This is a genomic window from Streptomyces sp. SID13726 (assembly GCF_010548375.1).
Taxonomy (GTDB): Bacteria; Actinomycetota; Actinomycetes; order Streptomycetales; family Streptomycetaceae; genus Streptomyces.
This window is the reverse complement of sequence record NZ_JAAGLY010000016.1, coordinates 54640-164989: the sequence shown is the minus strand read 5'-3', so window position 1 is coordinate 164989 and position 110350 is coordinate 54640. Positions and strand designations below refer to the sequence as shown.

General features: G+C 69.9%; 113 protein-coding genes, 1 tRNA gene and 2 pseudogenes (2 of these 116 running past the window's edge). 60 read left to right on the top strand and 56 right to left on the bottom strand.

Annotation, left to right across the window (positions count from 1 at the left end):
• From G3I78_RS33425 to G3I78_RS33410, 4 genes are all read right to left on the bottom strand, one after another.
• A protein-coding gene (locus G3I78_RS33425; RefSeq protein ID WP_164431569.1) for a hypothetical protein crosses the window boundary here: on the bottom strand, positions 1–83 show its beginning. The gene continues 97 nt to the left of window position 1, outside the view; the window shows 83 of its 180 coding nt (coding positions 1–83); its start codon is at positions 81–83; the stop codon falls past the left edge of the window.
• Positions 84–131: 48 nt separating this feature from the next.
• Positions 132–1220 (bottom strand): trypsin-like peptidase domain-containing protein, encoded by a 1089-nt coding sequence (locus G3I78_RS33420; protein ID WP_164431567.1) that lies wholly within the window; start codon positions 1218–1220, stop codon positions 132–134.
• Positions 1221–1351: 131 nt separating this feature from the next.
• A complete protein-coding gene (locus G3I78_RS33415) occupies positions 1352–2374 on the bottom strand; it encodes a LacI family DNA-binding transcriptional regulator (RefSeq protein WP_164431565.1) in 1023 nt (340 codons plus the stop codon).
• Positions 2375–2493: 119 nt separating this feature from the next.
• On the bottom strand, positions 2494–3261 hold the full coding sequence (locus G3I78_RS33410; RefSeq protein WP_164431563.1) for a response regulator transcription factor: 768 nt from the start codon (positions 3259–3261) through the stop codon (positions 2494–2496).
• Positions 3262–3380: 119 nt separating this feature from the next.
• On the opposite strand from G3I78_RS33410, the gene G3I78_RS33405 reads away from it, so the two are divergent.
• The 3 genes from G3I78_RS33405 to G3I78_RS33395 are packed head-to-tail and all read left to right on the top strand — an operon-like array spanning position 3381 to position 5612.
• A complete protein-coding gene (locus tag G3I78_RS33405; RefSeq protein ID WP_164431561.1) occupies positions 3381–4250 on the top strand; it encodes an alpha/beta fold hydrolase in 870 nt (289 codons plus the stop codon).
• 37 nt (positions 4251–4287) lie between these two features.
• The gene (locus tag G3I78_RS33400; RefSeq protein WP_123761663.1) at positions 4288–4542 is read left to right on the top strand and encodes a MoaD/ThiS family protein; all 255 of its coding nucleotides are present in this window, start codon (positions 4288–4290) and stop codon (positions 4540–4542) included.
• A 2-nt stretch (positions 4543–4544) separates the two neighbouring features.
• Positions 4545–5612 carry a hypothetical protein gene (locus G3I78_RS33395; protein ID WP_164431559.1) on the top strand — a complete coding sequence of 356 codons (1068 nt, stop codon included), beginning with the start codon at positions 4545–4547 and terminating at the stop codon, positions 5610–5612.
• On the opposite strand, the gene G3I78_RS33390 is transcribed toward G3I78_RS33395, so the two are convergent.
• Entirely contained in the window at positions 5602–5796 is a 195-nt protein-coding gene (locus G3I78_RS33390) for a DUF397 domain-containing protein (RefSeq protein ID WP_164431557.1), read from the bottom strand. The genes G3I78_RS33395 and G3I78_RS33390 overlap by 11 nt on opposite strands.
• The gene (locus tag G3I78_RS33385) at positions 5778–6620 is read right to left on the bottom strand and encodes a helix-turn-helix transcriptional regulator (RefSeq protein ID WP_164431555.1); all 843 of its coding nucleotides are present in this window, start codon (positions 6618–6620) and stop codon (positions 5778–5780) included. Before G3I78_RS33385 ends, G3I78_RS33390 begins: the two co-directional genes overlap by 19 nt.
• A gap of 179 nt (positions 6621–6799) precedes the next feature.
• Here G3I78_RS33385 and G3I78_RS33380 point away from each other — a divergent pair.
• The 6 genes and pseudogenes from G3I78_RS33380 to G3I78_RS33355 form a co-directional block, all read left to right on the top strand.
• Positions 6800–6991, top strand: a pseudogene (locus tag G3I78_RS33380) (hypothetical protein); the annotation flags it as partial.
• Positions 6992–7080: 89 nt separating this feature from the next.
• The gene (locus tag G3I78_RS33375; RefSeq protein WP_164431553.1) at positions 7081–7311 is read left to right on the top strand and encodes a hypothetical protein; all 231 of its coding nucleotides are present in this window, start codon (positions 7081–7083) and stop codon (positions 7309–7311) included.
• A gap of 117 nt (positions 7312–7428) precedes the next feature.
• Positions 7429–8157: a DUF2993 domain-containing protein gene (locus G3I78_RS33370; protein WP_164431551.1), complete on the top strand. Its 729-nt coding sequence runs from the start codon at positions 7429–7431 to the stop codon at positions 8155–8157.
• Between the two features lie 378 nt (positions 8158–8535).
• Entirely contained in the window at positions 8536–9375 is an 840-nt protein-coding gene (locus G3I78_RS33365; protein ID WP_164431549.1) for a sulfurtransferase, read from the top strand.
• A 66-nt stretch (positions 9376–9441) separates the two neighbouring features.
• Complete coding sequence (locus tag G3I78_RS33360) at positions 9442–9729, top strand: DUF1416 domain-containing protein (RefSeq protein WP_003991226.1); 288 nt, start codon at positions 9442–9444, stop codon at positions 9727–9729.
• Positions 9730–9813: 84 nt separating this feature from the next.
• Positions 9814–10077, top strand: coding sequence for a DUF3099 domain-containing protein (locus G3I78_RS33355; protein WP_164431548.1), 264 nt, complete (start codon positions 9814–9816; stop codon positions 10075–10077).
• A 2-nt stretch (positions 10078–10079) separates the two neighbouring features.
• On the opposite strand, the gene G3I78_RS33350 is transcribed toward G3I78_RS33355, so the two are convergent.
• Positions 10080–10433, bottom strand: coding sequence for a signal peptidase I (locus tag G3I78_RS33350; RefSeq protein ID WP_164431546.1), 354 nt, complete (start codon positions 10431–10433; stop codon positions 10080–10082).
• 29 nt (positions 10434–10462) lie between these two features.
• Here G3I78_RS33350 and G3I78_RS33345 point away from each other — a divergent pair, with 29 nt between their 5' ends.
• Positions 10463–10855, top strand: coding sequence for a VOC family protein (locus G3I78_RS33345; RefSeq protein WP_164431543.1), 393 nt, complete (start codon positions 10463–10465; stop codon positions 10853–10855).
• Here the strand turns inward: G3I78_RS33345 and G3I78_RS33340 are convergent.
• Entirely contained in the window at positions 10849–11211 is a 363-nt protein-coding gene (locus G3I78_RS33340) for a DsrE family protein (protein WP_164431541.1), read from the bottom strand. The genes G3I78_RS33345 and G3I78_RS33340 overlap by 7 nt on opposite strands.
• 103 nt (positions 11212–11314) lie before the next feature.
• Here G3I78_RS33340 and G3I78_RS33335 point away from each other — a divergent pair, with 103 nt between their 5' ends.
• Entirely contained in the window at positions 11315–12109 is a 795-nt protein-coding gene (locus G3I78_RS33335; RefSeq protein WP_343243917.1) for a hypothetical protein, read from the top strand.
• The gene (locus tag G3I78_RS33330; RefSeq protein ID WP_164431539.1) at positions 12106–12918 is read left to right on the top strand and encodes a hypothetical protein; all 813 of its coding nucleotides are present in this window, start codon (positions 12106–12108) and stop codon (positions 12916–12918) included. Before G3I78_RS33335 ends, G3I78_RS33330 begins: the two co-directional genes overlap by 4 nt.
• Before the next feature lie 110 nt (positions 12919–13028).
• Here G3I78_RS33330 and G3I78_RS33325 read toward each other — a convergent pair whose 3' ends face one another.
• Positions 13029–13367 carry a hypothetical protein gene (locus tag G3I78_RS33325; protein WP_164431538.1) on the bottom strand — a complete coding sequence of 113 codons (339 nt, stop codon included), beginning with the start codon at positions 13365–13367 and terminating at the stop codon, positions 13029–13031.
• Positions 13368–13679: 312 nt separating this feature from the next.
• On the opposite strand from G3I78_RS33325, the gene G3I78_RS33320 reads away from it, so the two are divergent.
• Both G3I78_RS33320 and G3I78_RS33315 read left to right on the top strand, forming a co-directional pair.
• Complete coding sequence (locus G3I78_RS33320) at positions 13680–14417, top strand: hypothetical protein (protein WP_164431676.1); 738 nt, start codon at positions 13680–13682, stop codon at positions 14415–14417.
• Between the two features lie 218 nt (positions 14418–14635).
• Positions 14636–15211 carry an FABP family protein gene (locus tag G3I78_RS33315; RefSeq protein ID WP_164431536.1) on the top strand — a complete coding sequence of 192 codons (576 nt, stop codon included), beginning with the start codon at positions 14636–14638 and terminating at the stop codon, positions 15209–15211.
• Between the two features lie 47 nt (positions 15212–15258).
• On the opposite strand, the gene G3I78_RS33310 is transcribed toward G3I78_RS33315, so the two are convergent.
• Both G3I78_RS33310 and G3I78_RS33305 read right to left on the bottom strand, forming a co-directional pair.
• A complete protein-coding gene (locus G3I78_RS33310) occupies positions 15259–15909 on the bottom strand; it encodes an RloB family protein (RefSeq protein ID WP_343243916.1) in 651 nt (216 codons plus the stop codon).
• Positions 15839–17185, bottom strand: coding sequence for an ATP-binding protein (locus G3I78_RS33305; RefSeq protein WP_164431534.1), 1347 nt, complete (start codon positions 17183–17185; stop codon positions 15839–15841). Before G3I78_RS33305 ends, G3I78_RS33310 begins: the two co-directional genes overlap by 71 nt.
• Positions 17186–17364: 179 nt before the next feature.
• On the opposite strand from G3I78_RS33305, the gene G3I78_RS33300 reads away from it, so the two are divergent.
• Entirely contained in the window at positions 17365–17817 is a 453-nt protein-coding gene (locus tag G3I78_RS33300; RefSeq protein WP_164431532.1) for a transcriptional repressor, read from the top strand.
• Positions 17818–17827: 10 nt separating this feature from the next.
• Positions 17828–18793, top strand: a complete 966-nt coding sequence (locus G3I78_RS33295; RefSeq protein ID WP_164431530.1) for a folate-binding protein YgfZ — start codon at positions 17828–17830, stop codon at positions 18791–18793.
• 20 nt (positions 18794–18813) lie between these two features.
• On the opposite strand, the gene G3I78_RS33290 is transcribed toward G3I78_RS33295, so the two are convergent.
• Positions 18814–19530, bottom strand: a complete 717-nt coding sequence (locus tag G3I78_RS33290) for a hypothetical protein (protein WP_164431528.1) — start codon at positions 19528–19530, stop codon at positions 18814–18816.
• 196 nt (positions 19531–19726) lie between these two features.
• On the opposite strand from G3I78_RS33290, the gene G3I78_RS33285 reads away from it, so the two are divergent.
• Positions 19727–21613 (top strand): helix-turn-helix transcriptional regulator, encoded by a 1887-nt coding sequence (locus tag G3I78_RS33285; protein WP_203615850.1) that lies wholly within the window; start codon positions 19727–19729, stop codon positions 21611–21613.
• Between the two features lie 12 nt (positions 21614–21625).
• On the opposite strand, the gene dtd is transcribed toward G3I78_RS33285, so the two are convergent.
• Positions 21626–22051, bottom strand: coding sequence for a D-aminoacyl-tRNA deacylase (gene dtd / locus G3I78_RS33280; protein ID WP_030318141.1), 426 nt, complete (start codon positions 22049–22051; stop codon positions 21626–21628).
• A gap of 158 nt (positions 22052–22209) precedes the next feature.
• On the opposite strand from dtd, the gene G3I78_RS33275 reads away from it, so the two are divergent.
• Positions 22210–22800 carry an aerial mycelium formation protein gene (locus tag G3I78_RS33275; protein ID WP_164431526.1) on the top strand — a complete coding sequence of 197 codons (591 nt, stop codon included), beginning with the start codon at positions 22210–22212 and terminating at the stop codon, positions 22798–22800.
• A gap of 75 nt (positions 22801–22875) precedes the next feature.
• The gene (locus tag G3I78_RS33270; RefSeq protein WP_164431524.1) at positions 22876–24129 is read left to right on the top strand and encodes a GNAT family N-acetyltransferase; all 1254 of its coding nucleotides are present in this window, start codon (positions 22876–22878) and stop codon (positions 24127–24129) included.
• A gap of 204 nt (positions 24130–24333) precedes the next feature.
• On the opposite strand, the gene G3I78_RS33265 is transcribed toward G3I78_RS33270, so the two are convergent.
• Complete coding sequence (locus G3I78_RS33265; protein WP_164431522.1) at positions 24334–24519, bottom strand: hypothetical protein; 186 nt, start codon at positions 24517–24519, stop codon at positions 24334–24336.
• Positions 24520–24704: 185 nt separating this feature from the next.
• On the opposite strand from G3I78_RS33265, the gene G3I78_RS33260 reads away from it, so the two are divergent.
• The gene (locus tag G3I78_RS33260) at positions 24705–25622 is read left to right on the top strand and encodes a winged helix-turn-helix domain-containing protein (protein WP_164431520.1); all 918 of its coding nucleotides are present in this window, start codon (positions 24705–24707) and stop codon (positions 25620–25622) included.
• Positions 25623–25657: 35 nt separating this feature from the next.
• On the opposite strand, the gene G3I78_RS33255 is transcribed toward G3I78_RS33260, so the two are convergent.
• Complete coding sequence (locus tag G3I78_RS33255; RefSeq protein WP_164431518.1) at positions 25658–25846, bottom strand: hypothetical protein; 189 nt, start codon at positions 25844–25846, stop codon at positions 25658–25660.
• Positions 25847–26096: 250 nt separating this feature from the next.
• Here G3I78_RS33255 and G3I78_RS33250 point away from each other — a divergent pair, with 250 nt between their 5' ends.
• The 3 genes from G3I78_RS33250 (at position 26097) to G3I78_RS33240 (ending at position 28987) form a co-directional block, all read left to right on the top strand.
• Positions 26097–26975 (top strand): winged helix-turn-helix domain-containing protein, encoded by an 879-nt coding sequence (locus G3I78_RS33250; protein ID WP_164431516.1) that lies wholly within the window; start codon positions 26097–26099, stop codon positions 26973–26975.
• 29 nt (positions 26976–27004) lie between these two features.
• The gene (locus G3I78_RS33245) at positions 27005–27724 is read left to right on the top strand and encodes an HAD-IA family hydrolase (protein WP_343243915.1); all 720 of its coding nucleotides are present in this window, start codon (positions 27005–27007) and stop codon (positions 27722–27724) included.
• 390 nt (positions 27725–28114) lie between these two features.
• On the top strand, positions 28115–28987 hold the full coding sequence (locus G3I78_RS33240; RefSeq protein WP_164431513.1) for a winged helix-turn-helix domain-containing protein: 873 nt from the start codon (positions 28115–28117) through the stop codon (positions 28985–28987).
• Here the strand turns inward: G3I78_RS33240 and G3I78_RS33235 are convergent.
• On the bottom strand, positions 28977–29750 hold the full coding sequence (locus G3I78_RS33235) for an HAD family phosphatase (protein ID WP_164431511.1): 774 nt from the start codon (positions 29748–29750) through the stop codon (positions 28977–28979). The two genes, G3I78_RS33240 and G3I78_RS33235, sit on opposite strands and share 11 nt — an antisense overlap.
• 329 nt (positions 29751–30079) lie before the next feature.
• Here G3I78_RS33235 and G3I78_RS33230 point away from each other — a divergent pair, with 329 nt between their 5' ends.
• The 4 genes from G3I78_RS33230 (at position 30080) to G3I78_RS33215 (ending at position 36239) form a co-directional block, all read left to right on the top strand.
• Entirely contained in the window at positions 30080–31105 is a 1026-nt protein-coding gene (locus tag G3I78_RS33230; protein ID WP_343243914.1) for an aminoglycoside phosphotransferase family protein, read from the top strand.
• 249 nt (positions 31106–31354) lie between these two features.
• The gene (locus G3I78_RS33225) at positions 31355–33478 is read left to right on the top strand and encodes an aminoglycoside phosphotransferase family protein (RefSeq protein ID WP_164431507.1); all 2124 of its coding nucleotides are present in this window, start codon (positions 31355–31357) and stop codon (positions 33476–33478) included.
• Positions 33479–33535: 57 nt separating this feature from the next.
• Positions 33536–34147, top strand: coding sequence for a TetR family transcriptional regulator (locus G3I78_RS33220; RefSeq protein ID WP_164431505.1), 612 nt, complete (start codon positions 33536–33538; stop codon positions 34145–34147).
• Between the two features lie 52 nt (positions 34148–34199).
• Positions 34200–36239: an AAA family ATPase gene (locus G3I78_RS33215; RefSeq protein WP_164431503.1), complete on the top strand. Its 2040-nt coding sequence runs from the start codon at positions 34200–34202 to the stop codon at positions 36237–36239.
• 100 nt (positions 36240–36339) lie between these two features.
• Here the strand turns inward: G3I78_RS33215 and G3I78_RS33210 are convergent, their stop codons facing one another.
• A complete protein-coding gene (locus tag G3I78_RS33210; RefSeq protein WP_164431501.1) occupies positions 36340–37182 on the bottom strand; it encodes a nitroreductase/quinone reductase family protein in 843 nt (280 codons plus the stop codon).
• A 154-nt stretch (positions 37183–37336) separates the two neighbouring features.
• Here G3I78_RS33210 and G3I78_RS33205 point away from each other — a divergent pair, with 154 nt between their 5' ends.
• The 4 genes from G3I78_RS33205 (at position 37337) to G3I78_RS33190 (ending at position 40474) form a co-directional block, all read left to right on the top strand.
• The gene (locus tag G3I78_RS33205; protein WP_164431490.1) at positions 37337–37960 is read left to right on the top strand and encodes an RraA family protein; all 624 of its coding nucleotides are present in this window, start codon (positions 37337–37339) and stop codon (positions 37958–37960) included.
• Between the two features lie 260 nt (positions 37961–38220).
• The gene (locus G3I78_RS33200; protein WP_164431488.1) at positions 38221–38946 is read left to right on the top strand and encodes a class I SAM-dependent methyltransferase; all 726 of its coding nucleotides are present in this window, start codon (positions 38221–38223) and stop codon (positions 38944–38946) included.
• Positions 38947–39026: 80 nt separating this feature from the next.
• Entirely contained in the window at positions 39027–39602 is a 576-nt protein-coding gene (locus tag G3I78_RS33195) for a carboxymuconolactone decarboxylase family protein (protein ID WP_164431486.1), read from the top strand.
• A complete protein-coding gene (locus tag G3I78_RS33190) occupies positions 39599–40474 on the top strand; it encodes an RNA polymerase sigma-70 factor (RefSeq protein ID WP_164431484.1) in 876 nt (291 codons plus the stop codon). Before G3I78_RS33195 ends, G3I78_RS33190 begins: the two co-directional genes overlap by 4 nt.
• Before the next feature lie 117 nt (positions 40475–40591).
• Here G3I78_RS33190 and G3I78_RS33185 read toward each other — a convergent pair whose 3' ends face one another.
• Positions 40592–42334 (bottom strand): ankyrin repeat domain-containing protein, encoded by a 1743-nt coding sequence (locus G3I78_RS33185; RefSeq protein WP_164431482.1) that lies wholly within the window; start codon positions 42332–42334, stop codon positions 40592–40594.
• A gap of 176 nt (positions 42335–42510) precedes the next feature.
• On the opposite strand from G3I78_RS33185, the gene G3I78_RS33180 reads away from it, so the two are divergent.
• Entirely contained in the window at positions 42511–43287 is a 777-nt protein-coding gene (locus G3I78_RS33180; RefSeq protein WP_164431480.1) for an oxidoreductase, read from the top strand.
• A gap of 64 nt (positions 43288–43351) precedes the next feature.
• Here G3I78_RS33180 and G3I78_RS33175 read toward each other — a convergent pair whose 3' ends face one another.
• Both G3I78_RS33175 and G3I78_RS33170 read right to left on the bottom strand, forming a co-directional pair.
• Positions 43352–44218 (bottom strand): LysR family transcriptional regulator, encoded by an 867-nt coding sequence (locus G3I78_RS33175; RefSeq protein ID WP_164431478.1) that lies wholly within the window; start codon positions 44216–44218, stop codon positions 43352–43354.
• A 130-nt stretch (positions 44219–44348) separates the two neighbouring features.
• Positions 44349–45551 carry an acyltransferase gene (locus tag G3I78_RS33170; RefSeq protein WP_164431476.1) on the bottom strand — a complete coding sequence of 401 codons (1203 nt, stop codon included), beginning with the start codon at positions 45549–45551 and terminating at the stop codon, positions 44349–44351.
• Between the two features lie 131 nt (positions 45552–45682).
• On the opposite strand from G3I78_RS33170, the gene G3I78_RS33165 reads away from it, so the two are divergent.
• The gene (locus G3I78_RS33165) at positions 45683–49396 is read left to right on the top strand and encodes a helix-turn-helix domain-containing protein (protein ID WP_164431474.1); all 3714 of its coding nucleotides are present in this window, start codon (positions 45683–45685) and stop codon (positions 49394–49396) included.
• Positions 49397–49481: 85 nt separating this feature from the next.
• Here G3I78_RS33165 and G3I78_RS33160 read toward each other — a convergent pair whose 3' ends face one another.
• From G3I78_RS33160 to G3I78_RS33125, 8 genes are all read right to left on the bottom strand, one after another.
• On the bottom strand, positions 49482–50225 hold the full coding sequence (locus G3I78_RS33160) for a VOC family protein (RefSeq protein ID WP_164431472.1): 744 nt from the start codon (positions 50223–50225) through the stop codon (positions 49482–49484).
• A 43-nt stretch (positions 50226–50268) separates the two neighbouring features.
• Positions 50269–50988: a DUF4232 domain-containing protein gene (locus G3I78_RS33155; protein ID WP_164431470.1), complete on the bottom strand. Its 720-nt coding sequence runs from the start codon at positions 50986–50988 to the stop codon at positions 50269–50271.
• 375 nt (positions 50989–51363) lie between these two features.
• Entirely contained in the window at positions 51364–51993 is a 630-nt protein-coding gene (locus G3I78_RS33150; protein ID WP_164431468.1) for a hypothetical protein, read from the bottom strand.
• Between the two features lie 187 nt (positions 51994–52180).
• Positions 52181–53944, bottom strand: coding sequence for a DUF262 domain-containing protein (locus G3I78_RS33145; RefSeq protein WP_164431466.1), 1764 nt, complete (start codon positions 53942–53944; stop codon positions 52181–52183).
• Between the two features lie 224 nt (positions 53945–54168).
• Entirely contained in the window at positions 54169–54390 is a 222-nt protein-coding gene (locus G3I78_RS33140; RefSeq protein WP_164431464.1) for a hypothetical protein, read from the bottom strand.
• A 686-nt stretch (positions 54391–55076) separates the two neighbouring features.
• Positions 55077–56129, bottom strand: a complete 1053-nt coding sequence (locus tag G3I78_RS33135) for an ATP-binding protein (protein ID WP_343243913.1) — start codon at positions 56127–56129, stop codon at positions 55077–55079.
• On the bottom strand, positions 56120–58135 hold the full coding sequence (locus tag G3I78_RS33130) for a transposase (RefSeq protein ID WP_343243912.1): 2016 nt from the start codon (positions 58133–58135) through the stop codon (positions 56120–56122). Before G3I78_RS33130 ends, G3I78_RS33135 begins: the two co-directional genes overlap by 10 nt.
• Before the next feature lie 31 nt (positions 58136–58166).
• Positions 58167–58862 (bottom strand): TnsA-like heteromeric transposase endonuclease subunit, encoded by a 696-nt coding sequence (locus tag G3I78_RS33125; protein WP_239158199.1) that lies wholly within the window; start codon positions 58860–58862, stop codon positions 58167–58169.
• A 346-nt stretch (positions 58863–59208) separates the two neighbouring features.
• Here G3I78_RS33125 and G3I78_RS33120 point away from each other — a divergent pair, with 346 nt between their 5' ends.
• The 3 genes from G3I78_RS33120 to G3I78_RS33110 all read left to right on the top strand — a co-directional run bounded on the left by G3I78_RS33120 (position 59209) and on the right by G3I78_RS33110 (position 60992).
• Positions 59209–59754 (top strand): helix-turn-helix transcriptional regulator, encoded by a 546-nt coding sequence (locus G3I78_RS33120; protein ID WP_164431460.1) that lies wholly within the window; start codon positions 59209–59211, stop codon positions 59752–59754.
• Between the two features lie 99 nt (positions 59755–59853).
• On the top strand, positions 59854–60516 hold the full coding sequence (locus tag G3I78_RS33115) for a hypothetical protein (protein WP_164431458.1): 663 nt from the start codon (positions 59854–59856) through the stop codon (positions 60514–60516).
• Positions 60517–60653: 137 nt separating this feature from the next.
• On the top strand, positions 60654–60992 hold the full coding sequence (locus G3I78_RS33110; RefSeq protein WP_164431456.1) for a DUF2516 family protein: 339 nt from the start codon (positions 60654–60656) through the stop codon (positions 60990–60992).
• A gap of 75 nt (positions 60993–61067) precedes the next feature.
• Here the strand turns inward: G3I78_RS33110 and G3I78_RS33105 are convergent, their stop codons facing one another.
• The 3 genes from G3I78_RS33105 to G3I78_RS33095 form a co-directional block, all read right to left on the bottom strand.
• Positions 61068–62369 carry a response regulator gene (locus G3I78_RS33105; RefSeq protein ID WP_164431454.1) on the bottom strand — a complete coding sequence of 434 codons (1302 nt, stop codon included), beginning with the start codon at positions 62367–62369 and terminating at the stop codon, positions 61068–61070.
• A gap of 345 nt (positions 62370–62714) precedes the next feature.
• Positions 62715–63812, bottom strand: a complete 1098-nt coding sequence (locus tag G3I78_RS33100; protein ID WP_164431452.1) for a C40 family peptidase — start codon at positions 63810–63812, stop codon at positions 62715–62717.
• 428 nt (positions 63813–64240) lie between these two features.
• Positions 64241–65053 (bottom strand): class I SAM-dependent methyltransferase, encoded by an 813-nt coding sequence (locus tag G3I78_RS33095; RefSeq protein ID WP_164431450.1) that lies wholly within the window; start codon positions 65051–65053, stop codon positions 64241–64243.
• Between the two features lie 234 nt (positions 65054–65287).
• On the opposite strand from G3I78_RS33095, the gene mshA reads away from it, so the two are divergent.
• Positions 65288–66628 (top strand): D-inositol-3-phosphate glycosyltransferase, encoded by a 1341-nt coding sequence (gene mshA, locus G3I78_RS33090; RefSeq protein WP_164431448.1) that lies wholly within the window; start codon positions 65288–65290, stop codon positions 66626–66628.
• Complete coding sequence (locus G3I78_RS33085; protein WP_164431446.1) at positions 66621–67112, top strand: YbjN domain-containing protein; 492 nt, start codon at positions 66621–66623, stop codon at positions 67110–67112. The genes mshA and G3I78_RS33085 overlap by 8 nt, the downstream gene beginning before the upstream one ends.
• A gap of 27 nt (positions 67113–67139) precedes the next feature.
• Here G3I78_RS33085 and G3I78_RS33080 read toward each other — a convergent pair whose 3' ends face one another.
• Positions 67140–67652 (bottom strand): hypothetical protein, encoded by a 513-nt coding sequence (locus G3I78_RS33080; RefSeq protein WP_203615848.1) that lies wholly within the window; start codon positions 67650–67652, stop codon positions 67140–67142.
• 61 nt (positions 67653–67713) lie between these two features.
• The gene (locus tag G3I78_RS33075) at positions 67714–68535 is read right to left on the bottom strand and encodes an AraC family transcriptional regulator (protein ID WP_164431444.1); all 822 of its coding nucleotides are present in this window, start codon (positions 68533–68535) and stop codon (positions 67714–67716) included.
• Between the two features lie 49 nt (positions 68536–68584).
• On the opposite strand from G3I78_RS33075, the gene G3I78_RS33070 reads away from it, so the two are divergent.
• A complete protein-coding gene (locus G3I78_RS33070) occupies positions 68585–69010 on the top strand; it encodes a DUF2000 domain-containing protein (protein ID WP_164431442.1) in 426 nt (141 codons plus the stop codon).
• Positions 69011–69039: 29 nt separating this feature from the next.
• Here G3I78_RS33070 and fxsT read toward each other — a convergent pair whose 3' ends face one another.
• Both fxsT and G3I78_RS33060 read right to left on the bottom strand, forming a co-directional pair.
• Positions 69040–71562 (bottom strand): FxSxx-COOH system tetratricopeptide repeat protein, encoded by a 2523-nt coding sequence (fxsT, locus tag G3I78_RS33065; protein WP_164431440.1) that lies wholly within the window; start codon positions 71560–71562, stop codon positions 69040–69042.
• A gap of 108 nt (positions 71563–71670) precedes the next feature.
• Entirely contained in the window at positions 71671–72945 is a 1275-nt protein-coding gene (locus G3I78_RS33060) for an MFS transporter (protein WP_164431439.1), read from the bottom strand.
• A 152-nt stretch (positions 72946–73097) separates the two neighbouring features.
• Here G3I78_RS33060 and G3I78_RS33055 point away from each other — a divergent pair, with 152 nt between their 5' ends.
• The gene (locus G3I78_RS33055) at positions 73098–73859 is read left to right on the top strand and encodes a phosphoglyceromutase (RefSeq protein WP_164431437.1); all 762 of its coding nucleotides are present in this window, start codon (positions 73098–73100) and stop codon (positions 73857–73859) included.
• Between the two features lie 67 nt (positions 73860–73926).
• Here G3I78_RS33055 and G3I78_RS33050 read toward each other — a convergent pair whose 3' ends face one another.
• Entirely contained in the window at positions 73927–74637 is a 711-nt protein-coding gene (locus G3I78_RS33050) for a hypothetical protein (RefSeq protein WP_164431435.1), read from the bottom strand.
• Positions 74634–75182 (bottom strand): SigE family RNA polymerase sigma factor, encoded by a 549-nt coding sequence (locus tag G3I78_RS33045; protein WP_164431432.1) that lies wholly within the window; start codon positions 75180–75182, stop codon positions 74634–74636. Before G3I78_RS33045 ends, G3I78_RS33050 begins: the two co-directional genes overlap by 4 nt.
• A gap of 150 nt (positions 75183–75332) precedes the next feature.
• On the opposite strand from G3I78_RS33045, the gene G3I78_RS33040 reads away from it, so the two are divergent.
• Positions 75333–75557, top strand: coding sequence for a cold shock domain-containing protein (locus tag G3I78_RS33040; protein WP_164431431.1), 225 nt, complete (start codon positions 75333–75335; stop codon positions 75555–75557).
• 147 nt (positions 75558–75704) lie between these two features.
• Here the strand turns inward: G3I78_RS33040 and G3I78_RS33035 are convergent, their stop codons facing one another.
• Together G3I78_RS33035 and phoU are read right to left on the bottom strand one after the other, a co-directional pair.
• Complete coding sequence (locus G3I78_RS33035; protein ID WP_343243911.1) at positions 75705–76397, bottom strand: class I SAM-dependent methyltransferase family protein; 693 nt, start codon at positions 76395–76397, stop codon at positions 75705–75707.
• Positions 76398–77135: 738 nt separating this feature from the next.
• Positions 77136–77825 (bottom strand): phosphate signaling complex protein PhoU, encoded by a 690-nt coding sequence (gene phoU, locus G3I78_RS33030; protein ID WP_164431421.1) that lies wholly within the window; start codon positions 77823–77825, stop codon positions 77136–77138.
• Between the two features lie 223 nt (positions 77826–78048).
• On the opposite strand from phoU, the gene G3I78_RS33025 reads away from it, so the two are divergent.
• The 3 genes and pseudogenes from G3I78_RS33025 to G3I78_RS33015 form a co-directional block, all read left to right on the top strand.
• A complete protein-coding gene (locus tag G3I78_RS33025) occupies positions 78049–79305 on the top strand; it encodes an ATP-binding protein (RefSeq protein WP_164431419.1) in 1257 nt (418 codons plus the stop codon).
• Positions 79302–79982 carry a response regulator transcription factor gene (locus tag G3I78_RS33020; protein WP_015659563.1) on the top strand — a complete coding sequence of 227 codons (681 nt, stop codon included), beginning with the start codon at positions 79302–79304 and terminating at the stop codon, positions 79980–79982. Before G3I78_RS33025 ends, G3I78_RS33020 begins: the two co-directional genes overlap by 4 nt.
• A gap of 87 nt (positions 79983–80069) precedes the next feature.
• Positions 80070–80141, top strand: a pseudogene (locus G3I78_RS33015) (DNA-binding response regulator); the annotation flags it as partial.
• An 82-nt stretch (positions 80142–80223) separates the two neighbouring features.
• On the opposite strand, the gene G3I78_RS33010 reads toward G3I78_RS33015, so the two are convergent.
• Complete coding sequence (locus tag G3I78_RS33010) at positions 80224–80892, bottom strand: copper chaperone PCu(A)C (RefSeq protein WP_164431417.1); 669 nt, start codon at positions 80890–80892, stop codon at positions 80224–80226.
• A 590-nt stretch (positions 80893–81482) separates the two neighbouring features.
• Here G3I78_RS33010 and G3I78_RS33000 point away from each other — a divergent pair.
• From G3I78_RS33000 to G3I78_RS32975, 6 genes are all read left to right on the top strand, one after another.
• Positions 81483–81965, top strand: coding sequence for a CarD family transcriptional regulator (locus tag G3I78_RS33000; protein WP_003953493.1), 483 nt, complete (start codon positions 81483–81485; stop codon positions 81963–81965).
• A 275-nt stretch (positions 81966–82240) separates the two neighbouring features.
• Positions 82241–83005, top strand: coding sequence for a 2-C-methyl-D-erythritol 4-phosphate cytidylyltransferase (ispD, locus tag G3I78_RS32995; protein WP_164431414.1), 765 nt, complete (start codon positions 82241–82243; stop codon positions 83003–83005).
• Entirely contained in the window at positions 82995–83489 is a 495-nt protein-coding gene (gene ispF, locus G3I78_RS32990) for a 2-C-methyl-D-erythritol 2,4-cyclodiphosphate synthase (protein WP_164431412.1), read from the top strand. Before ispD ends, ispF begins: the two co-directional genes overlap by 11 nt.
• A 53-nt stretch (positions 83490–83542) precedes the next feature.
• On the top strand, positions 83543–84940 hold the full coding sequence (cysS, locus tag G3I78_RS32985) for a cysteine--tRNA ligase (protein ID WP_164431411.1): 1398 nt from the start codon (positions 83543–83545) through the stop codon (positions 84938–84940).
• Positions 84941–85064: 124 nt separating this feature from the next.
• Entirely contained in the window at positions 85065–86006 is a 942-nt protein-coding gene (rlmB, locus tag G3I78_RS32980) for a 23S rRNA (guanosine(2251)-2'-O)-methyltransferase RlmB (RefSeq protein ID WP_164431410.1), read from the top strand.
• A gap of 139 nt (positions 86007–86145) precedes the next feature.
• Positions 86146–87759, top strand: a complete 1614-nt coding sequence (locus G3I78_RS32975) for a DoxX family protein (protein ID WP_164431409.1) — start codon at positions 86146–86148, stop codon at positions 87757–87759.
• 130 nt (positions 87760–87889) lie between these two features.
• Here G3I78_RS32975 and G3I78_RS32970 read toward each other — a convergent pair whose 3' ends face one another.
• The 4 genes from G3I78_RS32970 to G3I78_RS32955 all read right to left on the bottom strand — a co-directional run bounded on the left by G3I78_RS32970 (position 87890) and on the right by G3I78_RS32955 (position 92098).
• Positions 87890–88621, bottom strand: a complete 732-nt coding sequence (locus G3I78_RS32970; RefSeq protein WP_164431407.1) for a nucleotidyltransferase family protein — start codon at positions 88619–88621, stop codon at positions 87890–87892.
• Positions 88622–88678: 57 nt separating this feature from the next.
• On the bottom strand, positions 88679–89137 hold the full coding sequence (locus tag G3I78_RS32965; protein WP_164431405.1) for a hypothetical protein: 459 nt from the start codon (positions 89135–89137) through the stop codon (positions 88679–88681).
• A 216-nt stretch (positions 89138–89353) separates the two neighbouring features.
• The gene (gene ugpC, locus G3I78_RS32960) at positions 89354–90490 is read right to left on the bottom strand and encodes a sn-glycerol-3-phosphate ABC transporter ATP-binding protein UgpC (RefSeq protein WP_164431403.1); all 1137 of its coding nucleotides are present in this window, start codon (positions 90488–90490) and stop codon (positions 89354–89356) included.
• Positions 90491–90808: 318 nt separating this feature from the next.
• Positions 90809–92098 carry an RNA-guided endonuclease TnpB family protein gene (locus tag G3I78_RS32955; protein ID WP_164431401.1) on the bottom strand — a complete coding sequence of 430 codons (1290 nt, stop codon included), beginning with the start codon at positions 92096–92098 and terminating at the stop codon, positions 90809–90811.
• Between the two features lie 174 nt (positions 92099–92272).
• On the opposite strand from G3I78_RS32955, the gene G3I78_RS32950 reads away from it, so the two are divergent.
• Positions 92273–92345: transfer RNA gene (locus G3I78_RS32950), tRNA-Thr, on the top strand.
• A 14-nt stretch (positions 92346–92359) separates the two neighbouring features.
• On the opposite strand, the gene G3I78_RS32945 is transcribed toward G3I78_RS32950, so the two are convergent.
• The 3 genes from G3I78_RS32945 to G3I78_RS32935 are packed head-to-tail and all read right to left on the bottom strand — an operon-like array spanning position 92360 to position 94797.
• Complete coding sequence (locus G3I78_RS32945; RefSeq protein WP_164431399.1) at positions 92360–93403, bottom strand: DUF4037 domain-containing protein; 1044 nt, start codon at positions 93401–93403, stop codon at positions 92360–92362.
• 19 nt (positions 93404–93422) lie between these two features.
• Entirely contained in the window at positions 93423–93905 is a 483-nt protein-coding gene (locus G3I78_RS32940; protein WP_164431397.1) for a GNAT family N-acetyltransferase, read from the bottom strand.
• 1 nt (position 93906) lies between these two features.
• Positions 93907–94797, bottom strand: a complete 891-nt coding sequence (locus G3I78_RS32935) for an aminoglycoside phosphotransferase family protein (RefSeq protein ID WP_343243910.1) — start codon at positions 94795–94797, stop codon at positions 93907–93909.
• 34 nt (positions 94798–94831) lie between these two features.
• On the opposite strand from G3I78_RS32935, the gene G3I78_RS32930 reads away from it, so the two are divergent.
• Together G3I78_RS32930 and G3I78_RS32925 are read left to right on the top strand one after the other, a co-directional pair.
• Entirely contained in the window at positions 94832–95473 is a 642-nt protein-coding gene (locus G3I78_RS32930) for a rhomboid-like protein (RefSeq protein WP_164431394.1), read from the top strand.
• Positions 95474–95484: 11 nt separating this feature from the next.
• Positions 95485–96882, top strand: a complete 1398-nt coding sequence (locus G3I78_RS32925) for an FAD-binding oxidoreductase (protein WP_203615846.1) — start codon at positions 95485–95487, stop codon at positions 96880–96882.
• A gap of 185 nt (positions 96883–97067) precedes the next feature.
• Here G3I78_RS32925 and G3I78_RS32920 read toward each other — a convergent pair whose 3' ends face one another.
• Genes G3I78_RS32920 through G3I78_RS32910 form a run of 3 tightly spaced genes read right to left on the bottom strand, consistent with a single transcriptional unit; the run spans position 97068 to position 100896 of the window.
• On the bottom strand, positions 97068–98555 hold the full coding sequence (locus G3I78_RS32920; protein ID WP_164431393.1) for an MFS transporter: 1488 nt from the start codon (positions 98553–98555) through the stop codon (positions 97068–97070).
• Positions 98556–98599: 44 nt separating this feature from the next.
• Entirely contained in the window at positions 98600–99682 is a 1083-nt protein-coding gene (locus G3I78_RS32915; RefSeq protein ID WP_164431392.1) for a zinc-binding dehydrogenase, read from the bottom strand.
• A 53-nt stretch (positions 99683–99735) separates the two neighbouring features.
• Positions 99736–100896 (bottom strand): FAD-dependent oxidoreductase, encoded by a 1161-nt coding sequence (locus G3I78_RS32910; RefSeq protein WP_164431391.1) that lies wholly within the window; start codon positions 100894–100896, stop codon positions 99736–99738.
• A 177-nt stretch (positions 100897–101073) separates the two neighbouring features.
• On the opposite strand from G3I78_RS32910, the gene G3I78_RS32905 reads away from it, so the two are divergent.
• Together G3I78_RS32905 and G3I78_RS32900 are read left to right on the top strand one after the other, a co-directional pair.
• Positions 101074–101793: a pentapeptide repeat-containing protein gene (locus G3I78_RS32905; protein WP_164431390.1), complete on the top strand. Its 720-nt coding sequence runs from the start codon at positions 101074–101076 to the stop codon at positions 101791–101793.
• Positions 101794–101976: 183 nt separating this feature from the next.
• Positions 101977–102462 (top strand): hypothetical protein, encoded by a 486-nt coding sequence (locus G3I78_RS32900; protein WP_164431389.1) that lies wholly within the window; start codon positions 101977–101979, stop codon positions 102460–102462.
• Here the strand turns inward: G3I78_RS32900 and G3I78_RS32895 are convergent, their stop codons facing one another.
• Positions 102463–102960, bottom strand: a complete 498-nt coding sequence (locus G3I78_RS32895; RefSeq protein WP_164431387.1) for a hypothetical protein — start codon at positions 102958–102960, stop codon at positions 102463–102465. It lies immediately after the preceding gene.
• 115 nt (positions 102961–103075) lie between these two features.
• Between G3I78_RS32895 and G3I78_RS32890 the strand changes: the two genes are divergently transcribed.
• Positions 103076–104449, top strand: a complete 1374-nt coding sequence (locus tag G3I78_RS32890; RefSeq protein WP_164431664.1) for a M1 family metallopeptidase — start codon at positions 103076–103078, stop codon at positions 104447–104449.
• 17 nt (positions 104450–104466) lie between these two features.
• Here the strand turns inward: G3I78_RS32890 and G3I78_RS32885 are convergent, their stop codons facing one another.
• Positions 104467–105459 (bottom strand): YafY family protein, encoded by a 993-nt coding sequence (locus G3I78_RS32885; RefSeq protein WP_164431384.1) that lies wholly within the window; start codon positions 105457–105459, stop codon positions 104467–104469.
• A gap of 93 nt (positions 105460–105552) precedes the next feature.
• Here G3I78_RS32885 and G3I78_RS32880 point away from each other — a divergent pair, with 93 nt between their 5' ends.
• Positions 105553–105951, top strand: coding sequence for a VOC family protein (locus G3I78_RS32880; protein WP_164431382.1), 399 nt, complete (start codon positions 105553–105555; stop codon positions 105949–105951).
• Positions 105952–105980: 29 nt separating this feature from the next.
• A complete protein-coding gene (locus G3I78_RS32875) occupies positions 105981–106526 on the top strand; it encodes a GNAT family N-acetyltransferase (protein ID WP_164431380.1) in 546 nt (181 codons plus the stop codon).
• On the opposite strand, the gene G3I78_RS32870 is transcribed toward G3I78_RS32875, so the two are convergent.
• From G3I78_RS32870 to G3I78_RS32860, 3 genes are all read right to left on the bottom strand, one after another.
• Positions 106523–107041: a Uma2 family endonuclease gene (locus G3I78_RS32870; RefSeq protein WP_164431378.1), complete on the bottom strand. Its 519-nt coding sequence runs from the start codon at positions 107039–107041 to the stop codon at positions 106523–106525. The two genes, G3I78_RS32875 and G3I78_RS32870, sit on opposite strands and share 4 nt — an antisense overlap.
• Positions 107042–107082: 41 nt before the next feature.
• Positions 107083–107925 (bottom strand): helix-turn-helix domain-containing protein, encoded by an 843-nt coding sequence (locus tag G3I78_RS32865; RefSeq protein ID WP_164431662.1) that lies wholly within the window; start codon positions 107923–107925, stop codon positions 107083–107085.
• Between the two features lie 151 nt (positions 107926–108076).
• Positions 108077–108613, bottom strand: a complete 537-nt coding sequence (locus G3I78_RS32860) for an ATP-binding protein (protein ID WP_343243909.1) — start codon at positions 108611–108613, stop codon at positions 108077–108079.
• A gap of 155 nt (positions 108614–108768) precedes the next feature.
• On the opposite strand from G3I78_RS32860, the gene G3I78_RS32855 reads away from it, so the two are divergent.
• Together G3I78_RS32855 and G3I78_RS32850 are read left to right on the top strand one after the other, a co-directional pair.
• Entirely contained in the window at positions 108769–109623 is an 855-nt protein-coding gene (locus tag G3I78_RS32855) for a helix-turn-helix transcriptional regulator (protein ID WP_164431376.1), read from the top strand.
• On the top strand, positions 109620–109823 hold the full coding sequence (locus G3I78_RS32850; RefSeq protein ID WP_164431374.1) for a DUF397 domain-containing protein: 204 nt from the start codon (positions 109620–109622) through the stop codon (positions 109821–109823). Before G3I78_RS32855 ends, G3I78_RS32850 begins: the two co-directional genes overlap by 4 nt.
• A gap of 63 nt (positions 109824–109886) precedes the next feature.
• Here the strand turns inward: G3I78_RS32850 and G3I78_RS32845 are convergent, their stop codons facing one another.
• Positions 109887–110350, bottom strand: the 3' portion of a protein-coding gene (locus tag G3I78_RS32845) for a TerD family protein (RefSeq protein WP_164431372.1). 112 nt of this gene lie beyond the right edge of the window; the window shows 464 of its 576 coding nt (coding positions 113–576); its start codon lies beyond the right edge, outside the window; it ends in the stop codon at positions 109887–109889.

The following is a 110350-nucleotide window of genomic DNA, read 5'->3' as shown; positions in this document are numbered from 1 at the left end:
TGCAGTGCGTACGCCACTTCGAGGGCCAGGGCGAACCCGGCCGGGTCGCCGCCGGCCACCGTGTGCGAAACCTGCTGGATCATGACGTACTCCTTACGGGCGTGACGAGCGCTACGGGCGTGACGAGGGGGTCAGCTGTCGGAGCCGCCGGCGCGCAGCGTGGCGAGGTCGGCCTTGACGGTGTTGATCGGGATGGCGAAGCCGAGGCCGACGCTGCCGGCGCTGGAGGAAGACGAGGAGTCCGCCGCCGAGTACATCGCGGAGTTGATGCCGATGATGTTGCCGTTCATGTCGATCAGCGCGCCGCCGGAGTTGCCCGGGTTGAGGGACGCGTCGGTCTGGAGCGCCTTGTACGTCGTCGTGGACGAGCCGGTGTCGCCGTTGAACTGCTGACCGCCGAACTCGAACGGCCAGCCGCCGCCCTGCTGCTGTTGCTGCTGGCCCTGGCTCTCGTCCGTCGAGACGGTGACGTCGCGGTTCAGGGCCGAGACGATGCCGCTGGTGACGGTGCCGGTCAGGCCCTCGGGGGAGCCGATCGCCACGACCTGGTCGCCGACCTGGACGCCGGAGGAGTTGCCGAGGGTGGCCGTCCTCAGGCCGGAGGCGTTCTCCAGCTTGATCAGGGCCAGGTCCTTCTTGCTGTCGGTGCCGACGACCTGCGCGGTGTAGGTCTTGCCGTCGCTGGTGCTGACCTTGATGGAGGAGGCGCCGGAGATGACGTGGTTGTTGGTGATGATCTCGCCGTCGCTGGTGATGATCACGCCGGAACCGGTGGACTCACCGGCGTTGGAGCTGGCGTTGATCTCGACGATGCTCGGGCTGACCGCGGCGGCCACGCCGGAGACGGTGCCCTTGGCGGAGGACGGCACCACGTTGGTGCTGGTGCTGCTGGAGGCGACCGTGTCGTTGCCGGTCAGCTCCTGGATGCCGTAGGCGGTGCCGCCGCCTATGGCCGCGGCGACGATCGCCACGGCGGCGAGGAGCGCGAGGGGGCCGCGGGTGCGCCGCTTCGGGGCGGGGGCCGCGGGCTCGGCGGGGGGTGCGGTGAGGAGAGCGGTTCCGCCGTTGCCGTCACCGCCGGTGGCGAAGGCGGCGGGCGGCTGCGCCGGCGGGGGCGGCCACTCCGGGTTCACGGGCGACGAAGCGTGCTGCTGCTGGGCGCCCTGGTAGGGGTTCTCGTACTGCTCGTACTCGCCGTCGCGGCGGAAGCTCTCGGTCATGGCAAAAAGCTTGTCGCCCCACCATGAGAGCTGGCTGAGTGCTCCCTGAGAAGCCCGGCAGAACCTCGTATGCCCGATATAAAGCCGCCGCTGGCCTCCGGCCAGGTGTTCTCAGACGGCTCTCAGGAAACTCACTCGCACCCGCAGGACCGCCGCGTGACCAGCCGGGTCGGGAACACCTTCAGCCGCTCCCGCCGGGACCCCGCGACCCGCAGGCCGTCGTCCAGGACGAGGTCCACCGCGGACCGGGCCATCGCGGAGCGGTCCGAGGCGATGGTCGTCATGGGCGGGTCCGCCAGCGCCGCTTCCTTGATGTCGTCGAAGCCGATGACCGCGAGCTCGCCCGGCACGTCGATACGGAGTTCCCGCGCGGCCCGCAGCAGGCCGATCGCCTGGTCGTCGGTGGAGCAGAAGATCGCGGGCGGCCGCTGCGGCCCGGCGAGGATCTCCAGGCCCACCTTGTAGGCGTCGTAGCGGTTGTACGGCGCCTCGAAGAGCCGTCCCTCGGTGGGGAGCCCGGCGTCCTCCATGGCCCGCCGCCAGCCCTCGACGTGGTCGGAGACGGGGTCGCCCACGGAGGGGGTGTCGGCGGTGCCGCCCATACAGGCGACGTAGGGGTAGCCGTGGCCCAGCAGGTGCTCGACGGCGACCTTCGCGCCGTTGAGGTCGTCGAGGACGACGGCGACGTCGTCGATGGCCTCGGGCCGCTCGTGCAGCAGCACGACCCGGGCGTCCCACGCCTCGATCTCGGCGGCCGCGTTGTCGTTCAGCGCGTGCGAGACCAGGATCAGGCCGGACACCCGCATGCCGAGGAACGCCCGCAGATAGTGGACCTCGCGCTCGCCGATGTAGTCGGAGTTCCCGACCAGCACCATCTTCCCGCGCTCGGACGCGGCCTGTTCGACCGCGTGCGCCATCTCCGCGAAGAACGGCTGGCGCGCGTCCGGCACGATCAGGCCTATGAGGTCGGTGCGCCGGGACGCCATCGCCTGGGCGACCCGGTCGGGCCGGTACCCCAGCTCCTTGATCGCGGCGAGGACACGCTCGCGCGTGGCCGGGGCGACCGGCCGGGGTCCGTTGTTGATGACATAGCTGACGACGGCGGTGGACGTACCCGCCAGCCGCGCCACATCATCCCTGGTTACCTTGGCCACGCGCGGAGTCTACGCGGATGGACCCGCTCTGGGCAGGGCGTGAAGACGCTCCCTGTGCTCCCGCTGTGAGGGTTCCGTGGGTGCGTCGGTGCGGGAGCCATGCCCAGGCGCGGGGTCCGCTACGCCTCCACGCCTTCGAGGGCGGCGCTCTCGTCCGCATCCTCCGTCTTTGCCCGGTCCGCCTTGGCCTTCGCCTCGTCGCCCGACCGGTCGCCCTTCTCGGGCGTAACGAATCGATAACCGACGTTCCGGACGGTCCCGATCAGCGACTCGTGCTCGGGGCCGAGCTTCGCGCGCAGCCGTCGTACGTGCACGTCCACGGTCCGGGTGCCGCCGAAGTAGTCGTAGCCCCAGACCTCCTGGAGCAGCTGCGCGCGCGTGAAGACGCGGCCAGGGTGCTGCGCGAGGTATTTGAGGAGCTCGAACTCCTTGAAAGTGAGGTCGAGGACCCGGCCCTTGAGCTTCGCGGAGTACGTCGCCTCGTCGACCGAGAGGTCGCCGTTGCGGATCTCCATGGGGGAGTCGTCGTTGACGATCTGCTGGCGGCCCATGGCCAGGCGCAGCCGCGCCTCGACCTCGGCAGGGCCCGCGGTGTCCAGGAGCACGTCGTCGATGCCCCAGTCGGCGGTGACCGCGGCGAGGCCGCCCTCGGTCACGACCAGGACGAGCGGGCAGCCCGGCCCGGTGGAGCGCAGCAGCTGGCACAGGCTGCGCACCTGGGGCAGGTCACGGCGCCCGTCGATGAGGATGACGTCGGCACCCGGGGTGTCGACGAGGGCTGGGCCTTCCGCCGGAGCCACGCGCACGTTGTGCAGCAGCAGACCGAGGGCCGGCAGCACCTCCGTCGACGGCTGGAGTGCGTTGGTCAGGAGCAGCAGAGAACTCATACGTCTGGTTCCTCCTCGGTCCCGGCGAGGTCGCGGCTTTCGTATACAGGGGTATCCGAAAGCACAAAAGGACCCGGGGGCTGCGTCGCCCGAGTCCTGTTCCCAGGAGAATAGCCCACATGAGTAGGGATTCGGCAGGTCGTGTGGTGCGTTCCACGGTGCGTCCGCATGTCGAGACACACAGACGCGTACCTATACGGACGTTTCTGCGCACCGCAGACGGTGTGACGATCGATTCCGTATACGATCCGCCGCCCTTCGTATACGACGCTTCCCGGCCACCCGCGCGTGACCTGGTGTTCGTGATCGCGCACGGTTTCACCGGCGATGTGGATCGTCCTCATGTTCGCCGGGTGGTGGAGGCCTTCACGCAGTACGGCGCCGTGGTCACGTTCTCCTTCCGCGGCCACGGAGCCTCCGGCGGGCGCTCCACGGTCGGCGACCGCGAGGTGCTGGATCTGGCCGCCGCGGTGGCCTGGGCGCGTGAACTCGGCCACGCGCGCGTGGCGACGATCGGCTTCTCCATGGGCGGTTCGGTGGTCCTGCGGCACGCGGCGCTGCACCGCCCGGACGGGTCGGGGCGCGCGGGGCGCACGGGTGCGTACACCGACGCGGTGGTTTCGGTCAGTGCACCGGCCCGCTGGTACTACCGGGGCACCGCCCCTATGCGAAGGGTCCACTGGCTGGTAACCCGCCCCGCGGGCCGCCTGGTGGGCCGCTACGGATTCCGTACGAGGATCCACGACCGCGACTGGGACCCGGTGCCCCTCTCCCCGGTCGAGGCGGTCCCGCGGATCGCCCCCACCCCCCTCCTCATCGTCCACGGCGACCGCGACGGCTACTTCCCCCTCGACCACCCGAGGATGCTCGCGGCGGCGGCCGGCGACCACGCCGAGCTGTGGATCGAGCCCATGGGCCACGCCGAGCACGCGGCCGGCGACGAGCTGCTGGGCCGGATCGGGGACTGGGCTGTCACAGCGGGCGGCTAGCCTGGCCCCTGACATCACCGATCGATTGAGGAAGCGGATGCCAAAGGTCACGGTGCGCTACTGGGCCGCCGCGAAGGCCGCGGCCGGTCTCGCCGAGGAGCCGTTCGACGCGGCGACGCTCGCCGAGGCGCTGGACGCCGCGCGCGAGCGACACCCCGGTGAGCTGGTGCGCGTCCTGCGGCGATGCTCGTTCCTGGTCGACGGTGACCCCGTGGGCACCCGCGGACATGAGACGGTACGGCTGGCCGACGGCGGCACGGTCGAGGTGCTCCCGCCGTTCGCAGGAGGGTGACGATGACGAACCAGCCGTACGAGGGCTACGACCAGTATCCGCAGCAGGGCTGGCCCGCCCACGCCGAGCAGGGGTACGAAGACCCGCAGGCCGCGCAGCAGTACACCCAGCAGTGGCAGGGCCAGACCTGGGACACCCAGGTGCACACCCCGCTCCAGGCCCCGGCGGACACGGCGTATCTGCCGCCGCAGCAGTACGCGGCGGCCTACGCTCCCGCGCCGCAGGACCCCGCGTTCGCCTCGCCGCCCCCCGGCCCCGAGCCCGCCCCCTCCTCCGGCTACGGCCCCGCCACCGTCGCCGGGAACGCCCGCGTGACCGACGCCCAGCGCGCCCGCCTCGAAGGCCGGTCCCCGGTCATCGAGCCCGGCATCCAGCCCGCCGCGCTCACCGCACTCCTCGGCCTGCTGCTCGCCGGCGCCGCCGCCGTCGGGTCGTACGCCCTTCTCGTGCCCCTCGTCGTCCTCCAGGCCGTCACCGCGGCCGGCTGGTTCCGGCTCAACGGCATGTGGCCGGCCCGCCAGGGCATCGCGCTGGCCTTCCTCGGCGCACTGGCCTCGGACGCGGCCCTGCTGACGGCGGGCCGCTCGAACGCCCCGGCCGCGATCCTCGGCACCCTGGGCGTCTGGGTGCTCCTGAGCCTGGTCCTCCAGCTCCGCTCCCACGCCGACCCCGACGAGCGCATGTACGGCCTCATGGCGACCGTCGCCTCGGCAGCGCTGGCCATCCTCGCCACCGGCCACCTCGCGGCCGCCCCGGACGCGGTGTCCGTGGGCGCGGCGGCGGTCGCCGTGGCGATCCTCGCCCGCGCGCTGCCCCTGCCGACACCGGCCTCGGTCGTGGTGTCCCTGCTCGCCGCCGCCGGTGCGGGCATCGCCGTCGGCGGGATGACGGGCCTCGGCGCGAAGGGCGCGCTGCTGGGCGCGGGCGCGGCGGTGTGCGCGCTGATCGGACACCGGGTGGCGAGCTACGACTACCCGTCCCGCTTCGTCCACTTCACGGCGGGAGTGGCGCTGCCGCTGGCCGCGGCAGCGCCGGCGGTGTACCTGCTGGGCCGAGTGGTCAGCGCTTGACGTCTTCGACGAACGTCGCCCACGCGGACGCGGTGAAGAGGAGCGGGGTGCGGGTGGTGTCCTTGCTGTCTCGGACGGGGACGAGGGAGGGGACGTCGGCGGTGACTTCGAGGCAGTTGCCGCCGTCCGGGTTGCTGTAGCTGCTCTTGCGCCACGTCACGCCGCTCAGGTCGATGGCTCGCACGGCACTTCCTCCAACACTCGCAGGATGAACTTGCGTGACTCGGCCGGATTCAGCGCGAGGTCACGCATCGCATCGTATGCGTGGTGGAGCCGCTCGACCGACGCGTTTTCCTCGATCAGTTCGCCGCGGAGGGCGTTCTCCAAGTAGGCCACGGTCCGCCCGCCGAAGAGCCTCAGGAACATGACGTCGGTACTCACCAGGCCGTGCAGGCCTGCGCCCTGAGGCACCACTTGGAGCGTGACATTGCGCAGCTGTGACACTTCCAGCAGGTGCTCCAACTGCCCTCGCCACGCAGCCGTGTCCTGGAGGGGCGTGCGCAGCACCGCCTCCGCGATCAACGCCCGGAAGACGGGTGCGTCCTCTTCCTCCAGCAGCTTGCGTCGCCCGGTGCGGGCCTCGACCTGTTGGTCCAGTTGCTCACCCTTGGCCCCACCCAACGCGAGCAACTCACGGGCGTACCCGTCCGTTTGAAATAGCCCGGGCACGGTGCTGACGCTGTACTGCCACAGGCTCAGCGACTCCGTCTCCAGGATCATGTAGCGCCGGTACTGCTCCTTGAACTGCGTCGGATCCCCAACTGCCAGCTCCCACAGGGCAAGCAGCAGCCCCGGAGTCTCGTAGTACTGATCCAGCGCCTCGACCACCTCAGGCCCGCCGAGGCTCTGCCCCTTCTCCATCTTGCCGAGGGTCGACGGGTCCCAGCCCAGCCGCTCAGCCAGGTCCCGAAGGCTGTGCCCCTTGGCCGCCCTTAAGGACCGCAACTCCTCCGCGAAACGCACCCTGGGCTCGTAACTCCGCCCCGTCACCACCCGCCGCTGCGGCACTGCGACCTCCCTGCCCTGCTGTGGAATTTGTGGAATTTGGAGGGCCCGCTGTGGAATTTGGGCCCGTTCTCGTCGCGCCCATCCACCTCCCTGGGTCATGCTCTTAAGCACCCAGGACTGCACAGAGTATTTCAACTGTCGCATTACGTATAGATGTTGGGCGAAAGGACAGAAACCTCATGGAACCGGGAACCCTCCTCTTCGACCCCGCCACCAACAGAGTCGGCGAGTACCAGGACCGCACGGGGCCGTACGCGATGCTGCGCCCCGTCGGAGGCGGGAGGGAGTGGCAGGCCGACTTCTCCGCGTTGCGGGAGCCGACCGACGGCGAGCGGCTGAGTGCCGGGGTGCGCGCGGCGAACGACCGTGCGCGGAACGCCGTAGAGCTGCCGAGGCGGCCCGCGACCGACGGGCCGTTCCTGCTGGCCGACCGTGTGTGTGAGGGAAAGGGGCACCCGGTATGACGGACCGTCCGCAGCCCCGCCCGTACCTGGGATGCCAGGTGCCCCCGCCCTGCTTCCCCCCGCTGCCCGAGCCCCCCGCCCCCACGGTCGCCCCCACCCCCGTACCGCAGCCGCGCCGCAGACTCCGTCGGCTCCGTCGGCTCCGGGCCGACGACGCCTTCTGGACCGGCGTGCTCACCGCGCTCAGTGTCGCCGGGCTGCTGATGGTGATCTTCGCGACGGCGTGACAGTGCTCGTGTCACAGCTGGTCGACAATTCGCCGGTGGTCCTGCTTCGCGGGGTTACTCTCACGCTCGACGGCCACCCGTCCGTCGACACCACCGCCGCTCTGGGGGACCCACCGCATGCGCGCCCTGCGAATACTTCTGATCATCGCCGTGATCCTCGGCGGGCTGTTCGTCGCCGCCGACCGGCTCGCCGTGCACTTCGCGGAGGGCGAGGTCGCGGACCGGCTGAAGACGCAGGAGGGGCTGGCCACGACGCCGAGCGTGGACATCAAGGGGTTCCCGTTCCTGACGCAGGTCGCCGGCGGTGAGCTGGACGACGTCGAGGTCGGTATGAAGCAGTACGACGCGGACACCGGCACCAGCGGCGGCACCATCCAGATCGACGACCTCAAGGCGAACATGAAGGGCGTCGCCTTCTCCGGCGACTACAGCTCGGCGACCGCCGACACCGCCTCCGGCACGGCGAGCATCACCTACGCCCAGCTGCTGAAGGCCGCCAAGTCGGAGGAGACGAAGCTGCCGTTCGGTGTCACCGCGCGGGTGACCGGTCTCTCCGACGGCGGCAACGGCAAGATCAAGGTCGAGCTCAAGGTGAGCGCCCTGGACCAGCCGGTCTCGGTGCTCAGCACGGTCTCCGTGGTGGACGGCGACACCGTCCGGGTGCGGGCCGACTCGATCCCCAGCTTCGGCAACGTCACCCTCGCCGACTCGGACGTCCGGTCGATCACCGACTTCGAGCAGAAGATCGAGGGCCTGCCGGGCGGTATCCAGCTCGACAAGGTCGAGGCGGGGCAGAACGGTGTGGAGATCACGGTGAAGGGTTCGAACGTCAAGCTGGCTGGGTAAGCCTGTCCGGCAGGCGAGACGGTGACGTCCGTACCGTAGATGTGATGACGGCTACATCCGCCCGGGAACCGTGGAACCACGGCCCGGGCGGTTCGCTGATCCCACATGCCGGACGATGGCATCTCAGTATGCGACACACCGGTGACATGCCGGTATGTCCGTCCCTACGATCGGGACCTATGAAGCGACAGGCGGACCTCACGAAGCGGCGGGCAGTAGACCTGTGCCGCGTCGCCGCCATGCTCTGTCGCCCCTTCTGACGCGGACGGCACCGGCCTCCGCATCCCTCTGCCCTGGTGCCCCGGCACTCTCGGGCATCCGTGCGCCCCGCGCACCCTTCCGCACGCCCCGCCGCAACTGCCCCGGAGGAGAAAGAGCATGAGCCGCAGCGACGTCCTGGTCGACGCCGACTGGGTCGAGGCCAACCTCGACAACGCCGACATCGCGATCGTGGAGGTGGACGAAGACACGTCCGCCTACGAGAAGAACCACATTCGCAACGCGATCCGGATCGACTGGACCAAGGACCTCCAGGACCCGGTCCGCCGTGACTTCGTCGACCAGGAGGGCTTCGAGAAGCTCCTCTCGGCGAAGGGCATCGCCAACGACACGCTGGTGATCCTCTACGGCGGCAACAACAACTGGTTCGCGTCCTACGCCTACTGGTACTTCAAGCTTTACGGCCACGAGAACGTCAAGCTTCTCGACGGCGGCCGCAAGAAGTGGGAGCTGGACGCCCGCGAGCTGGTCGAGGAGGTCCCGGAGCGGACCGCCACGACGTACTCGGCGAAGCCGCAGAACACGGCGATCCGCGCGTTCCGCGACGACGTCGTGGCGGCGATCGGTTCGCAGAACCTGGTCGACGTCCGTTCGCCCGACGAGTTCTCCGGCAAGCTGCTCGCCCCCGCGCACCTTCCGCAGGAGCAGTCGCAGCGTCCGGGCCACGTGCCGTCCGCGCGCAACATCCCGTGGTCGAAGAACGCCAACGACGACGGCACCTTCAAGTCGGACGACGAGCTCAAGGAGCTCTACGCCGACGAGCAGGTCGACCTCGCCAAGGACACGATCGCGTACTGCCGTATCGGCGAGCGCTCGGCCCTGACCTGGTTCGTGCTGCACGAGCTGCTCGGTGTCGAGAACGTCAAGAACTACGACGGTTCCTGGACCGAGTACGGCAGCCTCGTCGGCGTGCCGATCGAGCTCGGCGCCAACAAGTAAGTCCCTTCCGCAGACCCCGACCGGCCTTCCTCCGGTCAGACCTCTTGTGAGACTTGGAGCAAAGACATGTGTGGAGCGAAGGCCGGCGGCCCGGACGCCTCGACGATCAAGCCCGGTGAGACCACGATCCAGGGTCAGGTGACGAAGGACGGCGAGCCCGTGGTCGGCTACGTCCGTCTCCTCGACTCGACCGGCGAGTTCACCGCGGAGGTCCCGACCTCCGCGACGGGCCAGTTCCGCTTCTACGCGGCGGAGGGCACGTGGACCGTCCGCGCGCTGGTACCGGGAGCCACGGCTGACCGTACGGTCGTCGCGCAGCAGGGCGGTCTGGCCGAGGTGGCCATCGCGGTCTGACGTACCGGAACCGACCGGGACCGACCGGAAAGCCGTACCCCTGCGGGTACGGCTTTCCGGCGTTCCCAGGCATACGCTGGACGTATGTTGGCCCGACGCCGTCACGCCTACTTCGCCATGATGGGCACCTGCATCGGCCTCTTCGTCCTGGCCTGGGGAGTGGTCCGCCTCTGGTCGATCCCGGCGGCCGTCGCCATGTGCGTGGTCGCCATGGTCATTCCCCCCGTCGCCGCCATGGTCGCCAACCGCCGAGGCCCCGACGACCGCTGGTGGGACGACCCCTCCGGCGACCCCAAGTCGGACGAGTGGTGGGACGAACTGGACGGCAAGAAGCGGGGGCCGAGGTGAGTTCAGTAGCCGGAGACGGACGGCCAGCGGACGGTCAGCACCACTGACTCCTCCTCCGCGAACCACGAGTGATCGACTCCGCGCCCCCATACGACGTAGTCGCCCTGCCGCTCCAGCAGCACACTCCGACCGGGCAGCTCCACCCGGAACCGCCCGCTGACGAGAACCAGGAGCGCGGTGCGTTCCTCACCTCGCACCCACTGCGACCGCTCGTCGCCGCACGGATGAACACCCCACTTGATCTCGACTTCCTCGCTGTGACGCGGATCCCCGGCCTTCTTGAAGTGCCCCAGGAGCCAGCCCCGGTCCAGGGCCGCATCCTCGCCGGCGTTGCCCACGTAGACGCTGTCGTTCATACGGTGTGACCCTAGCGAGGGGGGTGCGTATGGCTGCTGTCAGGGTTTCCACCGTGGTGCTCGATGCGCGGGACGCGCATGAGTTGGCTCGGTTCTATCGGCGGCTGCTCGGGTACGTCGTGCGGAGTGAGGAGCCCGAGTGGGTGCTCATCGGGCCGCCGGCGGGGGTGGAGGGGGTGGCGCTCGCCCTTCAGGGGGAGCCTGAGTACGTGCCGCCCACCTGGCCCAGCCGTGACCCCGGCGAGCAGCAGATGATGCTGCACCTGGACATCGAGGTGGACGATCTCGACGCCGAGACCGCTCGGGCGGTGGCGGAAGGGGCGCGGGCGGCCGAGTATCAGCCGCAGGACGACGTGCGGGTGCTCTTCGACCCCGCCGGGCACCCCTTCTGCCTGTGGACCGAGGTCCGGGAGGGTCAGTAGACCAGCGCCTGGGTCTCGTCCCCCAGTGCCTCCTGTACGAACACCTGCGCCCCGGCGATCCGTACGCCCTCCAGGACGTCCTTCTCCGTGATGTCCCGGCGGGCCGCGCACTGCGTGCAGAGCGTGACGCGGCCGGCCGCGAGGATCGAGTCCAGGAGGTCGGGCAGGGGCGCCGCGTGCGGGAGGTCGAACTCCGCCGCCCGCCCCGGGAGCGCGAACCACGCGGACTCCCCGGTCAGCCACAGGGAGACGTCCACCCCGCTGGCCACGGCCACCGCCGCCACCGTGAACGCCTGCGAACACCGTTCAGGGGCATCCGCCCCCGCCGTCACCTTGATCACGAGCTTCTTCGCCATGGCCGAATCGTAATCAGCGCCCCTACAACTCCGGACGTCGATCATGGGTCTCCTGTGCGCGCGTATATGGCATGCGCGCTTCAGGCCGGTGTGAGGAACGTCGTTGCAAGAACCCCAAGCAGCAGAAACAGCAGAAACAGCAGGAGCAGAAGTAGCGGAGGTAGCAGGAGGCGCCCCGGCCCAAGCCCGGCCGCCCCGCCGCCGTGGACGCACCACCCTGCTGATCGCCGGAGCCGCCGCGCTCGGCGTCGTCGCCGGGACCTGTACCGGATATCTGATCCAGGCCGACCGCGAGCCCACGAAGCTGGCCTCGCTCTCCCAGCCGACGCTCGCCCAGGCCGACACCCCGGCCCCCGAACCCCTGTCCGCGGACCGGGACCGCCGCGTGAAGACCGACGGCGACCTGAGGAAACTGCTGCTGAAGAAGCCTGCGGGGGCCAAGGACGGCGAGTGGGTGACCGGTGACCGCTGGATGACGCTCGCCGAGCTGGCGAAGCTGTCCAAGAAGCCGGCCGAGGCGTTCGGGGACCTCGTCTCCAAGGAGTTCCGCCGCTCCGCCGACACGGGCTGGGAGATCGGCAGCACCTACGGCGTGGAGATCCGCCTCATCCAGTACCGGCAGGAGGAGGAGCTCCAGGCCTCCGACGTGGCCGACAGCGAGAACTACTACGAGGACTCCGAGGCCGGCACCAAGAGCTGGGCGGTGCCGGGCAGCGACAACGCCATGGTCTACGTCCACACCAAGCCGGAGACCGAGCCCGGTTATCTGCCGCAGTACAACGCCACCGCCGTCGCCTGGCGCGGGGACGTCTTCATGAAGATCTTCGTCTGGGACACCAAGCCCGTCCCGAAGGCGAAGATCATGGATCTGGCCGAGCGGCAGGTGAAGAAGCTGTGAGCGAGCACGAGGAGCAGCGGGCGGGGGAGGCCGGCGAGACCCCGGCCCCCGTTCGGAAACGGGTCCGGCGTGGCCGTATCGCCGCCGTCGTCGGGTCCGTGGTGCTGGCCGGGGCGGTCGTCGCGGGGGTCGGCTTCACCGTGGTCACCGTGAACGGCGCCGATCGTGACGCGGGCGCGCCGGTGTGGAAGTTCCCCGAGGCGCGGACCGACAAGGCGAAGGCGGCACCGGCGAAGGGTCTCTCCGCGATGCTCGTGCCGTACGGCGCCGACGGGTGGAGCCGGGGGCCCGACATCGGGGAGTACGGGTACGACGCCCAGCTCAGCGGGGCCCAGGCCACCGCCTTGCGCAAGGAGTCGTTGAGCGGGCTGCCGCGGACGCAGCGCAAGGCGTTGGAGAAGCGGATCGACAAGCAGCGCCTCACGGGTGTCGCGATGCGGAGCTACGTCAGCACCGAGGAGCTTTCCTCCGTCTACACGGACCAGGCCTCCACGGTGACCATCGAGCTGACGCAGCTGGACAACAAGGCGGCGGTCCGGGGCATCACCGAGTTCCAGGACGAGTTCTTCGACGCCCTCGGCGACGTCCTGCGCGAGGGTCCCCGCGTCGAGGGCCACAAGGACGCCCGCTGCTACCTCCTCCCCACCGACTCCGACGAAAAACTGGACTCCATGTTCTGCTCCGCCCACCAGGGCAACGTCCTGGTCAGCCTCACCGCGGACAGCGCGAAGCCCATGCAGAAGACGGGCATCGCCATGCTCCTGCGCGAACAACTCGACCGCATCGCGGAACCGGGGGAGTCGGTATGACCGAGCAGACGGAAGCGAAGCCGGTACCGGGTCCGGGGTCGGCTGGAACGAGCGACGGCCCGAACACGGAGATCGCCCGGGCCGGGGCAGGGGAGCTGTTGGACGGGGGCTCACTGCGGGGGACGGCGGATGAGGTGAGCCGAGTCGAGCCGGGTGAGGTGACGGAACCGGCCGACGGGGCCGCCGTGTCCGGTGAGGGTGGTGAGGCTGGGCAGGTTGTGGTGACGGGATCGGTCGGCGCGTCCGGTGACGTCGGGCAGGTCGGGGCGGCAGCACCGGTCGAGGTGACGGAGTCGGTCGATGAGTCCGCCGGGTCCGGCGAGGCGGGACGGGTCGGGGCGACGGAACCGGTCGGCGAGCCCGCTGTGTCTGGCGGAGCCGGGCAGGTCGAGGTGGTCGAGCCGGTTGGCGCGGTCGAGGAGGGGCACCCGCCCACCGAGACCGGTCACGCAGACCAAGCCGATCAGGCCGAGCGGACCGAGCCGGGGGACGTCGTACCCCTGGACCGGGCTGCCGAGCCCTCGGCGCCCGTATCCGAGCCGGAGGCCGTTGCCGCGGCCGAGGCCGTGTCCGCCCCCACCCCGCCCTCGGGGCCCGTAGCCGAGCCGGAGCCCGCTCGTGCGCCCGTTTCCGGGGCGGCACCCGAGTCCGCGCCCGGCCTCGTTACGGCGCCGCCGCCCGCGCAGGTACCCGAATCCGGCGCACCGCACCCCACCGCGCCCACCACCACCCCCAAGAACCACCGCCACCTACGAGCAACCCTGCGCTGGACCGCCGCCCTGCTCACCTTCGCCCTCTTCGGAGCCGGTACCGCCTACGGGATCGCCGGGATGGAGCGGACGGACGTGCCAGGGCTGGGGACCGTGTCGGACGGGCGGTGGGTGTTTCCGGTGTTGAGGAAGGCGCCGTTGCCCGCGGGGAAGCCGGGGCCGTTGGACGCCGGCAACAAGGCGGGGAGTCACTACGCCGACCTGCGGGCGCTCGTGCTGCCCGCGCCCGAGGGCGCGACCGCGGACCCCGCACTGCGCGGCACCGACGGCTGGCTGCCGGTGAAGGACTACCTCGGGGAGTACGCCGAGAAGGAGGACCGCGACGAACTCGGCACCAAGCTCTCCGAGAACGGCCTGCGGCACATCGCGGCGCGCGGCTGGACCACCCCGGACGGCACGCACACCCGGATCTACCTGATGCAGTTCGACACCGCGGCCGTGGTGGACGACCTGTTCGGCCGGGACCTCGCCCCCTACGGCAGCCCCGGCTACGAACTGCGCGACGCCACCGCCTCCGTCTCCGACGAGCACTTCCCGGACGCGGCCCGCATCCAGGACATCACGGCCTCCGTCTACGTCGAGCCGAAGCCGTACGGCACCGAACAGACCCGGCACGCCTACATCAGCTCCGGCGACGTACTCGCCCTGGTCGTGCAGTCCCGCAAGGGCGCCGCGAACCCCGTACCGTTCCAGCAGACCGTGACCCTCCAGAGCCAGCTCCTGGGGTGAGCGGACCTCGCACGGCCCCCCGGGTCCCGGCCGCGTAAGCTGGGGCCCGGCCTTGTGCACACGTACCGAACCACGCTCATCCGAGGAGCACCCCGTGGAGATCTTCTTCGAAGCCCTGCTGGTCCTGGTCTGCGTCGGCGTCCTCGCCTTCGCCGGGCTGACCGTGAAGAAGCTGTACCAGGGCCAGCGCTGACCCCCATCAAGGAACTGCCGACGTCATGATCGAGATCCCGTCCGACCTCCACAAGGACCTCGTCCCGCTCGCCTTCCTGCTCGGCAACTGGGCCGGCGCTGGCGTGCACGACTTCCCCGGTTCGGAGAAGTGCAACTTCGGCCAGGAGGTGACCTTCAGCCACGACGGCCGGGACTTCCTGGAGTACGAGTCCCACACCTGGGTCCTGGACAACGACGGCAACAAGGTCCGCCCCCTGGAGAGCGAGCACGGCTTCTGGCGCATCGACGCCGACCGCAAGGTCGAGGTGACCATGGTCCGCGACGACGGTGTCGTCGAGATCTGGTACGGCGAGATGGCCAAGCAGAAGCCCCAGATCGACCTGGTCACCGACGCCGTCGCGCGTACGGCGGCCTCGGGGCCGTACTCCGGTGGCAAGCGCCTGTACGGCTACGTCAAGAGCGACCTCATGTGGGTCGGCGAGAAGCAGACCCCCGAGGTCGAGCTGCGCCCCTACATGTCCGCCCACCTGAAGAAGGTCGTCACCCCGGAGGACGTCGAGCGCTGGGCCAAGGCCCTCCCCGACGACATGCCGGACGACGGGATCGCCTTCTTCAAGTAGGCGTTCGTCCCCGCATACGCGGCATAGAGGCCGGGCGGGTCCGGCCTCTATGCCTCCTCACCCGTGATGGCCAGTGCGAGCCGCCACATACGTGTTGCCGGATTACTTTCTGGCAAGTGCTCCGTGCCCTCTTCCGCGAGTGAACGGGCTCGCCGTACCGCGTCCTTCCAGAGATTTCCACCGTAGTGCCGGGCGAAATCCACGGATTTGTCGGCTGGTACATCGCCATACTTGCCCAGTAGTTTTTTGAGCGCGTCGTAGTCCTGGGTCCAGCTCTGGTGGTCGGTGTGGTGCAACAGCAGCCAAAGCTCGAAACACGGATTGGACACGGCGAGTTCGATACGTCGCTGTCGCGCGCGTCGGACAGCCCGTTCCAGGTCGGTGTACTCGTCCACGTCCAGCACGCACCAGACCTGGTCGAACTCGTCGCCTGCGCCGCCCCAGCGCTCCGCCGCGTAGTTGACGACCTGGAGCGGTGAACCGGGTTTCTTGGCAACTTTGACCGACAGGTTCCGTCGTTTGAAGTGGGCTTTGAAACCGCTGAGGTAGTCGTACTCCGTGGACTCGGAGCCGCAGACGACCATGAACTGGTCAGCGCTGTCCCTGACGTCGGCCCGACGGGTCAGGTCAGTGTCCCGGCGAGGTTTCTTCTGCCTGGGGCTGCCGCTGGGTTTCGGCGTTCTGGTCAGTCCCCCCACCCCTCCTCAGCAGCGCCTCGGTGAAGCTTTCGTCGATGAACGGGATGCCACCGTAGCTGCCCCCCAGGTAGCGGCGCTCACGGTTCTCGTCCTTGCGCGGTTTGAAGTCGGCGAGTGAGTACAGGGAGCTTTCGCCGTACTCGTTCTTCTCAACGAACCAGATCTGATCCCGTTTCAGGATGTCGTCCCCGTCGCGGCGTCCCAGCAGGCTGGGGTCATGCGTGGTGAAGATTAGCTGGGCGCCGTGGCGGTTCGTCTCCGGATTCTGGAAAAGTCCGATGAGGCGCGCGGTGAGGAGGGAATGGAGGCTGGCGTCGATTTCGTCGACGACGAAGGTTCCACCTTCGCGCAGTACGTCGAGGAAGCGTGGAACCTGCTCCAGAAGTGCCTTTGTGCCGGCCGACTCGTCCTGGAGATCCATTTGGACGATGCCGTCGCGACCACGGTGTCCCACCCAGGGGCGGACACGTTCCCCAGTACCGCCGGTCTCCAGAGAGAACAGCACTCGATTGAGGGCGCTGCTGTTCTTGCCGTAGTCCCTGCGGAGAACCTCCTCGTCGACCTGGACCCGCTCCGTACCGCAGGCTTCGATGCCCAGGTCGGCGGCCCGCAGCAGCTGAAGGATCTCCGGGTGCCGGTCGGCGTCCTTGAGTGCTCGCGTGGCACCGTACCCCCAGAGCGCAGCCAGGCCCGACGAGCGCCGGAACCGCAACTGCTGCGCGAACCAGTCGTACACCGGCCGGAAGTCCCGCTGGCGGGAACGCGCGGCGAGAGAGAGGAAGAGGACGTTGGGCTCGGTGATGCTCTCGACGAGTTCCAGCTGCCGGGTCTCCTGGGAGGCTCCGGGCTTGAGGTTGTCCTCCTCGCGGGAGAACAGCTCACGCTTCTTGCCCTTCGGATAGCTGTCCAACCACTCCTCGGTCACGCGGTCGTCGTCGACGGCGAATCCGTAGGTGTACCGGACGTCGTCCAGCAGCAGGTCGGCGATGTACCAAGAGGGCTCGCTCTTCGCCACGTCGTCGAGGAGGAAGCGGTGGCGCGGGACACCACCGTCCGGTTCGGCATCCCGATGAGAGGAGACCACCATGCGGGCCATGTACTGGAGCGCGTCCACGAGGTTGGTCTTGCCCGAGGCGTTGGCGCCGAAGACGCCCGCGACGGGGACGGCCTCCCAGGCGGTGCCGGACGGCCGGTCGTCGTCGTAGACCGGGTGAAGGTTGAGCTGTTGCTCCTGGCGGATGGAGCGGTGGTTCGCCACGCGGAAACTGAGCAGCATGGGCACACCTCCGGCCGTCCTCATTGTTTCCCTGGGTTTACTATTCCGACTACCCGCCAGTAAAACTCGCAAACAGCTGTCAGGCAACGGGAGAAGCGGCCACTTGGACCCTTCCGTGTGGAAACTTCACACCAAGTTGTCGGATTGTTTCCTGTCCTGCCGGTCCTAGACTTGGCCCCGTGGTGAGCACCGATTGGAAGAGCGACCTGAGGCAGCGCGGCTACCGGCTGACGCCGCAGCGCCAGCTTGTCCTCGAAGCTGTGGACACCCTGGAGCACGCGACCCCCGACGACATCCTCATCGAGGTGAGGAAGACGGCGTCGGGGGTCAACATTTCCACGGTCTACCGGACCCTGGAGCTGCTGGAGGAGCTCGGCCTCGTCAGCCATGCCCATCTGGGGCACGGGGCGCCGACGTACCACCTCGCCGACCGGCACCACCACATCCACCTGGTCTGCCGCGACTGCGAGAACGTCATCGAGGCCGACATCAAGGTGGCCGCCGAGTTCACGGCCAAGCTGCGCGAGACCTTCGGCTTCGAGACCGACATGAAGCACTTCGCGATCTTCGGCCGCTGCCGGGACTGCTCCCGCAAGTCCCGTGAGCTCAAGAATTCAACTACCGAGTCGTAGGCTTAGGCATATGAAGAGCCCCTTGCTGTCCCTGCCCGGCGCCGTCCCCGCCGAGGGCGTGGACGAAGGCGTCGCCGCTCACTACGGCGACCTGTTCCGCGAGCAGCGCACCCTCGCCGACGGCGCCGGATTCGTCGACCTTTCCCACCGGGGGGTCGTGACGGTCACCGGTGACGACCGGCTCAGCTGGCTGCACCTCCTGCTCACCCAGCACGTCAGCGATCTGCCCGAGGGACAGGCCACGGAGGCCCTGGTCCTCTCCGCGCACGGGCACATCGAGCACGCCCTGTACCTCGTCGACGACGGCACCACCGTCTGGATCCACGTCGAACCCGGCACCCAGGACGCGCTGATCGCCTACCTGGAGTCGATGAAGTTCTTCTACCGGGTCGAAGTCGCCGACCGCACCGAGGAGTTCGCGGTCGTCCACCTCCCCGCCGGGTCCATCGCCGAGGTGCCGGAGGGGGCCGTCGTACGCGAGACGCCGTACGGCCGTGATCTCTTCCTCCCGCGCGCGGACCTGGAGTCGTACGCCGAGAAGTCCGGACCCGCGGTCGGTCTGCTCGCCTACGAGGCGCTGCGCGTCGAGCACCACCGCCCGCGCCTCGGCTTCGAGACCGACCACCGCACCATCCCGCACGAACTGGGCTGGATCGGTACGGCCGTTCACCTCCAGAAGGGCTGCTACCGCGGCCAGGAGACCGTCGCCCGGGTCCAGAACCTCGGCAAGCCCCCGCGCCGTCTGGTCTTCCTCCACCTGGACGGCAGCGAGGTCCATCTGCCGCCCGCCGGCACCGAGATCCGCCTCGCGGACGACGGCCCGGACGGCCGGAAGATCGGCTTCGTGACGACGTCCGTACGCCACCACGAACTCGGCCCCGTCGCCCTCGCCCTGGTCAAGCGGAACGTACCCCTGGACGCCCGCCTCGTCGCCGACACGACGGCCGCGGCCCAGGAGGTCGTCGTAGAGCCGTAGGGGGCGGTGTCAGGGGGGCGTCAGGCGCAGTCCTCGCCGCCCTGCGCGAGCGTCACCCATACCGAGTCCTGGTGGGCGGTGTCGGTGCCTGGGGGCAGCTGTGTGCTGACCAGGCCCGCCACGTCCGCTGCCGGGTCCGCCGGGACCAGCTGGACGCCGGTGTAGGTCCTGGCGCCGAGCAGGTAGTCGGACGTGGTGTCCGGGACCAGCGCCGCGATGATCTCGAAGCTCGCTCCCCGCTGGGCCGGGTAGTCGCCGATCTGCGGACAGGCGTCCCAGCTCGTCGGGTCGTCCGCCCCGGTGCCTTGCTTCACGATGTGCGCCCGGCCCAGCAGGTACACGCCCGCCTCGCCCTTCTTGCGGCTGGCCAGCCAGAGGGTGTGGTGCGGCGGGATCACCGCGATGCCGTAGACCTTCTGGTGGTGCCGGGCGGAGGCGGCCTGCTGGGGGTGGCGGATCTCGACCGAGGCCGGGGCCGATGCCGATGCCGATGCCGATGCGCGGGTGGGTGTGGGCGCGGGTTTCGGGGTGGTGCCGGTTTCGTCCCCCGTGCCGCCGCCCAGCCCTGTCAGCGCCGAGACCACCGCGGCGAGGCCCGTCAGTCCGCCCAGCGCGGTGATCAGGAAACCCGTCAGCAGAACCGGGCGTGGGATGCTCTGCGGGCCTGACAACGTTTCCCGGTTCTCTTCCGCCGGGTCCTCGTGGTCGTGTTCCCGGGATGTGCTGTGGGTGCTCATGCCGTGTCCTGACTTTCCCGTCGTGAGCGCCCCGCCCCCCGCGCGGGGCGCTCTCCGATTCCAGGGTGGGCCAGGCCGGGAAACACCGGGCGCGATATGCCGTTGACAACCCATAATTTGGCAACGGGCAGCGAGCGCACGGGCACATGGAGCAAGTGTTCGGGCGAACTGAGTGGCGATGTCCGGGGGAGGCGCCATGACAGCCATGACACCGGAAGAGGAGTTCGCCGAGGCACTGCGCATGCGCAGGAAGGCGGCCGGGTTCTCGCTCGGCGAGCTGTCTCGGCTCGTCAACTACAGCAAGAGCTACCTGAGTCGGGTGGAGAACGGCAGCCGGCTGGCCGGTCCCGCCCTGGCCCGGGAGTGCGACACGGCCCTGCACGCCGAGGGCGAACTGCTCGCCCTGCTGCCGGACCGACTCGCGCAGGCCGAGCGACCTCGACGGCGGGTCGGGGCGAACGGGGCCGGTGGTGGGGGCAGTTCGGGGGGCGCAGGGAGTGTAGGGGGTACAGGGGGCGCGGGTGGTTCCGGTGGTCTCGGCCGCTCCCGTGTGCCGGGGGCCCGTGGTGTCTCCAGCGGGACCTCCGCCACCTCCCTTCTCTCCGCCACCTTCGGTGCCGAGTTCGACCAGCTCATCCGCCGCGGCGACACCCGTCACCTGCTGGGCGACATGTACGAGGCCGGCCGGCTCTACCTCGCCGCGTACCGGGCCGCCGAGGGCGACGACCTGGCCCGGGCGTACGCCGTCGTGCGCTGTGCCCGCCGCTGGTCGGACCCCGGGCAGGTCGACCGGGACCTCCTCGCCCGGATCGACGAGAGCCTGAACACGCTGGCCGGCCGCGGCGACCTCCCCGCGGTGGAGCTGCGGCTGCGCCTCGCCGCGCACCGCGCCAAGAAGCTGACCATGGGCGTCGGCGACGACACCGCGGTCCCCGGCGCCGAACCCGGCACCAGCGTGGACCGCGCCCGCGGAGTCCTGCGGGAGTTACGGGACCGGCTCCCGGCCGTCGGCGCCGAGACCCACTGCGAGGTCCTCACCGAATGCCGCTGGGCCCTCTACGACTTCGCCCCCGCCGGTGAACTCCTCGCCCTGTCTGCCGAGTTGCGGGACGTCGCCACCCGCTCCCGCTCCATGTACTTCGTCGGCGAGGCCCTGGTCGCCCTGGCCATCGACCAGTTGAGGGTCGGCCGGGTGACCGCGGCGGACGCGACCGTACGACGTCATCGCGAGCACGCCGCCCACCGGCACAGCACCCTCGCGCACTGGCAACAGGGCACGCTGGACGCCCTGATGAACCTGTGGCAGGGCGAGTTCGGTGCCGCCGAGGAGTGGATCCTCGGCAGGTCCAGAGAGATCGCCGAGGCCATGGAGACGGACCTGTCGGTGCCCGCCGACACCCTCAGCCAGACCTGTCTGGGCCAGGCGTACTGGCTGCGCCACGAACAGGGCCGGATGGCCGACCTGTTCGGCTCCCCGCTGATGTCCGGCGTCCGGCGCCGCGACTACTTCCCGGTCTGGCGCGCCGGGCTCGCGCTCGCCCTGTGCGAGACCGGCCGCCACGACCAGGCGGCCGACCAGGTACTGGCCTTCGCCGCCGACACCGAGGGCTTCACCACCTTCCCGCCGAGCGGCTGGGCCCTGCCCACGGCGGCCGTACTCGCCCAAGCCTGCGCGGAGTTGGACCGGCGGGGCGTCCGCCGCGAGGAGCTGCTGCCGTACGTCCCACCCCTGCGCGCCCTCCTCGACGCGCACCCCGGCGAACTGGTCCTCGCCGGCTGGCCGACCGTCCTGCTGGGCCCGGCCGCGCGGTTCAGCGGGCTGCTCGCGCTGGTCGCGGGGGAGCCGGAGACCGCGCTCGGGCATCTGCGGCGCGCGGTACGGCTCGCCCAGCACTCCCCGGCGCAGATGGCACGGCTGCGGCTGGACGAGGCCAGGGCGCGGCTGCGGTCGGACTCCGTCGCGGTGCGGGCCGGGGCCGGTGACCTCGCCAGGACCGCGCTCACCACGGCGGAGGAGCTGGGGATGGGGGCGGTGGCGGCGGACTGCCGGGAGTTCCTGCGCGGGGCGCCGACGGGGTCGTAGACCCGACAAGGATCACATCTCCAGCAGGACCGTGAAGGGGCCGTCGTTCGTCAGCGACACCCGCATCCGGGCGCCGAACCGGCCGGTGGCCACCGTCGCTCCGAGGGCGCGCAGTTGGGCGACGACCTCGTCGACGAGGGGCTCGGCGACATCGCCGGGGGCGGCCGCGTTCCAGGTGGGGCGGCGGCCCTTGCGGGCGTCGCCGTACAGGGTGAACTGGCTGATCACGAGCAGCGGGGCGTCGATGTCGCTGCACGACTTCTCGTCGTGCAGCATGCGGACGGACCAGAGTTTGCGGGCCAGTTGGGCCGCCTTCTCCTTGGTGTCCTCGTGGGTGACCCCGACCAGGACGCACAGTCCCTCGCCGCTGATCTCCCCGACCGTCTCGCCGTCCACGACGACGCTCGCGCCGTCCACTCTCTGCACCACCGCTCGCATGGGTCCATCATGCCGGGCCCGTCGAAAGAGACCGTGCGCGGGTTTGTTTTTGATCCTTAACCCCCCATCTGGGGCCGTTCGGGGGCACTCGGTCACATAGCGGCCACTTGGGGTGGCACGATGCTTCCACGCGCCGGTCGAGGGGACGGTTGAGGGACATGAGCACACCGAGTACCGGGCGGCTGGGCAGTCGACGGCCACCCGCGCAACGCACGGACAGCCCTCTGCTGCCCCCGGAGCCGCCCGAGCACGACCTCCCCGCACTGAGCCTGCCCGAGCTGCGCACCCTGCGCCGGGACGCCCAGCGGGACGAGGCCGACCTCAGCTACGTACGGCGGCTCCTCCAGGGCCGTATCGACATCCTCCGCGCGGAACTGGCACGCCGCTCCCCGACCGGCACGGGCGCCGTCCTGGACGTCGGCGAGCCCTCGGTCGTCGAGCGGCTCCCGGAGATCCTCACCGACGCCCCGGCCCGCCACCGCTCCTCCGCCCGCCACGTCACCCTGGGCACCCCGCACAGCGAGGAGTACCGCCTCCTCGCCGCCGAGATGCTCGCCGAGGTCGAACTCTCCGACCTCGCCGCCCGCACCGACCTCGAACTGAACACCGCGATGGGCCGCCTCGTCCGCTACGAACAGCAGGTCTCGGGCCGACGGCAGGGCTTGCAGCGGACGGCGGACGAGTCCAGCGCGGAGATCGCGCGGCGGTATCGGGAGGGGGAGGCGCAGGTGGAGGATCTGCTGACGTAGGGCCTCTCTTCCGTTGCCTGCGTGCCGCTCGGAAATCGACGAGACACCTCACCCCCGCCCGCCTACCGTGGCCCCATGAGCGACCGTCCCGAGATCGAGATCCGTCCGGTCACCGAGGCCGAGTACCCGGAGTGGCTGCGGGCCGTGCACGCCGGGTTCCTGCGGGAGCCCGTGGTGTCGGAGGCGGAGCTGGAGGCGCGGCGGAGCCAGTTCGAGCCCGGGCGGTTCGTCGGGGCCTTCGAGGGGGACCGGTGCGTGGCGACCTTCCGGTCCTTCGGGCAGGAGGTCACGGCGGTCGGCGGAGCGCTCGTGCCGGCCGACGGGATCACCGCCGTCACCGTCAGTGCCCCGCACCGCAGGCGCGGCCTGCTCACCCGCATGATGAACCAGGACCTCGCCGCCGCGAAGGACCGCGGCGACGTCGTGGCCACCCTGATCGCCGCCGAGTACCCGATCTACGGCCGCTACGGCTTCGGCCCCGCCACCTCGGCCGCCGAGTGGACCGTGGACGTGACGCGCACCGGCCTCGACCCGCGCGGCCCGCGCCTCGACGACGGCAGCCGTATCGAGCTGGTGGGCCCCGACGAGGTCCGCAAGCTCGGCCCCGACCTGCACGACCGGATGCGCCGCGCCACCCCGGGCGCCGTGAGCCGCAGCGACTGGTGGTGGCGGATGACCACCGGCGCGGTGCGCGTCGACCCGAAGTGGACCGAGCCGTTCTTCGCGGTGTACCGCGCGGGCGACGGTACGGTCGAGGGGCTGCTGGCGTACGAGGTGGACGACAACTGGGGTGACGCCAAGCAGCCGTTGAACACCGCGAGCGTGCGGAGCCTGCTCACCACGACCCCGGCCGCCGAGCGCGCCCTGTGGCACTACCTCTGCTCGATCGACTGGGTCACCCGGGTCAGGAGCGGCTCCCGCGCCCCCGACGACCTGCTCCCGCATCTGCTCCCGGACCCGCGCGCGGCCGGGATCACCACCCAGGCCGACTGGATGTGGGTGCGGATCCTGGACGTCGTACGAGCCCTGGAGGCGCGGACGTACGACGCCGAGGGCGCCCTCGTGCTGGAGATCGTGGACCCGGCCGGGCTGGCCGGCGGGCGGTACCGCCTCGACGCCTCGCCCGCGGGAGCTTCCTGTACGACGACCACCGCGAGCCCCGATCTCACGCTGGACGTGGGGGAGTTGGCGGCGCTGTGGCTCGGGGACGAGTCGGCGGTGCGGCTCGCGGCGCTGGGGCGGGTGCGGGAACAGCAAGCGGGCGCCGGCCTGACGGCCGACGCCCTGCTGCGTACGTCCAGGCGTCCTTGGTGCCCGGACATGTTCTGAGCGCTCCCTTCGGGCGGGGACGGGTGGGCTGTTGCTTCGCATCCGTAGCGAGCTGTTCAGTTGTGGCTGTGCGGGTATCCGTAGCGAGCTGTTGAGTTGTGGCTGTGCGGTGGGTGCGGCCGGTGCCGCTGTTCGGTTGTCGGTGTTCAGTTGTGGCTGTGCAGACCGATCGAGCTCCCGGCTCCCCTCCGGAAGGGAGCCCGATCAGCCGGACTGGGAGAGCAGCATCACGAGGATGACCGCTCCGATGCCGCTGATGGCGACGCTCTTCGTCTTGACGCCGACGGTGAGCGCGAGGAACGCGATGATGCCCATCGCGCCCCACTTCCACTGGACGAGCGCTTCGAAACCGACGGCGAGGGCGGCGATGGCGATGGCGATGAGCGGCATGACGGTCCCCCCTTCGGGACAGTGGCCCCTGCCGGCCACCGAGTTGGCCAACCTTGCGAAGCTTTGACCATGTTTCTCAAGGTTGCTCAAGTTGGCGACCAACTTCACTGTACTTATCTCCGCTTGGAAGCGTCTCATAACCACCTTCCGGTGAACTGCCCAAAGATGGCGGGAAGTTGTAGTGTTTGGTCGTGGACCCGAAACACGCCTCCGTCAATGGGCGGAAGAGGTCACAGCGGCCACAGACGTCACACCACGAGGTGGCCGACGAGCTCCGCGCCCGGATCAGGTCCGGCACGTTGCGGGCAGGTCAGCGCATGCCCACGCAGGCGCGGCTGGCCGACGAGTTCGGGGTCGAGCGGGGGGTCGTACGGCAGGCGCTGCACCTGCTCCAGAGGGAACACCTGCTCACCAACGTCTCCAAGGGCAGCCCGGCGACGGTCGCCCCCGACCTGGGCACCGGCAGGGCGCTCACCGGCCCCGCGGCCGCGCCGCAGCCCACGACGGTAGGCCTCGGCCCCCGCATCGCCGCGGCCTTCGCCGCCCCGCACGTCGAGATCGACGCCCTGTGCCTGACGTCGGTGTCCCTCAACCTCGCCATCGGCGAGGGGCTGCGCCAGATCCACGCCGGACAGCTGAATCCGGCCAAGGTCGACGTCCGGGTCCTGCTGCCCTCGCGGGACATCGACCTCGCCTTCCCGGTCCCGGTCGAGGGCCGCGGCGACGACGACCCGGTCCACGAACGCTGGCTGGCCCAGCGCAACGCCCAGGGCCAGGTCCTCCAGCACAACCTCCTCGCCCTGCGCGCCACCCACGGCATCGACGTACACGTCTCCTTCCGCGCCCTGCCCTTCACGCCACCGGTCAAGCTCTACCTGCTGAACGGCATGGAGGCGCTCTTCGCGTACTACACGCTGAAGCGCCGCAAGGAGGAGATCGACCACGAACCCCTGGAGATGTACGACGCCGAGGGCACCCAGTCGATGCTGTTCGCCTTCGAGCACGGGGCGGGGCTGCGGGACACGACCTTCGTGGAGCAGTCGAACCTGTGGTTCAACGCACTGTGGGAGACGATCAGTTCGGAGCTGCTGCTCACGAGCTGACGTCTCCCACAGTGGCTGATCCGGGCGGGTTCGGGTCATAGGGCCGGTCCCGCGACCAGCAGCGCCAGCACCACCGCGCCGACCGAGCTGAGGGCCGGGTTCTTGGCCTTGATCCCGACGGTGAGCAGGAGCAGGCCGATGATCCCGGTGGCGCCGTACTTCCACTGCAGGGTCTGCTCGACGCCGACGACGAAGACGGCGGAGAGGAGGGCGAGGGCTGGCATGTTGGTTCCCCCTTCGAGCTTCGGGGCGGGCGGGGTGGGTGGTTCGGGTGGGGCGGGTAGTTCGGGTGGGGCAGGTGAGGCGATCGACCAGGTCGGCCGGGTGGGCAAGGTCGACCAGGTCGGCGTGGAGGCAAAACTTCCACCAACTGAACCAAGTTGGTAACCAACTCTGCTTATGTTGTCCCCACTTGGCAGGGGTTGATAAACAACTTCCGTACAACTCCCCATAGATGGATTGGAGTTGTAACGTTTGGTCGTGACCCAGGAGAACGTGGCAGTGAACGGCAGCAGAAGGCTCTCGCCCCAGGAGATCGCCGACACCCTGCGCGAACGCATCCGCACAGGCGACCTCAAGGCCGGCGACCGCCTCCCCACCCAGGCCGAACTCGCGGAGGAGTTCGGCGTGGAACGGGGCGCGGTCCGCCAGGCCCTGCGCGCCCTCCAGGAGGACGGCCTCCTCAGCAACGTGAGCAAGGGAAGCCCACCGCGGATCGCGGAGCGGGTGCCGGTTTCGGGGGAGCCTCAGCCCACGATGGTGGCCCTGGCACCCCGGCTGACCGACGCCTTCGCGGGCGCACAGGTCCGGATCGACGCCGCGTGCCTGACCGCGGAGACCCTGATGGTGGCCCTCAGCGAACCGGTCCGCCTGATCCACGAGGGCCGGATCCGCCCCGATTCCATCAACGTCCGCATCCTGCTGCCCTCCCGCGACATCAACCTGGCCTTCCCGGTCCCGGTCGAGGCCCTCGACGACGACAACCCGGTCCATCAGCGCTGGCTGGAGATGCGCAACGCCCAGGGTCACGTCCTGCGCCACAACCTCCAGGCCCTGCGCACCTCCCACGGCATCGACGTCAAGGTCACGTTCCGCGCGCTGCCGTTCACCCCGCCGGTGAAGCTGTACCTGCTCAACGAGTCGGAGGCCCTGATCGCGTACTACATGGTCGCCCGCCGCGAGGAGGCCACCGACGCGGGAACGCTCGACATGTACGACGTGATGGGCACCGAGTCGCTCCTCTTCTCCTTCGAGAAGGGCGCGGGCCAGCGGGACGCGGCATTCGTGGAGCAATCGCAGAAGTGGTTCAACGCCCTCTGGGAAACCATCACGACGGACCTGACACTCTCTTAGTGACTTCTGAGACGACGCAGACTGAACTGGTGACATCAGACACTGAGAACAAGGCCGAGAACCTGCGGGACCTGGTCACCCGCGCGCGGGTGGTGCTGTGGGACTTCGACGGGCCGATCTGCAGCCTGTTCTCCGGGCACTCGGCGGCGAAGGTCGCCACGGAGCTGGTGGACTGGCTGGAGAGCCGCGGCCTGCGCGGCCTCGTCACCGACGGCGAGCGGCTGACCCTGGACCCGCATGTCGTGCTGCGTGCCGTGGACGCCAGGCACCCGGGCAGTGACCTGGTCGCGGAGTTGGAGGAACGTCTCACCAAGGAGGAGCTCAGAGCCGCGTCCTCGGCGATGCCGACGGCGTACGCCGACCCGCTCATACGCACCTGGACCGCCGTGGGCTCCCGGCTGGCCATCACGACGAACAACTCCCCGCGAGTGGTGCGCAAATACTTGGCAGGACGCGGCCTGGTCTCCTGCTTCACCCCGCACATCTACGGTCGCACGCACGACCTGCACCACCTCAAACCCCACCCGCACTGCCTCAACCGGGCCCTGAACGCCATGGGCGCGGCCCCCGCCGACGCCCTCATGATCGGCGACACCCCCTCCGACTACCTCGCCGCCCACAGCGCAGGCGTCCCCTTCCTGGGCTACGCGCGTAACGAACGCAAGGCGCGGCTGCTGAGGGAGGCGGGGGCGGTGTCGATCGTGGGGTCGCTGTGGTCGGTGTTGAGTACGGTTCGCGAGCGGGTCTGAGCCGGTGGACACCCGGAGCGACCGGTTGCCGGTCACCTCAGGCCTGGACCATCAACAGAACGAAGATCACGACTCCCGCAGACAGGCACGTCGTGTTGTGGGCGCGGAGGCCTACGCCCACGAGTAACAGGCACAGCACTCCGAGTGCTCCGTAGCGGGACTGGAATAACTGGTCCAGCCCGAGGAGGAGGACAGCGGACAGCAGTTGAAAGACGAACATGACTCCCCCAGTTGGCACGTCCGAGAGGCGATCAACTTCCAGTCCAATTGGACTGGTTGCCTTGTTGTGGTGATGCCCTGACTGGCTGATCCCTTAACTGGCAGGCGAATTGGCCTGCTCATTTGACTGAAAGTGGCGTGCTCGCCAGGGCGGAGAGGTACGGTCGCTGTGTGAGTGACGGCGACACCGGCGACAGCGGCAGCAAGCCGTTCGAGCGCGTGGTAGGTGAGTTGCGGGCGCGGATGGCCAACGGAAGGTATCCGTTGAATTCTCTGCTGCCGTCACAGCGTGATCTCGCTGAGGAGTTCGGAGTCTCCCGGGACACCGTCCAACGGGTCCTGCGGGAGCTGATCAGCGAGGGCTGGATCCGTTCGCGTCAGGGCAGCGGATCACGCGTGGTCAAGGTGCAACTCATTCACTCACCGACGAGCGCCACACAGCCCGATCGCATGGTGACGCTGGGTCCCCTCATCGGCCACGCTTTCGAGCAGCCCGACGTACGGCTCGATGTCTTCACGCTGACGTCCGAGTCGCTCGACACTCACATCCGAGTCCAGGCCGAGCGGATCCGAGCGGGCGCGATCACCCCCCAGAGCATCGCCCTGCGCATGCTGGTGCCTTCGGAGGAACTGCCGGCCCCCTACTGGCAGACCAAGGACGGCACCCACGACGAGCTGCTGAAGCAGCGTTATCTGGACATCTCCCGTCGGCACACTCCGTCTGTGCGTTCCGTGTTGCGCAATCTCCACGCCGAGGGGCGCGTGCCCTCTGTGACCGTGGAGATCCGCCGGATTCCTCTGATGCCGCACCACAAGCTCTATCTCCTCAACGGAGTGGAGGCGGTGCTGGGACCATACGAGGTCTACCGGCGGAACATCGTGCTGGACGACGGTCGGGAGATAGAGGACGCGCTCGACGTGGAGGGGGTGAGCGCCGGTCTCACGCACCACGTGAAGGATCCCGATCCCCACGCCCAGGGGACGGTGTTCGTGGACAGCATGCAGAGGTGGTTCAACTCCCTCTGGAACCTGCTCAGCGAGTAGCGTGCGACAGCGGCTTGCCGGAGGTGCCACCGGCCGCCAGCCGCTCCCGGCAGGCCTTGATGACAGGTGCGTAGGAGGTGACCACGGCGTCGGCGCCGCACTGGAGCATTTCCTCCGCCCGGGACCTGTCCTGGGTGAAGCCGATGAAGAGTGTTCCAGCCGACTGGGCGGCCTTCAGATCGGTCAGCTGGTCGCCGATCAGTACACAGGCGGCGCTATCGAGGGAGAGATGCGCAAGGGCACGGTGCACGCAGTCCGGATCCGGTTTCATGAGGCCCGCGTTCCGTGGATCCCTGCCGAACACCTTTTTGATCTTTCCCCGCAGCTTCGACCGCTTGAGGTACTTCCTGATGGGGCGCTCGGCGTTGTTGCTCACGATGACGAGACGCATCGGGACTTCGAGCAGCAGGTCCACCAGGGTCACGATGTCCGGGGTCTGTTCGGCTGTCTCGATCGCCGTCCTCTCCTGGCGGGCGACGATGCGTTCGGCCAGGACGAGGGGACGTCGGCGACGCCGCTTCGGGGAGCGGTCGTACATGTCCCTGAGACGCCGGAGGATGCCGTGAGAGTCGTCGCACTCCTCGACATCCCGGTCGAGTGTGCCCCAGTACCGCAGGGCCTTCCGTTTGACTTCCTTCGCGACCCCTGCCGTGGACACGCCGCCGAAGAGGTCGCATACAGGTCCGTCGAAGTCGAAGAGCACCGCGCGAGCCTGCGTGAGCAGGCGAAACACGGCTTCCTGGTCGTCAATCGCGTAGGTCATGGGCCTCCTCGCCGTCCCGTCAGTCCTTCCCAGGGGCGCGGTGGGCTACCCCCAGGTGGTGTCGGCGTGCAGAACGAGTGACGCCGCGTGTGGATGCGTGTCCGTCGCGGTCGGGCGGTGTCCTCGTTCGCGCGTGCGCCGGATCGCCCGTGGCGGCGATCGGATGCGTCCAATGGACGAGTTCTCCGTCGAGGCACGTGATCGGTGGAGTAACGTGCCTCATCCTTTACAGCATCGGCTCCATCAGAACGGGCTGAACCCAGAGAATGACTCCCCAACTGGTCTCTGACGCCAGGCGGCTTGCCGGCGAACTGGGCGGAGACTCCAGTGTGGTGAAAGGCCCGCTCAAGGGGTACCACCACGAGACGTACGTGCTGTGCCTGCCGGGCGGTTCCCGCATCGTCAAGGTCCGGGAACCGCGCGCCGAGATCCTGTGGTTCGACCGCAGATGCTTCCAGTCGGAGGAGCAGCTGTTGCGCGCCCTGCACGGCCAGATCACCCGCATCCCCGACATCCTCGACGTCGAAGGCATGGGACTCCAGGGGTTCATCGAGGGACGGACGGTCGGGCGGAGTCTGTTGTGGCATCGACGTGTTCCCGACACGGTCTTCGATCAGATCGTCGAACTGTTCCGGGAGATGGCGCGGATCACCCCGGACATGCTCAGCAGGCTCAGTGTGAGACGGCGCTGCGAGGAGAAGGACCTTGCCGACGACGGCGACAGCGAGGGCTTTCTGGAACGCCTGATCGTCTTCAGTGAGGAACAGGTCTTCGGGAAGAACTACGAGCGCTTCGGCGCCCTCTTCGGTGAACTGGGAGTGGAGAGCGAATCGTTCATCCGACTCAGAAAGCATGTGTCAGGGCTTCGGGAACGACCGTTCTGCCTGTTGCACGGTGATCTCCACAGGCAGAACCTCATCGTTGACGCGAGCGGCCAACTCTGGACGATCGACTGGGAGTTGGCGATGCTGGGCGACCCGCTCTACGACCTCGCCACCCACCAGTACCTGATGCGGTATCCGGCGGACCAGGGGCGCCGGATGACCCAGGAGTGGTGTCGGGTCGTCGAACGAATCCGTCCCGGCAGCTCGCGCGGATGGGAGCAGGACCTTCCCCTGCTGCTCGACTTCAAGAAGGCGCAGAGTGTCTTCACCGACGTGATCAGGGTGTCGCAGTCGTTGGTGCGAGACGGAGCCGGGTTCCAGTGGACGGGATTGCCCTGGGCGGCGCTCAAGTTGCAGCGGGTCCTGGGGAACGCCGCCGAGACGCTGGGGCTGGACGAGGTGCCGGGACGCTCGCAGATCATGGCCGCGCTCGTGCACTGGTATCGCGCGGGGGGCGGGGCACGACCGTGACTCGACCGATTGTGAACGGATTTCAGGCTGTGGCGTCGTTTCCTGTTTGAGAGTGATGCACAGTGTGGGAAACATGCTTCCTTTTATGTTCGCGTGTCTGAAGAGTCCCACGTGCACTAAGGTTCGCTGAATTCCAGCTCTGTCGACAGCTCAAGCAATGCGGAGCAGCCCGTGGGCGCACCACCCGTTCCCCGCCCTCGCGCCGGGGAACGTCCCTTCCCCGTTGAACTCAGCGCGGCCCAGGCGTTCATGAGAAAAGCCAAAAGGACCTGCCCACCGATCAACGGGTATCACAACGAGAACTACATCCTGCCCCTGACCGATCCCCTGGCCCGTCAACTCGGTCAGGAACCTGGCACCTCCGTGATCGTGCGGATTCCGCACCAGAAGGTGTTGCCGGTGGTGATCCGAACCTGGGAGAGCGAACCGGAGATCCTGCGAGCGATCAAGGGAAGGCTGCCCAACATCCCCGAATGCCTTTACGCGGAGCGGGACTTCGCGATCCACAGCTGTGTGCAGGGCGTGCCGCTGTCCAGCCTGGGCCCGGGCGACAAGCCGGTGGCTGCCCCACTCGTCGATGCGCTGACCCGGCTGCTTGCCCAGATGGCCCACGTGGGCCGAGACGCCCTGCCGTCCCTGCCTGGGCGGTGGCCCGACGACGGTGACACCCAGGGCTTCCTCAAGTCCCTGGCATACACGGCGGACGTGCAGATCCGCTGCCGCAACCGGGCACGCTTCAGTCGGCTGTTCGCGGACCTCGGCGTCCCCGAGGACGCTCTTCCCCGGTTCGCCGAGAACGTGCCCGCCATGGCCCGGCGACCGTTCAGCCTCCTCCACGCCGACCTGCACCGCGACAACGTGATCGTGACGTACGGCAGTCGTCGTCCACCCCTCATATGCATCGACTGGGAGCTGGCGACGTACGGCGACCCCCTGCACGATCTCGCCATCCATCTGGTTCGTATGCGGTACCCGGCCGGTCAGCTGGCCAAGGTCGTCCATGCGTGGGCAAGGGCCATGCGCACCGAGCGTCCCGAGGCAGTCGCGGGCGTCGAGAAGGACCTGCGCCACTACGTGGACTTCGAGCGCGCGCAGTCCGTCTACCCCGACGTCATGCGGGCAACGAAGTCCTTGGCCGGTTCGTTCGACCAGAAGGACCTGGACGAGGCCACCGCCTCCGTCGAAGGGGCACTGGAGTCGGCGGCCCGCCCGCTGGGGCTGAAGAGCGTGCCCTCTCGGAGTGCCATCGAGCGAGCTCTGACCCGATGGCGGGACTCCCGGCCAGGGCGCCGCAACGGCACTCGTCTGCTCCACGTCGCCAGGAAGTTCGTCTATCAGCCGGACCGGCGTGTTCCGGAGGATCCGGCTTTCCCCCGAGGCGCGGTAGGGGCGGCGCTGGTGCTGGAGGGGATGGCCCCGAAGGAGCGGGTGTTCACGGGCACCTCGCACGTCAACACGGTGGTCAGGGTGCCGGGCACCGTCTCCCCCGTCATGGTGCGGCGAAAACTGCCTGGTGCCGGGCGGCCCGAACGCAGCTATCTCAGTGAGCATGCCGTCCTGAGGGCCATCCGGGAGTCAGGGGTCGCGGTGCCGGTGCCGCGGGTCCTGGCGATGGGCAGGGGCAGGCGGGGAGGTCCGTTCGTCATCCACACCTATGAGGGACCGCAGGACATGTCGCCGCCCCGCCACCCCGTGCACGGCCTCTCCCCGTACGAGGCCGACGCGCTGGTCGACCAGCTGGTGGCCATGACCCAGGTGGACTGGATCGCGATCGACCCGACCGAGGGCAGGGAGAACTTCTACCCGTGGCTGAGGGACCAACTGGTGGAGTCGGTCCGGAACCTGCCGAAGGACACGCAACGGCTCGCCCACATCCTCGGCCTCCCCGACGCGGACCGACTGCGGGAAATGCTGTCCGGGTATCTGGTGACTCCTCGGCGTCCGACCTTGCTCCACGGCTCCCTGAACCCGTGGAACCTCGTGCGCCGCAGCGGCCCACTCGCCCTGACCATCATCGACTGGGACATGGCACTGGTCGGCGACCCGCTCTACGACCTGGCCCGGCACATGCATCTGACCCCGACCAATCCGGATCTGCGTCGCCGTATGCTCGCCCGCTGGGTGCGAGGAATGGGAGATGCGGCCTGCAGGAACGTTTACGAGGAGTGCGAGATCTACCGCAGGCTGGAGCTCGTGCGCTCCGCGTACGTCGACCTCGCCTGCCTCATGTCCGGCACCGGCCGCGATGCCCCCAACGTCCGCCGGGCCGTCGCCGGGTACGGGACCACTCTCACGACCGCCCTGGGGACACTCGGACTGCCGGAGCCGCGGACGGCCAGGGTGAACCCGTATCTCACGCTCGCGCTGAGCTAGGACCTGTCTGACACATCACGCCGATCTCGTACGTCGGCGGGCCCGTAGGCTCACCCCATGACCGAGCCCGGCCTCCGCGAGCGCAAGAAGCAGCAGACCTACGAGTCCGTCTCCGAGGTCGCCATCCGGCTGTTTCTGGAGAAGGGGTTCGACGCGGTTTCCGTGGCGGAGGTCGCCGCCGCGGCCGGGATCTCGAAGCCGACGCTCTTTCGGTATTTTCCGGCCAAGGAAGATCTCGTGCTGCATCGGATCGCCGATCATGAGGACGAGGCGGCGCGGGTGGTCGAAGAGGCCGAGGGGCCGGTTCTCGTCGCGCTGCGCCGGCACTTTCTTGAGGGGCTGGAGCGGGGGGATCCTGTCACCGGGCTCTGTGATCATCCGCAGGTGCTGGCGTTTCATCGGCTGCTGTATGGGACGCCCTCGCTTGTTGCGCGTGCGCATGTGCATCTGGAGCGTCAGGAGGCCGCGTTGGCCGAGGCGCTCGGTGGGGGGCTTGAGGCGCGGTTGGCTGCTGGGCAGATCGTCGCGGTGCGGCGGGTGCTGGCGATGGAGAACTGGCGGCGGATCGCGGCGGGGGAGCGGGTGGAGGAGGTGCGGGGGGATGCGGTGGCTGCGGCTGAGCGGGCGTTCGAGGGGCTTGAGGGCGGGCTGGGCCGGCTCGGTGGGTGAGAGTCGGTAATTTATTTAACTCGGTTGTGTTTTTTCGCGTACGATCGTCCCCATGACGTCAGCCGACCCCGCCCTGAAAGCGTCCCTCCAGCGGGAACGCGGTCACCACGACCGTTGCCGCGCCGCGCTCGCCGCGATGGTCGACGGTGCTCAGGAACAGGTCGTCGTCGGGGAGGACGTCTCCGCGTCCGGGGCCGATGCCGAAGTGCTCGGGTACCAGTTGCGCAGTCAGGCCAAGGAGCTGCGGGAGCTGCCCGAAGGGCCTTTGTTCTTCGGGAAGTTGGACTTCGACCGGGGTGAGCATGCCGGGCAGGCGTATCACCTCGGGCGACTGCGGATCACCGAGCATCCCGCCGCCCCGCCGCTCGTCGTCGACTGGCGCGCGCCCGTCTCCCGCGCCTTCTACCAGGCGAGCGCCCGCGACCCGCAGGGCGTCGCCGTGCGGCGGCGGTTCGGGTGGGCCGCGGGGAGCGCGGGCGAGTCCGCCGACCTCACGGGACTGGAAGACGAGTTCCTCCAGCAGGCCGACGAGGAGATTCCGCAGGTCAGCGGTATCGTCGCCCAGGAGATCGAGCGGCCTCGCGTCGGGCCCATGCGGGACATCGCCGCGACCATCCAGCCCGAGCAGGACGATCTCGTACGAGGGGACCTCGCCGTCTCCGTGTGCGTCCAGGGCGCTCCGGGCACCGGCAAGACCGCCGTCGGACTGCACCGGGCCGCCTATCTGCTGTACACCCACCCGCAGCGGATCCGGCGTGGCGGGCTGCTCGTCCTCGGGCCCAACCGGACCTTCCTCTCCTACATCTCCCAGGTGCTGCCCGCGCTCGGCGAGACCGGCGTACGGCAGTCCACCCTCCAGGACGAGATCGCCCGCCGGCCGGTCACCGCGACCGACGCCCCCGCCAGCGCCGCGCTCAAGCACGATCCTCGGATGGCGGAGGTGCTGCGCCGGGCGCTCTACGCGCACGTGTCGAGCGAGAACATCAACTCCCTTGAGATCTCCGATGGTTCGTACCGGTGGCGGGTCGGTGCCGGGGAACTCGCGCGGATCGTGGCGGACGTACGGGAGGAGGAACCGCCGTATGGCACCGGGCGGGAGCGGGTGCGCAGCCGGGTGGTGCGGAGCGTGCAGTTGCAGGCCGAGCGGCGGGCCGGACCGCAGAACGGGGCCTGGGTGCAGCGGGTTTCGCGGTCGCGGGTGCTCGGGGCGTTCCTCGACGTCGTATGGCCGAAGGTGCGGCCCGAGGAGTTGTTGACCCAACTACTCGGCAGCACAGAGGAGTTGGCTGTCTCTGCCCTTGGGCTGCTCGAACCCTCCGAGCAGGAACTCCTGTTGTGGGCCAAGCCGCCCCGGTCGTGGAAGTCCGCGCGGTGGTCGGCCGCCGACCTTGTGCTGCTCGACGAGGTCGCCGGGCTGGTGGAACATCCCGAGGGATACGGCCATCTCGTGGTCGACGAGGCCCAGGACCTCTCCCCGATGGAGTGCCGGGCCATCGCGCGGCGGGCGCGGTTCGGGTCGCTCACCGTGCTCGGGGATCTGGCGCAGGGGACCACGCCGTGGGCGGCCCGCTCCTGGCACACCGTGCTGTGTCACCTGGGCAAGCCGGACGCGGCCGTCGTGCCGCTGACCATCGGGTTCCGGGTGCCGCGGGCCGTCGTAGAACTCGCCAACCGGCTGCTCGGGCGGCTGGACGTGGAGGTGCCGGCCGGGCGATCCCTGCGTGGGGACGGGGAGTTGAGGGTACGGCGGACTTCCCCGGACTCGTTGACGGCCGCGGTCGTCGACGCCGTACGGGAATCGCTCGCGTACGAGGGGTCGGTGGGGGTCGTCGCGGCCGACGCCGAGGTGGGGCGGGTGCGGGAGGCGCTGGACGCGGCCGGGATCGCCGCCGCCGGGCCGGACGAGCTCGGGGCGCGGGTGAGCGTCGTACCGGCCGGTGTGGTCAAGGGACTTGAGTACGACCATGTCGTGGCCGTCGAGCCGGCGGCGATCGCGGAGGCCGAGGAGCGGGGGCTGCACCGGCTGTATGTGGTGCTGACCCGGGCGGTGTCGCGGTTGGTGGTGGTGCACGGGCGGCCGTTGCCGTTCTAGCCGTTCGGCCGATGGCGGACGGCCGCCCGTCTTACGGGAGCAGCGGACGGCTGCCCGTCTCACGGGAGCAGCGGACGGCCGCCCGTGTGTGTACCGGGGGTCAGGTGCGGTCGAGGAGCGGGATCAACTGCTCCTCCTCGTACGTGAGATGGGCCTCGAGTTCCGTTGTCAGGCGTTCCACCTCGGCTGGTACGGCGGTGGTGTCGTCGGCGGCGAGCGTCCGGCGCAACTCCTCCACCAGCGCCGCGATGTGCTCGTGCTCGGCGTGCAGGCGGTCGATGGCCGGGCGGGACTCGGGGTGGCGGTCGGCCAGGAACGGGAAGATGCCCGCACCCTCGCCGGTGTGGTGGTTGTGCAGGCCCTGGCAGAACGTCAGGCAGTTCACGCGGAGTTGGGCGCCGAGGGTGCTGCCGCCGGTCGCCATCTCCCTGCGGATCAGGGCGAGTTCGTGGCGGAAGGCGTCGTGGACCGCCTTCAGGGCCTGGCCCGGTGAGGTGGCGTTGATGTGCGGCGGGCCGGGGCGGGGGATCTCGTGGAGGGCGACCACGGGGATGATCCGGTCGGTCTTCTCCTGGTACGCGGCCCAGCCGCGGTCCGCCTCCACGGCCCGCGCGAACGCCTGGTCCCGGGCCTCGTCCCGGAGCACCTCGGCGCGTGCCTCGTAGGTGAACACACCGCTATCCACGGTGACTTGGGGGTGTGCGACGAGGTTGCGGTACCAGTCGGGGTGGCGGGACGAGCCGCCCGCCGAGGCGATCACGAGGATGCGGTCGCCGCCGTCGGGGAGGTAGCCGACGGGGGTGGTGTGCGGGGTGCCGGTGCGGGCGCCGGTGGTGGTGAGCAGGATCAGGCGGCCGCCCTCGAAGGGGCCGCCGACGCGGCCGTGGTTCGCGCGGAACTCTTCGATGACGCTCTGGTTGAAGTCCTGGACGGGGTGGGGCACTCTCTCTTCTCTCTCTCGGTCTTCATGGAGGCGAAGGCGGAGAGAAAGAGGCGGGCTCCTGGCCCGCCCCGGCCTCACTCAGAGGCCGGGCACCCAACTCGCTCACGGCACAAGGCCGACCCGGCAGTCATGTCCGCACGGTAACGTCCCCGGGGTGATCGAGACCAATGATTTTGCGGACATTCCCACGACCACCCTGGCCGATCTGCTGGGCCGCGACCGCGTCATGGACATCGGGATCAGGCCGCTGTGGGGGCCGGTGCCGAGGGTCGCGGGACCGGCCTTCACCGTACGGTGCCCTCCCGGCGACAACCTCATGCTGCACGCGGCGATCTACCGGGCGCCGGCCGGTTCGGTGGTCGTCGTCGAGTCGGGCGACCTCGACTACGCGCTCGCCGGCGGGAACGTCTGCGCGGTCGCCCAGCGCCGGGGCATCACCGCGTTCGTCGCGGACGGCCTGATCCGCGACCTCGCCGAGGTACGGGAGGCCGGTTTCCCCGTCTTCGCGCGCGGTGTCATCCCGATCCCGGGCACGAAGAAGGCCGTGGCACCGCTGGGTGAACAGGTGCGGTGCGGCGGGGTGCAGGTCGATGCCGGTGACCTCGTCGTCGCCGACGAGGAGGGCATCGTGGCCGTCCCGGCCGCCCGCACCGCCGAGATCCTGACCGCGGCCCGCGCCAAGCTGGCCAAGGAGGCGGCCGAGACGCTGGACGACTGGGAGACGGCACACCGGGCGCGCATCGAGGAGAACCTGGCGGCGGGTGGGTTCGGGGGGTGACGTGCGGGGGCTGCCGGGGGCGCTTCCGGGGGATGCCGTGACGCTCCTCTTCCTCGACGCCGACGGGGGGTTGCTGCCGTTCGGGGCGGTGCCGGGTGGCGGCCTGCACTGGAAGACCCGGCCACTCGTCTCCTGGGCGGCCGGGGGCCCTTTGTCTGGATGGACGACGAGATCACCGACATCGACCGGACCTTGGTCACGGCGGTCGGCCGGAAGTAAGGAGTGGTCGGACTCGACCCGGCCCGCCTACCGTCGCTCGCATGGCTGATGAAGGCTTCACGCATCCGCGGCTTGCCGCGATCTATGACCGGCTCGATCCCGATCGTGGGGATCTGGACGCGTACGTGCGGATGGTGGAGGAGTTCGGGGCGCGCCGGGTGCTGGACGTGGGGTGTGGGACCGGGGTGTTCGCGCTGGTGTTGGCCTCGCGTGGGGTGGAGGTCGTGGGGGTGGAGCCCGCGTTGGCCTCGTTGGATGTGGCTAGGGGGAAGCCGGGTGGGGAGCGGGTGCGTTGGGTTCATGGGGATGCGACACAACTGCCGCCGATGGTGGTGGACTTGGTGACCATGACGGCCAACGTCGCTCAGCAGATTGTCGGTGAGCAGGCCTGGCGGGGGACGCTGCGTGGGGCGTTCTCGGCGCTACGGCCCGGTGGGCGGCTGGTGTTTGAGACGCGGGACCCGGCCAGGCGGGGCTGGGAGGAGTGGAATCGGGAGGCGTCGTACGGGGTGACGGAGATTCCTGGGGTCGGTGCGGTGACCACCTGGGTTGAAGTGACCTGTGTGGAGTGGCAGTTGGTGACCTTCCAGTGGACTTATGAGTTCGCGGCCGACGGGCGGGTGCTCACCTCCGACTCGACGCTGCGGTTCCGGGAGCGGGCGGAGGTCGAGGCGGATCTGGTCGCGCAGGGGTTCGTGGTGGAGGACGTACGGGACGCCCCGGACCGGCCCGGCAGGGAGTTCGTGTTCGTGGCGCGGCGGCCGTAGGCCGGGACCGCGGTGGATGTCACATCCGTGCGCCGGGCGGTGTCTTCATGCCGAACCGGCAGACTTCCGAGGAGGACATCATGTCGCCACGCGTTCCGAAGGCGGAGCTCACCGCCGAGCTCAGCGAGAGCATGATCAAGGAGTTCGGTGTCGTGCCCGCACCCGTCGAGGTGACCTGGCACCACCCCGAAGTGATGCGGGCCGGAGGGGAGTTCGGGAGCCGGGTGCGTGAGTGGGACGCGGCCGACCAGGGGCTCAAGACCTTCGCCCACATGGCCGTCGCCGCGCAGGTCGGCTGCGGCTGGTGCCTCGACATCAACTACTTCATGGCACAGCACCAGAACCTGGACCTGGCCAAGGCGAGCCAGGTGCCGCGCTGGCGGGAGTCGGACGTGTTCACCGCGCTGGAGCGGGACGTGCTGGAGTACGCCGAGGCCATGACGGTCACCCCGACCGCCGTCACCGACGACCTGTCGGCGCGCCTCCTCGAACGGCTCGGCCCGGCGGCGCTGGTCGAACTCACCGCCGTCATCGCCTTCGCCAACCTCTCCACCAGGAACAACACCGCCCTCGGGATCACGTCACAGGGCTTCTCCGATGCCTGCGAGATCCCGCTGACCGGGGGCCTCTCCTCCGGCTGGGGCCCCACCGCATGACTCTCTCCACCGAAGACCCCTTCGTCACCCACCGCAGCCTCCTCTTCACGGTCGCCTACGAAATGCTCGGCTCCGCCGCCGACGCGGAGGACGTGCTCCAGGAGTCCTGGCTGCGGTGGTCCGACGTCGACCGCGCACAGGTGCGGGAACCCCGGGCGTATCTCGTCCGGGTCGTCACCCGGCAGGCGCTCAACCGGCTGCGGACACTGTCCCGCAGCCGTGAGGAGTACGTCGGCGAATGGCTCCCGGAACCCCTGCTGACCAGCCCCGATGTCGCCGAGGACGTCGAGCTCGCGGAGAGCGTCTCGATCGCGATGCTCACCGTCCTGGAGACGCTCGGGCCGACCGAACGAGCGGTGTTCGTCCTCCGCGAGGTCTTCGACCTGCCGTACGGCGAGATCGCCGAGGCCACCGGGAAGTCCGCGGCGGCGGTGCGGCAGATCGCGCGCCGGGCCCGCGAGCACGTGGCGGCACGGCAGCCTCGGGTGCGGGTGAGCCGGTCGGAGCAGCGGGCCGTGGTGGAACGGTTCCTGCTCGCCCTGCGCACCGGGCAATTGCAGGAGCTGATGGAGATCATGGCGCCGGACGTGGTCATGATCGCCGACGGTGGCGGGTTCGTCACCGCCGCACTGGTACCGATCCGCGGGGTCGAGACGGTCGCGAAGCTGCTCGCCCGCGCGAACAGCCTGGTGACCCGGTTCGACGCGACGGGCGTGTGGCTCAACGGCGCCCCCGCCGGACGGCTCGACTTCGACGGCGAGTCGGCCGCCGTCAGCCTCACGGTGGAGGGCGGCCGGATCACCCGGATCTACGTGGTCAGGAATCCCCGGAAACTGACCCGACTGGACGAGCCGGCCCAGCTCGCCCGATAGCTGTCCGAGCGAGCACTAGCGGGCAAGAGGGCGAGCGGGCGCACAAGCAAGCAAGTCGGCGCACAACCAAGCAAGTGGGCGCACAAGCAAGCAAGCGAGCCCACCCGCACCCCCCCCTCACCGCTGCAACCCCTCCGGCAACTCCACCCACCGCCGCGGAGCGTGCAGGTCCGCCGCGTCCCGCCCCTCGGTGAGCGTCATTCCGGCCGCGGCGCAGCAGTAGGCGAGCACGTCGGCGCCGTACGGGAAGGTGTGTGCGCTCTGCCAGAAGCGGAAGGTCCAGTAGGCGGCGGGGTCCGAGTCGTGCGGCGAGAGGCCGATCTCGTCGGACGCGACGACCTCGCCGTCACGGGCCAGGGTGCCGAACGTCCCGCCCTTGGGGTTGAAGTAGACCCCGTAGGCGGTGGTGCCCGCCGAGATCGCCCGCAGTACGGGGGAGTCGCTCGGCAGATATCCGTCCTGCGTGATCACACAGCCGTCGCCCACGCTCCGCACGCCCACATGGCGCAGGGACTCTTCGTAGTCCAGGGGATCGAAGGGCGGTTCGTCGGTCCGGGGGACGCGGGCCGGATCGGCACCGAGGCGTCGTATCGACTCGTCCTCGTCCAGGCCCCGTACGAAGCAGATCCCGAGGCCGTCGGTCCACAACGGCTCCTCGCCGAACGCCGCGATGAGCGCGTCCGCAGCCTGCTGCGCCGCGACCTCCTCGGCGGTCAGCTCCACCGCCCCGGGCAGGTCCTGGACGAGCGGTGCGAGCGGAGTGGTGAGGAGCAGCCGCCCCGGCGACCAGGGCTCCGACTGCGGTGTCCACACGTCCGCGCCGGCGTCGACCAGCGCCCGTACCGTCGACTCGTCCATGCTGTGGACGGCGTGCCACAGCGCGGTGTGACCGTCCCCGTCGGGTACGTCGACGTCGGCGACGTGCGGCAGAAGCGCGGTCACCCCCTCCGCCGAGCCCTGTTCCGCCGTGAGGTGCAGCGGGGTGCGGCCGTGCCAGCCGACGGCGGCGTCGGGCGGGGCGCCGCCCTCCAGCCGGGCCCGGACCAGGGCCGCGTCGCCCCAGTCACGGAAGACCATCTGCTGCCAGTCGTCGCGAGGGACGTACCGCTGCCGGGCCTTCTCCTCGCGCTGCCGCGCCTGGCGCTCACGGCGGTTGAGCGGGGGCGCCAGGAAGGCCGGCGGGCCGCTCATCTCGACCCTGGTGAAGGAGCCCGCCAACTCCTCGTCCTCGTGGGGCGGTTCGAGGTCGGGCCAGACTTCGAGGGATCGGAGGGACGCGGAGCGGAGCGCGGCCACGTCGACCGGGGTGTGGGTCTCGGGCAGGTCCTGGTCCGGCCACTCCACCACCAACTGGGCCTCTCCGGGCGGCGGAAGCTCGGGCAGATACAGGTCGACGTCGGTCTTGAAGAGCGACCTGTGGGAGTGGTGCAGCCCCGGGTCGAGCGGGATCAGGCCGATCGCCTGCTGGGTCGCCGCCATCTGGGTCCGCCCCTCCGGCCCCGAGTAGGGAATGCCCCGCATCACGGTGCCGTCCAGCGAGGTCACCCGCCTGCCGTCGGCGAACAGCAGGCCCACGCGCAGCCCCGACTGCCTCGGGACGTCCCCGCCCTGTCGGCGGGTGCTGCGGTAGACCGCCAGATGCAGGGTGACCGCGCTCGGCCACACCGACCACCCCGTCAGCACGACCCGCGTCTCCCGCCCCGTCCCGACCACGTCGAGCCGCGACAACAGCACGGGTGCGAACCGGTCGACGGGCGGCGCGTACCGACCGTCGTCCTCCCCCGGCGGCCGTAACCGGACCAGCACGGCCCGCTCGGCGGCCGGTTCCTCAGCCATCACCAGATCGTCGAAGAACCCCATGTGCCGAGCGTCGCACACGGCACTGACAACGCCCCCGGACCGCGGCCCACGGCGCCCACCACACTGCCGACCGCCATAGGAACTCCCTATACGGTCCCCTGACATTTCGTCTTTGCCTCGCCCCATTTCCCCGATCTACGGTGAAACGGAATCAGAAAGCCGAGAGGAACGGTGACATGACGTCTGTCGTGAATGAATCCGGAACGCGGGAATTCAAGGGAAGGCGCGCCCTCGTCACAGGCGGCACGCGCGGAATCGGCGCGGCCGTCGTGCGCGGACTCCTGGACGCGGGCGCCGAGGTGCTGACCACCGCCAGGTCGGAGACGGGCACGGCCCCGGAGGGAGCCGCCTTCGTGGCGGCCGACGTAACGACGCGGGCCGGGGCGCAGGCGCTGGCCGAGGCCGCGCGGGAGACGTTCGGCGGGGTGGACATCCTGGTCCACAACGCGGGCGGGGCGCGCCCCTACAAGGACGCCTCGGCCATCCCCGACGAGGAGTGGCAGGAGGCGCTCGACCTCAACTACCTGGCGTCGGTACGGCTGGACGCGCTGCTGGCACCCGGGATGCGGGAGCGCGGCACGGGCGCGATCGTGCATGTCTCCTCGGCCGCCGTGCTCGCCCCGATGGGACCGTTCCTGCACTACACGGCCGCGAAGGCGGCGCTGGAGAACTACAGCCGGGGACTGGCCCTGGAACTCGCCCCGGCCGGCGTCCGCGTCAACACCGTGACCCCCGGCAGGGTCGCCACCCCGGGCGGCGAGGCGGTCCGCGAGGAGTGGGCCCGCCTGGCCGTCGCCCCCGGCCCGACCAACGCCGACGACACCACCCCGCTGGGGCGCGACGGCCTGCCCGACGACATCGCCCACGCGGTGCTGTTCCTCGTGTCCGAACGGGCGGGCTGGCTGACGGGAAGCAATCTGGTGGTGGACGGCGGTGAATTCCCGATGAGGTGATCCGGCGGAAATTCACCGCCGCCTCTCCGGGCCCGCCATTCCTCCCGGTCGCCATTCTTCCCGGCTACCATTCCTCCCGCCGCAGGAATTCGAGAAGGGCCGCCTCCGCCGGACCCGCGCCGGACCGGAGCACGGCGATGACGGGATGGGAGACGGCCGGGAACACCGGGCGTACGAGGTGCTCGTGACCCTCGGGCACCGCGGAGGCCGGGACGAGCGTCACGCCCAGGCCGTGAGCGGCCCAGCGCACGGCCGTCGCCGTCTGTGAGACACGGGCCGCGGTGGGCGGGTCCAGGTCGTTGTCCCGCAGGACCTTCAGGAGTACGGCGTCCAGGGCGCTGTTCCGGTCGAACCGCACCCACGGCTCCCCGCCCAGCTCCCGCAGCCCGACCCGGTCGGCGGCGAGCCCCGGGTGCCCGGCGCCCAGCACCGCGACGAACTCCTCGTCGCCGAGGTGGTGCGCGTCGGAGGGGCTCCGCTCGCAGGCCGCCATCAGGGCGAGGTTCACCAGGCCCTGGCGGCACAGCCGTTCCAGTTCGGCGGAGCTGGGCTCCTCGAAGACGGAGACCTCAAGGCGCGGGAAGCGGCGGCGCAGGGCGCCGAGCGCTCTGGGCAACTGCCGGGTGCCGAAGCCCAGTTGCACCGAGACCACCAACTCGCCCACCAGATCGTCGCTTCCGGCCCGCGCGGTCTCCCGCGCCCGCCGTGACGCCTGTACCGCGACCTCCGCCTCCCGCAGGAACGCCCGCCCCACCACGGTCGGCACCAGACCGCTCGGCGTCCGCGCGAACAGCTCCACGCCGAGGTCCCGCTCCAGGCCGCGGATCTGCTGTGACATCGACGGCTGGGCGACCCGCAACCGCTCCGCCGCCGCGGTCACGGACCCCTCCTCGGCGACGGCCAGGGCGTACTCGAACTGGCGAAGGCTCATCGGCTCCCGTTCCCTTCCCGCGTTGCCGCGTTGCCGCGTTGCCGCGCTGTCACAGCGGGCAACTCGGCCGGGGTGACGGAGATTCCCGTTGGGCCGGGCCGGGTTGGCTCGGGCAGGGCCGGGCCTGAGGTCACCGCACCCGGCGTGCCAACCTGCGGCCCCAGTTCTGCGCCGGCATCTCGACGTAGCGGTGGGTCAGCGCGCACAGGGGCAACAGCAGGGCGAAGAAGGCGACTTCGAGTACGGGATCGTCGTACCGCCGTCGCCCGACCGTGCCGTCGATCACCGCCAGCAGCACCGGATGCACCAGGTAGACCGAGTAGCTGATCGCCCCCAGCCCGGTCAGCGGACGCGGTACGCGGCGGTGCCGTGAGGCCAGTCCGGCGCCGAAGGTGAGCAGGGCCAGCAGAAACGCGAGGATCCAGCCGCGCCGGGTGAACTGGGCGCCGTCGCCGTACCGGTAGGCGCTTCCGACGGCGCAGACGATCACCACGAGGGCGGTTCCGGCCGCGTACCGCCAGGTGGTCCGGCCGTTCTCGGCCCGGTGGACCGCGGTGCCGAGGAACATCACGGCGAGGATCACCAGGCCCTCCCACAGTGGGACCGTGCCGTTGAACGCGACCAGGACGAGTCCGAGCACCCCGCCCGCCACCCCTCCGCGCACCCGGAGCGCCCGCGGCCCGGCGCTCGCGCAGGAGACGGCGGCCACCATGGTGACCGCGGCGACCGCGATCAGCGGTCCGGTGCCGATCGCGCCGGACAGGGCGGAGGGCGGCAGCGCGAGCCCCGCCGTCCCGCAGACGGCCGCGGTCACGGCGAGGACGACGGCGACCGCGGTCGACCGCTGGTGCAGGCGGACCGTGAACAGCGCGACCACCAGCAGGTAGAAGGCCATCTCGTACGAGAGCGTCCACAGGACGAGCAGGACACTGGGCGTCCCCAACAGCTCCTGGAGCATGGTGGCGTGGGCGACGGCCACCGCGGCGGCGCTCCGCCCGCCGAAGTCGGGTGTCTGCGCGACGCCCAGCAGCCCGGCGGCCAGCAGGACACCCACCGCGACCGCGCACAGCGGGTACACGCGGAAGACCCTGCCGATCCAGAACGTCCGTACGCAGCCCCGGCGTTCCAGCGACGCGGGGATGATGTACCCGCTCACCAGGAAGAACACCATGATGCCGTAGCGGCTGGTGTTGAACTGGGGCATCAACTCCCGCCGGAATTCCGGCATGAAGGTGTACGACGCGTGGTCGAACACCACGACGAGTGCGGCGACGCCCCGCAACGCGTCCAGCCAGCCCAACCGTGAAGCAGGGGCGGGGGGTTGGGATTCCATAGGGCGGCAGAGTCCTTCGCGGTGACGTGTCGGGCGGCCCGACGAGCCGCCCCCGCAACCGAGTTCAGCGGCCGGGGAATTGTTCGGCAGTACCGTTCTGGCGACCGAACAATGCGGGGCGGGGTGAGGGTGTGGCGGGTCGTCGTGAGGCGCCGGTGGATCCGGCGGCGGGGCCGGTGCAGCGGTTCGCGTCCGAGTTGCGCGAGTTGCGGGCCGAGGCCGGCGGGCTCACCTATCGGGCGCTGGCCAGGCGGGCGGGCTACTCGGTGACCACGCTGTCGCGGGCGGCGGCGGGCGAGCAGCTGCCGACACTGCCGGTGGCCCTGGCCTATGTGCGGGCCTGCGGTGGCGACGAGGAGCGGTGGCAGGCCAGGTGGCAGGAGGCGGTGGAGCGGTCCGCCGCCGACGGCGCCCGTGACGACGACGGATCACCCACCCCGTACCGGGGGTTGGCCCGGTTCGAGACCGCTGACAGCGCCCTGTTCTTCGGCCGCGAGGAGCTGACCGCCGACCTGGTCGGCCTGCTGCGCCGACGGCGGTTCGCGGCGGTCTTCGGCCCTTCCGGCAGCGGCAAGTCCTCCCTGCTGCGGGCCGGACTGATACCCGTCCTCCAGCAGACGCGGGAGCCGGGCGCGCGCCCCGCCGCGATCAGGATCCTGACCCCCGGCGAACATCCCGCCCGCACCCACGCAGCCGCTCTCATCCCCGCGCCCCCCGACGACAGCGGCGCGGAAGCGGACACGTACATCGTCGTCGACCAGTTCGAGGAGGTCTTCACCCTCTGCCACGATCCCGCCGAGCGGGCCCGCTTCATCGACCTGCTGCTCGCCGCCCGGCGGCCCGAGAGCCGATTACGGGTACTGCTGGCCGTGCGCGGCGACTTCTACGGCCGCTGCGCCGAGCACCGCGAACTCGCCGACGCCCTGCGCGAGGCCAACCTGCTGGCCGGCGCGATGAGTCCGGCGGAACTGCGCGACGCCGTCGTCAAGCCCGCCACGGCCGCCGGGCTGACGGTGGAACGCGCCCTCACCGCCCGGCTGGTCGAGGAGGTCGCCGCCGCACCGGGCGGACTGCCGCTGCTCTCCCACGCGTTGCTGGAGACCTGGCTCCGCCGCCGCGGCAAGACCCTGACCATGGCGGGCTACGAGGCGGCCGGATGCCTCGACGGCGCCATAGCCAAGACCGCCGAGGAGGTCTACGGCCGCTTCACCGAAGCCCAGAAGACGGCCGCGCGCCGGGTGTTGCTACGCCTGATCGCCCCCGGCGACGGCACCCCCGACACCCGCCGCCCCGTCGACCGCGCCGAACTCCCCGGCATCGACCGCCATGACACCGCCCATGTGCTGGAGGCGCTCACCCGGGCGCGGCTGCTCACCCTGGACGGCGACACGGTGGACATGGCCCACGAGGCCCTGATCACGGCCTGGCCCCGGCTGCGCGACTGGATCGACGAGGACCGCGAACGGCTGCGCACGCACCGGCACTTGACCGAGGCGGCCCACGCCTGGCACCAACTGGGCCGCGAGGAAGGCGCCTTGTACCGGGGAAGCCGGCTCAGCACAGCCGAGGAGCACTTCGCCGACGCCCCGCAAAGCGACCTGACCGACCTGGCCCACCTGACCGATCTGACCGACCTCGAATACGCCTTCCTCGGTGCCTCCCGCGCCCATGACCAGCGGGGCCGACGCCGACACCGGCTCGTCCTCACCGCCGTCCTCACCACCCTGTGCCTCGCCCTCGTCGCCGCCGGACTGGCCGTGGGACAGCGCCAGAACGCTGTCACCGCACAACAGGAGGCCCAGTCACGGCAGTTGGCCGCCCAGTCCGGCGCGCTGCTGGACACCGACCCCGACCTCGCCGCCCTGCTCGCCGTCCACGCCTACCGCACCAGCCCGACCCGCGAGGCCACCACAGCCCTCTACACCGCCGCCGAACTCCCGCTGCGCAAGCGCCTGATCAGCGGAACCCAACCCGTGGACGCCCTCGCCCTCAGCCCCGACGGCCACACCCTCGCCGTCGGCAGCAGAGACGGCGCACTGCGGATTCGGAACATGCCCGACGGCCGGATCCTGCGTACGTTCACCGTCCAAGGCCTCCTCGAACCACTGGAGTTCAGCCCTGACGGCCGTACTCTCGCCGTCGCCACCACCGAGGGACTTGACCTGTGGGACCCGGCCACCGGCCGGAAACGCGGCACCCTCGCCATTCGCGACGGTGCGGTACGAGGACTGGACTTCAGCCCGGACGGCCGTACCGTGGCCGTCGCCTCCGTGAGTGCCGTACGCGTCTGGGACGTGGCCACCGGCCGCATCCGGTACCGATTCGCCTACCCCGACCCGGAGTTGGTCGCCTTCGGCCCCGACGGACGTACGGTCGCCGTGACAGGCATCGACGGAGTGCTCCGCGTGCGGGATCTGGCCACCGGCCGTGTCCGGATCGCCCGGGACAGCCGGAGCGAGGGGACCGTGGTGTCTTTCAGCCCTGACGGCCGGCTCTACGTCGTCGCGCTCGCCGATGGTTCGGTGCGACTGCGGGAGGTGGCCACCGGGGTCGTCCGGCGCACGCTCCGGGGCAGCCTTGACCGGGTGACCGAGGTGGCCTTCGCCCCGGACGGGCGGTCCCTCGCCGCGCCGGGCGCCGGGGACACCGTACGGGTGTGGGACACCGCCACCGGCAGGGCGCTGACCACCCTGACCGCCGGTCATCGCGGGCACGGGATCAATGCCATGGCGCTTGGTGGGGACGGCCGCACTCTCGTGACCAGCGGCCACATGGACCCTGTCGTCCGGGTCCAGCGGTTGTCCCTCGATCGGCCACGCACGTCTTTCTCCGGCCCTGCGGACGCTTCTGTGGCCGACATGGCGTTCGGCCCGGACGGACGTACGGTGGCCGCTGTCCACCAAGGATGGACCGGCGGTGGGGTGGCACAGCTGTGGGATGCCAGGAGCGGCGAGCGCGAAGCCGTACTGCCCCTGGACGCCGCCGAGTTGCCTTGGCCCGTCAATCACCCCGAGGCCGTCGGGTTCGGTCCGACCGGGCGGGCTCTGGCCGCCAGGGTCACCGAGGGTGGGGTGTTGGAGGTCAGGGACGTCGCCACGGGGCGGCTGCGGCAGAGCCGTGCCGTGAAGTTCGTCGGCACGATCGTCTTCAGTCGCGACGGGACCCAGCTCGCGGTCGTCGGCGGGGACGGAACGGTGCGGATCTGGAACCTGTCGACCGGCACATTGACCACGGTCCGCAACGACCATGAACGACCCGTCAGATCGGCCGAGTTCGCACCGGACGGTCGTACGCTCGCCGTCGTGGCCGTCGCGTCCAACGGCGACGACGAGGTCGAGCTGATCGATACGGCGACCGGGCGCGCGCGGGCCACCGTCGAGCCGGGGACCGGGTTCCTGGGGTCCCTCGCGCTGGGTCGGGACGGGCGCACCCTGGTCACCTTGGGCCACGGCGGTTCCGTGAAGGTGTGGGAGGTGCGCACCGGGCGGTTCCGGGACGGCTTCAGCACCGGCAGTGAGGTGGCGTCGTCGGCTCTGAGCCCCGACGGCCGCACCCTGGCCGTGGGCGGTGCGAGGGGAGTCCAGCTGTGGGACCTCGCCACCGGCCGGATCAGGGCCACGCTGCCCGGTCCCGCGCACGCGCGCGTGTCCTTCGGCCCGGACGGGCATGTCCTGGTCGTGGGCGCGGGCGGCTCCGTCGCGTTGTGGGACGTCGATCTGCCCGACCTGGCTCATGCGGTCCGCGGGGTCTGCGAGGCCGTGGGCCGGGATCTCACGCCTGGGGAGCGGTCCCGCTACCTGGGAGATCAGTCCGCCGGAACGGGGTGCGGGGAGGCGGCGCGGTAGGTCGCCGGGCGGGTGTCAGCGGGCGGGTGTTGGTGCGCGGGCTTCAGCGGGCTGGCTTCGGGGCGCGTGGTTCAGCGTGCGGGCGTCAGTGCGCGGCGAGCACGCAGAACTCGTGCCCTTCCGGGTCGGTCAGGCAGGTCCACGGGACGTCGTCGCCCTGGCCGAGGTCGAGGTCGGTGGCGCCGAGGGCGCGCAGCCGGGCCACCTCCGCCGCCCTGTCGTCGTCGGGGGACGGCAGGAGGTCCAGGTGGACGCGGTCCGGCACGGTCTTCGCGTCCGGCGTGCGGAGGAACTCCAGATACGGGCCGACGCCCTCGGCGGAGCGCAGCCGCGCGTGGTCGTCGGTCACCTCGTGCAGGGTCCAGTCCAGCGACCCGCCCCAGAACCGGGCCATGGCCCGCGGATCGACGCAGTCGACGACCACCGCGGCGATCGGCCCGGTGTCCCGGTACATCTCCCGGGGCTCCAGGACGCAGAACTCGTTGCCCTCGGGGTCGGCGAGGACCGTCCAGGGCACCTCGCCCTGGCCCACGTCGACGGGTGTGGCGCCGAGCGCCCTCAGCCGGGCGACCACCTCCGCCTGATGGGCCGCGGAGGTGGTCGCGAGATCGAGATGGGTACGGTTCTTCGTCGCCGACTTGGGCTCCGGTACGGGAACGACGTCGACGCCGACGTAGACGGGGTCCGGCCAGACGGGGCCGCCGGCGGGACCGACGTACGTGGTCACGCCGGGGCTGTACGCGGTCCAGCCGAGCGCCGCCGCCCAGAACCGGCCGATCGCCGGGCTGTCGACGGCCTTGATGATCACGTGCACGGGTCGCAGCGCCATGCCGGTGATCCTAGGCCGGGGCCGCGGCACCGCCGACGGGCCGTCAGAAGTCGTACGACTTCTCGGTGTTCCAGTTCAGCACGTCGGCCTCGTACCAGGTGAAGTCGGTCTTCTGGCCCTGGATGTCGACGGAGTAGTAGGGCCCGGCGTGACCGGACGCGTCGCGCAGCGCGATGGCGAACGAGTCGGCCGTCCGGTTCTTCGAGCCGTAGTCGAAGAGGTTGACCGCGCTGTACACCTTGGCGCCGGGCTGGAGCGTGATGTGCTTGGTGCCGCCCGGGTTGTCCTTCGTCGAGTGCGGCAGGGCGGCGACGTCGACGTCCCCGCCGAGCTTCACGGACGGGTACGAGGTGACCCAGCACGCCGTGGTGTTCTCGTTCGACGCGGTGATCAGCAGGTGGTCGCCCTGCTCACCGGCGAACCGGTGCACCGCGGTGACCAGCATCTCGTCCCCGTTGCACTGCCGGGCGGCGGCGGCCGTCGTCGTGCGCGAGACGGTCTTGCGGCTCACGCTCTCCTTGGTACCGACACCGCTGTTGTCGCCGCTGCTGTTGTCGCCGCTGCTGTCGGCCTGCTCCGCGCCGCCCTTCCCGTTCGCCCCGGACGCGGACAGGCTCTGCGCGGTGTCGGCGGCACGGTCGCCGCCCGCCGCCTTCGAGCCGCCGTCGGACCCACCGCACGCGGTCAGCCCCAGCGCCAGCGCGGCGGTGACGGCGGCCAGGGCGGCGGTACGGGCGGTACGGCGGGCACGGCGCGTGGTCATGATGGAAGTTCCCCCAGGGTCTGTCGCTACGGCTGTTCCGTCGCACCCCTGGAGATGTGCCCCGGGCGGGGGGTCGTTCACTCGGTTCTGTCCGTATTCGGTAACTTCGGTAACAGGTGTTCTGTTCCATATAACTGTGGGCAGGGCGAGGCTTTGACCTGCGGTGCCTACGATTGGATGGGTCAGGCGCCACCCATCCTGTCCCACTCAAGCGTAGGCACTTGCGTGCTGGGCTAGGTTCTCGTCTGCGCTCAGGGGACGAAGAAGGGAGTGAAGTCATGGCTTCCAACCCCAGTTGACTGACCTACCCTCACGACGCTCCTTGGGGGTGGCGGATCCGTCGCAATCGGTGAGTCCCCTCCCAGAGTAATTGGACTATGCAGCCTCAGTGAAGATTTTCCTCTGGGCTTCAAGATGGCGACGCAGGTCAACAACAGCATCGTTCTCGGAAGCCGGTGCTACTCCCTGAAGCTCGTCCAAGTCAACGGAGTTCGCTTCGGCTAGTTGCCTCGTGTAATCAACCACGATGTTAACCAGCATCTCTGCCTGCTTGGTCGAAAAGTCAAGGGTGATACTGCCATCCTCGTTAGAATACGCCTTGACGGCATCCAAGTCGGCGATGAGCCGGTCGATGATTTCTAGTTCAAGGCGTCCTTCATGAACTGCTTCCACATAAGCGGCCAACGAGGCGTTGTAACTTTGGACGCACTCCAGCAATTGAGGCTTTCTACTTTGCCTGCGCTTTTTCACGACGGCAATGACAGCTGCTCCCGCCACTAATGTACCCACTACGGCGGTTGGGATGAGGACACGCGGGTTTTTCAACATCCCTGCAACATGCGCCGCTACCTTTTCGTTGCTCAAGGGCAGGGGGACTTCTTTCAAGTGCTTGACAATCTGTCCCATTTGATTGCGAACGATGCCTCCGTATTGAATGAGGTCGCCGCCGAGTAGGCCCGCCTCGATCTCTGGCGGAATGTAGAAATAAGTAGGCTGACTAATCACTGATCGCCCCCGCTGCGCGGCCCCTAGTACTCCAGGCGGCTCGATTTTGGTATCGCCTTGTAGAATATGTCGTCATGCGCGCCGTGCATACTGCGGCTATCTCTGACCCAACCTGCTGAAAAAATCAAGATTTCTGCTGCTGAGCCCGCTTCGTCGTAGCTTCCGCGCAATGAAAACGGAAAACGATTCAGATGAAACGCTGAGGCAGCTCAAGTAGAAGCGCAGGGTCCGCCACTTCAACAGTCTCGTCGCCCTCTCTTACGTAGGCTTTGCCGCTGAAGAGAGACACCTTCTGCTGCTCGGGAATTCGAATCACGATCACGCCGAGACCGTAGTAATCCGAATGGGTCAAACTTGCCAGCACTGAACCCTTGAGGCCATCATCCAACCCGGATGTGCGAATAGCTTCCTTCCAGCGGGCCGCGTACCGTTCAGGGGTCTCACCGAGGGATTTCGCTTCCCTGTTAACTCCCACGACGAAGCGCCGACCTACCTTGCGTGGCGTCACTCCGTCTAGGCTCACGATTCGATTTGCGTCCGCCTCCTTATCCGCCACCCCAATCAGGATCGTTCCTGCCCTACCCTTTCCGTTATTGGCGATCGCGCAGATAGTTCGCATAACTTTATCGATGATATTCGGGTCGATCTCTCGCTTTCCGTGCAGTCGCAGCATTCCCTGCTTTAGTTCATAGTGAGGAGCTTCGATTTCCGAGCGTCGGATAATAGAGTCGATGTCGGTCGTGGTGTGATCGCCGTAGATATCCCGAGGCTCGCTCTTCACGAAGTGAGGGCGAATTAGGCCCTTGATCGTCTCGATATTCTTTCGTCGCTCGGCCGGCGCCGTTGAGCGGCGGCTGGTTTCGATCCGCTTATCAAGATCGGTGATGGCGGATTTCACTCCATGATAATCAGCGATCTTCTGGTTCTCTCCGATGAGGAGTTCGTGAAACGCGATGAAGAGCACGGCAAAGGCGGCAGGAAAGGGGTTCGTGGTCCTCTTTGAGAAGATAATCGACCGCAGCTTGCTCGCGTCGGAATCAGCACAGACTGCACGAATCTCGTCGATGCAGAGTTTGAACTCGGCAGAGAACCTCTCTGCGCCATAAGCGTCGAGTGCGCTGATTAGTTGGCGATTTCGATCTGATCCGCTCTCGTAGACTTGGTCGAGCGCATCCTTCGACCTCTCTACTAGATCTCCTCCGATGACGGATGCTGCGATATCTGCGATGCATTGCTCGTCCATTGAGTCCCGCAGGTCGGTAGACCTAAGAATCCCTTGCTCGACCCAGAAGACCTCTTCGGCAGCAACCTCATACCCGTGCTTCGTCTTGGGGAGGTCGATGCTAATGGATGGCATCTTTTCCAGGCTTAGGACATCGCTTGACGCGTCGCCTCTGACTTCGCAAGAAAGTTCGCGAACCAGCGTTGAAAATTCATCCCGGGCGCCTGACTGTCTGCGTTCCTGATCGCTAAGCCTGTGGCCGTAGGTGTTGATCCTTGCAAAGACGTCATCGATCTCGGCGTCGGTTGCTCCGCGCATGACCGATACGGAAATCGAATAGTCGAGAAATGCACCCACTTCGCGAGATGCCAAAGTTTTTCCGACGGCGACAGAGAAAGCATCATCCTCTTCCGCTCGATTCTTCGCCGTGACGAACTGAGCCACATCGAAATATTTGTCATCTAGTGTCGCGAAGGCAGTTTCGATGAAAGAGGTGATGGTGTGCAGTCGTTGCAGTCCATCGATTACCTCGTACTCTCCCCCATCTCGTTCTGCTAGCAGAATTGCGGGAATTGGGTACTCCTTGAGCACCGATTCGATCAGCTTCTGCTTCTCGGTCAAGGTCCAAACCAGCTTTCGCTGGTAGCGGCGATTAACCCACAGCTTATTTTCGCTGTACCAGGCGTAGATGGATTGAATGGACCTTTGCTGAGGAGAGAGCTCTGCCATGGTCTAATCCTGTCATGGGATCCCTGTCGTGCGCAGCCATAGTGTATTGACGATCACCTACTCGTGGGAACCGTCGATGTGCGCGACGGCTCTGCCATTCGCCGCCTCGGTGGAGCTCGGCCTCTGCCTGCGTCCATCGCCAGTACCAAGCTGCTCGCGCCCACTGCTCAGGCGTAACAACGCTGCTTAGACGATGACCTGACCGCATGCCCGAAGAGCAAGGCTTACAGATCTTGTGCCTGTGCTCCTTGCCCGTCGAAGTATCGATCGATGCGCCGCATCACCATGGCGCACTCCTGGCCGAGCCTGTCGAGATCGTGATCAGCTCGGAGGTGCGCGTCGTGCGGGAGACGGCGGTAGAACTCGGCGAGGAGCCGGCCGATGTCGTCGGGGTGCCCGTTGTGGGCGACGACCGAGCGCCAGAAGGGCGTCGCGGCCATGGACATGGCTGCGACCATGCCGGGATATGCCATTGCATAGAGTCCCGGTCCCCAACCACTGCGTGCTCCAGGCTGCTTGCCGACGATGTCGTGGAGCTCGTCGGTGCCAAGGGAACGGCAATGGGCAGCGAGTTTCTGCCAGAGACCTCGGGCGGCGTCGAGGCACTGGGTGATCAAGGTGTCCCCGTGACGGCGAATCAGCCGGTGGTGCCACCGCTGAGCACGGACGGTTGCGGGTAATTGTGTGAGGTCAACCTGGTCTTGCGGACGGTGTGCTGCCTTACCGACCCAGAGACCGTGACGCATGCATACGTGGTGATGGCGGGCAGGTGCGAAGAGCACGATCTGCTGGCCCGGAGCGTGAGCGGCAGCGCACCGTCGGCAGGCCCAACGCGGTTCGCGTCCGGCGGAGCCGGGAACAGCGCGGAACCCGGCCTCCTGCCACCATTTGAGTTCCGGAAGCGCTCTCCAGAGGGCAGCGGGGGACTGGCCGGTCAGCAGCGACAGCCGACGCACAGTCTCAGCAGGAGAGTCGGACGTTGACTGGAGCCATCGTGAGGGAACCTTGAGGCGGTCGACGGGGACACGGTTGGCGTCGGCGAGGCGCCGCCAGTATGAGCCGAGAGCCTCCTCCGGGAACGGAGCGAGCGGCCGAGGTAGCGGCCTCAAGAGCACAGGCTCGAACGCTGTACTCATCCTGCCGCCTTCCGGGGACGTCGCGAGTCCGGGGCGGAGGACTCGTTGTGGTGGTCGATTCGGATGGACTTCAAGGTGGAGCTGGTGATGCGTTCAGTGCCGTCGAGGATCGCGGTGATCGCTGCGGCTCGGATCAGGTGAGAGAGGCTGCCGATCATGCCGCCGGTGCGTTGATGCAGATAGTCCGCCAACTGAGCGAGGGTGTCTTTCTCGTGGCGGTGCAGCCGCAGCGTGTTCTCCATGGTGGCCACCAGAGAGTGCCACTCGGCGGTGAGCGGGAACGGACCGGTGCGAACCAGGATGCTGCGGCCGGCCAGCTGGCTGCCGCGGATTCCGGTGAACAGACCTGAGTGCTCGACGTTGATTCCGGCATATACCAACGTGGCGGGCAGGTGCTCCGTGAAGTACTTCAGGTGGTCCGAGAGTTCCTCACCCGCCGTGGTCGCGAGGTTCATCAGGTGGATTTCGTCGACCAGCACCAGGTCCGTGCGGGCCTCGATCATCACCTGACAGACCGCGCTGGTGACATCGGTGGTGTTGTGCCGCGGCGAGATCAGCGGCAGGCCGAGGAACCGGGCGAACTCCATGGCGAGCTTACGGGGTGAGCCCCGGGGCGGAGCAGTGATGTAGACGACGGGAATCCGGTCGCTTCCCGGAAACCACTGGCGGATGCGCAGTTCGTGCAGTCGCCCGAGCTGCTTGAGCGCGGTTGTCTTCCCGGTCGTCCACTCTCCGGAGACGATCATTCCGCGCCGGGCGCCATGTTCGCGCTGATTGAGCAGTGTAAGCAGCCGTCCCTGGTGGGCGATCTCCTTCACGGTCGAGGTGCGGATTACCTGGAGTTCGGAATGATAGGCGATGCGGGCTTCGTCGTAGACCTCCCGCATCGGCTGGCTCATCGATCGCCATTGCTGGTCATCGATCGTGTCGAAGACGGCTGGGTCCGTGTCGACGAAGTGACGCCACCCGGCCAGCGTCGTGGACGGATCGGTGCGTACTTCGCCGAGCTTGCCGGCTTCCTCGGAGGGATCAGGGATCTTCACCACCACTTCTCGGCCTCCTTGCGGGCGTCGAAGATCTCCAGTGGGATGATGTCGGCGAGTTCCTCCTCGCCTCTGGTGTTCTCGTCGCCCGGACCGGCCGAGGAGTCGGGCTCCTCGGCCGGCCGAGGCCAGGACGGCTGTGCGGTGGCCCGGGTCCGGGCGGCGACCTTGCGTTCCCTGCGGACTCGGCCCGTGGGCCTGACTGCTGGTTTGTCCGGCCCGTCAGCGGCCTGGTCCAGCAGGGCGACAGCGGCTTGGGCGATCTCTTCCTCGGTGACCTGATCCGAGCCGCGCTCGCCGAGGATGCGGCGGGCGTGGTCCCAGGCCAGCTCGCCCATGGGCATCGGGGCGGTGCGAAGGTGGCGCCAGATCGCGGTGATCCAACCGCCCTGGCGGTGGTTGCGAACCCAGACGCGGGAAATGTCGTAGGGGTCGTAGTGAACGTCCCAGCTCTGGCCGTTGTCCCCCGCGCCAGAGCGCTGACGGCGGAAGGGGTTCAACTCTGCACTGTCGTAGGTGCGGTGGTTGCTGCGGACACCGGAGGAGTTGATCGTCCGACGATGCTTGGGCAGCAGTTCGATGTACTCCTCCGCGCTCAGCGCGACCGGGACGTGCCCGGCGGCTGCGACCAGGGCGGCGTACTTCTCGTTGGGGCTCAGCGTTTTGCCCGGCATCAGCGGGTCCCGCAGGCCATCGTGCGGTCGGTTCTGCCAGATGACGATCCACTGCTGGAGAAGTTCCTGAAGCTGATGGATCGACCAGACAGCCTCTGCCGCTGGATCGACGCCACGGTGTTCGGTGCTGCGTCCCTTGTGACCCGGGAGGTACTGAGCGAACATCGTGGCCACAGAGCCCAGAGTCTTCTCGATGTGCGGTTTGTCCGTAGGGGTGTCCGGGTGAGCAGGCTGGAAGGAGATGCCCAGAGCCTGGCAGGCCGAGCGGAACGTCTCGGAGATGTATGCCTTGCCTCGGTCGCAGACGATCGTCTCTGGCGTGATTACCGGAATCGCTGCCGCTTGGGCCAGCCGCTCGTCCAGCGCCACGAGCGACGCGTGCGGTAACACCGAACGGGACATCCGCAAGGCGTCCGCCCAACCAGGACGCATCGGCTCAGGCGTCATCGCCCGAGCCAGCAACAGCGCGGCGTCCACCGCTTTCGTCGACGGCCGCAGCACCGCCGCGGCCAGCGTGCGCGTCGCGATGTCGACGATGCCGGTCAGCTCCACTGTGTCCACCGTGCCGTCGTCGTGAACGACCAGCACATCCAGCGGGGTCGAGTCGATCTCCATCACCTCGCCGGGCCGGGCGGCGGTGAGCTGGCCGAACATGCCGTCCGGCTGCTTGGCCAACGAACGGCGGGTGCGTGCCGAGCCCAGTATGTGCCGCCCGGAGCTGACTGCCTTCAGCAGCCGGTAGAACGCCGTGCGCGACGGCAGCGGCACGACTCCGGGTCCGAGTTCGGCTTCCAGGAGGCGTTCCATCCGGCGCCGCAGCACCTGCGCGGAGACCGTCGACCGGCCAGTCTGCTCGTCCACTACCTGCCGTAAGGCCTCGACCACCCGCCGGTCGGTGCGACCTGTTCCGTCCGAGGTGGTCCGCAGCCGCGGGTCGACCAGCCCCAGTACCCCCTCGTCCTCGAAACGGCGCCGCATCCTCTGAATCAGTGCCAGCGACGTGCTGTCCCCGGCCGCCGCGAGTTCGGCGGACTTGGCCAGTTCCCGCTGCCGTAGCGACCTCACTGCCGGGTCGTACTCAGCCCGCACTGGGCCGTGCGGATCATCCAGCGGCCGGCCCGTGAGTATCTCCACCAGGTGCCGCTGCCACCACTCGGCCCGCTCAACTGCCTTGGCCGGAAACCCCTCCAGCACCCCGGCCGCCGGGACCACCGGCCGCATTGATGCCGATGTGACCACCTCGAAGTCATTGGAGGACAGCAGATGGGCCAGCATCACCACGCTCGCCGACTGAGCCTCGTCGACCAGCCGAACTGCGGTCCCCTCAAGCGCGACCACCGTGTGCAGGCGGCCGTCGAACCGGACCAGGTCACCCGCTCGCAGCAGCCGCGGACGCGACGGCATCCCCGCCCCCTTCCCGCACCATGCCGAGCCGGACCTGCGAGTCCGCCGAGAACAACCCGGCCTCCAGATCCGCGGCCAGGACACGGCGCCAGAGCAGGTGGAAGAGCACCGGCAGCACCGCGATCTGATCACCCACCCGCAGAGCACCAGCCAGCAGTCCGCCGCCGTCGGCGAACACCTCCACCAAGCGGGCAGCGACCTCCGGGCGGTGCACCCGCGGATGCCGGTAGCCGGCCAGCCACCGCACGTTCGCCATCAGCACCACCTCCGGCGTCCCCACCCGCACGAAGTCCCAGCCCACCGACCGGCAGGCCGCCGCAGTCACCGCGAACTTCATCGCGTCATCCGGCCCGATCCGCTCATCCGGACGCACGTCCACCACCAAGCCCGTGCCGTCGGCGCGGCGGACGAACAAGTCCGGCGTGTGCCGCACCCGCTTCCCGCCCACCCCGGCCCACGACAGCCGGAACGGCTGCGACGACATGCCCGTCACCAGCGGATCGAAGTCCAGCAACATCAGGCGGTCGCGCTCCAGCCACGACTCATAGCCCACATGCCCGCCGCACGTCGCCGACCAGTACCAACCGCACCAGTTGCCCTGACCACGAAACGCCGGAAACCGGCGCTCAGGCCGTACCGACTCGAACCGGACCGACCACAGGCGCCCCAGAGACCCCCGCTCGCGGAGCCCGACGCGCTGACGTACTCCAGCTCGACGTCCTCCGCCGACACCTCGCGCACATCCATCCGGGCCTCCGGTACGACGCCGACCAGCCACTTCGACCGTAGAAGCGCCAAGACCGCCGTACCTACACAAGACCGGAACACCCCAGAACTTGCCTACACATGACCGGGACCCAGCCATACATGCCTACAGAAGAACGGGACTGCCTACACATCGCAGAGACAGGACAACAGGATGGCGGCACGCTCCGTCACGAGTGGCGTAGCGCACTATTGCAAGCACCTGCTTGCAATAGTTAGCGACGGTGGTGCAAGGTGGACGCATGGCATCGCTCAACGTCGGCAATCTCGGTGAGTATCTGCGTGAACAGCGGCGCACCGCGCAGCTGTCGCTCAGGCAGCTCGCCGACGCCGCCGGGGTGTCCAATCCGTATCTGAGCCAGATCGAGCGCGGGCTGCGCAAGCCGAGCGCGGAGGTGTTGCAGCAGGTCGCCAAGGCCCTGCGGATCTCCGCCGAGACGCTGTACGTGCGAGCCGGCATCCTCGACGCCGAGCGGGACCGGGACGAGGTGGAGACGCGCGCCGTCATCATCGCCGATCCCACGCTGAACGAGCGGCAGAAGCAGGTGCTGCTCCAGATCTACGAGTCCTTCCGCAAGGAGAACGGCTTCGAGATCGCCCCGCTGGACGCGGCCCCCGCGCAGGGCGACGGGCTCGGTGACGGACCCGGCGACATCGCCGCGGACGTGCAGAAGGACCTACGGGACACCGGCGTCCGGGACAGTGCCGTACCGGACGACGGGACCGCCGTGGCAGAACCTCGCAAGACCGACGGCGACGACGCCGACCCGCACCGCACGGCCAGTTGACCCACGACCCAGTTGACCCACGACGGGCTCGACAGCGCGCCGCACGGCACCGCGGGACCCAAAACCCTCACCAGAAAGCGACCCGGGAGGTCCATCACCATGGCCATCACCGACGACATCCGCAAGGCCGTCAAGGATCCGACCCCGCTCTACTTCCTCGCCGGCGCCGGTGACCTCGCCCTCCAGGAGGCCAAGAAGGTCCCCGGTCTGGTCGAGCAGCTGCGCGCCGAGGCCCCGGCCCGTATCGAGGCGGTGCGCGGCACCGACCCGAAGGCGGTCCAGGAGAAGGCCCAGGCCCGTGCCAAGGAGGCCGGCGCCAGGGTCAAGGAGACGCAGGAGACCCTTCAGACCCGGGTCGGCGAGTTCATCAACGCCCTCGACGGCGACCTGAAGAAGCTCGGCAGCACCATCGACGCCGACCTCAAGAAGCTCGGCGAGTCCGCCCAGGACTTCGCGCTGCGCAGCGTCGGCGTCGCCGCCGAGTACGCCGTCAAGGCCCGTGAGACCTACGAGAAGGTCGCCGAGCACGGCGAGCAGGCCGTCAAGACCTGGCGCGGCGAGGCCGCCGAGGAGATCGAGGAACTGGCCGTCGCCGTCGAGCCGAAGGCCGAGCCGGTCGAGGTCAAGGACGAGACGCCGGTCGCGAAGCCCGCCGCGTCCCCGGCCGCCGCCGCTGCCCCGGCCAAGAAGCCGGCCCCGGCCGCCAAGAAGAGCACGCCGCGCAAGACCACGGCGAGGAAGACCACCCCGCCGGCCAAGTGACACCCCGCGGGATCCCGACGGGCCGGGCACTTACCGAGTGCCCGGCCCGTTGTCCGGGTAGCGGGCTCGTGGGAACGGGTACGGTGACCGCGTAATCGCGAAATGACGAGCCGAGTCTGGTGGTGGACGTTGTGCTGATGCAGGGGTTCGCAGGCTTCATGTGGCTGCTGAGCATGGCCCTGATCGTTTTCAGCGGCTTCGCGCTCTTCGACGCCGCCATCCGCCGTGAGGACGCCTACCGCGCGGCCGACAAGAAGACCAAGCCCTTCTGGCTGATCGTCCTCGGCCTCGCCTTCGTGGTGAACCTCATCTTCAACATCCTGTCGTTCCTGCCGATCATCGGCCTCATCGCGACCATCGTCTACATGGTCGACGTACGCCCGGCGATCCGGGCGCTGCCCGGCGGCGGCCGCAGCGGACGGGGCAGGGGGAGCAGCAGCGACGGTCCTTACGGCCCGTACAACGGCGGTCGCTAGCAACGCAGGGGGCAGCAGCGCGGGAGGACAGGAGCAGGTCAGGGGGCGGCTTGCTCAGGGGCGCTCGCCCGACCGCTACTCCGACCGGTCCAGCAGCAGCACTGCCACGTCGTCCGCCAACTCGCCCCCGTTGAGCGCCCGCACCTCGTTCACCGCGGCCCGCAGCAACGCCTCACCCCGCAGCCCCTCACCCAGCTGCCGCCGGATCATGGACACCATCCCGTCCTGCCCGAGCCGCTCCCGTCCCTGTCCGACGTGCCCCTCGATGAGCCCGTCGGTGTAGAGCATCAGGCTCCAGGCGGCCCCCAACTCCACCTGCATCCGCGGCCACCGGGCCCCCGGCAGCAATCCCAGCGCGGGCCCGTTGTTCTCGTACGGCAGCAGTCGCGCGGGCCGCCCCGGCCGAGCCACCAGCGGTGCCGGATGCCCGGCGAGACACAGCCCCGCGCGTCGCCCGTCCGGCGCGATGTCGACCGTGCACAGGGTCGCGAAGATCTCGTCGTCCGACCGCTCGTGCTCCAGCACCTGCTGGAGCGTGCCGAGCAGCTCGTCCCCGCACAGCCCCGCGAGGGTCAGCGCCCGCCAGGCGATCCGCAGCTCCACGCCGAGCGCCGCCTCGTCGGGCCCGTGCCCGCAGACGTCGCCGATCATCGCGTGGACGGTCCCGTCGGGAGTCCGTACGACGTCGTAGAAGTCCCCGCCCAGCAGTGCCCGTGAGCGCCCCGGCCGGTACCGCGCGGCGAACCGCAGCGACGAACCCTCCAGCAGCGGCGTGGGCAGCAGCCCGCGCTCCAGGCGCCGGTTCTCCTGGGCCCGCACCCGTCCCTCGGCGAGCCGCCGCTCCGCCGTGTCGGAACGTTTCCGCTCGACGGCGTACCGGATCGCCCGGCTCAGCAGCCGCCCGTCCAGCTCGTCCCGGAAGAGATAGTCCTGGGCGCCCACCCGCACCGCCTCCGCACCGCGCTCGGCGTCGCCGGACGCGGTGAGCGCGAGGACGGCGTGCCGGGGGGCGATCTCCAGGACATGGCGGAGTACGGCGAGCTCGTCGTCGTCGGCCGAGCGGCCGGGCGCGGGCAGGGCGAGGTCGAGCAGGATGCAGTGCACGTCGTCCGTGAGCAGCCGGCCCGCCTCGGTGAGGTTGCGGGCGGTGCGGACGCGGATCGGCTTGCCCGTCGCGTCCAGCAGTTCGGGGAGCACGGTGGAGCCGCCGGGATCGTCCTCGATCACCAGCAGGGTCAGATGGGTGGCGGCGTTGTTGTCGACCGTGGCTTCCTTGCGCGGGGTGTCTTCCTTGGAGGGGCCGTCCAGGGGCACGGCCGGCGCCTGACCACTCTCCACGGCCGGGATCGCTCGCTGCCGCGGTATGGGTACGGGCATGGTCTCGGTTCCTTCCCTCCCCCCGAGGGCACGGTGGGGCGAGGGGTCTCGATCCACCGACGGGGACCATAGCGGGTGCCGGGGCGGGAAAGGAATGGTGTGAGACACGCCGCCCGGCCCGTGGCCACTGTCATATGCCGCGTTCTGTACCGCAGTTGGACAGGTTGCGGGTGTCGCCGGGATGACGAACGTCACGTTCGCGGAAGGTTTGTCGGCGCCCCGGGGTGCCCCGCGTCACATGACGCAGGTCTCACAGCCTTGTGGGGACGCAGGTCTCACGCCTTCTCAGGGACGCAGGTCTCACGCCCGCCGACGAGCGCCGGGTGGCCGGTGGCCGATGGCCGCTCACGCGTCCGGCCGCACCACCCCGAGTATCGGCATCGACCCGGCCCCGGCGATCGTCACCGTCCGCCCCGGCCGCGGGGCGTGCACGATCGCGCCGTCGCCGATGTACATCGCGACATGGCTGGCGTCGTCGAAGTAGATGATCAGGTCGCCGGGCCGCATGTCCTTCACGTCGATGTGCTTGAGCTGCTTCCACTGCTCCTGCGAGGTGCGCGGGATGGGATCGCCCGCGCTCGCCCAGGCCTGTGAGGTCAGCCCCGAGCAGTCGTACGACTTCGGGCCCTCGGCGCCCCATTCGTACGGCTTGCCGATCTGGGTCGTGGCGTACTCGACGGCCCGCTTCCCGGCGGTGCTCGCGCTGCCGTTGATCTCCTTGAGGACACCGGAGTCCAGCCAGGCGGTCTGCGCCTTGTACGCGGCCTGTTCCTCCAGCTCGGCGAGGCGCTTCTTCTCCTGCTCCTCCAGCTGGGACTCGAGCTTCTCGGCCGCCGAGATCTGCTGCTCGATCCGCTTCTTGGCCGCCGCCTTGGCCTTGCGGCCCGCCTCCAGCTTGGTCCACTGGGCCGAGGCGTCGTCGGCGTACTGCCTCAAGTCCTGCTGGGTCCGGGACAGTTCCGTGATCAGCGCCTTGGTGGCGCGCTGGCCCTGGAGGACCCGGCCGGTGCCGTCGAGGAATTCCTGCGGGTTGTCGCTGAGCATCAACTGCGCCTCGTCCGACAGGCCGTAGCCGCGGTACTGGGCGGCGGCCGCGGCACCCGCGCGGGCCTTCAGCTTCCTGAGCTTCTCCTGGCCCTGGACGATCTTCTTGGCCAGCTCGACGATCTGCGCGGACTGCTGCTCGGCCTTCTCCTCGGCGGCGTTGTAGGCGTCGGTGGCGACGGCCGCGTCGTGGTAGAGCGCGTCGAGCTTGAGGCGTACGGCCTCGATGTCCTTGTTGGTCACGGCGGTTCCGGAGACCGTGGCACTCGCGGAGGCCGTGGGGGAGGGCGTCGGTGTCGGACTCGGGGCGGCGAAGGCGGCGCCCGGTGCTGCCAGCACGGTGACCGCGCCGATCACGGTCACGGCCGTAGCGATCAGACCGCGCTTGCCCGTCCCCATACCCCTGCCCCCAAAGCTGATTTACCGTCAGTAACTTACGGTGCTCGGGGGATCGTGCCACGTCATGGCCGAAAGCGACAGAGGCAGGCCTTTCCGGGTATCCCCGGCGTATCCCGGCTTGTCCCCGCGCCCGTCGGTCCGTCGGTCCAGCGATGCCTTTCGGTGTCTCCCCCTCTCCCCGCCCCTTGAAGCCCCCTGAAGACGATCTCCCCGCCCGTGTGACGAACGGCTCATACGGATCGTTCCCGGCGGGGCGGCTCTGCGGGCGAGTTCATCCGGACGGCATCCCTCTGGACGGACGGCATCCATCCGAACGGCATCCGGCGAGCACTCGTACGGCTGGCCGGAGTTCACCCGCGCGGCACGCCAGAGGCTGTGCTCGGACCGCCCCCAGATCTCACCCGCCCGGCGCCAACACCCCTCAGATCTCACCCGACCGGCGCCAACGCCCCCCAAGCCACCGTCACTTCCCCCTGCCGCCACCGCGAAGGCCCGTCCAGCACCGGCCAGTCGGCCGTCAGGTCCCGGACCGTCCGGATCCACCGCTGCCGTGTGCCGTACGACGCGTAGGGCGCGGCGGCAGCCCACGCGCGGTCGAAGTCGCGCAGGAAGGCGTGCACCGGCTCGCCCGGGACGTTGCGGTGGATCAGCGCCTTCGGCAGCCGCTCGGCGAGGTCGGACGGCCGCTCCAGAGAGCCGAGCCGGGTCGCGAAGGTGACCGTCCTGGGCCCCTCCGGACCGAGTGCGACCCATACGTGCCGCCGCCCGATCTCGTCGCAGGTCCCCTCCACGAGCAGCCCGCCCCGGGACTCCCGCGAGGCCGGCGCCAGCCGCGCGCACAGCCGCTCCCATACGGCGGCCACCTCGGCCTCGTCGTACTGGCGCAGCACGTTGGCCGCCCGGACGAGGTGCGGCCGCTGGGGGACCGGGATCTCGAACCCGCCGTGCCGGAAGACGAGCCCGTCCCGTTCGTACGGCTTCGCGGCCGCCACGCGCGCGGGTTCGATCTCGACGCCGACCACACGGGTGCGTGGCGCGACGGTACGCAACCGTTCCAGCAGCTCCACGGCCGTCCAGGGCGCCGCCCCGTACCCGAGGTCCACGGCGACCGGGTCCCCGGCCCGCCGCAGCTCCGCGCCGTGCGTCACCGCGATCCAGCGGTCCATGCGGCGCAGCCGGTTGGGGTTGGTCGTGCCGCGCGTGACCGTGCCCACGGGGCGGGAGGCGGCACGGGAGGTCATGCCTACGAGGGTATGCGGCGGTCACGGGGCCGGGCGCAGGGTGCCGGGCCCCGGGCGGCGCCTGTCCGGAAAGCTCCACAACGCACCCCGTCATCGAACGGTTGAGCGACCACCGGTAATGCCTCGGCAAAAACCACCCCGCCCGGAATGGGAACGCGGCCCTCCGGTGTTGCCTCCCTTGGAGGGCGCCCCACACCCTCCTTCCGGCATGCCCGCAGCAAGGAGGACCGCCACGTGAGCCAGTACGTCAGCAGGCTCCAGCGTCGCTCCCCGGCCACGCCCTCACGGCTGTGGCTGCCGCACCGCCGCCCCCGCCGCGTCGCCATGCTCTCCGTGCACACCTCACCGCTCCACCAGCCCGGCACCGGCGACGCGGGCGGCATGAACGTCTACATCGTGGAGCTCGCGCAGCGCCTCGCCGCGATCAACATCGAGGTCGAGATCTTCACGCGCGCGACCACGGGCGGACTTCCCCCGACCGTCGAGATGGCCCCGGGTGTCCTGGTCCGCCATGTCGACGCGGGCCCCTACGAGGGCCTCAACAAGGAGGACCTCCCCGCCCAGCTCTGCGCCTTCACCCACGGCGTGATGCAGGCCTGGGCCGGCCACCGCCCCGGCTACTACGACCTGGTCCACTCGCACTACTGGCTCTCCGGCCACGTCGGCTGGCTCGCCGCCCAGCGCTGGGGCGCCCCCCTGGTGCACGCCATGCACACCATGGCCAAGGTCAAGAACGCCAACCTCGCCGACGGCGACACCCCCGAGCCCGCCGCCCGCGTCATCGGCGAGACCCAGATCGTCGCCGCCGCCGACCGCCTCATCGCGAACACCGCCGAGGAGCGCGAGGAGCTGGTACGGCACTACGCCGCCGACCCCGCCAAGGTCGCCGTGGTCCACCCGGGCGTGAACCTCGAACGCTTCCGCCCCGCCGGCCGCACCGCCGCAGCCCGCGCCCGCCTCGGCCTCCCGCAGGACGCACTGATCCCGCTCTTCGCGGGCCGCATCCAGCCCCTCAAGGCCCCGGACGTCCTCCTGCGCGCGGTGGCGGTCCTGCTCGACGAGCGCCCCGACCTCCGCTCCCGCATCCTCGTCCCGGTCGTCGGCGGCCTCAGCGGCAGCGGCCTCGCCAAACCCGAGGGCCTCCAGAAGCTGGCCTCCCGCCTGGGCATCGCGGATGTCGTACGGTTCCAGCCGCCCGTCGGCCAAGAGCAGCTCGCCGACTGGTTCCGTGCCGCGTCCGTGCTGGTCATGCCCTCCTACAGCGAGTCCTTCGGCCTGGTCGCCATAGAGGCCCAGGCGGCCGGCACCCCGGTGCTCGCGGCGGCGGTCGGCGGGCTGCCGGTGGCCGTGGCCGACGGACGGACCGGCTTCCTCGTACAGGGCCACGAACCGGCCGCCTACGCGCGCGTGCTGCGCGACTTCGCCGACGAACCCACGCTCACGCCCCGCATGGGCGAGGCCGCCGCCCGGCACGCCCAGTCCTTCGGCTGGGACACCGCGGCCGCGGCGACGGCGGACGTCTACGTGGCCGCGGCCCAGTCCTACCGGCGTCGCGTACGCTCCCTCCATGGCTGAGGCGCAGAAGGTCATCGAGGCGGTCCTCAAGGACGCCGAGCTGGAATGGGAGAGCCCCGCACCCGGCAACTACGTCGTCCAGCTCCCCGGCACCCGCAAGCTGAAGACGACGGTCTCCCTGCTGGTCGGCCGCCACTCCCTCTCCCTGAACGCCTTCGTCATCCGCCACCCCGACGAGAACGAACCCGGCGTCCACCGCTGGCTCCTGGAGCGCAACCTCAAGCTGTACGGCGTGAGTTACGCCGTCGACCCGCTCGGCGACATCTACGTCGCCGGCAAGCTCCCGCTCGCCGCGGTCACCCCCGACGAGGTCGACCGCCTCCTGGGCCAGGTCCTGGAGGCGGCCGACGGCAGCTTCAACACACTGCTGGAGCTGGGTTTCGCCACCGCGATCCGCAAGGAGTACGAGTGGCGGGTGGCCCGGGGCGAGTCCACGCGCAACCTCGACGCGTTCGAGCATCTGACGCGGCGCTCGCAGGACTGACCAGGGCTCCTTCCTCGCTCCGCGCGCCTACGACTCGTCGGGCGACTGCGAGCCGCTGGGCCTCGGCGGAGTGGTGGGACCGGGGCTCCCGTGCGGGCCGGACTGGTCCAGCTGGTCGGCGAACGCCCGCAGCGCGTCGGCCAGTTCCTTCTTGGTGGGCAGCTGGTCGACCTTCTTGTCGAGCTCGGTGATCCGGCGGTTCAGCTCTTCCAGCTCGCTCGGGGTGGAGGGCTCGGCGGTGGGTTCCTCGGGGACCGGAGGGTCGTCGACGGACGTGGAGGTCGGGCTGGGGTCGACGCCACCGGTGCCGCCGCTGCCCCCGACGGTGCCACCGTCGCCGCCGCCGTCAGTGCCGCCGTCGGTGCCGGCCGAATCGCCGTCCGGCGGCTGGGTGGTGGACACGCTCGGCTCGGCGGTGGGCTCGTCGGCCGAGTTCGCGGCGATGGCACCGCCGACGCTGACGGCGACCAGGACGGCCGCCCCCGCGACGGCGACCGAGAGACGTCTGAACGGCAGGGAACTCTGTCTGTCATCATCCATGCGGCCGACGCTAACCGCAGTCGATCACCGGACGGACGCCTTCCGAAGATCTCGGGGAACCTCAACTCCCTTTGAGGAGCCAGCTGTTGCGGTACCGCCCCGGAGTGACCCCCACCAACCGCCGGAAATGCCGGGTGAGATGAGCCTGGTCGTGGAACCCGGTGAGCGCGGCGACCTCCGCAGGCGGCCGGTCCGTGAGCAGCAGACGCCGGGCCCGGTCGACCCGGCGCGAGGTCAGGTACTGGTGCGGCGCGATGCCGTAGGCGGCACTGAACGCCCGTACGAGATGCGCCGGATGAGCCCCCACCTTCGCCGCCGCCGCCTCCAACGACAGCCCTTCCACGACCCGTTCGTCGAGGAGTTCGCGCAACCGCCGGGCGAGGCGGGGATCTCGGCGCGGCGACTCCACGAACAGCCGCGGCCGCAACAGCCCCCTGAGTCGCTCCCCGATGAGCGTCAGCCGGCTCTCGGCCTCGAACTCCTCCCCGGCCCTGGTCAGCGCCGTGTGCAACTGCCCGACCCGCTGCCTCAGTACGGCGTCCCGCAGATCGGGACCGTCGACGGCGGGCCCGATGAGGTCGTCCCCGAGGTGGGTGCCGTCCAGGTAGACGACCCGCTTGCGGAAACCGCCGGGGCTCGCGGGGGAGCCGTTGTGCGGAACGTGCGGCGGCAGCAGCGACACCGTGTCACCCGGCGTCCCGTGCTCGTGCCGCTCCAGGTCGTAGCGCACGGCCCCGTCGTCCACGATGAGCAGCGTCCACGCCTCGTGCACGTGCATCGGATAGGCGTACTCGGTGAAACGCGCGTGGAAGACCTCGCTGACCCCCGGGACGGCGGGACGCCAGGCGGTGACCTCGCTCCGGTTCGTCTCTTCGGCCGCCATGCAAAAAACGTACAAGACGAGCCCGTACGACGGCCGCCAGTCTCTCTCCATGAGCACTGAACCGACCCGCTTCGACACCAAGATCGCCGTCCTGCTCCGCGAGGACCTGGAGACCTGGCAACGCCTCAACGTCACCGCGTTCCTGGTCAGCGGCCTCGGCACGGAGGCGCCCGAGGTCATGGGCGCCCCGTACGAGGACGCCGACGGCATCCCCTACCAGCGGATGTTCCGCCAGCCCGTCCTCGTCTTCGAAGGCACGAAGGAAACCCTGACGAACGCCCACGCGCGCGTGCTGTCGCGTTCCCTGCCCCGGGCGATCTTCACGAGCGACCTGTTCGCGACGGGGAACGACGGGGACAACCGGGCGGCGGTACGGGCGGTCGGGACGGGGGAGCTGGATCTGGTGGGGGTTGCTGTTTATGGGCCTCGGAATGCGGTGGACAAGGTGGTGAAGGGGGCTTGGATGCATCCGTGAGACGGCCGGGAGGGATCAGCGGCGGCGGATCAGCGGCGGCGCTTCTTCTTGGTGTTGCGCTTCTTCGACGTGAGCTTCTGGGCCTCGTGGTGTTTGCCCTGGGCGCTGAGCGTGGAGGCCAGGAAGTTGTCGACCATGCGGCTCACCTTGTGGTCACTGCTGATCAGCCTGCGCATGCGGGCCTTCGTGTTCTTCAGGAGCTTCTCCGCCTCGGCGTAGCGGCCCAGGTCACGCAGGGCCCCGCCGAGGGAGGAGGCGGTGTTGAAGGTGCGGATGTGGTCGCCCAGCAGCTGCCGCTGCCGCTCCAGCACGTCCGCCAGGATGCCGCGGGCCTCCTCGTTCCGGCCGAGAGCCCTGAGCATGTACGCGTGGGTGTGGTTGCTCACCAGGGTGTCCGGGTGGTCCTCGCCGAGAGTGCGGCGCCGCCGTTCCAGGACGTCCATGATGGTGTCCCGGGCGTCCTGGGGACGGCCCAGGTCGATGAGCGCCGTGGCGAGGGCGTCCGCCGCCTCGAGCGTCTCGGGGTGGTCCTCGCCCAGTGACGCCCGGCGCCAGTCGAGGACGTCCTTCACCACGGTGTACGACTTGGTGAAGTCGCCCAGATTGCCCAGGGTGACGGCCAGATCGTTGGCCGAACGCCAGGTTTCGGGATGCTCCTCGCCGAGGACCCTGCGCCGCCGCTCCAGCAGGTCCTCGACCACCGGCAGGACGTCCACGTAGGCCCCCAGACCGTCCATCGCCCAGGTCACCATCTGAAGGGCCCGCAGGGTGTCGGGGTCGTCCTCGCCGAGAGCCGCCGCCCACGCCTCGTGCAGGATGCCCGCGAGAGCGCGAGCCGCCTGGTACTGGTCACTGCGGACGAGGTACGTGGCCACCCTCAGCAGGACGGGCCGCAGCCCGGGCCGGTCCAGCAGGTCGGGCAGCGCCGCCGTGAGATGGGGCGTCAGCAACGCCCAGCGCGGCCACGCCTGCGGCAGGTCCGGGTCGCCGGGGTCGACCGCGGTCAGCAGCGCCACCACGTCGTCCCGCACCGCGGCCGCCGAGTCCCCCGTCACCCGGTGTCGCACCACCGCCTGCGTCAGCCGGTGCACCTGGAACGCGTCCATCTCCACCACGGCCAGCCCGTAACGCGCCAACGGCAACAGCGCGTTGCCCGGCCAGCGGAAGTCGTCGGGGTCCCCCGGCACCGTGCACAGGGCCGCCCGCCCCGCGACCAGCCAGGCCGTGGGGATCGGCTCGGGGCCCAGGAAGGCCGCGAGCCGCAGTACGGCCGTCGCTTCCGGCTGGTCCGTGTCGAGCCGCTGCGTGGCGATGGTGACCGTCGCCGCCAGCGTGGCCGGATAGTCGTGCACCTCGCCATGGTCGAGGATCTGGGCGGTGCGCGTCTCCAGGAGCTGGAGGTAGCGGTCGTGCGGCATGCCGTCGCCGAGCACGCCCGCCGCCTGGGCCAGTGCCAGCGGCAGGTCACCGAGGGCCTCGGCGAGCGTGTCCGCCCGCTCGTCGGTCAGCGTCGGGAGCAGGCCGGTCAGATAGGCCAGCGACTCCGCCCGGCTGAAGACCCCCAGCCGCAGCCCGGGCACCATCTTGGTCCAGGCCGGGTTGCGGGCCGTGATCAGCAGATGGCCGCCGGGCCCCTCGGGCAGCCAGGTCCGCAGCTGCTGCGGGTCCTCCGCGTTGTCCAGGACCACCAGCCAGCGGTCCTGGGTGGTGCGCAGATACTCCATCGCGTGCCGCGCGTTGGCCTCGACACCCACGTCCGGCCGGGCCACGCCCGCCTCCGCCGCGAGCTCCGCGTACCGCGCGGGCACCTGCTCACCCTGTTCCGCGTCCACCCACCACACCAGGTCGTACTGCTCGGCGAAGCGGTACACGTACTCCAGGGCCACCTGTGTCTTGCCGATCCCGCCGGGCCCGTGCAGCGCCTGGACGGAGGTCCGCCGCTCGGCCAGCACCGCCCGCCGCACCGCCTCGATGACGGCGTCCCGCCCGGTGAAGTGCGGGTTGCGCAGCCGTCGTACGTCCCACACCTCGGGCCAGTCGGCCCGGGACGGGAACCGGGGCCGGGGGCCGCGCGGGCCCCGCCGCGCAGGCGTGGCCAGGGGATGGTCCGGCTTCTCGACGGGGCGTTCGGGTCCTCGTACGGCCTTCAGCAGGGCCTGTACCGCGGCGGCCTCGTCCTCGATCGCGTACAGGTCGGTGCGGATCCGCGGCGCGAGGAGGGCGGGCAGCTCCCCCTGCGCCATCTCCTTGACGACCAGCGGCACGAACCGCCCCCGCCGGGCCACCACGGAGGTCCACTCCTCCTCCGTGTACCGGCCCGCGGCGAAGTAGTCCGGGGAGAACAGGGCGACCACGGCGGACGCCCGCTCCAGCGCGTCGTTCATCCGCTTCACGAAGTCGTCGCCGGTGGGCCAGTCCCACAGGTCCAGCTCGATCCCGTACCCGGCCTCCAGAAGATGCCAGGCGACCCACTCCGCCCACTGCCCGTCCGGCCCCGCGTGACTGACGAAGACCAGCTCTGGGCCCGAGGCACTCAAGGAACTGTCGGTCATGTGCGCGTCTCCCACCCCAGCGGCCCCAACGGCCCCCTCACCGCCGCTTCCTGTATACCGCGCCGTACCGGGGAAGAGGGAGAAGTCACCGAAGACGGCCGCCCGGGGTCAGGCGGCCTCGACCTCCGTCTTCGCCGCCGCCGGGCTCGTACCGCCGGTGTCGCCGGTGCCGCCGTCGGCCGGGAGGCCGCGCATGAGGGCCGCGTACCCGACCCCCGCCAACGTCCCCACCACCGCACAGACTCCCCACAACCACCCCGCCCCGAACCGATCGATGACCACCCCGGACAGCAACGGCGCCACCAGCCCCGCGACCGACCAGGACAGCGTGTACATCCCCTGGTACCGCCCCCGCCCATGGGTGGGGGAGAGCCGGACCACGAGCCCGCTCTGGGTCGGCGCGTTGATCATCTCGCCGAGGGTCCACACGCACACGGTGAGGGCGAACAGGCCCACGGACCCGGCGAAGGCGGTGAGCCCGAAGCCGTACCCCGCGAGCAGGGACGAGACGACGAGGAGCCGCCCCGGGTCCCGGTCCTGGATGAAACGGGTCACCGGGATCTGGAGCGCGACGATCAGGAAGCCGTTGACGGCGATGGCCGTGCCGTAGTCCGCGGGCGTGAACCCGGCCGCGCCCATCGCCACGGGCAGCCCGATCGACCCCTGCTGGAAGACCACCGCGACGAGGAAGGACAGCCCGACGACGCTCATGAAGCGCCGGTCGCGCAGGACGGTGCCGAGGCCGACGTCCTCGGTCTTCGCCGCGGTCGGCGCCACGGCCGGCCGGGACTCGGGCAGCTTGAGGAAGACGACGACCGCGCAGACGGCGGTCATCCCGGCCTCGATCAGGAAGCCCGCGAGATAGCTGAACTCGGCGATGAACCCGGCGGCCATGGAGGAGACGGCGAACCCGAGGTTGATGGCCCAGTAGTTCAAGGAGAAGGCCCGCACCCGGTCCTCGGGCCGGACGATGTCGGCCATCATCGCCTGCACGGCGGGCCGGGAGGCGTTGGAGGCCATGCCGACGAGACAGGCGACGGCGGCGATGGCGACGGGGTGGTGCACGAAGCCGAGCAGCGCGACGGAGACGGCGGTCGCGGACTGCGCGACGAGCAGCGTGGGCCGCCGCCCCAGCCGGTCGGTCATGACCCCGGCACCGATCGACGAGACGACGCCGCCCAGGCCGTAGAGCGAGGCGACGAGACCGGCGTAGGAGGCGGAGTAGCCGCGGTCGAGGGTCAGATAGAGCGCCATGAAGGTGGCGACGAAGGCGCCGAGCCGGTTGACGAGCGTGCTGGTCCACAGCCACCAGAACGCGCGGGGGAGACCGGAGACGGTCTCACGGGTGGCGCGTCTCAGGCGTCCCGGGAAGGCGAGTGGCATGGACGGTTCCCCCCGTGTGTAAGCGGCCCAGACAGTGAGCACAACTTACGAACCCGGGGTCACGGCGGGCCACTCGATTAACAGATCCCGTCAACCGTCCGTCTGTCGAGCGGGCACTCCCCGGACCGAAGGCGTGGATTACGCTCATACGCATGGCCGACGCACCGTACAAGCTGATCCTCCTCCGCCACGGCGAGAGCGAATGGAACGCGAAGAACCTGTTCACCGGCTGGGTGGACGTCAACCTCAACGAGAAGGGCGAGAAGGAGGCAGTCCGCGGCGGCGAGCTCCTGAAGGACGCCGACCTCCTCCCCGACGTGGTCCACACGTCCCTCCAGAAGCGCGCGATCCGCACGGCCCAGCTCGCGCTGGAGTCCGCCGACCGCCACTGGATCCCGGTCCACCGCAGCTGGCGCCTGAACGAACGCCACTACGGCGCCCTCCAGGGCAAGGACAAGGCGCAGACCCTCGCGGAGTTCGGCGAGGAGCAGTTCATGCTGTGGCGTCGCTCCTACGACACCCCGCCGCCGCCTCTCTCGGACGACTCGGAGTTCTCCCAGTCCGCGGACCCCCGCTACGCCGCCATCCCCCCGGAGCTGCGCCCCCGCACGGAGTGCCTGAAGGACGTCGTCGTCCGCATGCTCCCGTACTGGTACGACGGCATCGTCCCCGACCTCCTCGCCGGACGCACCGTCCTGGTCGCGGCCCACGGCAACTCCCTGCGCGCCCTGGTCAAGCACCTGGACGGCATCTCGGACGCCGACATCGCCGGCCTCAACATCCCGACGGGCATCCCCCTCGCCTACGAACTCGACGCCGACTTCAACCCGGTCAACCCGGGCGGGACATACCTCGACCCGGACGCGGCCGCGGCGGCGATCGAGGCGGTCAAGAATCAGGGCAAGAAGAAGTAGGCCCGCACGAACAGGCCCCCTGTCGGCAGGTTCTCTGCTGGTAGGGGGCCTAGCAGGAGTTGGCTGCTCACCTGCCGGGATCCAGCCGGTCGGCGAGGTTGTGGGCGGTGGCGCTTGTGAGGTCTCCGACGTAGGTCCCGATGATTTCGAAGCGGCCGCCGGTGAGCGAGGCGGTCACGGAGGGCATGTCCCAGAGCTTGCCGTCGATGACGATGGCGAACGAGTTGCGCGGGGCCGGGGCTCCCGCGATGGAACCGGTGAGGGCGGCGAAGCGGGTCCGGTCGGTGGGGCTGAGGGTCACCTCGACCTGCCAGGTGCCGTCGATGGTGCTCTTCTCGGCCGTCGCGGAGGCTACCCGGATGTCGCTCATGCCGCCCGCCCGGTCGGCGTGGACGCAGGACGCCGGGTGGTTCGCGCTGGCTTTCACGGTGTAGCCGCCGCTGCCCTGGGCGCAGGCCCGCTCCGTGGCCGAGGTGACCGGCAGGAGGGAGACCGGGACCGCCTTCCCGGCGCCGCCCCCCATCCCGGGCCGGACCTCCTGCGCGCCGGGGGCCGTACCGCCCGCGAAGGCCACCCAGGCGGTGGCGACCACGGCGACGGCGGCGACGCCGACCCCGGTGCGGGCCAGCCGCTGCCGCCGCCGGGCGACCCGCAGCGCGCCGTCGGCCAGGCCGGCCAGACGGGCACCGGCGGCGTCACCGCCGCTCTCCCGGACATGTGCGTGCAGGGCATCGTGCAGCAGCGTTTCGTGCAGCGGGTGTTCGGTCGAGCCGTTCATGCGATGACGCCCCTTCCGGAGGCAGTGGAAGAGGAGGCCGACGGCCCTGCCTCGGCCAGGGTGGTGCGGAGAGCAGCGAGTGCCTTGTGGGTCTGGCTACGGACCGTCCCCTGAGCAACGCCCAGAATCACGGCGATCTCGTGATCCGGGCGGTCCTCGAAGTACCGCAGCACGATCACCGCACGCTGCCGCTTGGGCAGCCGCCGTAGCGCGGCCATGATGTCCTGCCGCTGGACCACGGTGTCGGCCACGTCGCCGGCCTGCCCGGACGGCCGGTCCGGCAGGGTGTCCGTGACCGTCTCACGCCCCCAGCTGAGGAGCCGGAAGCGATCCACCTGGGCGTGGTAGAGCGCCCGGCGCACATAGATCTCCGGCTGCTCCCGGTTGCGCAGCTTCGACCAGCGCCGAGCGGTGGAGGCAAGCGCGGTCTGGAGCAGATCCCTTCCCTGTTCCCAATCCCCGGTCAGCAGGTATGCCGTGTGCAGCAGCGATCTCGACCGCGCCGCCACGAACTCGCGGAACTGGCGTTCCTCGTCGGCGTTCAATGCGCCCTCCCTCGTTCCCTTTTACAGACGGGCACGGAAGGAGGTTCGACTGCCCTGTCTGTCGGACTTTCTCGACTGCAACGCCGCCACCGGGTGCTGGGGGGAGAACACGGCCCGGCTTCTCAGACCGAAGCCCGTAGGGTGCCGCCCATGGTGACTGCGACCGTCCGCGAGTGGAACGACGAGGAAGGGTGGGGCGTGCTCGACTCCCCCGAGACCCCCGGGGGTTGCTTCGGCCACTACTCCGACATCCAGGTGCCCGGCTTCCGCACCCTGTCGCCCGGACAACAGGTGGACCTCCAGTGGGAGGCTCCGGGCTTCAAACAGGACGGATACGACTACCGCGCGGTGAGCATCGTGCCTCGGCGTGCCTGACATGCACAGCTGCCCGACCTCCCGCTGAACCTCGGCCAGAACAGCCACCACCCGTTCTACGGCCACCTCAAGGCCCTCAGAGCCCAAGCCTGCCGACGAGCCCACGAGTTGCCCGTCACCTGACGGACCCCGACGCCGGCAGCTCCCTCACCCACACCCCGTCCCACGCAACCCCTCGTACCCCACGAACTCAAAGACCCGCGCACCCGGTCGCAGCGGAACGGGACACCCCTCGAAGCGGTGCACCCCCACCGACTGGACCTGGTCCGCGTCCGTCAGCCACTCGCGGGTGAAGCCCCGTCGCTCGAACCACTCGCAGATCATGGGGACCCGGTCGGGCGCGTTCCGGTGGCGGGTCCAGATGACTCGGCCGCCGGTTCGGCAGAGCTGCCGGCAGGCGTCCACCGTGCGTTCGATGTCCCGGTCCGTGATGTTGCCGAAGACTCCGCACAGGAGGACCAGGTCGGCCGGTACCAGGCCGGCGTAGTGGTCCAGCAGGGCCGCGTCCTCGGTCACGGCCTCGACGCCGGCCGACAGTCCTGCCGTACGGGCGGCACGCGTCGCCGCCGCGACGTTCGCCGGGTCCAGTTCCACCAGCCGGGCACGTACGTCCTCGCGGCGGGGGTGGGTGGGGAGCACGCCCAGCAGATCCCGGCCCTGGCCCGCGCACACGCTCACCACTCGCAGCGGGCCGGGCGGGGCGTCGTCCAGGCAGAGTCGGACACGGTCCTGGACCTGCCGCAGGCGGAGGGCGAGCGGTGACTCGGGGGCGTCGTAGCGGTCGTGCCACATGTGCCAGTCCATCTGCCGCTCCCAGCGCTGGTCGACGTGCCGCTCCACGGGCGGGACCCTACGAGCAGACCCGGAGCCACCCCAAGCGATATACGCCCGCGTACGACAAAGGGCCCCGGGTCGACCCCAAGGCCCTCACAGTCGTACGAGATTCAGCCGCACTGGCAGGGATTGCCCGACTGGCACCCGCACCCGCACCCCGACCCGCAGCCGCACGCGCCGATGACCGTCAGGGTTCGGATCGGGGTGGGCTGGTCGGTGGGGCGTTCCTGGGTGGGGTCGGGCTGGGGGGTGCTGGGGGATTCGGCCATGGGTCCCTCCTCGAAGGCGGGGGCACCGCCGGACCGACTGCCGGATCGGGCCCTGTGACCATTGCATGCCCGCTCCTCTGGGCGCATCAACGGCGCACAGAGGCTCACGCACGCCCCGAACAGCCCCCGGCACTCCCCGAGCAGGCCCCGGGGGACTCCCCACGAACGGCCCCCGGTACTCCCGAGCAAGCTCCGGGCACCCCGCCTCACGAACAGACCCCGGCACTCCCGAGCAAGCTCCGGGCGCCCCGCCCACGACCAGCCCCGGGGACTCCCCACGAGCAAGTCCCAGGCACCCCCCCCGAACGGGCCCCGGCACCCCTCGAACAAGCCCCAGGCCCCCGCCCACGACCAGCCCCGGGGACTCCCCGAACAACCCCCAGGTCACCCGAACAGCCCCCGGCACCCCACCCAGGCCCGCGCCAAACCCCCGGCACCCCACCCAGACCCCCGCCAGACGCCCGTCAGTCCCCCGTCACGCCCCCTCCGCCCCCGTAACCGGCTGAATGTCCGGCTGAATATCATCCGCGTGCTCACCCGTCACCAGGTACACCACCCGCTTGGCCACCGAAACCGCGTGGTCGGCGAAGCGCTCGTAGTAGCGGCCCAGCAGCGTGACGTCGACCGCCGTCTCGATGCCGTGCTTCCACTTGTCGTCCAGCAGGTGCTGGAAGAGCGTGCGGTGCAGGAGGTCCATCTCGTCGTCGTCGGACTCCAGCTGGAGCGCCAGGTCGACGTCCTTCGTGATGATGACCTCCGCCGCCTTCGCCATCAGGCGCTGCGCGAGCTGGCCCATCTCCAGGATCGTCGCGTGCAGGTCGTGCGGGATGGCGCGCTCGGGGAAGCGGAGGCGGGCCAGCTTCGCCACGTGCTGGGCCAGGTCGCCGGAGCGCTCCAGGTCGGCCGACATCCGCAGCGAGGTCACGACGATGCGCAGGTCCGTGGCCACCGGCTGCTGGCGGGCCAGGAGCGCTATCGCCTTGGCCTCCAGGTCGTGCTGGAGGTCGTCCACCTTCTGGTCGGCCTCGATCACGCTTTCGGCCAGCTTCAGGTCGGAGTCCAGGATCGAGGTCGTGGCGCGTCCGATCGCCGAGCCGACCAGCCTGGCCATTTCCACCAGACCGTCGCCGATCGAGTCAAGTTCCTCGTGGTACGCGTCCCGCATCAGGGTTCCCTCTCGTACGTCATTCCTGTGGGTTCCAGGGGCCAAAACCGGCCGTGAAACCGGTGCTGCGTACCCCACGCTCCCACGTTCGGCCCTGTACGCGTCCGTTTCCGCCCTCCCAAATGAACCAATACTGGCTCCAAGGTGAACTCTGGGCGACGAGTGTTCGAGCTCGCACTCGGACGGCTGTGGCCAGGACCGATCCCATGCCTAACCTGGAGGCATGGACGTGAACGCGGCGGTCGCCGCAGCGGCAGCGATCGCCGGTGTGCTCACCGGTGTCATCGCCATGCTGGCGTTCCGCTGGAGCGAGCGGGAGCAGAAGCGCCCCACCCGCACCTCCCTGCACACGGACCCGGTGCTTCCGCCGGGCGTGGACACCGTCCTCTCCGTGCTCCGCTCCTCGGCCGTGGTCCTCGACGAGGCCGACGCCGTGGTCAAGGCCAGCTCCGCCGCGTACGCCCTCGGGCTGGTCCGCGGCGGCAAGCTCTCCGTGGAGCCGATGCTCCAGATGGCCCGGGACACCAGGAGAGACGGGGAGATACGCCAGGTCGAGCTGGATCTCCCGAGGCGCGGGACCGGACGCGGTGAGGCACTGGCCGTCTCCGCGCGGGTCGCGCCTCTCGGCTCCCGGCTGGTGCTGCTGCTCGTGGAGGACCTCACCGAGGCCCGGCGGATAGAAGCGGTACGACGCGACTTCGTCGCGAACGTCAGCCATGAACTCAAGACCCCCGTTGGCGCGCTCTCCCTCCTGTCCGAGGCCGTCATGGACGCCTCGGAAGACCCGGAGGCCGTGGAGCGCTTCGCCGGCCGCATGCAGATCGAGGCGACCCGCCTGACCAGCCTGGTCCAGGAGCTCATCGACCTCTCCCGGGTGCAGAACGACGACCCCCTGGAGGACGCCGAGCCGGTCCGCGTCGACGAACTCGTCGCCGAGGCCATCGACCGCTGCCGGCACCAGGCGGGCACCAAGCAGATCACCATGGCCGCGGCCGGCGCCGCCGAGCTGCGGGTCTGGGGCAACCGCGGCCAGCTCGCCGCCGCCCTCGGCAACCTCGTCGAGAACGCCGTGAACTACTCGCCCGCCCGCACCCGCGTCGGCATAGCCGCCCGCCGGGTGTCCGCGCCGGGCGGCGACCACATCGAGGTCGCCGTCACCGACCAGGGCATCGGCATCTCCGACAAGGACAAGGAGCGCATCTTCGAGCGCTTCTACCGCGTCGACCCGGCCCGCTCCCGCCAGACCGGCGGCACCGGCCTCGGTCTCGCGATCGTCAAGCACGTGGCCGCCTCGCACGGCGGGGAGGTCACGGTGTGGAGTTCTGAGGGACAGGGCTCCACGTTCACCCTGAGGCTGCCGGAGGCGGGCGCGGCCCGTGACCGCGCGCTCCAGCACCCCGACCTCGAAGACGAGGACGGACAGTCCACCCCCGAGTCGACTTCTTACGACCCGCTTCCCGCCCCGGAGGTCCTTCCGTGACCCGTGTGCTCGTCGTCGAGGACGAGGAGTCCTTCTCCGACGCCCTGTCGTACATGCTCCGCAAAGAGGGCTTCGAGGTCGCCGTCGCGACCACCGGGCCCGACGGACTCGACGAGTTCGAGCGCAACGGCGCCGACCTCGTCCTCCTCGACCTGATGCTGCCGGGCCTGCCCGGCACGGAGGTCTGCCGCCAGCTGCGCGGCCGCTCCAACGTCCCCGTCATCATGGTGACCGCCAAGGACAGCGAGATCGACAAGGTCGTCGGCCTGGAAATAGGAGCCGATGACTACGTCACCAAGCCCTTCTCGTCCCGCGAACTGGTCGCCCGTATCCGGGCCGTCCTGCGCCGCCGCGGCGAGCCCGAGGAGGTCACCCCGGCCGCCCTGGAGGCCGGTCCGGTCCGTATGGACGTGGACCGCCACGTGGTCACGGTCTCCGGCTCCAAGGTCGACCTGCCCCTCAAGGAGTTCGACCTGCTGGAGATGCTGCTGCGCAACGCGGGCCGCGTCCTGACCCGCATGCAGCTCATCGACCGAGTCTGGGGCGCCGACTACGTGGGCGACACCAAGACCCTCGACGTCCACGTCAAGCGCCTCCGAGCCAAGATCGAGCCCGACCCGGGAGCACCGCGCTACCTGGTCACGGTCCGGGGCCTCGGCTACAAGTTCGAGCCGTAGACCCGGGCTGAGCGGAGCCGGCGGACGGAGTCCGGCGCAGCACCTCGAAGCCTGCGAAGCAGTGCGAGCGGTGCGTCAAGAAGGGTGCTCGAGCCCGACCCGGGAGCACCGCGCTACCTGGTCACGGTCCGCGGCCTCGGCTACAAGTTCGAGCCGTAGACAGAACAGTCCGTACGCCGAAGGGCGGAACCTCCTCGGAGGTTCCGCCCTTCGTTGTCGTACGACGATCCCGTACGGCCGCTCAGTGCCCGGCGGCCGATCCCGTCGCGCTCGCGGAGGCCGCGTCGGTCGGGGTGCCGGAGCCGGTCGGGGTGGAGCCGGCGGACGGCGAGCCGGTGCCGGTCGGGGTCGGGGAGCCGGTCGGGGTCGGCGTGCCCTCGGGGGCGGACGGGAGCGCGCTGGGGCCCCACTTGGTGAAGTAGCTCTCGGCCGGGACCACGAAGGCGCGCAGGCTGACCTCTCCGGTCTTGCTGAAGGTGAAGGTGACCTTCTGCGCGTTGCCGTTCTGCACGGTCGAGGTGAGGTCGTTCAGCGCGGCGGAGGCGTTGCCCGGGCCGCCGAGGATGACGGAGCCGCCGGCCGGGACGGTCAGCTTGCCCTTGCCCTTGCCCTTCGCGGGCGTGATCTCGGCGCTGCCGCCCCCGGCGACGCTGACGGAGTCCAGCGTCTCGGCGGTGGTGCCGGTGTTGAAGAGGGTCGCGGAGATGACGGCCGGGCCCTCGGCCGCGGCGTCCGGCTGCGTGATGACCACGACGTTCTGGAGCTTGATGGGTCCGACGCTGGTCTCCGCGTTGTCCGGCTTGACCTCCAGCGTCTGGGCGTTGTTGCCGGCCGCGCACGCGGAGAGCGAGGCGATCGAGAACGCGATGGCGGAGGCGGCGAGGGCGCCGCGTCGAAGGCTGCTGCTCACGGCGGCGGCAACTCCTTGACTTGAGCGAGGCGGCCCGTAAAGCCGCGCTAAGTGTCTGTCAGCGGGCTTAGGTTACCGAGCCGTTCCCGCCCGGCCGCACCCGACCCTCCCCAAGAGGCGTGTCACTGCGGTTCACAAGTGACTCGTGGGTCACTTGGGCTCCGCACTCCGGCACTCGTCCGGCATTCACATAAGAGCCTTCGGCATCCGGTGGCAAAACTTCCGTGAAGGAATGCGTGATCGCCCCCGGAATTGATCACCATCTGCTCCCGTGGCCGTGTGTGATCAATTCCGGATTCGGCCAGGAAGGGACTCCGCTCACCGAACGGAGTAGCGGAAGTCGCACACTTGGAACCGGACATTTGGGGACGTTAGTCCGCCTGGAGGGGGCTCCGGATGTGTGTAACGTACGCGTTTCACCTCCCCTGGAGAGCCGCTCCGACCTGCGAATACCTTCTTCCGCTCGGCCTCCGCAGCACGTTCCTGTTGCTGTTGTCAAGCCCCGAGATATGCCCTGACCTGCGAAAACGCCATTCAGAACCCGCAGTTTCCGTGTTACCCTGGATAGCCACGGAAGGGGTACCTGTCACATGACGTTCAAGGTTGGCGACACCGTGGTCTATCCCCATCACGGGGCCGCGCTGATCGAGGCCATCGAAACTCGCCAGATCAAAGGCGTGGACAAGACCTACTTGGTGCTGAAGGTCGCCCAGGGCGACCTGACGGTACGTGTGCCAGCGGACAATGCGGAGTTCGTCGGCGTGCGTGATGTGGTCGGTCAGGACGGGCTGGACCGGGTCTTCGAGGTGCTGCGCGCGCCGTACGCCGAGGAGCCCACGAACTGGTCCCGTCGTTACAAGGCAAACCTGGAGAAGCTCGCCTCCGGCGATGTCATCAAGGTCGCGGAAGTCGTGCGTGACCTGTGGCGTCGTGAGCGCGAGCGTGGACTCTCCGCAGGTGAGAAGCGCATGCTCGCCAAGGCTCGGCAGATCCTGGTGAGCGAGCTCGCCCTCGCGGAGAACACGAACGAGGACAAGGCCGAGGCGCTGCTCGACGAGGTCCTCGCCTCCTGACGACGCACACTGCCGCCAGGCTCGGCTCAGCAGAGTGAGATGCCGCGGTGCCCGATGACGTATTTTTGTCGCCGGGCGCTGCGGCATGTTCATGCCCGAACACATACGACTTTCGTACCCGAACACCGTACGACGGGATGGGGCCCCGATACTTGGTGTGCCGGGCCCGGGCAGCTGGCTCGACCGGTGTCACGGAAGGGTCCGGTCAAGGCGTCGCGCCCGGCACGCTGTCTCCGTACCCACGTTGGCCGAGCACACAAACCTGACAGGAACCGATGTCTGACGTTTCGCGTCCCGCGCCCGCCGAAACACCGGCCGAAGTCCGTACGGCGGTGGTGATTCCGGCCGCCGGAAGGGGCGTACGCCTCGGTCCGGGCGCCCCCAAAGCGCTACGCGCGCTGAACGGCACCCCGATGCTGATCCACGCGGTCCGCGCGATGGCCGCGTCCCGGGCCGTCTCCCTGGTCGTCGTGGTGGCCCCGCCCGACGGCGCCGGCGAGGTCAAGTCGCTCCTCGACGCCCACGCGCTGCCCGAACGCACCGACTTCCTCGTCGTCCCCGGCGGCGAGTCCCGCCAGGAGTCGGTGAAGCTCGGCCTGGACGCGCTCCCGGCCCACTACGACATCGTCCTGGTCCACGACGCGGCCCGCCCGCTCGTCCCGGTCGACACCGTCGACGCGGTCATCGAGGCCGTACGGGACGGAGCGCCCGCCGTCGTCCCCGCGCTGCCCCTCGCGGACACCGTGAAGGAGGTCGCGCCCGCGACCGCCCCCGGCGAGCCCGAGCCCGTGGTCGCCACCCCGGTCCGCGCCCGCCTGCGGGCCGTGCAGACCCCGCAGGGCTTCGACCGGGCCACGCTGATCCACGCCCACGAGACGGTCACCGAGGACGTCACCGACGACGCGAGCATGGTCGAGCAGCTGGGGCGGACCGTCGTGGTCGTGCCCGGCCACGAGGAGGCCTTCAAGGTGACCCGCCCACTCGACCTGGTCCTCGCCGAGGCGGTCCTGGCCCGCAGGAGGCTCAACGATGGCTTCTGACCTCGTGCTGCCGCAGGTCGGCATCGGCACCGACATCCACGCCTTCGAGGAGGGCCGCGAGCTGTGGTGCGCGGGCCTGAAGTGGGAGGGCGAGGGGCCCGGCCTGGCCGGCCACTCCGACGCGGACGTCGTCGCCCATGCCGCGTGCAACGCGCTCTTCTCCGCCGCCGGCCTCGGCGACCTCGGTCAGCACTTCGGCACCGGCCGCCCCGAGTGGTCGGGTGCATCCGGCGTCACGCTGTTGACGGAGGCGGCCCGGATCGTGCGCGAGGCCGGGTTCGTCATCGGGAACGTCGCCGTCCAGGTCGTAGGACCGCGTCCCAAGATCGGAAAGCGCCGGGACGAAGCCCAGAAGCTCCTGTCCGAGGCGGCCGGAGCGCCGGTGTCGGTGTCGGGGGCGACGACGGACGGGCTCGGCTTCCCGGGACGGGGCGAGGGCCTGATGGCGGTGGCGACCGCGCTGGTGGTCAGGACCGCGAGCTGACTGTTATCCACAACCCGTCGAAGGCACCACACATCGCCTACTACCCTGGACCCGTGACTATTCGCCTGTACGACACCAGCGCCCGGCAGATCCGTGACTTCGCCCCGCTCACGCCGGGCTGCGTCTCGATCTACCTCTGTGGCGCCACCGTGCAGGCCGCCCCGCACATCGGCCACATCCGCTCCGGCCTGAACTTCGACATCATGCGCCGCTGGTTCGAGTACCGCGGCTACGACGTCACGTTCGTGCGCAACGTCACCGACATCGACGACAAGATCATCGCGAAGTCCCACGACCAGGGCCGCCCCTGGTGGTCCATCGGCTACGACAACGAACGCGCGTTCAACGACGGCTACGACGCCCTCGGCTGCCTGCCGCCGACGTACGAACCGCGGGCCACCGGACACGTCCCCGAGATGATCGAGATGATGCGCGGCCTCATCGAGCGCGGCCACGCCTACGAGTCCGACGGCAACGTCTACTTCGACGTGAAGTCCTTCCCGGAGTACCTCCAGCTCTCCAACCAGGAGCTGGACAACCTGCTCCAGCCCGCCTCGGACGGCGAGACCGGCAAGCGGGACCCGCGGGACTTCGCGCTGTGGAAGGCCACCAAGCCGGGCGAGCCCGACTGGGAGACCCCGTGGGGCCGTGGCCGCCCCGGCTGGCACCTGGAGTGCTCGGCCATGGCGCACAAATACCTCGGCACCGTCTTCGACATCCACGGCGGCGGCCTGGACCTGATCTTCCCGCACCACGAGAACGAAATCGCCCAGGCCAAGGCCTACGGCGACGAGTTCGCCCGGTACTGGGTGCACAACGCCTGGGTCACCATGAGCGGCGAGAAGATGTCCAAGTCGCTCGGCAACAGCGTCCTCGTCTCCGAGATGGTCAAGCAGTGGCGCCCCATCGTGCTGCGCTACTACCTCGGCACCCCGCACTACCGCTCGATGATCGAGTACAGCGAGGACGCCCTGCGCGAGGCCGAGTCCGCGTTCGCGCGGATCGAGGGGTTCGTGCAGCGGGTCGTCGAGAAGGCCGGTCCCGTCGAGCCGTCCGCCGAGGTGCCGCCCGCCTTCGCCGAGGCCATGGACGACGACCTCGGCGTCCCGCAGGCCCTCGCCGTCGTGCACACCACCGTCCGGCAGGGCAACAGCGCCCTCGCGGCCGACGACAAGGAAGCCGCCGTCGCCCGCCTCGCCGAGGTGCGCGCCATGCTCGGCGTCCTCGGCCTTGACCCGCTCCACCCGCACTGGGCCGGCGAGACCGACCGCGGCGCCGATCTGCACGGCGTCGTCGACAGTCTCGTACGCCTCGTCCTCGACCAGCGCGAGGCGGCCCGCACCCGCAAGGACTGGGCCACCGCGGACGCCATCCGCGACCAGCTCGGCCAGTCGGGACTGACCATCGAGGACGGTCCGCAGGGGCCGCGCTGGACGCTGGGTCCGCGCTAGCCCCCGGTTCCGATTTCCTTGATCGATTGTGCCGCCCGGCCATCCGGGCGGCACACTGCATGTACGTACGACGAATTCAGCGACGCAGAGACCGACGCAGAGACTCACGTAGAACAGGTAGGTCATGGCAGCCAACAACCGCCGCATGTCCGGCAAGAAGGGCGCGCAGGTCGGCAGTGGCGGCCAGCGGCGCAAGGGCCTGGAGGGCAAGGGGCCGACCCCGCCCGCCGAGATGCGCAAGGGCCACAAGAAGAACCGAATCGCCAACGCGCAGGCCCGGCAGACCGCGCGCCGACCCGCACCGCGCGGGCGGGGCGGCAAGGGCACCTCGGAGATGGTCGTCGGCCGCAACCCCGTGGTCGAGGCGCTGCGCGAGGGCGTGCCCGCGGTGACGCTCTACGTCCAGCAGTTCATCGACAACGACGAGCGGGTCCGCGAGGCGCTCCAGCTGGTCGCCGACCGCGGTGGCATCCACCTCATGGAGGCCCCCCGCCCCGAGCTCGACCGCATGACCAACGGCCTCAACCACCAGGGCCTGGTCCTCCAGGTCCCGCCGTACGAGTACGCGCACCCCGAGGACCTCGCCGCGGCCGCCTACGACGACGGCGAGGACCCGCTCATCGTCGCCCTCGACGGTGTGACCGACCCCCGCAACCTCGGCGCGGTCGTCCGCTCGGTCTCCGCCTTCGGCGGCCACGGCGTCGTCGTACCGGAGCGGCGCGCGGCCGGCATGACCGCCGGTGCCTGGAAGACGTCCGCGGGCACCGCCGCCCGTACGCCGGTCGCCCGGGCCACGAACCTCACCCGCGCCCTGGAGGCGTACAAGAAGCAGGGCATCGTGGTCGTCGGCCTCGCCGCCGACGGCGAGCACGAGATCGGTGACCTGGAGGCGCTCGGCGGCCCGGTCGCGATCGTGGTCGGCAGCGAGGGCAAGGGCCTGTCCCGCCTGGTCGGCGAGACCTGCGACTTCCGGGTGCGGATCCCGATGCCGGGTGGCGCCGAGTCGCTGAACGCCGGTGTGGCGGCGGGGATCGTGCTGTACGAGGCGGCTCGCCGGCGGGACTGAGGGCGCACACCGGCCCTCTGAACGGGCGTTCGGGCCGGTCCCCCACATGGGGTGTTCCTGGCGTACGGGGCAACCTTGACGGGGTCCGGACAGATCCGGCGAGTCAAAGCAGTGTCCTAAACACACGTCACTCGGTTAGATGAGTGTGGACACCAGAACACCCCGCACACCCACGGGGGGCCGCTCGTCGGGATTCGATTCCGGGTTCGATGACGCTCCCGCGCTGAGCATGGTGAAGGTGCCGAGCGATCCGGCGCAGATCATCGTCAACCACGCCAGCTTTCGCGTCCAGTTGGGCGCGTCGACGCGGCGCGCTGCCCAATCCCCGCGGATCGCACGGAACTTGAGCGCCGCCGAGGACACCGCCCGGATGCCGGTCGCCGGCGCCCCGGCGCGCCGCCGGCCCGTCGTGTGGAGCGGCAAGTCCGCCCCCGACGACACCGGCGCCCACCGCCTGCTCCAGGCCGTGCGGGGCGGCAGCGTCGGCCACGCCGAGCCCCCGGCCGCCGACGCCGGAGCCACCCAGGTCATCCCCCGCATCGACGTCGACCGAGGCTACGAAGCCGACTACGACGACGAGTTGGCGCAGACGATGGAGACGCCGGTCGTCGGCGCCCAGCGCAGCTACGACGGCGACGGCACCCGACTCCTGCCGAACATGGCGACAGTTGGCAGCGCCGACGACGAACCCGCCTACGCGGACCGGGACTTCGAGGACACCGGCGAGGGCCGGTCCCTCCGGCGGCAGGGCGACGAACCCGCGCGGCACGCCTACTACCCGGGCCGCCGCATGAACCTCGGCGTCGTCCTCCTCCCGCTCCGGATCTTCCTCGGCTTCATCTCCATCTACGCCGGCATGGGCAAGCTCTGCGACCCCGTCTACTTCGACGGCGGCAAGCGCGGCTCGATGGTCAAGTGGCTCAACACCCTGCACCCGTGGGAAGTGGCCGAACCACTACGCCAGTTCGCCCTCCAGCACCCCGTCGGCTCCGGCCTCGTCATCGCCTTCCTCCAGGTCATCGTGGGCGTCCTCACGATCCTGGGCTGCTGGCAGCGGGTCGCCGCGGTCGTCGGCGCCGGCCTCTCCGCCGCGCTCCTCGTCACCGTCAGCTGGAAGAGCGTCCCCGCCTACGACACCCCCGACATCATCTACCTCGCCGCCTGGTCCCCGCTGATCATCGCCGGCGCCCCCGTCTACTCCATCGACGGCCGTCTCGCGGGCAGCGCCTGGCGCCGCCTCGGACCCCGCTCCGACATCTGGGAGCTGCGCCGCTACGTCCTGCGCCGCGGCGCCCTCATCACCGCCATCGTCACCGGCCTCACCCTCCTGCTCGGCTCGGTGCTCGGCGGCGCGGTCCGGGACGCCGACCGCGTCATCGTCCCCGGCCCCGGCGAGGCCCCGCGCAACGAACTGCCCGGCTCCCCGCTCCCGCAGGACTCCGCCACGGCCCGCAAGAAGAGCCCCTCGGCGTCCACCCGGCCCAGCCAGGGCGCCACCAGCGGCCCGTCCGCCGGCACCTCGGCCGCCCCCGGCGCCACCCGCTCCGGCACGGCCACCGGCGGCGCCCCCAGCCAGACCCAGGGCACCACGGGCCAGACCTCACCCCAGCAGTCCTCCCCGGCCCAGCAGGCCCCGAGCACCACCTCGGGCCCGACCGGCGGCACCGGCACCTCCGGCGGCTCGACAGGCGGCTCCGGCACCGGAGGCTCCTCCTCCGGCGAACCGGGCCTGGTGGGCGGCCTGTTGGGGTAGGCGGGCCGGTGGGAGACGTACTGGGCGACCCCACCGGCTGAAGATCGAGGCCCACAGAAAGGTCCCACACCGATGGAGGTGCGGGACCTTTCCCACCTGCGGGCGCGCGCCCGCACCCGAACGACGACCGTCACCGCCCCAACGCGGCCAGTTCCCTCGCCGCCTCGGTCAGATCCTTCGCCGTGTCGATGGCCCGCCAGTACGCCCCCTGAGGAATCGGGAACCCGGCGAGCCGCAGCTCACGCGCCAACGTGGGGAACGTGGTCCGCTCATGATCCCCCCGCTCCGGCAGCAACCCGGCGAACACGGGCGAGAACACATACACACCGGCGTTGATCTCGAAGGTGGACGGCGGTGCCTCGATGAAGTCCGTGATGTGCCCGAACCCGTCGGTCTGCACGGCCCCCCAGGGAATCCGCGGCCGGGCCAGCGCCAGCGTCGCCACCGCGTCCCGCTCGGTGTGGAAGTCCGCCATGTCCCGCAGCGAGAACCGCGTCCAGATGTCACCGTTCGTCGCGTACCACGCCTGGTCGGGGTGCGGCAGACGCGCGGCCGCGTACTTCAGACCGCCACCACGCCCGAGCGGCTCCGACTCGATGACGGTCTGCACACGCACCGGAAGGTCGGCCGTCTTTAGCCAGTCCTGGAGCACCTCGGCGAGATGCCCGCAGCTGATCACCACGTCCGTCACGCCTTCCTCGGCGAGCCAGACAAGCTGATGGCCGATGATCGGAGTCCCCGTACCGGGGATCTCGACCATCGGCTTGGGCCGGTCGTCGGTGTAAGGACGCAGCCGGGAACCCTGGCCACCGGCCAGGATCACGGCCTGGGTGGGACGGGACGCGGCGTTCGGATCGGTCATGCCCGAACTGTACGGCGCGCCCCGCCCCCGGCCTCGGTCGGCGTCCCCGGTCGCGGGTCAGCTGTGCGCGGCGGCCACACCCGTCGCGAAGGAGGTGTCGCAGACGGGGCGGGCGTACGACTGCGCGCGCGTGGGGCCGTACACACGGACCGCTGCGCGGCCCAGGGCCCGCGCGATGGAGACACAGTGCTTGGCGAGCGACGGACGGTCGTTCACGGCCTCCTGGAGGTGGGTGAGGGCGATACCCGGGTTCTTCTCCTGGAGTTCGGTCAGGAGCTGCTCGCGCAGGACGTCCTGGGGAGCGAGCGGCGCGCTGCGCGGCTTGCTGTCCGAGACCGTCGCGTCGGACGCGGTCAGGACCGAGGAGCTTGAGGGATCACCCGACCAGTTCACTCGGGTGACCGCGAGGGTCCCGGAGAGCACCAGGACGACGGGCAGGACAAGGGCGAGGGAGCGGCCGATACGGCGGGCGGGGCCCCGGCCGCGTCGCGTCGGTTGGCTAGTGGAGTGCTTCACGCGTGTGAGGGTAGCGTGCGGTAATGATTTGGCGACATTTAGTCACCGGTTCGGGGGATGAGATGGTGCCGTTTTTTGGGTAGAGCGTTGACGCACACTGCTCGAAATGCCCGGTGTGCCGGGGTATTTGTCGACACCGACCGGGCACGGAAAAGGCCCCGCAGACGCTCTGCGGGGCCTTCTTCGTCAACCTGGGTGAATTACTGCGGTTCGTCCTCAGTCGGTGAGGCGCTCGCCCGTGGAGGTCGAGAACACGTGGGTCTCGCCCGGACGCGGCACGACGTGCAGCGTGGCGCCCTTCTCCGGGACCGCACGGCCGCTGACGCGGACAACCAGGTCCTTCAGCTCGTCGCCGACCTTGGCGGAGCCGTAGACGTAGCCGTCGGCGCCGAGCTCCTCGACGACGTTCACGGAGACCGCGAGACCGGCCGGGGCGTCCTCGGCGGCCTTGGTGAGGGCGTCGGCGGCGGCGCCGTTGTGCTCGACCACGTCGAAGTGCTCGGGGCGGACACCGACGGTGACGGTGGTGTCACCCTTGTCGGAGGCGGCCTTGAGGGCCTCGCGGTTGACGGGCACCACGCTGTTGCCGAACTTCACACCGCCGTCGGTGATCGGGACCTCGACGAGGTTCATCGCCGGGGAGCCGATGAAGCCGGCGACGAAGAGGTTCGCCGGGCGGTCGTACATGTTGCGCGGGGAGTCGACCTGCTGGAGCAGACCGTCCTTCAGCACGGCCACGCGGTCGCCCATCGTCATGGCCTCGACCTGGTCGTGGGTGACGTAGACGGTGGTGATGCCGAGACGGCGCTGGAGCGAGGCGATCTGCGTACGCGTCGACACACGGAGCTTGGCGTCGAGGTTCGACAGCGGCTCGTCCATGAGGAAGACCTGGGGCTCACGCACGATGGCGCGACCCATGGCGACACGCTGGCGCTGACCACCGGAGAGGGCCTTCGGCTTGCGGTCCAGGTACTCCGTGAGGTCGAGGATCTTCGCGGCCTCCTCGACCTTCTGCCGGATCTCCGCCTTGTTGATGCCGGCGATCTTGAGCGCGAAGCCCATGTTGTCGGCGACCGTCATGTGCGGGTACAGCGCGTAGTTCTGGAACACCATGGCGATGTCCCGGTCCTTCGGCGGCAGATGCGTGACGTCACGGTCACCGATGCGGATGGCACCGCCGTTGACGTCCTCGAGCCCCGCCAGCATGCGGAGCGAGGTGGACTTGCCACAGCCGGACGGGCCGACCAGGACGAGGAACTCGCCGTCCTCGATGTGGATGTCGAGACCGTCGACGGCGGGCTTCGTGGAACCCGGGTAAATACGGGTCGCCTTGTCGAACGAAACAGTGGCCATGGCTCAGAGGCCCCCTTCTACCGGCAGGAACGTGCCGGACGATCCGTTGTAGGAAGGTGGTGGTGTAGTCCACACAGGTGGACTGGGTCAGGACGGTACCTGGCGTTCATGCGTATGTCAGTACCTGTGCCCCTGTGAACTTCGCGGAAATTTTCGAGCGGGGCAGAGCGACGCACTTTTGACCTCGCCTCGTGGCTTCCTGCTTCATCGCCCACCGCGGGCCACGCACAGCCCTGGTGAGCTGCACCTGACTCGTCTTACGCGGGCTCCACAGGCATTCCGGCCGACGGCCCGTCGGTCCGTACTGCACCAGCCGCGCTACGCGACCAGCAGACGCAAACCCTCATCCCGCAGGTTCACGGCGGCATTCACATCACGATCGTGCAAGGCCCCACACTCGGCACACGTCCACCGCCGAACCGAGACATCCATCCTCGGACCCACGACGTGACAGGCGGAGCATCGGCGTGTCGAAGGGAAGAAGCGGTCCACGACCACCAGCGTCCGGCCATACCACTTGCACTTGTAGCGCAACTGCCGAACCAACTCACCCCACGAGGCATCGACGATCGCCTGGTTCAGCTTCGCCTTCCGCCGCCGCCCCTTGCCACGCGCCGCACGCATTAGCGTCCGCACCGACAGGTCCTCCACCACGAGCACTTGGTTCTCGCGCACGAGGCGGGTGGTGAGCTGATTCAGCATGTCCCGGCGAACGTCACTGATCAGGGCATAGAGTCGCGCGATCTTCTCCCGGACCTTCTGCCGGTTCTTCGACCCCCGCACCTTCCTGTGCAGCTCCCGCTGCAACTGAGCCAACTTCTCCGCGTACCGCTTCAACAACCGCGGATGATCGAACTTCGTCCCGTCATCGAGGATCACCAGCGACGCCAGCCCGACATCCACGCCTGTGGCCTTCGGCTCCGTCGTCTCCGGCACGAGCACCACAGGCAGCGGCGCTATCCGCTCCTCCACGAGCATCGACACGAAGTACCGATCTGCCCGATCTCGTGTCACCGACAATCGAACCGGAACCTCCCCGGCGGGCAACGCACGCGACCACCGGATGTCCAACGGCACCGACTGCTTCGCCAACGTGATCAGCCCGGTCCCCGGCTGCCCCCGATCCTCCACCCACTTGAAGCCCGTACGCACATACGTCGCCGAATCCCGCGAACGCCCCTTCTTCTTCCGCCTCGGATACCTGGCCTCGCCCTTGAAGAAACGGCCGTACGCCTGATCCAGATGACGCAGCGACTGCTGAAGCACCGTCGACGACACATCCCTTAACCACGCCGTCTCCTCCCTCCGCTTCCAGCCGGTCAACGCCCGACACGTCTCCGCGAACCCCACGTTCACGCGATGCCGCTCCCAGGCCCCCGAGCGCAGCGCCAACCCCTCGTTGTAGACCCACCGGCACGCCCCGAACGTCCGCTCCAACTGCTCGGCCTGCGCCTCGGTCGGATAGAAGCGGAACCGGTACAGGCGGTGCTGCGTGTCGGGCGCCTTGGCGTGGGACTTCAGTGGAGTCGCCTTGCGCGTGTGGTGCTTTTGGCGGTCACCGATACCGAGCACCTCACGCTTGACGCGCTCGGCCTCTGTCTCCCCCATGACCCCTCCCTGACGATCTGATCTTCAGAACAGCACGTCAGGGCGATTAACGAACGGGTGCGCGGTTGGTTACGCGTGGTTCTCAGGCCTGGTGAGTGCGGAACTTCGTGGCTTGGGGAATCTGGCTCTGTGTACAGTGGTGCAGCCCTCGTGTACGGCGTTGTAGTGCGCGTTGCCGCCTTAGCTCAGTTGGTAGAGCTCCGGCTTTGTAATCCGAAGGTCGTCGGTTCGATTCCGACAGGCGGCTCTGGAAAACCCAGGTCAGACATCGTCTGGCCTGGGTTTTTGTGTGAGTGGGTGGGTGCGGATCGTCGGGTTCTGGATGCGGGCGACGAGGGCTTCGGTGAAGCGGTTCGCGTGCAGGACGCGGTAGGGGCGGGTGAAGTACGGGCGGGTCGTGGGGTCGACTCGGTCGGTGAGGCGGAGTTGGTTGTGGAGGTCGGCGATCGTTTCGTAGGCGGTGGCCAGGTGTGTTTCGCGGGTGGGCCAGTCCGTGGACGCGAGGGCCGCGGTGAGGACGGGGGTCAGGCGGTGGCCCGCCGAGGTGCGGGCGAAGGCGCTGCCGAGCCACTTGGCGTACGGCGGGTAGCGGCGGTCCATCAGGAGGCACAGGCGCATCAGGTCGCGGGTGATGCGGGCGGCGACGACCGCGGAGCCGAGTTCGTCGCCGACCTCGCCGCAGCGGCCGACGAAGGCCTCCTGGTCGGCGATGCGCTGCCATTGGCGGGCGAGGACGTGGAGCCACAGGTCGTGGGGGTACCAGCGCAGGGCGGTGCGGGCGGGGGCGAGGGCGTGCAGGGCGTCGTGGAAGACGGCGCCGGCGGTGACCTCGGCGAGGTTCTGGGTGGGGGTGTCGAGCCAGTCCGCGGTGGTCGGCGAGGGCGTGGGGTCGAAGCCGAGGGTGGCCTTGAACCAGGCGGAGACGTGGGTGATCTCGACGCGGTGGTGGACCGGGCCGTCGGTGGCGCGCATGACGCGGATGTCGCGGGTCTCGCCGGTCGGGGCGAAGTGGGTGGGGTAGCCGTGGAAGGTCTTCGGGAGGTGCTCGGCGAGGACGTGTCTGATGCGGCCGGCGTGCCGGGGGACGTCCCGGGGGCGGAGGAAGACCTGGAGGCGCGGGCCCCATTCGTGGTCGGCGGAGCGGGGGGTGTCGTAGCCGAGGACCTCGGAGCCGGGGCCGATGCGGGCGGCGGAGTGCGGGATGCCCGGGGCGGCCTCCTCCAGTAAGGGGCCCACCGCTTCGGCGTAGAAGCGGCGGGCGAGTTCGAGGCCGGGTATGAAGGCGGGCTGGGGCGTGGTGCTCATGTCGGTGAGCCGTGCCCGTTCAGTGGGTGTGCATGCGTGAGACCTTCACCAGGGCTTCGTCGGTGAGGCGGTACACGGTCCACTCGTCCTGGGGGCGGGCGCCGAGGGATTCGTAGAAGTCGATGGCGGGGCGGTTCCAGTCGAGGACGGACCATTCGAGGCGCTGGTAGCCGCGTTCGACGCAGATGCGGGCGAGTTCGGTGAGCAGGGCCTTGCCGTGGCCGCCGCCGCGGGCCCGCGGGCTGACGTAGAGGTCTTCGAGGTAGATGCCGTGGACGCCGCGCCAGGTGGAGAAGTTGAGGAACCAGACGGCGTAGCCGATCACGGTGTCCGTGGCGTCGGTGGCCACGTGGGCGTAGGCGGCGGGGCGGGTGCCGAACAGTGCCTCGTGGAGTTGTTCCTCGGTCGCGCGTGCTTCGTCCAACGCCTTTTCGTAGTCGGCGAGTTCGCGGATGAGGGTGTGGATGACGGGGATGTCGGCGGGGGTGGCGGGGCGGATCACGTCAGGCTCCCGGGGTGCGCAGGCGGTGGGCGATCTCGAGTTGGCGGTCCTCGACGGCGCGGCCGTCCTCGATCTCCCAGAGGGCGTTCTGGAGGAGGCGGCCCATCGTCCAGGCACGCGCGCGTGCGCGGTCCAGGCCGAGGACGTCGGTCATGGCGTCGAAGCGCCAGGTGATCTCGTCGGCTTCGAAGCGGTTGTCGAGGGCGGGCCAGAGTTCGAACCCGGGGTCGCCGGCGAGGGGTTTGGGGTCGATGGCGAGCCAGGGGGCGCGGTCGGAGGCGAGGACGTTCTCGTCGTGCAGGTCCCAGTGCAGGAGCCGGTCGCCGGGTTCGCCGGCGACCTCGCGTACGGCGGCGGCGCAGTCGGCGACGGTGCGGCGGATCTCCGGGTCGGGGATGCGCCTGAGGGCGGCCGGGGTCTCGTCGAGCATGGCCTGTGCGATGTCGCCGAGCCGGCGGATCCCGGCGGGGGCGGGTCCCGCGGTGAGGTGGGCCAGGAGGCCGGCGATGACGAGGACGGCGTCCCGGGTGCCGGGGAGGGTGGACAACATGCGGGTGGAGTCGAGGCGCTCCAGGAGCATGGTGTGGGTGACGGGGTCGTGGTCGAGGAGGCGGACCGCTCCGTCGCCGTCCCACCGGCGCAGGGCGACGGGTTCGCCGACGCTCTCCTCGTCGAGGAGTTGCAGCTTGAGGGCGGCCGGGGTGCCGTCGGTCCGGCGGACGACGGGCAGGACCAGGGCGGCGACTCCGTGCAGGGCGGTGCCGTCCGGTCTGAGCTCCCAGCGCTCCAGGAACTCGTCGACGAGTGCGGGCAGCGCGGTGATGAACTCCCGTCCCTTGTCGCCGTTGTAGAGCGCCTGTGTCGCCGCGAGTTCCTCCGGGATGTCGATCACCTTTCGGACCCTACCGGCGTGCGTGAATCGCCTCATGCGAATTAGGCGGGGTGTCCACAGGGTGTGGACGTATGTCCGCGGCGCCCCGGGCACCTATGTCTGGCTGGGCGTTCTCTTCGTGACGACGGTGGCGCTGCACCACATGTCGCCGGAGTTCGAGGAGGAGTTCCTGCGGCAGCGCTCGACCAACCTCCATGAGCTGTCGAGCAATCCGGTGCGGGTGCTGGTCGCCAGTGCGATGTGGATCGACGGCGGGCGCTGGCTGCCGTACGCCGTCCTCTACTCCCTCTTCCACGCGCCGGCCGAGCGCTGGCTGGGGACCGCGCGGTGGCTGGCGGTGTGTGCGGCGGCGCATGTGCTGGCCACGCTGATCAGTGAGGGGGCGCTGCTGTGGGGGATCCGGCACGGGCTGGCGCCCGCGTCGGCGGTGGGCACGCTGGACGTGGGGGTGAGCTACGCGCTGGCGGGGGTGGCGGCGGTGCTGGTGTACCGGATTGCGGCGCCCTGGCGGTACGGCTACGGGGCCGGTGTTCTCGCCGTGTACGCGGTGCCGCTGGTGACCGGGCGGACCTTCACCGACCTGGGGCACTTCACCGCCGTACTGATCGGATTCGGTTGTCACCCCCTGGTGAAAGTGCGGAATCCGAAGGAGACAGCGGGTGTGCCGGCGGGTTAACGTCCCTGGCCATGAGCAGCAGTGTCGTGAACGGCGGCGTCTCCTTCTGGTACGCGGACGACGGCTTTCCCGAGGCGCGGGAGCCACTCGGCGGTGACGCCTCGGCGGACGTGGTGATCGTCGGCGGCGGGTACACGGGGCTGTGGACGGCGTACTACCTGAAGAAGGCGGTGCCGTTTCTGCGGATCGTGGTCCTGGAGCAGAAGTTCTGCGGCTACGGCGCCTCCGGGCGCAACGGCGGCTGGCTCTACAACGGCATCGCGGGCCGCGACCGGTACGCGAGGCTGCACGGCCACGAGGCCGCCGTACGGTTGCAGAAGGCCATGAACGACACCGTCGACGAGGTCGTCCGGGTCGTCGGCGAAGAGGGTTTCGACGCCGGGCTGCACAAGGGCGGGGTCCTCGAAGTGGCGCGTACGCCCGCGCAGTTGGCGCGGCTGAGGGCGTTCCACGAGCACGAGCTGTCGTACGGCGAGAAGGACCGTGAGCTGTACGGCGCCCGGGAGACGGCGCAGCGGGTGCGGGTCGCGGACGCGGTCGGTTCCTCGTGGACGCCGCACGGGGCGCGGGTGCATCCGGTGAAGCTGGTGAAGGGGCTGGCGGCGGCCGTCGAGGCGCTGGGTGTGGTCGTGCACGAGCAGACGCCGGTGACGGAGATCCGGCCCAAGCACGCGGTGACGCCGTACGGCACGGTCCGTGCGCCTTATGTGCTGCGCTGCACGGAGGGCTTCACGGCCGCGCTGAAGGGGCAGCGGCGGACCTGGCTGCCGATGAACTCCTCGATGATCGCGACCGAGCCGCTGACCGACGAGCAGTGGGCGGCGATCGGCTGGGAGGGGCTCCAGACGCTGGGGGACATGGCGCACGCGTACATGTACGCGCAGCGCACCGCCGACGGGCGGATCGCGCTGGGCGGGCGCGGGGTGCCGTACCGCTTCGCCTCGCGCACCGACAACGACGGGCGGACGCAGGGCGAGACGGTCGAGGCGCTGCGGGAGATCCTGGTGGGGTTCTTCCCGATGCTGGCCGGGACACGGATCGAGCACGCCTGGTCGGGGGTGCTGGGGGTGCCGCGGGACTGGTGCGCGACGGTGACCCTCGACCGTTCGACGGGGCTCGGCTGGGCGGGCGGTTACGTCGGCTCGGGCGTCGCCACCACCAACCTGGCCGCCCGGACCCTGCGGGACCTGGTGCAGCAGGACTCCGGGCAGGGCGGCCGGACCGAGCTGACGGAACTGCCGTGGGTCGGCCACAAGGTCCGCAAGTGGGAGCCGGAGCCGCTGCGCTGGCTGGGCGTGCAGGGCATGTACGCCACGTACCGGACGGCGGACCGGCGGGAGTCCGCGAGCCGCAGCGCGGAGTCGTCGCGGCTGGCGCGGTGGGCGGATCGGGTGGCGGGGCGGAGCTGAGGGGCTGGGGCCCTTTGTTCACGGCGCGGATGCGGTAGGGGTGCCGGGGCGTACATGGCGCTGATCCGGCAGCGGTGCCGATCCGGCAGCGGTGCCGATCCGACACCGGCACCGGCACCGGCACCGGAGCTGGAGCTGGAGCGTTCACGCCACCGATCCGGCACCGGTACCAGCACCGGCACGTCTCACACCGCGGATTCCGGCACCGGTGCCGGGGCGCTCGCGTCGTGCTGGGGCGGCTTCGCCGTGACCATCACCCCCGCGATCAGGCCGGCCAGGAGCATGATGCCGACGGCGCACCAGATGGCCACCGTGTAGCCGTGCACCACGCCCTCCTTGACGATCAGCGCCCTCTTCGAGGGGTCGGTCAGGTGGGCGGTGACATAGGCGGTGCTGCTGGTGGTGGCGATCGTGTTGAGCAGGGCCGTGCCGATCGAACCGCCCACCTGCTGCGAGGTGTTGACGGTCGCCGAGGTCACCCCGGAGTCCTGCGGGGCGACGCCCGCGGTGGCCGTGGAGAACACCGGCATGAAGGTGAGGCCCATGCCGAGGCCCATGAGGAGCAGGGCGGGCAGGATCTCGGTGGCGTAGGAGCTGTCCACGGTCATCCGGGTGAGGACCAGCATGCCGCCCGCGGCGAGGACCATGCCGGGGACCATGAGCATGCGGGGCGCCACCCGGTTCATCAGCCGGGCCGAGATCTGGGTGGAGCCGACGATGATCGCGGCGGTCATCGGCAGGAAGGCGAGCCCGGTCCGCACCGGGGAGTAGGCCAGCACGACCTGGAGGTAGTAGGTCATGAACAGGAACAGGCCGAACATCCCGATGACGGCGAGCCCCATGGTCAGGAAGCAGCCCGCGCGGTTGCGGTCCTTGACGATGTGCAGCGGGAGCAGCGGCATGGGCGCCCGGGACTGCCACCACACGAACGCCGCCAGGAGTACGACACCCCCCGCGAGCAGCGTCAGCACCAGGGCGTCGCTCCAGCCCCGGGGCTCGGCCTCGCTGAAGCCGTAGACGATCGCGACCAGGCCGCCGCAGCCCAGCAGCACGCCGGGCACGTCGAGGCGGGCGCCCGCGTGGCCGGGGCGGTCGTGGAGCAGGGTGAGGGCACCGAAGACGGCGACGACCGCGATGGGCACGTTGACGTAGAGGCACCAGCGCCAGTCCAGGTACTCGGTGAGCAGCCCGCCGACGATGAACCCGATCGCGGAACCCGAGCCCGCGAGGGCGCCGTAGATCCCGAAGGCCTTTCCGCGCTCCTTCGGGTCGGTGAAGGTCGTGGTCAGCAGGGACAGCGCGGAGGGGGCGAGCACGGCCGCGAAGACGCCCTGGAGGGCGCGGGCCGCGAAGAGCATGCCGGAGCCGGTGGCCGCGCCGCCGAGTGCGGAGGCGGCGGCGAAGCCGACCAGGCCGATCACGAAGGTGCGCTTGCGGCCCACCAGGTCGGCGACCCGGCCGCCGAGCAGCAGGAGGCCGCCGAAGGCGAGCGTGTACGCGGTGATGACCCACTGGCGGTTGCCGTCGGACATGCCCAGGTCACGCTGTGCGGACGGGAGCGCGATGTTCACGATGGTCGCGTCGAGGACGACCATCAGCTGGGCCAGGGCGATGACCACCAGGCCCCACCAGCGACGGGGATCTGCCTGTTCGGCTGACTGGGTGACGCTCACCCGGTCAGAAGACCATGAATCGGTACGAGTCGCATCCGGGCGTGTCATGGCTCCAGGACCACCTTTCCGGTCGTGGCACGGTTCTCCAGCGCGCGGTGCGCGGCGGCGGCCTCGGCGAGCGGGAAGCGCCGTACCGCAGGGGTGAGACGGCCCGCGGTGGCTTCGGCGAGGGCGCGCAGTTCGAGGGTGCGGACGGGGTCGGGGCCCGCCTTCCGCATCATCGCGGGGCCGAGGACCTGCTCGGAGACGCCCTCGACGAGGTAGGGGCGCCCCTCCTCGATGCCTTGGGCTTTGATGCCTCCGGCTTTGATGCCTCCGGGCTTGATGCCTCCGGGCTTGATGCCTCCGGGCTTGATGCCTCCGGGCTTGATGCCTCCGGGCTTGATGCCTTCGGAGGACCAGCCGAAGACGATGTGCTTGCCGCCCGGGCCCAGGAGTGCGGTGCTCTCGCGGGCCGCCGCACCGCCCACCCCGTCGAAGACGACGGTGACGGGCCGGCCGCCCAGGTAGGCGCGGACCTTCCCTGGCCACGCCGGGTCCGTGTAGTCGACGGCGAAGTCGGCGCCGTTGGCCGCCACCAGGGCCGTCTTCTCGGGCCCTCCGGCGAGGCCGACGACCGTCGCTCCCGCGTTCTTGGCGTACTGCACCAGCAGGGTGCCGATCCCTCCGGCCGCCGCCGGGATCACGGCCACCGAGTCCGGGCCGAGGTCTGCGAACAGCAGGATGCCCATCGTCGTACGGCCCGTGCCGATCATGGCGACGGCCTGGGCGAAGTCCAGGTTCCCGGGGATCTCGTGGACGCGCTCGACGGCGGTGACGGCGAGTTCGGCATAGCCGCCGGGGGCGAAGCCGAGGTGGGCGACCACGCGCTTGCCGAGCCAGAGCGCGGCGACGCCCTCGCCGAGCGACTCGACCACTCCGGCGACCTCCCGGCCGGGGATCGTGGGCAGCGCGGTCGGTTCGGGCAGGGGTCCCTGCTGCCCCTCGCGCAGCGCGGCGTCCAGGAGGTGGACGCCGGACGCCCGTACGGCGATACGGATCTCGCCGGGGCCGGGTGCCGGGTCCTCCACGGTCTCGTAGGAGAGGTTCTCGGCGGGGCCGAAGGTGTGCAGGCGGATGGCGTGCATGAGAAGAGCTCCCTCTGTCGTGAGGCCGTCGTGAGGAGGCCCACTCTTCGACCTCAAGCATGCTTGAGGTCAAGGGCGTTCCGGCCGAGTGCCAGGGATACGGCGGTCAGCGCGCTGTTGAAGGCGACCTCCGACAGCACACCGGGCGCCGCGACCTGGTCGCCCGCGAGGTAGACACCGTCGCCCCGGTCGACCGAGGGCCGGTCGCGCCAGCTGGTGCCGGGCAGGTCGACGGCGCCCGTACGGCCGTTCGCGACGGACTCGCGCCGCCAGGTGACCCGCTCCCGCCAGCCCTCGAAGGCCAGGTCGAGAAGGTCCTCGGCACGGCGGACCCCGTCGGCCTTCGACTCGTGCGGCGCGATGGGGATCTGCCCCTGGAGCAGTTGCTCGCCCGCGGGGGCGAGGCTCCGGTCCTGGGCGGTGAACCGTTCGATCCAGCCCGGGGCGTCGAGGTCGGAGACGGCGAAGGCGTCGCCGCGCCGGGTGCGCAGGGCGAGGTCGACGAGTACCGTACGGCCGCTCGGCCAGGTCAGCGAGGAGTCGCCCAGGAGCCGGCGGGCCGCGTCGAGGGAGGTGGCCACGACGACGGGGGTGTCGGTGGGCAGGGTGTCGACGCGGGACAGGGTCTCCATCCGGACGCCCAGGTTCCAGGCCCGGGCGGCCATCCGGTCCACGACCGTGGCCCAGCCGCCGCGCGGATACTGCGCCTCGGGCGGCAGCTTGGTGGCGCGCCGCAGCCGTTCCTGCACGAACGCGGCGGACAGGGCGCCCGGGTCGTGGTGGAAGAGCGCGACGGCGGAGTAGTGGGCGGCGGCGAGCGCGCCCTCCTCCCCGGCCTGCTCGGTGGCCCACTGCCTGAAGTCGACGTCCGTCGGGGCCTGTCGGGCGCCGGGGCGCAGCAGCTTGAGCATCGCGAAGGGCGGGGTGCGGCGCAGGACGCCCTTGTGCCGCAGCCGCAGCCGGGCCGCCTCCAGGGGCGGGATCGGCGCGAGCGGGCCGACGAGGTCGCGCTGCCTGAGCCAGGTCCAGTGCGGGCCGCCGCTGTAGAGGGCGTGCGGGCCGTCGTTCGTCCGGTACGGCCCCTCGGCGGTCCTGGCCCGGCCGCCCAGGGTGTGGTGGGCCTCGTACACGGTGACCTTGGCGCCCGCCTCGGCGGCGGTGACGGCCGCGGTCAGGCCGGCGAGGCCGCCGCCGATGACGGTGATGCGGTGCATGGCGTGGGTCTCCCTCAGTTTGGGGTGTTTTGGTGTGTTCCTGTACGTTTCGGTGTGGGTCTGTGCTCGGCGTTGTGCGTGTCGTGGGTATGACTCCGTGAGGGGGTCGGAATGTGACATCAGGGGTGTTTGTGCAGGTCAGGGGGATTGTCAGTGGCGGGGTGCAGGATGGGGGGCATGGCGAGGAGAGCGACAGGCGGCGGGTCGGGCGGGGCCGGTGCGGTGAGCGGGTCGGGTGGCGCGGGTGCGCGGGTGAAGTCCGCGCGGCGGCCGGAGCTGCGGCTGCCGCCGCTGGCGCCCTTCGGGGGCGGGGAGTTGGAGCCGGACGGTGACTATGACGGGCTGGAGTTCCAGGACGCGGACTTCGTGGGGCAGGACGGCGCGGGGTCCCGGTTCATGGACTGCGCGCTGCGGGGCTGCGCCCTGGACGAGACCGCGCTGCGCAACGCCCGCTTCCTGGACTCGGCCCTCATCGGCATACGGGGCGTGGGCACCGACTTCTCCGGCGCGACCTTCCGGGACGTCGAGCTGACCGACGCCCGCCTCGGCGGAAGCCAGCTGCACGGCGCTGCCCTGGAGCGGGTCGTGGTCCGCGGCGGCAAGATCGACTACCTCAACCTCCGTACGGCCGCGCTGAAGGACGTCGTCTTCGACGGCTGCGTCCTGGTGGAACCGGACTTCGGTGGCGCCCGCCTGGAGCGCGTCGAGTTCGTGGACTGCACGCTGAAGGCAGCGGACTTCACCTCGGCGACCCTCAAGGACGTCGACCTGCGCGGTGCCGCCTCGCTGGACATCGCCCGCGGGGTCGACCGCCTCACGGGAGCGGTGATCAGCACGGCCCAACTGCTGGACCTGGCACCGGTGCTGGCGGTGCAGTTGGGGATTCGGGTGGAGTGAGGGGGTGCGCTGCGCTCTGCTTGGACGGGTGTGGCTGTGGACTGGGTCTGGGTGAGCCGGGAAGTCTGGACGCGGAAGGATCAGTCGGTCCCTCCGCACATCGCCGCACCACTTCCGGGAGCACCCGTGAGCCTTCGGTCTCTTTTCCCTTCCCTGCCCTTTCGCCTGGTCCTTCTCCTCCCGGTGGCCCTGTGTCTGGCGGCCACCGCAGCTTGCAGCGGCTCGGGGGCCGGTGGCTCGGGGCCGATCGGTGCGCGGCAGACCAAGGGGGTGGACTACTGCAAGCTTCTGTCGGACGACACCATGGCCGAGGCCCTGGGCGTGAAGAAGGTGGAGCTGGAGTCGGGGGCCGCGACGGACGACTGCGAGTGGAAGGTCCCGGCCGACGGGGAGGCTGACGGACAGTTCCAGATAGGGAGTTTCTATCTGCCGGAGGGCAGCGGGATGACCACGGTCGGCGGGCTCCAGGCCAACAGACAGATCGCCCAGTCGGCCTGCCAGATCGTCGTCACGGCCAACGGCCAGACCGACCCGGCCGCCACGTCGGCGAACGCCGTGGACGCGGTCCGGGTCTGGTACCTCGCCCAGGGCGTCCCCGACGAACAGCGGGAGTGCGAGGCGGCGGGCAAGCTGGCCGAGAAGGTCATGCGGGCGTTGCCGGAGGCCTGATCACACCCGGGGAAAGCGGGCCTGGAGAGTCCAGATCGCCGGGTTCTCGCCGAGGTCCTCGTGCAGGTCGACGAGGTCGGCGAGCAGGTCGTGCAGGAAGTCCCGGGCCTCACGGCGCAGGTCGGAGTGGGAGAAGGTGAGCGGGGGCTCCTCGGCCGGCATCCAGTCGGCCTCGATGTCCACCCAGCCGAAGCGCCGCTCGAAGAGCATGCGGTCGGTGGACTCGGTGAAGTCGAGCTCCATGCGCTGCGGGCGGGAGGCGCGGGAGCCCGCCGGATCGCGGTCCAGTTCCTCCACGACGGAGCACAGCGCCCACGCGAAGTCGAGCACCGGCACCCATCCCCATGCTGTGGACAGTTCCTGGTCCGCCTTGGTGTCGGCGAGGTACACGTCCCCGCAGAACAGGTCGTGCCGCAGCGCGCGGACGTCCGCGCGGCGGTAGTCGGTCTGCGGGGGGTCCGGGAAGCGGTTGGAGAGGGCGTAGCCGATGTCGAGCACGTACGTGATGGTGTCACGCGGCCTCTCATAGGATCACCGCGTGTCCCGATCCGCACCGCCCGCGCCCGTCCGCGCCGTACAAGGAGCCCGCGCCGCACGGCGCGTCCCCGCAGCCCTGCTCCTCGCGGGCGCCCTGACCGCGAGCGCCCTCACCGCGTGCGACGGCGGAGTCCACGGCACCCCCGGCGGCTCCGGCCTCCGAGACCCCTACTTCCCGAAGGCGGGCAACGGCGGCTACGACGTCACCCACTACGACCTCGACCTCGCCTACGACCCGGACACCTCGAAGCTCTCCGGCACGGCGACCCTCACGGCCCGCGCCACCAAGGACCTCTCCGCGTTCGACCTCGACCTCGACGGCCTGGACGTCGAGAAGGTCACCGTCGGCGGCGACCCGGCCCGCTGGAACCGCACCGGCCAGGAGCTGACCGTCCGCCCGCACGACGACCTCGACAAGGGCCGTGCCTTCCGCGTGACCGTCCGCTACTCCGGCACCCCGAAGACGCTCACCGACCCGGACGGCTCGGAGGAGGGCTGGCTGGAGACCGACGACGGATCGGTGGCCCTCGGCGAACCGACCGGCTCGATGACCTGGTTCCCCGGCAACCACCACCCCTCCGACAAGGCGTCCTACGACCTCACGATCACCGTCCCCGAGGGCTACCAGGCCGTCTCCAACGGCGAGTTGACCGCCTCCGGGACCCGGGACGGCCGTACGACCACCACCTGGCGCACCGCCGAGCCCATGGCGAGCTACCTCGCCACCCTGGCGATCGGCGAGTACGACATCCAGCGCTCGGTGACCCCCGACGGCCTGCCGGTGTACACGGCCGTCGACCCGACCCAGGCGGACGCGAGCCGGAAAGTCCTGTCCAGGCTTCCCGCGATCATGAAGTGGGCGCAGGCCAACTTCGGCCCGTACCCCTTCTCCTCCACCGGCGCGATCGTCGACCGCGAGGGCGACGCCGGGTACGCCCTGGAGACCCAGAACCGCCCCTTCTTCCCGGGCGCTCCCGACACCCTGACCCTCGTCCACGAACTCGCCCACCAGTGGTACGGCGACTCCGTCACCCCGAAGACCTGGCGCGACATGTGGCTCAACGAGGGCTTCGCGACCTACGCCGAGTGGCTGTGGGACGAGGACCACGGCGGCGACAGCGCCCAGGAGACCTTCGACGCCCTCTACGACCACGGCGAGGACACCTACGACGACCTCTGGTCCTTCCCGCCCGCCGACCCGCCGAGCGCCGCCCACATCTCCGACACCCCCGTCTATCAGCGCGGCGCGATGGTCCTCCACAAACTCCGCCAACGCCTCGGCGACACCGCCTTCTTCACCCTCCTCCGCGACTGGCCCACCACCCACCGCCACGCCAACGCGGACACGGACGACTTCAAGGCGTACGTCCAACAACTCGCCCCCGACGAGGACTTCGGGCCGATCTGGGAGGAGTGGCTGTACGGGGAGGGGAAGCCGGAGCGGGCGTAGAGCCACGCCCCTCGTCGTCAGCCCTGGCGGGCGCGGGACGCGAGGCGATCCGCGAACTCGATGACCAGGTCGCGGAGTTCGGCGGGGCGCTCGACGACGAACGGCCGGTCGAGCGAGGCGAGGACCGGGGGCAGCCAGTCGAGCCGCTCGGCCCGTAGTTCGACACGCAGCCAGCGCGCAGCTGCCGGGTCGTCGTCGCCGGAGGCGGGCTCGGGCTCGGGCTCGGGCTCGGGCTCCTCCAGGCTCGCCACGCTCGCGGGAAGGCGGGCGCGGATCTGCTCGACCGTCCCGTGGATCCGCAGGGTCACCTCATGCCGGTACCCGGCCGTGGCGAACCCCGACAGCAGGCGCTGTGCCGGATCGGGGCCCACGGGTGCCTCGAACGAGCCGGGCAGGGTCCGCGCGTCCGCGATGCGGTCGAGCCGGAAGGTGCGGTCCTCGCCGGTGACGTACCACCGGCCCGCGTGGGCGACGATCCCGTAGGCGTGCAGGGTGCGTTCGCTGCGCTGTCCGTCGCGGTCGGTGTAGCGGATCGAGACCGGCCGGCGGTGGCGTACCGCGTCGGCGACGGTGAGCAGGACACCGGCGTCCGGGTGCTCCGACTCGCCGGGCTGATCGGTGAAGGCGAGGGCTTCCAGGAGCGTGTCGAGGCGGTGGGCGATGTGCCGGGGCAGCACCCGCCGGATCTTGGCCGACGCCGTCTCGTTCGCCGTGCGCTGTGCCGTCGTCAGCCCGGCCCGGCGGCCGGCGACCAGGCCGAGCAGCACGGCCAGCGCCTCGTCGTCGCTGAGCATGAGCGGGGGCAGGCGGTACCCGGGGGCGAGCCGGTACCCGCCGTAACGACCGCGCACCGACTCCACGGGTACGTCGAGGTCGACCAGCTGGTCGACGTAGCGCCGTACAGTGCGCCCCTCGACGCCGAGCCGGTCGGCGAGTTCGGCCACGGTCCGGGTGCCGCCGGACTGAAGCAGTTCCAGGAGTGTCAGCACGCGGCCGGTGGGTCGAGCCATGCACGCAACCTAACGCAAATACAGGACCGATTCTGTCCTCTATTTCTCCTAGCCTGCGATGTGCACGCCTTCAGCACAGCCAAGGAGATCCCCATGGACTTCGTCTCGATCCGCATCATCACCGGCGACGTCGCCCGTCTCGTCGCGTTCTACGAGCGGGCCACCGGAGTGCGGGCGGAGTGGGCCACCGAGGACTTCGCCGAGCTCAGGACCCCGGGCGCCACCCTCGCGATCGCGAGCACCCGCACCGTCCCGCTGTTCGCCCCGGGCTCGGCCCGCCCGGCGGCCAACCACAGCGTGATCACCGAGTTCCTCGTCGACGACGTGGACCGCGTCCACCAGAACCTGACCGGCCACGTCACCGACTTCGTCAACGGTCCCACCACGATGCCCTGGGGCAACCGCTCCCTCCTCTTCCGCGACCCCGACGGCAACCTCGTCAACTTCTTCACCCCCGTCACCCCGGCGGCCATCGAGAAGTTCGCCCGCTGAGACCAGACACCCCTTGCTAACTTGCGCGGATGGATGAACTGGACCTCGTGACGTGGCCGCCCGAGCCGATCAGGACCGAGCGTCTTGTACTCCGTGCATCCGAGGGACGGGACCGTACGGCGTTCATCGAGCTGCTGGCCTCGCCGGAGGCGCACACCTACCTCGGCGGCCCCCGGGCGCGTGACGAACTCGAGCGGGAGACCCCTGAGGTGCCCGAGCGGTGGCCCGGGAGTTTCGTCGTCGATCTCGACGGGACGATGATCGGCCAGATCCTCCTCAGGAGGGCAACCGGTCACCGCCGCCCGGCTGCCGTGGGAAAGGCCGACCTCGGCTACCTGTTCCTGCCGCGATCCTGGGGCAACGGCTATGCGGCCGAGGCATGCGGGGCGGCACTCGGCTGGCTCGACGGAGTTCTCCCCGGAGAGCCGGTCGTGCTCACCACCCAGACCGCCAACACCGCCTCGATGCGCCTTGCGACGAAGCTGGGATTCACCGAGGTGGAACGCTTCGAGGCATGGGGCTCCGAACAGTGGCTCGGCATGCGGCCCCCGGTCACGCCGAGCGGCCGTGGCTAGTCCTTGTACTGGGGCAGGTTGTCCGTGGAGATCGTCCACTCGCCGATGGTGACGTCCTCGCCGTAGACGAAATCCTTGCGGGTGGCGTAGCGGGGGCCTTCGGGGGTGGGGTGGATGTCGGTGAGGACAGCGCCGGTGGCGGTGCGGGGGTCGAAGATCGCGTAGACGGGGATACCGATCAGGGGGTAGTCGCGCACCTTCCCGACCCAGTCGTTGTCGGGATTGGAGCGGGAGACGACCTCGATGGCGGCCCTGAGTGTGCGAGGGTCGAAGGAGCCCGGGACATCCATGTCTGCCATGGCGATCACCATCACGTCGGGACGACGCATGATGCCTTCCGGCTCGTTCTCCACGTCGGGCTTGCCCGAGTGGGCCACGATCTCCTTCGGGGCCACGTTTTCGAGGCGCCTCCGAAGCCGCGCTCGGGTCAGCTCGTGAGGGCTGTTGGGCGAACCCAGATCGTGTACGAGGCCGTTCTTGGTGATCTCGAACTTGCCCGGCAGCGTGTCTTCCATGGTCAGTAGGAGGCTTCGCGTGGCCCGGTGCTGGTGGGAGTTCACGTTGAGGGCACTCCCGCGGCATCGTGTCGGCAGTCTCGGCAGAGGCCGGGGCCGGGAGCGCGGAAGACGCGGTCGCAGGTGTCGCAGGTCTGGGGTCGGTGCCGTACCTCCGGGGGTGGAGACGGCGGGCGGTATGGAGGGAGGGGCGGCAGGTGGGTGGTGAGGCGGTGGGCCAGGAGGGCCGCCGGGCGGTTCAGGGGCTCTGTGGGGAGATGGGTGGTCAGGGCGTGGAGTACGGCGCTGGGGGTCGCCTCGCGTTCCAGCCAGGCCGCGACTCCGGGGGCCAGGTGTTCCGTCTCCGTGGCCGACAGGAGCAGGCGGGGGTCGTGGCGGCGGAGCGTGGTGACGACTTCGGTGGCGATCCGCAGCAGCTCCGGGGCCGGGCAGCCCGGCTGCGGTACGGCGGGGAGGAGCCGCTTGCGGGGCGGGTGCCGTGGTTTCTTCGGCGGCGCCGGGGCATGGTCGCGATGGCCGGGCCGGTTGCAGGAGACCGTGCGGGTGACGACCCGGCCGCCGGGGATGCGTTCGCGGGTGCGGCGGAGGTAGCCGTGGGTCTCCAGTTCGCGCAGGGCGGCGGCGATACGGGTCCGGCCCTCCGGGAAGCGGCCGGCGAGGGTCTTGATGTCCACGGGAGCGCCCACGGGGAGCGACTGGAGGTACAGGGCCAGCCCTCTCGCGGTGAGCGACAGCTCCGCGTGCTGGGCCAGGTGGTTGCCGATCACCGTGAAGCGTTCGGTGTGGCGGGCGTTGTCGTGGCGGAGGCCACCCTCGCGCGGGTGGTTTTTGCCCGCGGGGCGGGACTGGGCGCGCGGCGGCGCGCTAGGGTTTTCGGTGTCCATCGGGAAGCGCTCTTCTTCCTTGGTGGTCAGGCCCTCGCATTGGGATGCCAGTCCCGGCGAGGGCCGTCGTATGTCCGCTGTGTGACTGCGGTTGTGCTGCCGTGAGCGTAGAGCAAGCAACCGGGCCGAAATCCAGCTGAGTTGGTGATGTTCACCCGGGCGAGTGAGCTGCGGCTTCGACACGTGAGGAGCCGGGAGGAGGGGTGGGGCTTGGGTGGGTTTCTTTCACCCCGGAGTTCCTTTGGGAAAGGCAGCCCACGCCACCGGAGTTCCGGTTCCCGGCCCCCGGTGAGACGTCGACCTCCGCCCACACCGTCTTGCGCGGCCGGGGCCCCGGCGCGACACCCCAGCGGTCGGCCAACGTCTCCACGAGTGCCAGCCCCCGCCCCGACTCCGCGTCCGGCGCAAGGAGTTGCACACACGGCAAACGGTCACCCCGGGTGTCCGTGACCTCGATGCGCAGGGTGCCGCCGACGACGTAGAGCGTGATGCGGAAGTCGCGTCCCGGGACCCGGCCGTGTGTCACCGCGTTCGCCGCCAGCTCCGCCACGATGTGCTCCGCGGGGTCCAACGGGAGTCCCCACTCACGGAGTTGCTCGCAGGCCAGGAGTCGGGCCAGGCGGGCTCCCCGTGGTGTGGAGGACAGGGGCGCGCTGAAGTTGCGGATGGCGGCGGTTTCTTGATTCACGTCACTCAGCGTGGCCGGGCGTGCGTACCGTGAACAGTGACGTCGCCGATGCGTACGGTGACTGTCCGGAGCTTGTCCGGTCGTGTCCGGGCTGTCGGGGGCGGTCGTGGGGGTAGGGGCGTCGCGGGTACGGACGTACGGCGGAGGGGTGCGGGATGAGTGTGGACGGCGAGACGGTCGACCCCGGGTGGGAGGTCGACCCCGATGACGAGTGGGGTGTCGCGGTCATCGCGACGGTCGGACGGCAACTCAAACTGCGGCGCGAGGCCGTGGGGATGCGGGCCGCCGACTTCGGTGAGGCCGTCGGGTACGGCGAGGACATGGTCTACAAGATCGAGGGCGGCAAACGGATCCCCCGGCTCGACTATCTGGACAAGGCCGACGAGGTCTTGGGGGCGGGTGGGCTCATCGCCGCGATGAAGGAGGACGTGAGGAAGGTCCGGTATCCGAAGAGGGTTCGGGAGCTGGCCAAGTTGGAGGCGCAGGCCGTTGAGATCGGGGTCTATGAATCCAACAGCGTCCATGGGTTGTTGCAGATCGCGGAGCATGCACGGGCGCTCTTCGAGGCGGCGCAACCGCCGTACTCGCAGGACGACGTGGAGCGCATGGTGGTTGCTCGTCTGGCCCGGCAGTCGGTCTTCGAACGTGACCCGGCTCCGTCCATCCACTTCGTGTTGGAGGAGGCAGTCGTACGTCGACCGGTCGGGGGCACAATGGTGTGGCGACAGCAGCTCGAACGTCTGCTGGAGGTGGGGAGGTTGCGCAACGTCACGCTGCAGATCATGCCGACGAACAGCGACGCCCACCCAGGCCTGGACGGCAAGATCGAGCTGCTGAAGTTTCCGGACGGAACAGCGGTGGGGCGTTCGGACGGCGCCTTCAACGGCCGCCCCATCACCGACCCGAAACAGCTCCGCATCCTTGAGCTGCGGTATGGCACCATCCGGGCTCAGGCGCTCCCGCCACGGGAGTCACTGGCCTTCATCGAGCAACTGCTGGGAGAAACATGATCCGCAAGTCCGCTGCCGGGGACGCCTCCGAGCTGGTGTGGTTCAAGAGCAGCTACAGCAGCGGCACGGACGGCAACTCCTGCGTCGAGATCGCCACCGCCCCCGACGCCATCCACATCCGCGACTCCAAGAACGACCCCACCGCCCCCCACTTCACCGTCACCCCCGCCACCTGGACCGCCTTCATCGCACAGGCCTAGAAGACGGAACGCCGGAGCCCCCGGCCGGTATCGGCCAGGGGCTCCCGCTCACCGCTGTGCGTGTCAGACGTTCACGCCGAAGTCCTGGGCGATGCCGACCAGGCCCGAGGCGTAGCCCTGGCCGACCGCGCGGAACTTCCACTCCGCGCCGTTGCGGTACAGCTCGCCGAAGACCATCGCGGTCTCCGTCGCCGCGTCCTCGGAGAGGTCGTAGCGGGCGATCTCGGCGCCGCCGGCCTGGTTCACGATGCGGATGTACGCGTTGCGGACCTGGCCGAAGTTCTGCGAGCGGTTCTCCGCGTCGTAGATCGAGACCGGGAAGACGATCTTGTCGATGTCGGCCGGGAGGCCGGCCAGGTTGACGTTGATCGCCTCGTCGTCGCCGGCGCCCTCGCCGGTGCGGTTGTCACCGGTGTGGACGATGGTCTGGTCCGGGGTCTGCTTGTTGTTGAAGAACACGAAGTGGGCGTCCGAGTAGACCTTGCCCTCCGTGTTGACCGCGATCGCGGAGGCGTCGAGGTCGAAGT

Excerpts from the sequence above, each read along its gene's own strand:
- G3I78_RS33420 (WP_164431567.1), bottom strand. The coding sequence starts at position 1,220 with ATGACCGAGAGCTTCCGCCGCGACGGCGAGTACGAGCAGTACGAGAAC.
- G3I78_RS33410 (WP_164431563.1), bottom strand. The coding sequence starts at position 3,261 with ATGAGTTCTCTGCTGCTCCTGACCAACGCACTCCAGCCGTCGACGGAG.
- G3I78_RS33405 (WP_164431561.1), top strand. The coding sequence starts at position 3,381 with ATGAGTAGGGATTCGGCAGGTCGTGTGGTGCGTTCCACGGTGCGTCCG.
- G3I78_RS33400 (WP_123761663.1), top strand. The coding sequence starts at position 4,288 with ATGCCAAAGGTCACGGTGCGCTACTGGGCCGCCGCGAAGGCCGCGGCC.
- G3I78_RS33395 (WP_164431559.1), top strand. The coding sequence starts at position 4,545 with ATGACGAACCAGCCGTACGAGGGCTACGACCAGTATCCGCAGCAGGGC.
- G3I78_RS33375 (WP_164431553.1), top strand. The coding sequence starts at position 7,081 with ATGACGGACCGTCCGCAGCCCCGCCCGTACCTGGGATGCCAGGTGCCC.
- G3I78_RS33370 (WP_164431551.1), top strand. The coding sequence starts at position 7,429 with ATGCGCGCCCTGCGAATACTTCTGATCATCGCCGTGATCCTCGGCGGG.
- G3I78_RS33365 (WP_164431549.1), top strand. The coding sequence starts at position 8,536 with ATGAGCCGCAGCGACGTCCTGGTCGACGCCGACTGGGTCGAGGCCAAC.
- G3I78_RS33360 (WP_003991226.1), top strand. The coding sequence starts at position 9,442 with ATGTGTGGAGCGAAGGCCGGCGGCCCGGACGCCTCGACGATCAAGCCC.
- G3I78_RS33355 (WP_164431548.1), top strand. The coding sequence starts at position 9,814 with ATGTTGGCCCGACGCCGTCACGCCTACTTCGCCATGATGGGCACCTGC.
- G3I78_RS33350 (WP_164431546.1), bottom strand. The coding sequence starts at position 10,433 with ATGAACGACAGCGTCTACGTGGGCAACGCCGGCGAGGATGCGGCCCTG.
- G3I78_RS33345 (WP_164431543.1), top strand. The coding sequence starts at position 10,463 with ATGGCTGCTGTCAGGGTTTCCACCGTGGTGCTCGATGCGCGGGACGCG.
- G3I78_RS33340 (WP_164431541.1), bottom strand. The coding sequence starts at position 11,211 with ATGGCGAAGAAGCTCGTGATCAAGGTGACGGCGGGGGCGGATGCCCCT.
- G3I78_RS33315 (WP_164431536.1), top strand. The coding sequence starts at position 14,636 with ATGATCGAGATCCCGTCCGACCTCCACAAGGACCTCGTCCCGCTCGCC.
- G3I78_RS33305 (WP_164431534.1), bottom strand. The coding sequence starts at position 17,185 with ATGCTGCTCAGTTTCCGCGTGGCGAACCACCGCTCCATCCGCCAGGAG.
- G3I78_RS33295 (WP_164431530.1), top strand. The coding sequence starts at position 17,828 with ATGAAGAGCCCCTTGCTGTCCCTGCCCGGCGCCGTCCCCGCCGAGGGC.
- G3I78_RS33290 (WP_164431528.1), bottom strand. The coding sequence starts at position 19,530 with ATGAGCACCCACAGCACATCCCGGGAACACGACCACGAGGACCCGGCG.
- G3I78_RS33285 (WP_203615850.1), top strand. The coding sequence starts at position 19,727 with ATGACAGCCATGACACCGGAAGAGGAGTTCGCCGAGGCACTGCGCATG.
- dtd (WP_030318141.1), bottom strand. The coding sequence starts at position 22,051 with ATGCGAGCGGTGGTGCAGAGAGTGGACGGCGCGAGCGTCGTCGTGGAC.
- G3I78_RS33275 (WP_164431526.1), top strand. The coding sequence starts at position 22,210 with ATGAGCACACCGAGTACCGGGCGGCTGGGCAGTCGACGGCCACCCGCG.
- G3I78_RS33270 (WP_164431524.1), top strand. The coding sequence starts at position 22,876 with ATGAGCGACCGTCCCGAGATCGAGATCCGTCCGGTCACCGAGGCCGAG.
- G3I78_RS33265 (WP_164431522.1), bottom strand. The coding sequence starts at position 24,519 with ATGCCGCTCATCGCCATCGCCATCGCCGCCCTCGCCGTCGGTTTCGAA.
- G3I78_RS33255 (WP_164431518.1), bottom strand. The coding sequence starts at position 25,846 with ATGCCAGCCCTCGCCCTCCTCTCCGCCGTCTTCGTCGTCGGCGTCGAG.
- G3I78_RS33235 (WP_164431511.1), bottom strand. The coding sequence starts at position 29,750 with ATGACCTACGCGATTGACGACCAGGAAGCCGTGTTTCGCCTGCTCACG.
- G3I78_RS33225 (WP_164431507.1), top strand. The coding sequence starts at position 31,355 with ATGAGAAAAGCCAAAAGGACCTGCCCACCGATCAACGGGTATCACAAC.
- G3I78_RS33220 (WP_164431505.1), top strand. The coding sequence starts at position 33,536 with ATGACCGAGCCCGGCCTCCGCGAGCGCAAGAAGCAGCAGACCTACGAG.
- G3I78_RS33215 (WP_164431503.1), top strand. The coding sequence starts at position 34,200 with ATGACGTCAGCCGACCCCGCCCTGAAAGCGTCCCTCCAGCGGGAACGC.
- G3I78_RS33200 (WP_164431488.1), top strand. The coding sequence starts at position 38,221 with ATGGCTGATGAAGGCTTCACGCATCCGCGGCTTGCCGCGATCTATGAC.
- G3I78_RS33195 (WP_164431486.1), top strand. The coding sequence starts at position 39,027 with ATGTCGCCACGCGTTCCGAAGGCGGAGCTCACCGCCGAGCTCAGCGAG.
- G3I78_RS33190 (WP_164431484.1), top strand. The coding sequence starts at position 39,599 with ATGACTCTCTCCACCGAAGACCCCTTCGTCACCCACCGCAGCCTCCTC.
- G3I78_RS33185 (WP_164431482.1), bottom strand. The coding sequence starts at position 42,334 with ATGGGGTTCTTCGACGATCTGGTGATGGCTGAGGAACCGGCCGCCGAG.
- G3I78_RS33180 (WP_164431480.1), top strand. The coding sequence starts at position 42,511 with ATGACGTCTGTCGTGAATGAATCCGGAACGCGGGAATTCAAGGGAAGG.
- G3I78_RS33175 (WP_164431478.1), bottom strand. The coding sequence starts at position 44,218 with ATGAGCCTTCGCCAGTTCGAGTACGCCCTGGCCGTCGCCGAGGAGGGG.
- G3I78_RS33170 (WP_164431476.1), bottom strand. The coding sequence starts at position 45,551 with ATGGAATCCCAACCCCCCGCCCCTGCTTCACGGTTGGGCTGGCTGGAC.
- G3I78_RS33160 (WP_164431472.1), bottom strand. The coding sequence starts at position 50,225 with ATGGCGCTGCGACCCGTGCACGTGATCATCAAGGCCGTCGACAGCCCG.
- G3I78_RS33155 (WP_164431470.1), bottom strand. The coding sequence starts at position 50,988 with ATGACCACGCGCCGTGCCCGCCGTACCGCCCGTACCGCCGCCCTGGCC.
- G3I78_RS33145 (WP_164431466.1), bottom strand. The coding sequence starts at position 53,944 with ATGGCAGAGCTCTCTCCTCAGCAAAGGTCCATTCAATCCATCTACGCC.
- G3I78_RS33140 (WP_164431464.1), bottom strand. The coding sequence starts at position 54,390 with ATGTCCATGGCCGCGACGCCCTTCTGGCGCTCGGTCGTCGCCCACAAC.
- G3I78_RS33120 (WP_164431460.1), top strand. The coding sequence starts at position 59,209 with ATGGCATCGCTCAACGTCGGCAATCTCGGTGAGTATCTGCGTGAACAG.
- G3I78_RS33115 (WP_164431458.1), top strand. The coding sequence starts at position 59,854 with ATGGCCATCACCGACGACATCCGCAAGGCCGTCAAGGATCCGACCCCG.
- G3I78_RS33110 (WP_164431456.1), top strand. The coding sequence starts at position 60,654 with ATGCAGGGGTTCGCAGGCTTCATGTGGCTGCTGAGCATGGCCCTGATC.
- G3I78_RS33105 (WP_164431454.1), bottom strand. The coding sequence starts at position 62,369 with ATGCCCGTACCCATACCGCGGCAGCGAGCGATCCCGGCCGTGGAGAGT.
- G3I78_RS33100 (WP_164431452.1), bottom strand. The coding sequence starts at position 63,812 with ATGGGGACGGGCAAGCGCGGTCTGATCGCTACGGCCGTGACCGTGATC.
- G3I78_RS33095 (WP_164431450.1), bottom strand. The coding sequence starts at position 65,053 with ATGACCTCCCGTGCCGCCTCCCGCCCCGTGGGCACGGTCACGCGCGGC.
- G3I78_RS33085 (WP_164431446.1), top strand. The coding sequence starts at position 66,621 with ATGGCTGAGGCGCAGAAGGTCATCGAGGCGGTCCTCAAGGACGCCGAG.
- G3I78_RS33080 (WP_203615848.1), bottom strand. The coding sequence starts at position 67,652 with ATGGATGATGACAGACAGAGTTCCCTGCCGTTCAGACGTCTCTCGGTC.
- G3I78_RS33075 (WP_164431444.1), bottom strand. The coding sequence starts at position 68,535 with ATGGCGGCCGAAGAGACGAACCGGAGCGAGGTCACCGCCTGGCGTCCC.
- G3I78_RS33070 (WP_164431442.1), top strand. The coding sequence starts at position 68,585 with ATGAGCACTGAACCGACCCGCTTCGACACCAAGATCGCCGTCCTGCTC.
- fxsT (WP_164431440.1), bottom strand. The coding sequence starts at position 71,562 with ATGACCGACAGTTCCTTGAGTGCCTCGGGCCCAGAGCTGGTCTTCGTC.
- G3I78_RS33060 (WP_164431439.1), bottom strand. The coding sequence starts at position 72,945 with ATGCCACTCGCCTTCCCGGGACGCCTGAGACGCGCCACCCGTGAGACC.
- G3I78_RS33055 (WP_164431437.1), top strand. The coding sequence starts at position 73,098 with ATGGCCGACGCACCGTACAAGCTGATCCTCCTCCGCCACGGCGAGAGC.
- G3I78_RS33050 (WP_164431435.1), bottom strand. The coding sequence starts at position 74,637 with ATGAACGGCTCGACCGAACACCCGCTGCACGAAACGCTGCTGCACGAT.
- G3I78_RS33040 (WP_164431431.1), top strand. The coding sequence starts at position 75,333 with ATGGTGACTGCGACCGTCCGCGAGTGGAACGACGAGGAAGGGTGGGGC.
- phoU (WP_164431421.1), bottom strand. The coding sequence starts at position 77,825 with ATGCGGGACGCGTACCACGAGGAACTTGACTCGATCGGCGACGGTCTG.
- G3I78_RS33025 (WP_164431419.1), top strand. The coding sequence starts at position 78,049 with ATGGACGTGAACGCGGCGGTCGCCGCAGCGGCAGCGATCGCCGGTGTG.
- G3I78_RS33000 (WP_003953493.1), top strand. The coding sequence starts at position 81,483 with ATGACGTTCAAGGTTGGCGACACCGTGGTCTATCCCCATCACGGGGCC.
- ispD (WP_164431414.1), top strand. The coding sequence starts at position 82,241 with ATGTCTGACGTTTCGCGTCCCGCGCCCGCCGAAACACCGGCCGAAGTC.
- ispF (WP_164431412.1), top strand. The coding sequence starts at position 82,995 with ATGGCTTCTGACCTCGTGCTGCCGCAGGTCGGCATCGGCACCGACATC.
- rlmB (WP_164431410.1), top strand. The coding sequence starts at position 85,065 with ATGGCAGCCAACAACCGCCGCATGTCCGGCAAGAAGGGCGCGCAGGTC.
- G3I78_RS32975 (WP_164431409.1), top strand. The coding sequence starts at position 86,146 with ATGAGTGTGGACACCAGAACACCCCGCACACCCACGGGGGGCCGCTCG.
- G3I78_RS32970 (WP_164431407.1), bottom strand. The coding sequence starts at position 88,621 with ATGACCGATCCGAACGCCGCGTCCCGTCCCACCCAGGCCGTGATCCTG.
- ugpC (WP_164431403.1), bottom strand. The coding sequence starts at position 90,490 with ATGGCCACTGTTTCGTTCGACAAGGCGACCCGTATTTACCCGGGTTCC.
- G3I78_RS32955 (WP_164431401.1), bottom strand. The coding sequence starts at position 92,098 with ATGGGGGAGACAGAGGCCGAGCGCGTCAAGCGTGAGGTGCTCGGTATC.
- G3I78_RS32945 (WP_164431399.1), bottom strand. The coding sequence starts at position 93,403 with ATGAGCACCACGCCCCAGCCCGCCTTCATACCCGGCCTCGAACTCGCC.
- G3I78_RS32930 (WP_164431394.1), top strand. The coding sequence starts at position 94,832 with ATGCGAATTAGGCGGGGTGTCCACAGGGTGTGGACGTATGTCCGCGGC.
- G3I78_RS32925 (WP_203615846.1), top strand. The coding sequence starts at position 95,485 with ATGAGCAGCAGTGTCGTGAACGGCGGCGTCTCCTTCTGGTACGCGGAC.
- G3I78_RS32915 (WP_164431392.1), bottom strand. The coding sequence starts at position 99,682 with ATGCACGCCATCCGCCTGCACACCTTCGGCCCCGCCGAGAACCTCTCC.
- G3I78_RS32910 (WP_164431391.1), bottom strand. The coding sequence starts at position 100,896 with ATGCACCGCATCACCGTCATCGGCGGCGGCCTCGCCGGCCTGACCGCG.
- G3I78_RS32905 (WP_164431390.1), top strand. The coding sequence starts at position 101,074 with ATGGCGAGGAGAGCGACAGGCGGCGGGTCGGGCGGGGCCGGTGCGGTG.
- G3I78_RS32885 (WP_164431384.1), bottom strand. The coding sequence starts at position 105,459 with ATGGCTCGACCCACCGGCCGCGTGCTGACACTCCTGGAACTGCTTCAG.
- G3I78_RS32880 (WP_164431382.1), top strand. The coding sequence starts at position 105,553 with ATGGACTTCGTCTCGATCCGCATCATCACCGGCGACGTCGCCCGTCTC.
- G3I78_RS32875 (WP_164431380.1), top strand. The coding sequence starts at position 105,981 with ATGGATGAACTGGACCTCGTGACGTGGCCGCCCGAGCCGATCAGGACC.
- G3I78_RS32870 (WP_164431378.1), bottom strand. The coding sequence starts at position 107,041 with ATGGAAGACACGCTGCCGGGCAAGTTCGAGATCACCAAGAACGGCCTC.
- G3I78_RS32865 (WP_164431662.1), bottom strand. The coding sequence starts at position 107,925 with ATGGACACCGAAAACCCTAGCGCGCCGCCGCGCGCCCAGTCCCGCCCC.
- G3I78_RS32855 (WP_164431376.1), top strand. The coding sequence starts at position 108,769 with ATGAGTGTGGACGGCGAGACGGTCGACCCCGGGTGGGAGGTCGACCCC.
- G3I78_RS32850 (WP_164431374.1), top strand. The coding sequence starts at position 109,620 with ATGATCCGCAAGTCCGCTGCCGGGGACGCCTCCGAGCTGGTGTGGTTC.